Here is a 109,716-nt window from a genome sequence, read left to right on the forward strand (position 1 = left end):
TTAACGGGAAATCTAGCGCCTGCTTCCTTTCGTTTTCCGCTTTATTTCACTTTTAACGGGAAATCTAGCGCCTGCTTGCTCTCGTTTTCCGCTTTATCTCACTGTTAACGGGAAATCTAGCGCCTGCTTCCTTTCGTTTTCCGCTTTATTTCACTTTTAACGGGAAATCTAGCGCCTGCTTCCTTTCGTTTTCCGCTTTATCTCACTGTTCACGGGAAATCTAGCGCCTACTTCCTTTCGTTTTCCGCTTTATTTCACTGTTAACGGGAAATCTGCTCTCTGTTTCATTGAGTTTCCATTTAAAGTTGAAACTCAGCAAAATATTGTTTAAAATCCCAGCTGGAAATATGGTGATCTATAACTTGAGTAAAAAACACCCTTAAGTTTTATTTTCCCCTTGCGCCCTCCGTTACGTCATATGCTAATCTAACATTATGATGATGCGGGGATGAATAATATGGAAAATAAGGAACCTAAATTTACGATTGGTGAATTTGGAAAACGGGCAAAAATATCGGTTAGAACATTACGTTTTTATGAGGAATTAGGTTTATTGGTACCAGAACAGCAAAATAGTGCAGGCCACAGATTGTATGGATTAGCTGAATTAATGAAACTCCAGAAGATTCAGGCATTAAAATTTATAGGTTATTCGCTACAGGAAATAAAAAATATCATGGAGAATGAGAATGAGACAAATGCTCTTTCTCAATTGGAAAAGTATTTACCATTACAACACAAGCTTCTGTTAGAAAAACGCAATGAATTGAACCGCGCCATTGAAGCAATAGAGCGAGTACAATATATTATGAAAGATGGAAAGCCGATTACATGGACAGTTCTAAGTTCTCTCCTGTTTCAGATTGAACACGAAGAAGATCAGATAGAGTGGGTCAAAGAATATTTTTCGGATGATATCGCCAATCAATTTTTCGCCCTTCCCAAAGAGCAGAGACAACAAATGGATGTGGAAATGTTAGAATGGCTGGCAAAGGTAAAAGATTTGATGAATAGAGGGGTTTCTCCTCAATCACCCGAAGCTTTTCATCTGATCATTGAAGTGACTGAAATGGCAACTAAGCATATTGATAATAAAGAAGAACTAGCAGAACAGCTTGAAAAAGCACAAGAATTACTAGATCCAGATATGGCTGACTTTAAGTTTCCTACTTTCCTGACAGTGGAAGAAGAAGCATATTTACTGGAAATAGGAGAAGCGATGGAAGCATTATATGGGGAAGATGAAGAATGATAGAAATGCCTTTCGAGGTGCTTGTATATGACAGATTTGTTGACCAGTAAAAACCGAAGAAATAACCCGCACCTCTGTATGCAGGTATACATCAATTCTATCAGCAATATAGGCAAAGCTCTCTTTTATGCCACTTTCCTTACATTGTGAGAGCTTTACCTGTATAATCCTGTAAGTAACAATAGATGGATGATCTAAGCAAATAAAAAATCCTGGATTTAACATCATCTTATGCAGAATAAGCCTTAATCCCTCTCATTCAGTCTAGTTGATGAAACACTTTCAAAATATTTCAATAATGCACTATGGTCCTTCTTGGCTTCCCCGCTGTTTATCAGTTCTTGAATAAATTCAGTTACCATTGTAGTTAATGGCATTTCCATATCTAATGATTTGGCAGTTTCCAATACATTGTCTAAATCTTTTTTGTGTAATTCAAGGGTAAATCCTGGTTTGAAATTTTCTTCTATCATGAGCGGGAATTTACTATTCAAAGCGTTGCTCCCCGCAAGTCCTGTATGGATTGCCTCATATATGCTTTGCGGGTTAACTTCACTTTTGGCTCCTAGTAGAAAGGCTTCTGAAATCACTGCTATATTCACGGCAACGATTGACTGGTTTACTAGTTTTGCTACATTTCCGCTACCAACATCCCCTACTAGTTTTACATTGCTTCCCATTGCAGACAAGAGATCAAAGTATTCGGTGAAATCTCCCTGTTCAGCTCCGACCATTATAGCTAATGTCCCATCAATCGCTCCTTGTTCTCCACCACTGACTGGGGCATCCATCATGCGGATACCATCTTTGTTGAGAGCAACAGCTATTTCCTTTGTTATGACGGGAGAAATGGAACTCATGTCGATTAATATTTTTCCGTGTGATAAACCATGTATTGCCCCATTGTCTCCAAAAAGCACTTCCTGAACATCAGGACCGTTCGGCAACATTGTAATAACTACATCCGCTTTTTCGGCGACTTCCTTTGGTGAAGCAGCGGCTTCTGCTCCCTCCTTGGCCAATTCCTGAACAGATGCCTGACTTCTGTTATAGACAACCAGATCGTAATTATTTTTTATAACATTTCTTGCCATTGGTTTCCCCATAATGCCAAGTCCAATAAAACCAATCCTTTTCATTTCATCACTCCTCATCCATTTATTTGCGAGATATCTGGCTACCCTTTCACAGAACCTAACATCACGCCTTTAGCAAAATGCTTCTGTAAAAACGGGTAAACAACTAATATAGGTAACATGGACAAAATAATCGAAGCCATTCGAATTGTCTCAGATGGAGGCTGAGTAGAGTCACCGGAAACAGCCCCCCTTGATGCAGCTCCAATCGTTTCAGAATCAATAACCAGTGACTTTACCAAAACCTGCAATGTCCATTTTTCTGAATCCGTTAGATATACGAGAGCCTGGAAATATTGATTCCAATGGCCTACAGCGAAGAACAGAGTAAAAGCGGCAATAACAGGCATACTTAGCGGTAATATTATTTTCAAGAAAACCCCTAATTCATTGCATCCGTCCATAATTGCTGCTTCTTCCAGCTCATCAGGTAAATTATCGATAAAACTTTTTACTACTATTAAACTCCATGCATTTGTTAAATTAGGAAGGATCAAGGCCCATAAAGAATTAAGCAGTCCCAATTCTTTTACAAGCAAATAATTGGGTACAATTCCAGCACTAAAAACGAGTGTAAAGATGACACATCCCATGATAAATTTCATACCAGGCACTTTTCTTTTTGTTAAAGCGTATGCCATCGTTAATGTAAATGCCAGATTTAAAATAGTCCCTACTACTGTTATAAAAGTTGTACTTGTTAATGCATTCATAAAGCTTGCAGTAGACAATATATATTCATAGGATGCTAAAGACCAATTTTCAGGAAAAAGGTATAGCTTTAAAGGGATATAGGAATCTGGATCAGTAAAAGAAACACTGAGTACATATATAAATGGAAATAAACTAATCACAGCGATTACCACAAGTAATGAGTAATTGATCCAATCACTAACTGATAATCTCTTTTTATAGACAAAGCTCAATCTTGTAACCTCCTTAACATCATTTAATATAATCCTTCATAACCGAACCTTTTCACTATTCGATTCGCAGCTACAACCAAAATCAAACCTACAATTCCTTTAAACATCCCAACGGTGACACCAACACTGATTTGACCACGCAATATACCCTGTGTATAGGCATAAGTGTCAAATACTTCAGCCACATCGCGAACGACTGGGCTGTACATAAGCAGGACCTGTTCAAATCCTACATCCATCATGCTGCCAAGACGAAGAATTAATAGAATGATAATGGTCGGTCTTATCGCAGGAAGAGTTATATGCCAGATCTGTCTCAATCTGTTTGCACCATCTATTACAGCCGCTTCATACCTTTGAGGATCTACTCCCGCAATTGCTGCAAGAAAAATAATTGTACCCCAGCCTGCATCCTTCCAGATACTTTGAAGTGTTAATAAAATCCAGAAAAGTTTTGGTTCTGACATTAGAGCTATTTGATCCATCCCTAATTGGTTCAATAACTTATTCAATACTCCGACATCTGCTGATAACATAAAATACGTCATACTTACTACAACAACCCATGAGAGAAAATGCGGCAAATATACAATCGACTGGTTTACTCGTTTAAACACTTCATGTCTAACTTCATTAAGCATTAAGGCAAGGATAATCGGAAGCGGAAAGTAAAATACAAGACTAAAAATATTTATCAATAAAGTGTTTCTAAACATCATATAAAACTGGTCACTTGAGAATAAATCAGTAAAATTTTTAAAACCAACCCATTCACTACCTAATATTCCCTGGAAAGGATTGTACTCTTGGAAAGATAAGATTAATCCCCACATCGGAATAAATTTAAAGATAATCAAGAATAAGAAACCTGGTAATACTAAAAGATAGATATATCGATATCTTATTAATTTCTTAAACATAGCATTTGATTTAGATGATGATGCTAGCTTTTGTTTTTCAACTCCGACTCTATTCATCCAGTTTTCTCCTTTCTATAGAAAAATTAAATGGATAACCTAAATGATTTTTGACGGCTATCCATTTAATTTATAAGTGCAAATTCGTTTCAACTAATGGTTATTATTCCTCTAACATAGACGTATTGAGTTTATTCTGAATCCAATGAAAGCTCACGTTCTTTATATGGCTCATAGGATGCAGCAAATTCTTCAAATGCTTGTTTAATTTCTGGATCATTACGTAACTCTTCTACATATGCTTTGAATTCCTCCATTGATATGTCTCCAACAATGGCTTGTGTTACTTTACTGTCAAATTCGCTCTGATAATTAGGCCAAACATTTACCCAAGTAGAGGAATACAACCAATCAAACGGATTCTGTTTTCCTAACTCTTCATACCCTTTTACTTCCTCCTGTTTTGCGAGATTCTCTTCTTTTGAAACTCCAGGATAATGTACCTCTGCCCACTTCTTATATGCCGGGGTAAATGGTTGCATAGATGTTGTATTAATTTGCTCTGTTCCTAGATCATTTAATACCTTCATACCATCTTTCACTTCATGGTGCACACCTTCTACTCCGTAATAAGCAAGTTCTGTCATCTCTTCACTGGCTGTCTTTTCAAAATACTGAAGTATTTTCATTACTTTTTCCTCTGGAACCTTTTTCGATATATAAAATGCTCCACTAGAGCCGGTTGCTAATAGTGCTGTGTGGCCTCCTGGTCCTTCTAAAGGCGGTAATGTCATTAACTCACCCTCTGGCTGAACCTTTTTGATATCCTCTGTCCAAGGAAAATCTCTGTAAATACTGTATGTGTAACTTGCCAATCTGCCTGAGCGGAGCATATCCTGTTTTTGGAAACCATTTAACCCTGAGAATTCCTCAGCTATAAGCCCTTCCTCATATAGCCCATTTAACCATTCCACCATGTCAGTATATTGAGGTGTCAGGATATCTTTAATCATTCCACCCTCTTCATTATAGGTTGGTGTCGCAGCTCCAAATGCAATCATCAGCGGACCATTAACACCCTCTGCTATACCAATTGTTCCTTGTCCGCTTGGATCATTATCAGCAATTACAGATAAAGCCTCTTTATATTCTTCTAACGTTGTTGGTATTGGAATATCATATTTTTCAAGCCAATCCTTTCTCATCTTGATCCCCGGCTCAATTAAAGCTCTTGACCTAGGCACACCCCAAATCTGCCCATCCCTTGTGACATAATCCCATACACCTGGAGTCAGATTATTTTTTAAATTAGGAAACTCGGAAAAGTCACCAAGAAAAGGAGCTAAATCCCAAAAAGCACCCTGGTCAATTGATTGAAGTAACGTTGGCTTTGTGAAATCTATTTGCCAGATAACCTCGGGGATATCTCCTGATGCTAATACAAGATCAAATCGCGTATCATATTCAGCATCTGGCACCCATATCATCTCTAATTCAGCCTTTGTTTCTTCCTGCAGTGTGGAAAAGAACTCATTATCCATATCAGGCACTTCAGAAAATAATCCTGCCATCATTTCAAACTGTAATGGACCATCCTCTTCACTTTTTTCCGTATTATTGCTATTCTCCTGATTATCATTACTTGTTTCTTCTTCACTTGCACAACCTGTCAGTATAAAAACGAATAAACTAATAAATAATCCATATAATAAGTTCTTTTTAATTGAAATACTCAAAATGTTCCCCTCCTAAAGGTTTCATGTTTTTAGTATAAGTGCCTCATAACTATCCAATTGATCAAGCTTTATCAGCAGCTGATTATTTTGTTTTTCATAGGAAATTCTACTTTCATTAACTAAACTATTAACATGTTTCACTTCTTCGAGGTTTAAGCACAGGTCAATTTCACTCACCGTAATATGCTCATGATACGTAGTTCCATTGAATCCAGAGAGATTTAATAATTGCAGAATATAATTTTTGTTATCATATTTGTGTAAGAATATCTCTACACTCTCAGGAGCATTTGATTCAATAATGTAACCCCTTCCAATAATTTGGTCCATTACATCCGCTAAGATCCTTTTGTGGTCTTCATATCCATACTGATAGTACAGATAGCCAATATTCCATGGAAGATACACGTTGATGTTGTCGTTTTTCTCATGCCAACCCATCCCATAATGCCCATTTTTTTGATGGCCACCAACTCGTTCTGGAGGGCCAAACCGAGATGTTTTTATATATGGCAGGAATGACCTGACAGTATTATCAAATACTACTGTAGTAAAATTCCCATCGAGAAAAATCCAGTCACGCTGTAAAAAACTTGGAAAGATCTTTTTATCCATTACTTCCAGATAATCTGCACGGGTTTTCGATTTTATTCCTTGATAATGACCACCAAAAACCTCATGAAGCATATTCTGGTTTGGGACATCACTTGTGAATGATTGCCCTGTTGCAATGAGATGAACTCCTTTAATCTGGGCGCTTTGTATCATCTCCCATTCCTTTTCATTCAGACTTTTCATATTAGGAAAGAGGATAAGCTTATATTTTTCCAAAGGCTGTAATGGATCTGCCAGATTATCCTGTTTTAAAACGTCAAATATAATATGCTCTTCCTTTAACATTTTGTAAATGCCAAGGTATTCCTTTGCTGTACTATGTTCATTAGGCTTAATGAGAAGTACATCTGCTACAGAGGTGAAATTCCCAAAATATTGCTGATTTTTCTCATGAAATGCAAATACTTCTTTAACAGCCTCAAGATTATTTCGATCAGGATAGTCGTCAAATACACCTATAATACAGAAATCCAGCCCTGATCCGCTTGCTATACTCTCGTACAATCTGATTTTCACCTCATGTTTGGAGACACCAACAAATCGGTAAAAAATATCGACTGCATTAATGACACAGTTGCTTATTAACTTATCTCTCCAAGTATTTTCAATTGACTGGACATTTTCTGAAGCAGAGTACATCCATTTGGGATACGGTCTGTCTACTGCAGTATTTGATTCATTACGGACAATATCCACCTTATGATCAGCATATGTGGAGATCGCTATGTTTTTATTTTTCGTTTTCACAAAATCATGAATGCGTTCAAGCATTTCTTTTGTTGTGATACGCTTAAATGTAAGGTAGTCTTGATAAACCTTGTCTTCTGGATTCTCATCAACTGGCAAGTCATGACCAAACATTGCTTGGAACCTTTCCTGACAGTTGTGACAATGGCAGATTCCAAAATAGTTATTGCTGTAATCTCTTGTCTGGTAACCAAACATGTTGAAAAATATGCCATCAACAGGATAGTGATCGATAACTTCTTCTATTATTTTTAATGAATATTCTTGCTGGTAATACCCATTGACACAGGTATGAACCATTTGATTATAATTTACTATTTCAGCATCTTTTGATTGATAAAACCAATCGGGATGTTTCAAATAAATGGTTTCATGTGCCTTACTGAAATCAAATCTTGCGATAAACTTGATGTCATTTTCGCGGCATTTTCGTACCGCTTCTCGGATCAGATCTTTTTTTAGATATGGTGATTGATAATGATACGCTAATTTCGTTGGATAAAAGGCCTCTATTCCCCCAGTATTTAACATAAGGGTGTTTGCCGATAAATCCTTCAGCTGTTGAATTAGAAGATCCACATCTAAATCTGCATTTACTTCACTGATATTGGTTTGTATAAGTCTCAGTTGATTTTCTGACCACCAATTCATGTGACTCACCTCCCAATAAATATTAGAAGCTCCGCTTTCCAGCTTCGTTGTACAGGTATAGCATAGCATTTGCCTAGCAACAGTGTAAGCGCTAACTTTTTTATGTTTATTCAGATTTTTTTGGATATAGGGCCAAAAAAGAAGCAGTTTGCACCAGTGCTTCTCAGTGGGAGAAACTGCAAACTGCTATACCACCAGAGGTTTAACAGATAATTAAAGTTACTGCTTAAAAGATACTTTTTTGTTGCTTCTTAAACTGCCCAGGTGTTAATCCTGTCATTTTCTTAAATAACTCACTAAAATAACGATGATTTAAATAACCGACTTCTTCACTAACTTCTGCTATGCTCTTTCCTTCTTTCAGCTTTAATTTCGCCTTATCAATTCTGATTTTTGTTATATATTTAATATAGGATAATCCGACTTCCTCTTTAAAAAGAATGCTGAAGTATGAAGGATTCATCTTCACGATTGAAGCTACCTTCTCAAGCGATATATCATTTGAATAGTTTTTATCAATATAGGTACATGCTTTCTGAACAGAAATATGTTTTTGCTTACTCCGTAATTCTTTTAACCAATTAAGCATCTCCTTGAAGTGATACTTTAGCCACTTTTCAATCGCTTCTAACGAATGAAAATTTTCTAATTCAACATATGGTACAAAATTTTCTTTTTTCCACCTGTATTCTATACCTGTTTCTTTCATTACCTCTAATCCTAAAAAAATCAGCTTTAAACACTCTTGTTTCACGACATCTGGTGATACATTATTTTGCTTTATATCTTTTAAATAATCTTCCAAAAGTGCATCTATTCTTTCACTATCAGCAGATCTGATGCTGAATATTATGTTTTGTTCTAAAGTTGTTAACGTATCAGATATTTTATGACTAAAATTTAATTCAGCAAAAGCTGTAACTCCGCCTTTTTCCAGGAATTCTCCCATCTTAAAGGCTTCATGCGCTTCTACATATGTTCTTCTGATCTTGAGAGGATTTCTATATGTGGAACCTATTCCTATTACAGTATTTAAATCGGCTAGAGCTGTTAAGAAATCTGTTAGTTGATCAGAATCTCCATACTGAAGCCAGATAATAACAGATGTCTCTCCGTCATTTACTAGGAAAATCTCCATATCCAGAATACTTCTAAATGAACGAATAATCTTCTTTACTTCAACAAAACTATTTGATCGAAATACTCCAACAGTGACTGCAGTAATTTCTGCTGCTTTTATACCTGCCACATCATTCCACTGTTGCTCTGTTAACTTAGTTTGATTTAATAGATCTATCATTTTTTTCTCTGTAATAAGACTTTGGGAGTCCTGCCACTTTTGTTTTAAATCCTTTATTTCATTCTCTGTTTGTATTTTTTTCCATGCCTTGTCGAGACATCCTTCCAGCCTCTCGATGGATATCGGTTTTTCCAAGTAGTCAATAACATCCAGTTGTATTGCTTTTTTATAGTAATCTATCTCATCAAATCCGCTCATAATAATGTAATAAGAGGATGACTCTATTTCATTTAATTTCTCTAACAAAGCGAAGCCATCCAGACCAGGCATACGTATATCTGTTAGGACGAGGTCAGGCTGTTGCTTCTTTATCAATTCTAATGCAGTTATACCATTCGTAGCTGTTCCAACCAGCGTTAACCCCCATCGATTCCAATCTATTAGACTTTGAACGGCATCAAGTACAATAACCTCATCATCACAGATAACTACTTTAATCATTTTCATTTACCTCCTGAACCAGTGGTATTCTAATCGTTACTGTCGTGCCTTTGCCGAGTTCACTTTCAAAATCCAAGGAGCTGTTTTTTCCGTATAAAAGTAACAAACGTTCTTTTACATTTTTAATCCCATATCCCTTTTGTATCAGATTGGTATTCTCCATTCCTATTCCATTATCCTCAATTATAAAAATCATTTGATCATATTCCATATAACCTGTTAATCTAACATAACCTTCTCCCATTTTTGCTTCTAAACCATGATAATAGGCATTTTCCACAAAAGGTTGCAGAATTAATTTTAATATCAGCTTATTTTTCATTTCTGGTTGGACATTTTCGATATAGTTCAATCTATTACCATAACGTATGGACTGAATGGAACAATAATGTTTAATATGATCTAATTCTTCCTGAACAGTAAGGAATTCTTTGCCTCTATTTAAGCTTAGTTTAAAACTTTCGGATAAAGAAATGGTAATGTTTGCAATCTCCTTCATATTATTCTTTATCGCCATCCAGTAAATTGTGGAAAGTGTGTTGTACAAAAAGTGTGGTTTAATTTGGGCTTGTAATGCTCTTAATTCTGACTCTTTCTCTTTTAATCTTGAATGTAGCAGCTTTTCATTTAAATCAATATTATTTTTGACTAATTTTTGAATTTGTCCTCCAATATTTCCAACCTCATCATCAGCAAAACTGTTTAATGTATGTTCATACTGGTTGATATTCATAACCATTTTTTTTAGTTTTTTTAACGGATGAAGAATAGTATCAGACAGATAAATAGATATAAAGACTGCCATGATGGCCATTATTCCTGCAAAGGTAAAGGTAATGCCTCCAATTTTGTTCGAATCCTTTAATAAATAATCTTGATTAACTAAATGGATATAAGACCAGCCTGTGATCGGATTTGTATAACTGCTGCCTAAGAATCCGTTATTCTCTAATGCTTCTAATTGGGAAGTTTCTATATTATTTATTACCATGTCAGAGAGTTCCTTGTTTTGCTTGTTGATATAAATTGGAACAGGTGTTGCAGGAACGTTACGATCCACTATCATAAAAGTACTTTCACCATAGTTTACGGATATGGCATCAAACATCTCTTTGCTCAAGTTAATAACAAGTACACCCAATGGATCTTTATATAAATTGCTTGGATTTCGCAATAACTTGACTGAAGAGAAACTATTTTCACTTCCAGTTAAGATATTTTTAGTCAAAAATATTTCTTTTCCCATCGCATGTTTTGCACGCTGGTACCAATCTTTTGTTTTAATCTCCTGAACATTATTAAAAAAATATGCTCCTTTTCTGGATATACCATAGCAATAGGACTTATCCTCGACATCAAATAGACATACAGAATCGATATACTTCGTATTCAGGGTATATTGGGAAAGGATGTCATTTAATATAATTGCCGTTTTATAATAGTCAGTGGAACCACTTTCTACTAGCAAAAGTTCGTTTCTAATTTCTTCATTTGATAAGATTAGTCTATGTAAATTTATCACACTCTCATATGTAAGCTCAGACATTTCACTGGAAGTTCTTAAGAGATCCTGATAACTTTGAACATGATTATTCACGATTGTTTCTTTCGATATATGGTAGGAAACAGCACCTAATAAGAACATAGAAGGAATAGATAACAAGATTAGAGCAACCCAAAAGCGGGTTCTTAACTTTTTAATTCTCGGTTTCCTAATAAATTTCTTACGCATATAACCCAACCCCCCTGCACTGATTATTTCATTGCTAACTTTATTATTAATCAAATCATAGCAAACGCTTACATTTGTTTAATACAATATACTATTATATTTATAAGTCAATGGATAATTGCTCTTTTTCTTATTGATTATTTGAAAACAGGAAAAAACGCTCCTACAAATCGTAGCAGCGTTCATACTTTCTATCAACTAAGCCCGAATCCACTTCCAAATCTCCTGTGGCGTAGCATTTTTTCCATACATCAAAATACCTGTCTTAAAAATCTTACCGGCAAGTTTCATAAAGATCCAGATGCTTATTACTAAAATAACAAGTGAAATGATGATTTCAACCCACGGCCAAGTGTCCAGCATGGAAAGTCTTAACAGTAATACTCCTGGTGCGGTAAAAGGAACATAGGATCCAATTTGTGCAGTTAGACCGCTTGGATCACTCACTACTGGGCCAATAAAGAGAAATGGCAGGAAGGGCAGCATCATGACAAGTCCCTGGAAGTTGCCTGCTGATGACATATCCGCCATCGTAGCTCCAACACCGACAAAAAGGGCTGCGTACAGAAAATATCCCAATACAGCTATGGCAATATATAAGAGAAGCTCAGGAACCAGCAGATATTCGAATAAAGGAATATCCAAATTCCAAAGGGCGAACGGAATGCCAAATGCTAAAAACACAACAAGCTGCACCATTCCGAGTCCAAAGTAACCAATAATTTTTCCTTGCATCAATTCCCCCGGTGTTAGAGATGATAACATAATTTCAGCAACTTTATCTTTCTTCTCCTGGGAAGCACTTTGGAAAATATACATCCCTGAGAACACAATCGACAACAGGATAATTCCGCCAAATGCCCCAGGTACAATCCGTTTCAAAGTATCTTCATTCGAAAAAGTTCCTTCCTGCTCTCCTTCGCCAGCAGATTCACTGACAGCTGCTTCTTCGAAAATTAATCCTTGTGAAATAGCGGCAGTTTCTTCCTCTGTCAGACCTAATTGCTGAAGTTGTAATGTTTTTAGAGGAGTGGTTAATGCTTGCAATTGATTCATAAAATACGAATTCACATCATCGCTCGTATAAACAGGAAAGACGCCACTTTCCAGAGCAGAATCATCAAGCATGACATAAGCTGTATTCTCCATCCCCTCTATTTCTTCTGACATCACCGCTGCACTTTTATCCGTTGCTTCCAAGGCTATATTCAAGTCTAAAACTTCAGCAGTTTCATTAAGTGTATCCAGAACACCAAGCTGGTCATTGACAAGGACACGAGTTACTGCTTCTTCCCCTTCTGAACCTCCGAAAAGACTACCGATCAGCATAAATCCGATAAATAAAACTGGTGTTAAAAATATTCCGATCATGAATGATTTATTTTTCAAGTTTCTTTTCATTTCCCATTTCGCTACCTTTAATGAGTTACGCATTCGTCTCTGCCCCCTCTTTTAACATATTTTTATCTGTCGCAATATCAATAAAGATTTCATGCAGGGAGATACGGTCGATCGATAATTCTTTTACATCAATGTGGTCTGGTAAGTTCTTTAACCATGAAGCAACCTGGATATCTTTTGTTAAATACATGATCGTAGTATCGTCCCTCTGTTCCACCCGCTGCACATCAGGTAAACCTTCCATATCTTCCAGTCTATTCTCACCTTTAATGGTACATTTAAAATTCGCATACTCTTGTTTTACATCATCCATCTTGCCGTAAATCACCTTTTGTCCGCGATGAATGAGAAACAGACGATCACACATTTCTTCTACCAGATTCATCTGATGAGAGGATAATAGAATGGCAGTCCCATTTGCTGCCAGGTCCCTTATTTCCTGTTTAAACAACTCCTGGCTGACAGGATCCAGTCCTGAGAAAGGCTCATCCAGAATTAAAAACTCAGGTTCGTGAATGATGCTGGCAATAAACTGTACTTTTTGCCCCATTCCTTTTGACAACTCATCGATAGTCGTCTTTTCCTTTCCTTCTAATCCGAATTTTTTCAGATAGGCAAGTGCCCGTTCTCTCGCCTTTTTTATTGGGTAATCCTTTAATTCTGCTAAATAGAGAAGGATATCCATTACTTGCACATTTTGATAAAGTCCTCGTTCTTCAGGTAAATAGCCGATCTTGTTACGGGGAATTTGCTTACTCCCCAAGAATGTGACGGTGCCATCATCCGGGTACATAATCCCCATAATGTTACGGATAGTCGTAGATTTCCCAGCCCCATTCGGGCCAAGGATTGCCATAATCTCACCCTTGTTCACTTCAAAGGATATATCCTTAAGTATCTCTGTATTCTTGAACGATTTCTTTAGATGGCCTACTTTCAAAAAAACTTCCATTTCTATTCCTCCTTATTTGCTCTGTTACTATGCTTTCCATTTATAGTAAAGGGACATAAAGCACCAAATCGCCAGTGGAAGGGCCACTGCGCCAATAAGCATACTCGTTAAAATTCCGACGATACTGCCTGAGTCATCCGTAATAAATAAAATAATGGTAAATCCCAAAATAAGAAAAAGGGCTGGTAAACTTTTCATAAACCTCACTAACCCTATTCTTCCCTCTGCCTTCCATTTATTTTTGTAAATAGTCAGTACAGTCCAAGTAGCTGGTATCGCAATGACGCTGAGAATGACAGCAATATAGGTAATGGTTGTTTGTAAAGCACCTGTGCTTATGAATGTGCCAAGACATAGGAGTAAGATTATCGTGACGATTGATATCGTGAACCATTTCAGTGAACTTCCTAAATTATCATGTTTTTCCACCACTGTCTCACGATCACTGTAAATCGGCTTTGTACCTGGCAAGGCACGAAATAAGTGAATATTTCCTTGTGAGGTAACATGTGTCCAACCAGAGGAAGTGAAAAAGTCAAAGTATTCTTCTGCATCCTCCTCGTTTACTGTTCGATAATCGACGCTATAAATATAATCAGCACTTTCTCCCTTTTCGAGGGTGTATCCCATGAATTTAAAGTCACGGACGTGCCATCCTTTCAAGGAAAGTTTCCGTAACTTTTCCATATCCTTATTTTCTGAAAAAGCTAACCCGCCTGACATCACATACTTTGTCTTACTCATTCTTCTGCCTCCCTTAATCCCGTCTCCGCTAGTTGGATCATCAATTTCCGCAGCTTCACATCTGCCTCCAGTACTTCTTTACCTTTTTCTGTAAGAAGATAGGTTTTTCGTCTTGGCTCAGATCCGTCATAGAGATAAATCCACTCTTGTTTTAATAACTTCTTAATGATGGTATACATGGAAGCAGGACCTATAGTGATGACGCCATGTGTTCGCTCTTCAACCAGGCTCATGATAGCATATCCGTGTCTGGGTTTGGTTAGTGCCGCCATAATATTAAACATGGAATCTGTTAATTGCTCCGTTGTTTTCAACCGATCACCCCCTATATCATTTTATGATGTATCACAAAATGATACATATGATTATTTTTAATATATCACTTTATGATATAGTTGTCCAGAGTTATATCATAAAGTGATATATTTAAAGGGAGTTTCGATAAATGTGAAGGATTTGGTTCTTGGATTTTGCGGCAGGACTTGGAGTTTTTTTGTTATGATGCCTTCATAGCATCATAACTTGCGGATGTGCTCGGAGTTTTGACGCTATGACTGCTTCATACCTTCATAACTGACTGGAGTACATAAAGTTATGACGCTATGATCGCTTCATACCATCATAACTGACAGGAGCGCATGAAGTTTTGACTTTATGATCACTTCATACCATCATAACTGACAGGAGTGCATAAAGTTTTGACGCTATGATCGCTTCCTACCATCATAACTGCCTGGAGCGCTCGGAGTTTTGACGCTATGATCGCTTCCTACCATCATAACTGCCTGGAGCGCTCGGAGTTTTGACGCTATGACTGCTTCATATCATCATAACTGACTGGAGTACATAAAGTTATGACGCTATGATCGCTTCATACCATCATAACTGCCTGGAGCGCTGGAAGTTTTGACGCTATGACTGCTTTATATCATCATAACTGCCTGGAGCGCTGGAAGTTTTGACGCTATGACTGCTTTATATCATCATAACTGCCTGGAGCGCTGGAAGTTTTGACGCTATGACTGCTTCATATCATCATAACTGACGGGAGTGCATAAAGTTATGACGCTATGATCGCTTCATAGCATCATAACTGACGAGAAGTCATGAAGTTATGCGCTTAAGAACGCTTCATATGAATACACATCAAAGCTTCACTAAAACTTCCGTCCCATCTGAAGCAGTTACATCCACTAGCACTAAGCCTTTATGTTTTTTTAATTCTTTTATGACTGGTTTGAGTAATTTTTTGTCTATCGGTGGAAAAGTGAAAGTTATTTTTTTATCTTGGTTGTCTTCCTCTTGCTTTTTTATCTTTTTGTTCATATATTGCTGAAAACGTTTAGACGTAAGAATAGAAATACCAAGATGCAATGCGGCGTAGGGAATTGGGATAGTGAAGCGAGCATCTTTTGTTTTTATTTTTATTCGCAGCATAAGCAGTTCCTATTCAATGACAATAGAAACTATATCGCCATCTCCTGATTGAATATCAACAATCTGGCCAACCAGCTCGTTATCGATTGCTTCAATAATCAGATTGATGTCAATATCCTTTACGTATTTTTGTGATTCAGGGATTGTTGCTAAGATGCTGTTTCCGGCGACTAACAATGTTTTGACAAGTTTTATCGGAAAATTAACCTTCACATTATCATTATCACTTGAGCTAATACGGACTTTCAATGTTTTCTCTGCATATTTAGAAGATTTTTCAACTTGATTGCTTCCTGCTTCTTTTTCCTTTAATACTTCAATAAGTTCTGATGCTTTTTCTGCATCGATTTTTCCTTCTTGTACCATTGTCAAAATTTGCGTAATTTCTTCTTTCATTCTCCATTCCTCCTATTCCTCTTTTAACAGCCTAATTGCTTCTTCTGCAGAAATTTCTCCATTTGACAGCATTGTAACAACCTTTTTCTCGTCCACTTCATTCTTCTTCTTTGGTTCATAGCCAAGTGATGTGATAATATCTGTAAGTTTTCCTCGTACTGTCGGATACGAGATTCCAAGCTCTTTTTCTACTTCTTTGATGTTTCCTCGACATACCAGGAATACTTCAATAAAATGAAGCTGTTCCTTCGACAAGGAGGAAAAAGAAGAAAACTCAAATTCATTTTCGATTGTTGTCTGGCAGTGAGTACATTGCAGTTTTGTAATTTTTAAAGCATTACTGCAAACAGGGCAATTTGTAATAACTGGATAAGCCATATTCTAATCCTCCCTTTCATTTATTTAAATTATATGATGAAATATTAAAAAAGTAAATAAAAAATATTAATATTATTAATTTTAACTTATATATTATTAATTTTATAATTAAACATATTAAATATAGATTTGTTTCAAAATGAGAGGAGCCTTTTTTTCTTCTAATAAAAACAAAGAAAGAGGAACTCATCCTCTTCCTTTAAATGAATCATATAACAAAACTAACACGCTTCTCCGATCAAGAAGCCCTTTCCTTCCGCTGCAGCAACACTGCGGCAATTACGATCATGCCTTTAAATGCTTCACGAAGGAATGGCGGGACACCGAACAGGTTTAATAAATTATTCATCACACCAATAATTAACATGCCATAAACCGTTCCAAGAATAAATCCCCGCCCGCCTGCCATGCTTGTTCCCCCTACAATCGCTGCAGCAATAGCATCCATTTCCATTCCTCTGCCGGCATTGGAAAAATCCATGGAACCGATCCGTGAAACCTGGATAACCGCTGCAATGGCAACAAGAAATCCCATTAATCCGTATACTCGCAATTTAATTTTATTGACATTGACACCGGAAAGTCTTGCAGCTCTTTCGTTTGAGCCAACAGCAATGATTTGTCTTCCAAAGGTCATTCGTTTCGAAACGTAATAAAGGATAGCAGCAATAATGATCCAATAAATAATTGGCATAAGCATATAATCACCAATTTTGAAACTGGCTATCTGCAGGAAATCCATTGGTACTGTCGTATTCTGCTCTTGCATGAAATGCTGTGTCACACTTCTGAAGATCATCATGGCACCTAATGTAGCAATAAAAGGGGGGACATTCCCTTTTGTAATCGACACACCAATTAATGCACCTAATATATAGCCAAATAACAACACCAATAGGATAGTAACAATAAATGCTGGAGCACCTGATAATCCCACCATACCTAGCAGGCCTCTTGTTCCTGTATCAAGCAGCACCATCGTGAAGGCACCTGTCGCGACAAGAGTAGAACCTACCGCTAAGTCAATTCCTCCTGTCATAATAACAAAGGTCATCCCCAATGCGACAATTCCAATTCCGGCATTGTTTCTTAAAATGTTAATCCAATTGTTTGTCCAAGCCTGAAACCATTCACCAAATGAATCATAATCAAATCCTAACACCAATGTTTGCAAGATAATCATGATGATAAGTGCAATACCTGTGCTAAAAAGTGGTGCGGTGGTCCACTTATGCTTAAACCATTCAAAAAAATTCATCCTGTTCTCGTTACCCGAAACTTTGGTCTCCATATGGCCTTCTCCCCCTTACTTAAGTCAGTTGTCCACCTGTAGCAAGATTCATGATCGTATGCTCATTCATTTTCTCTCCACTGACCTCATCCTGAATCACTCCATGGTACATCACCACTGCACGATCACATACCCGAATAATTTCATGTGCTTCACTGGAGAGCACCACTACTGCAATATTGTCATCAGCAAGCTTGAGAATAATGTCATAGATATCTTCTTTTGCTCCTACATCCACCCCTTGAGTAGGATTATCGAGGATAAGCAATTTCGGACTAGTTGCCAGCCATTTGGCCAGCACTACTTTTTGCTGATTTCCGCCAGACAGACTGGTAATCGAATCGGTAAGTTTCCCCATCTTCAGTCTTAATAAATTACGGTGCTCTTCAAAAGTTTCATGATGTTTCTGTTTATCAATAATTCCTTTTCGGGAAAATTTCGGCCATGTTGCAATCGAAGCATTTTCGATAATATCCATATCTTTGATAATGGCATTTTCCTTTCTGTTACGCGGAAGGTAGGCAATCCCTGCTTCAATCGCCTGATGGGTACTATTTATTTTCACTTCTTTTCCATTTAAGTAAATTCTGCCTGCCGAGACATTCGCTGCACCAAAAATGGATTGAAACAGTTCACTTCGCCCGTCACCCAGAAGCCCTGTAAAGCCAATGACTTCACCAGCTTTTATGGAAAAATGAATATCGCTGAAGTGAGGATAAGATGAGAGTCCCTCCACCCGCAATATTTCCTCACCTGCTTCTCTTTCTCTCACCAAAGATTCTGTTCTCACATCATGTCCCACCATATATCGAGCAAGGTCCTCTGTTGTCACATCATTTACTTTCCCATCTGCCACCAGGTTCCCATCTCGAAGTACCAGGAACCGATCACAAATATTCATCACCTCATTTAACTTGTGTGAGATGAAAATGATGCCAACATTATGTTCTCTCATGGCATTCATCATATGAAAGACTCGCTCGATTTCCCTATCTGTTAAGGAAGTGGTAGGTTCATCCATGATGATGATCGCTGCATTTGTCATCATTGCTCGGCATATTTCCACAATTTGCTTATAGGATGAATCCAGGTCACGGACCATTGTGTTTGGATCTAAATCAACGTTCATCCTATTAAATATTTCCTTTGTCTCCTGATACATCTGTTTTAAATCAAGGCTGCCCCATTTGGTTTTCACTTCTCTGCCAATAAACATATTTTCATAGATCGGCAAATCATTGATTAAATTTAACTCCTGATGAATAAAAGCGATGCCTGCCTTCTGTGAATCCGCTGGTTTATCAAAGAATACCTTTTCCTCATCTACCACAATCGAGCCTGAATCCATTTGGAGGACTCCGCCCAATATATTCATCAGGGTAGATTTTCCTGCACCGTTCTCACCAAGTAATGCACATATTTCGCCACCTTCAAGAGCAAATGAGATGCTTTTCAACACATCATTACTCCCAAATGATTTCACGATATTTTTCATCTCTAAATTCACGCAATCACTTCCAAACTTTTATTAGAAATGTGTAAAAAGAGAGAGGCTACAGCTCTGCCATAACCCCTCCTGTCTGAAACCTTGCCAAAGCCTAGTATGGTGAATTTTCATCTAGGAACTCTTCATAATTCTCTCGATCTACTACAGTTGTTGGAATAATCGTATTCTCTTCGACTTCTTCCCCATTTAAAATTTTCACTGCAACATCAACGGCATCCTTCACCATTGCTGGACTGTATAGTGCTGACTGAATCCAGATATCCTCATTCTCAGGCATCATTTTAAAATATTCCTGCATGCCCCCACCACCAGTTACTACTTGAATGTCATCTCGTCCAGCTTCACTGATCGCTTGCAGAACACCGATTGATGTTTCATCATCCATTGAATATACCGCATCAATTTGATCATTTGCAGTTAGAATATCAGCGAAATCTTTCAATCCGGCTTCACGTGTAAACTCTGTAGCATACTTTTGTATATTCATATCTGGTGCAATTTCAGCGATTGTCTCTTCAAATCCTTTCAATCGCAACTCAGATACAGAGCCTGAAGATGGCACCTCAAGTACGACAACATTTCCTTCTGTACCAATTTTGTCTACAATATAGTTGGCTCCTTGCACACCCATATCTTCGTTATCACCAGCCACTCGGTACACACCTTCCGCATCAATGGCAATATCGAAGTTGACAACCTCGATACCAGCATCTAATGCTCGCTGGATCGGAACTTCCATACCTTCCCACTGTGGAAATGCCACAATAGCTTCTGCTCCCCAAGTCATCAGGTCATCTAATTGTGCCGTCATTTCTTCTGCACCACTACTTGTATGAATCTGGTAATCTATCTCATCAGATAATTCTTCAGCCCGGGACTCTGCATGATAGGCAACAGCCGCAACCCAACCATGTGTAACGGCTGGTGCAAGAATACCGACTTTGTATTTCTCACCTTCTTCACCTTCACTAGTTTCACTGCTTTCACTATCATTCGCTTCTGATTCGCTGTCTGTATTGTCTGTCTGGTTATTTTCTGTTTCATCACCACTTTCTGTATTACTGTCTGGGGTATCCTCTCCTCCACATGCGCTTAGTACTGTGACCAATACAAATACGAAAAGTAAATATAAAATCTTTTTCACTTTAAAAACCTCCCTTTTATTTTTCATCTATCTATATAAAAAATGGTAACAACTAACTAGTTGATTATATGTAAGGGATTGCAGAAATATTTTAGGGAGTTTTCAGGAAAGGATGTGAATATTTCTACGCTCCAAAAGATGGGCTCAGACTATCCTGTAAAAAGCTGATTAAGATGCTAATATTATCCATAAATATTAACTAGATTAAATGGTAATAAAGTATTATAATAAAATCCTTAAGGGGGACTTACATATCATGAAAAAACGCAAAAAACTAAGCATTATTACCCTTTTAGCTATTTCATTAGCTGCATGCAGCAACACGAATGATGATGAAGTAGTAAAAGAAGCAGAAGCTGCGGAACAAGCCGAAGCAGTGGAAGCAGGGGGACAAACAGAGACAGCAGCCAAAGAAGAGACTACTGCTGAAGAAAAGAATGGAAATAAGTTAGGTATTGGTGTTTTAAAAGGTGATCAGCATTGGCAAGATGGGCTGACCATTTATGAAATGGTGCCACAAGAATCAGGGCATTATGTTGTTACTGGTTCAAACAGATATGGAGAAATATTCGGTGTATTAGATGAGAATCTGGAATGGATGATTGAACCAAATTTTGAGATTGCAGATATAACGACATTTGCCGACGGTCTTATCGGTGTTGCGATTTGGGATAGCAGACCTGTAAGAGCAGGAGCAGATGAAGGCGATAACGAACTGTGGGGCTTTGTCAATGAAGATGGAGAATGGGCTATCGAACCTCAATATCGTGAGGTTGGCGAATTTTCAGAGGGACTGGCTTATGCCTTGACGATTGAAGAAGATCGTGATGATTTAGCAAATGCGCGCGGAATCATTATTGATAAAAAAGGCAACGAAATAGCCGAGGTTCTTCCATCAACAGATTACTATAAATATGAAGATATTGAGGATTATGCAGTATACCCGAAATTCTTGAATGGAACAATGGATGTACTTATAGATGAGGATTCAGATCAGCATCTGATTGTAGATAGTGAAGGCAATCTATTTGACTTCCCTGTTAATGTGACAGATTACTTTGTAAATGGGCATGAAGTTTACCAAGTTATTCAGGAAAACGATTGGAAAAGCAACATCTACAAAACGGATGTGAAGGTAAATGATGCGAGCATCACTCCTGTTGAAATAACCGGATTTGATTATAGTTCACTAAAGTTTCATGACACGGAATTTTTTGCTAGAAATAAATTATTTGAAATTCAAGCTTTCTCTGATGATTATCAAACTCAACTTAGATTGTATAATGTAGAAGGTCAAAAAGTATTTGAATATACAGCAGGTACACTCTATCAATTAGAATTGAGATTTCAGGGAGAAGATTGGGTAATCTATGAAAACCCTGAAATAAAATTTGATAACCCAGACGAGAATGGTTATGATGAAGCAAAAACATTTGTCTATATTGACAGCGAAGGAAACAGCCAGGAATTCATCTTAAAATATAATTGGGAATTAGCTGAATACAAAGACCGTTACTGGGAAGAAGGAACGGAATACGCTGTTTTAAAAACATTTGATGGTGAAATACTTCTTGGTGAAGAAGAGAAAGTCTTTATGGATGAAGTTGAACATGGAGATGGGAATCCCATCGTATCGGTAAAATATAGAGCAAACAGTGAATCCACTGATATGCTGCCTGGTTTTGTAAACCTGGAAACTGGTGAATTAATTACACTGGAACAATTCACTATTATAGAGATGGAAGAATAATTATTTGTAGAAAATAACTCTGCTATATAAATGGTAGAGTTATTTTTTGTGGCTAGTATTGTTGCATTAACTTAATAAGTAGAAGCTTTAAAATATCATCTCTACAAAAACCATTTTCATCAAAAAAAGGACAGTCAACTCCCTGAACAAGAGCCCACTGTCCGCACACCAATATCAATTCTTTCTTTTCACTTGGTCAGATCCCCATCGACTTCTTCCCCATTCAGCACGAGTCTGTAAGAAATATTCGCACTTAGTGAATCAGAAACAGAGCAATATTTCTCTTCTCCTAAGCGAATCGCTCGCCATATTTTCTTGCTGTCGATTTCTCCGTCAACCGTGAATGTCACCACAATATCGGTGAACCCTTTAGGAGCTTCCTCTTTTCTTATGCCGTCTGTCTCAATGTCAATCTTAGAAACCTTGTCTAAATGAGGACGCAGAATCATCGTGACATCAATGCCGATGCAGCCGGCCAAAGAGCTTAACAGCATCTCCGTAGGTGTAGCGCCTTTTCCTAAGCCGCCATATGCTTCAGTTGCATCCATATTTATTTCGTAACCAGAATCACCTTTTGCGGTAAATGCTCTGCCGCCTGTCCATATTGTTGTTACTTTCATAATATCCATCCTTTTTTAATAGTTTAAGCTTGTTCCTGGTCCAACCGGAATACCCAGTAAGTACCAGATCACGAAGAAGAGCGTCCATACCACGAGTATTGCAATGGAATGTGGCAGCATTAACGACACCACAGTCCCGACCCCATTCTTCTTACCATAGCGTTGGGCAAAGGCGACAACTAACGGGAAGAAAGGCATAAGTGGTGAAATGATATTTGTAGATGCATCCCCAACCCGATAGGCAACCTGTGTTACTTCAGGCGAAATACCCATTTGCATAAACATCGGTACAAATACCGGTGCCATAATCGCCCACTTCGCTGTATCTGCCGCGATAAATATATTGATAATTGTTGTAATAATGATTAAGGCTATGAGCAGGAATATCCCATCCAGCTGAATGGCTTCTAGCACGTTGGCACCTTTCACTGCAATAATAGTACCTAAGTTCGTGTAATTGAACAGTGCTACAAATTGAGCCGCAAAGAAAATAAGCACAATAAATCCAGCCATTGTTTCCAGTGAAGAGGTCATTAATCCTGCTACATCTTTATCATTACGAACCGTTTTGGTAATAATACCATACACAATCCCCGGAACAAGGAAGATCAGCATCATTAAAAAGATAATACTGCTCATAAAGGGCGAAGAAGTGAGACTGCCATCTTCTCCACGTAATGGTGCATTTTCCGGAATAACTAATAAAGCAATCGCCACAACGGTGACTAAAATAGAAACATTTGCCCAGCGCAGTCCTTTTTTCTCCAGTGGTGTGACAGTTGTCTTATCCTCATTTCCATCATTTGTTGGTATATATTCACCTAATTTGGGCTCGACCAGTTTATCCGTAATCAGTGTACCCAGAATCACAATTAAAAAGGTCGAAGCAAACATAAAAAACCAGTTGTCAGTAGGATTGACCACATAGCCTGCATCCAATATTCTGGCAGCTTCTGTGGAGAGACCAGCCAGGATAGGATCATTCGTTCCAATAATTAAGTTGGCAGAATATCCACCCGACACCCCTGCAAATGCTGCCGAAAGACCTGCGAGTGGGTGACGTTTAAAACCTAAGAAGATAATAGCTCCGAGCGGCACGAGTACAACATAACCAACAGACGCAGCAATATTGGATAATACCCCCATCAAAACAACGATCGGTGTTACCCATTTTTTCGGCGCTTTTGAGACGGTATTTGTCATGATAGCACTGATGTAACCACTCTTCTCCGCCACACCAACCCCCAGCATCGCGACCAACACAGGACCCAACGCGACGAAGGAAGTGAAATTATTGACGACACTTGAGAAAAGGTGAGCAATTCCTTCAGAAGTTAGCAGACTGACCGCTTGAACCGTAAGCATCTCCAGTTCATCCGTTTCACTGTTAACTCCCCTGAAAGAAACAGAAACCCCCATCAGGTAAAGAATATGTGATATAACAATAACAGCTAAAGTAAATAGAACAAATATCGTAACAGGATGAGGTAGCTTATTACCGATTCTCTCTATTTTATCCAGAAGCTCCACGGTATTAAATTTTCTTTGTTTTTCCATCGTTATCCCCCCTAAGAAGTAAAATTAGTACATTCCCTAGTATACAGATGTGTATTATGAAGTCTAGCATGTTGCTCTGTATGGAAGACGTCGCTTGCAGTCGCAGCATTTGTTGAGAAAACCAAAACAATCAAGAGACTATATGGCGGCTTTTGAGACAGAACAAGATATATTAGATCTGGAGATAGAAAGAGATATTCTTATTAGGATGTCTGTTTTAGTCCATTTTTTCAGCAAAATAATTTTACAGCATAATTCTTATCGAAAGAGAAATAATAAGTATGTTCTTACCTTTATTACAGTAGGAGGTTAGACAAATGGGCAAAGCATTTCAACCGAAAGATACAGGAAAATTAACGAATGAAGAATATGGCACGAAGAAAGACAGAAGAAAAGAAGAAGCTCTGACTTCTAACGGTACAGAACCAATTACACACTTAAAAAAATAATTACTGCTAATTGTTCGGCGGGCACTATTGCGTGCCCGCCTTTTTTGCTAAGAATTGATGATAGACTCTTTCCATTTATCATGTTCAGTAAGATCACATTACATATAGAAATGAAGAGCGAATGGCCTTCCCTGCCACTCCAAGATTGCCCAGGAAATAACAGACACATTTAGTAAGACGCGACTTACAAATAATGAACACAGGGATAAATGTGAATAAATGTCCAATATAAGTGGATATTAACTAATAACATGAAATTTGGAGGATTACGATATGCGAGAAGAAAAAAATGTAAGGCTGACAGCATCTGAAATTTCAGTCATTTGGAGCAGCTATCAAAACAACAGTTTTTCTATATGTATTTTGAAATATTTTTTAGCTAATGTGGAGGATCCTGATATAAAGTCCGTTCTGCAATTCGCATTAGATGTATCAGTAAAAAATTTAAACCTGAGTAAAGAAATACTACAGAATGACAATCAGCCAATGCCCATTGGTTTTACTGAGGACGATGTGAGCTCGAACGCACCCCGTTTATTTTCCGATTCGTTTTATTTATATTATCTTAAAAATATGTCCAAAGTCGGGTTATCTGTTTACGGTGTAGCCTTATCAATTGCTGCACATCACGATGTCCGTCAGAACTTAAGTCAAGCGATACAAACTTCAACAGAGTTGTATAATAAAACAGCTGATATACTATTATCAAAAGGCTTATTTGTCAGGCCACCTTATGTGACAACACTTAACCATGTGGACTTTATTGACAAAAAGAGTTATTTAGGCGGCATACTAAATATTAACAACAATAATCGTCCATTGAATGTTGTAGAAATTACTCACATTGAAGCAAATGTAGACACAAACTCTGTAGGGAAAACGGTTATGGCAGGTTTTGCTCAGGTTGCTCAGTCGAAAAAAGTCAGAAACTATTGTCTCAAAGGGAAGGAAATAGCAACAAAACATACGCAAGTCTTTACTACAATGTTAACAGATGATGACTTGCCCTCCCCAACGCCTTGGGACTTGGAAATATCTGACTCAACCATCTCACCATTTTCGGATAAATTAATTATGTTCCATACATCATTGATCATTGCCTCAAGTATCTCCAATTACGCAACGGCCTCAGCTGCCAGTTTAAGAACAGATATTGCCACTTCTTATGTCCGTCTGACAACAGAAGCTGCTCAATTTGCAAAAGACGGAGTCGACATAATGATTAAAAATGAATGGTTAGAACAGCCTCCTCAAATCCCAAATCATAAAGGGTTAGCAAAAAGGTGAAAATAAACAGGGATAGGTCTTGTAGACTTATCCTCAGCATGTGTATCAAATGGGAAAAGGGGCACCAGAAAGCAGCCCCTTTTCTTCGCATTATTCCCCAGGAAATAACAGACACTTTCCTTATTCGATAATTTGCAGCTCTTTCGGGAATTTCGTCAGTGTTTCACAACCATCTTTTGTAACAAGGACATCATCTTCAATTCGAACTCCGCCGATCCCAGAAATATAGATCCCCGGCTCGATCGTATAGACCATTCCTTCTTTTAAGAGACCATCGTTTAAGTGACTCATCGATGGAAACTCGTGTACATTAATTCCCAATCCATGGCCAAGTCGATGTGGAAAATAATCGCCATAGCCTGCTTCAGTAATAATATTTCTTGCGGTTTTATCCAGATCCCCAATACGAGTACCTGGCTTACTTGCATCAACGGCAGCTAGTTCTGCTTTTAATACCGTTTCATAGATGTCTCTCTGTTTGTCCGTTACTGATTTATAAGCAACCGTTCTTGTGATGTCTGAGCAGTATCCATCAACAACAACACCTAAATCAAATAACACCAAATCTCCTGGCTTCAACTCGCGATTTCCAGGATTGCCATGCGGGTCACTGCTCTTCTCCCCGAACAACACCATCGTAGAAAAAGACATATCGCGCACACCTTTTTTCTTGAGTTCATACTCAATCGTGGCCAATACCTCCATCTCCGTGATACCTTCCTGCAAGGCCTCTACACCTACTTGCACACCATAATCGGCCATTTCGGCAGCCCGCTTCACAATGGCTATTTCGCTATCATCTTTCACAACACGCATTTCATTTAGTTGATCTTCTGCAGCTACCACCTCAGCATTTGCAAAAAGGTCAAGAAAAGCGGTGGCACGCTTAAATGTAAGCACCTCATCTTCAAAAGACACCTTTTTCGCTCTGGACAGATTTCTTGCTTCTATCACTTCTTCTATATTGTCCCATGGGTTTTCATGGTCTGAGTATCTAATGATTTCGTATTGCCAGCCTGCTTTCTTTAATTGCCCCTCTTCCATTGCAGGTAATATAAAGACAGGTTCAGACTGCTTAAATACAAGCACCCCCATCAACCGTTCATGCGGGTCTGTATAGAAATTGGAATAATAATAGACATTTTCTGTTGAGTTAATAAACAGAACGTCAATATCTTCCTTTTTCAACCAATTTGTTACTGTTTCTAATCGTTTATTCATTTTTTGAAAACTCCTAACTAATCATTCCGTTAATCTTAAACGGATTATTCAATTTAAATGCTATCGTATCGCAGTCAGCTTGTCTAACTTATTGTTTCCAGATATGCATTTTCTCTTTTGATGCACCTAATAGTATATGGAAGAAAGGTTTCAATGATACAATACAGTTAACTAAATGAAAAGGAGAATTGAAAATGAAATCTATTACAAAAAAACGGACGAAAGCCTTTCTTATTGACCTGGCCATTTCAACTGCAGTTACTTTTAGTGTGGAATATTTCTTACGGAAAAAGGTGAAAAATGAAGCTGTTCATAATGTGGTAACGCCAACTGTCGTCATGTGGGCACTTGAATATACTCAACTAAGAAAGAGTGGACAAACCATTGGCTACAAGAAAATGGGCCTGGCACTTACCGATAAAGATAATAGAGTATTGTCACCCAATCAAATTGTGAAACGTATGGCATACAGGGATACCGTGAGCACGTTTGATTATATGAAAAACGCGAAGACATTTGAAAAGCAAGACGGAGCTGTATTTCCTCATGACCGTTATGCTGGAACGGTTGTCAGAGAGGTGGAATGACTACTAAAGCGCCCCCATCCTCCCTTTAACAGAAAATAAACCATTGATAATGATTTTCATTCACTGTAGAATAGTTATAGCTAAATGCGATAACGAAAGCGGGGAGTATGATGGAGCGTATCAATTTCTCAACCGATGCTGTGACAACAGAAGAAGAGCTTCGGGAAATAGTAGGAACACCACACGAATATGTTATCAAGAAAAATGTCTCAGTCATCGATGAGCATTGCAAGAGATTTATTGAAATGTCACCATTGTTTTTTCTTTCGTCGTCAAATGCGGAGGGACAATGCGATGTCTCGCCAAAAGGGGACTTTCCATCGGGGGTTAAGGTATTGAACAACAAGCAGTTGGTGATTCCAGATCGGCCAGGAAATAAACGGGTAGACTCGATCATTAATATGTTATCCAACCCGCATATAGGGCTATTGTTCCTTATTCCAGGGCTTGGTGAGGTGCTCCGCATTAATGGTCGTGCCACCATAATAAAAAATCCGGATATTTTAAGCAGCATGACATTTAAAGGAAAGCCACCATTACTTGGAATTGGCGTGGATGTCGAAGAGTGCTTTATCCACTGCCCTCGCGCTCTGAAACAATCTAAAGCATGGGACACGGACTCATGGCCAGACAAAGCAGATCTGCCTTCCAGTTTGGAAATATTTCATGCAGCATTACAGCACAATGGAGTGGAATTGGTGAAGAAATAGAGGCAAAAAAAGCGGGCTTTATTCTGTTTAGCCCGCTCCACCTGCTATTTGTATGGAATCTTTTAAATTTCAATCAAATATTACAGCTTTGCCTTCTTTACGCAGTTTTTGCAGAGATGTAAGCATATGATTTATTTGTTCATCGGAATGTCTTTCCCACGAACCTAATTCAGCTACTATTTTCAAAGGTGATTTAGACCGATAAGAACGGGTTGGATTCCCCGGAAATCTTTTGTCAGTTACATTAGGATCATCTTCAAAATCACCTAATGGTTCGACAACGTATATTCTTTCTTTTGAGTCAGATGCTGCTAATTCGGCGCCCCATTTAGCCGCGTCTAATGCAGCCGTGAAGTATATATGATTCGATTTTTTGTCTTGATAATTTGATAAGTGCTGCGGTTTTAAAAGATCGCCAATTTTCAGCTCTGCTTTCGTACCATGAAAGAATGGACCATTATCTATTACCTTTTTCGTGCCATCCATACTCATACACCTCATTTTTTGGATTTGTCTATCTAATTATAGGGCAGGAATTTTTTAAGATGTAGTCTATAATTTAATTTCCATAAGGTGTATAATGGAAGTAGAGAGAACGATAATTATCTATATTTAAGCCCCTTATCACGATCCCTAAACTTCTCGCCTCCCAATGATGCTTCACTTATCTTCCCTTCACCGCAATCCATTCATAAACATCTGGGAAATTTGCGCTCCATATTCTATCAAATGATCACTGTTCAATGTTTTACTCCTTAACCCCTCTGTAAAAATATGCATATACATCTTTAAAACTTCATCAGAATATGCCGGATTGATTTTTCCCTCTGTGCGTCCTTTTTGGAACAGTCTTAACATTAATTGATCCGTTATCTCCTGGATATTCTGATCCATAAACGATGTGTCACTTTGAAACTGCTGCATTACATTTTGCAGAAAAACAGCTGACATACTATCAATGTTTTGCATTTTGTATTGCGTAAGTTCAATATACGTTTGTTCAAATGATAATTCACTTTCAATTAAACGATCATAATCTTCCATGATGGAGGTAAGGTAATTCCGAATGGTAGTATTCACCAGATTCTCTTTTGAATGGTAATAATTAAACAACGTTACTTTACTTGCCCCGGCATCTTTTGCAATTTCCTCCATCGTGATCTGGGCAATTTCCTTTTGATTCAGCAGCTTAAATGCAGCTTCTTCAATACTTTTCATTTTTGCCTCACGTCTTAACTCAAACCCGCTTTTCTTCATCTTGTCACCACATTTTTGTTTTATTCATATCTTTATTTTACTTTATATTATGAACTTATTCAAACTTTTTAGTTAAAAATTAATTGAAATTCTCCCTGATAGGGTGTATATTATGAACTATAAATTGATTTTAAGTAAATAATTTTCTTTGAACGGGAGATGAACGGAATGATTATTGCAGAAATAAATGGTTTGCAAAAAAATTATAAATCTACTCCTGCCTTAAAAAATGTCACGATGGATGTAAAGAAAGGCGAGGTGCTGGGATTTATCGGACCAAATGGTGCAGGAAAATCAACGACCATCCGAATTTTGCTCGGCATCATCAAATCCAGTGGCGGAACTGCCAAAATTTTCGGAAAAGATGTCTGGAAGGATTCGATCAAGATTCATAAGCAACTTGCCTATGTTCCGGGTGATGTGAACCTTTGGCCGAACTTATCAGGCGGAGAGATTATTGATGTATTTATGCGCCTTCAGGGAACGAAAAATGCAGCACGACGGGATGAGTTAATTCACAAATTTCAATTGGATCCTAAGAAAAAAGCACGGACCTATTCAAAAGGAAACCGACAAAAAGTTGCGCTGATAGCAGCACTTGCCAGTAATGCCGAATTGTTTATTTTTGATGAGCCAACAAGTGGTCTTGATCCCCTGATGGAAGCCGTTTTTCAAGAGGAAGTAGAAAAATTGAAAAATCAGGGCAAGTCGATTCTTCTCTCCAGCCATATCTTAAGTGAGGTCGAACGCTTATGTGACCGTGTGGCAATTATTCGCCAAGGAGAAGTCATTGAAACAGGATCACTAGAGGAATTAAGGCATTTGACTCGTTATCAATACAGGATTACAACAAGAAATGAACCTGTCGGCTTAAAAGAAGTGAGCGGTGTGCATGAACTGGAGATCAATGGAAATGAGGCTGTATTCCAGGCTGACAGCGATCAGATTGAAGCGATTCTTGAAGCCATTATGCCATACCATGTGATCAAGCTGGAGAGTGTGCCGCCGACGCTTGAATCCCTGTTTATGCGTCATTATGAATGAAAGTAGGTGAAAAAATGAACAATCTGTTTAATCAAACTGGGACGCTCTTTCTTTATATAGTACGCAAAGACTGGTTAAAACTGCTGATTTGGGCGGTTGCTTTAAGTCTTTTCGCAGGTGGCTTTGCCAAAGCCCTGGATGAATTGTATGGAAAAGACCCTGCTGGATTGATGGCGATGTATGAAACGATGAAAAATCCTGCCATGATTGCCATGATCGGTCCGACAGAAGCTACTGCTGAAACATACTGATGAAACTGATAAACGAAGAAAAGAAAGGCCGCTTGGATCAACTATATGCAACTAAATTAAGCCGGGCAAAATTCTACTGGTACCATGTCTTACTGGCTTCCTTATTAGGAGTTCTCGGACAATTCGCTGCCATATTTGGACTTTATTCAGCGCAGCTAAGTGTGATGGAAACACCGTTCAGTCTGTGGGAAATAACGAGGGCGGGAATAGTATGGCTGCCCGCAGTTTTATTCTTTATTGGAATCCTCTCTGTACTGATTGGCTGGTTGCCACGCTTAACGGTAATTATTTGGGGGTATCTGGTATTCGCCTTCTTTGTCAGTTATTTCGGGCAAATGATGACAATACCCGAATTCGTCGTTAATCTGAATGTGTTTAGTTATATTCCGAAAGTTCCAACTGAGGAATGGAACTGGGGAAGCCTGATCGTCATCCTATTAATGGCTCTGTTTATGTTCTTTATTGGTTTTATCGGGTATAAAAAGCGTGATTTGGTTACTGAATAATAGGCCATCCCTTGTAAAAAGCACTTCCTCTCCTATGAATGCAACTGAAAAAGTATGACGTATCTATAAGAAAAAAAATGACGTAATCCAAGAGAAGGAATTTCCTCAAACAGGTGGAAACTCCTTCTTTTTTGCCTAATCGGTTGAAAATTAATACAAATGTAAGACAAATTGAGAAAGAAATTGTTCTTAAAACAAAGATTATCTACAAATCTCCGGCTTTAGTGAGCAGATTTGTCGGTAAAAAGAAGATTAACAACAAATCTCCGGCTTTAGTGGGCAGATTTGTCGATAAAACGAAGATATACAACAAATCTCTGGCTTCTGTGGGCAGATTTGTCGATAAAACGGAGATATACAACAAATCTCCGGCTTTAGTGAGCAGATTTGTCGGTAAAAAGAAGATTAACAACAAATCTCCGGCTTTAGTGAGCAGATTTGTCGATAAAACGGAGATTAACAACAAATCTCCGGCTTTAGGAAGAAGATTTGTTGTTAAAAGTCAAACAGCTATTCCACAAATTATAATCCCGAACAGTAATTCGCGAGGGCATTTCAGTGCCCTCACTTCGAACCGATAAACTTCTTTCTGAACTGTGACGGTGATTGTCCTGTAAATTTTCTAAATTGTCTCGTAAAATATGGAGTTTGTCCAAAGCCTACTTCTTCCGCTATTGTGGCTATTTTCCATGATGTTTGAATTAACAGCATTTTCGCCTGCTCAATTCGATATTTCATCAGGTATTCAATTGGCGTACTTCCAAATGCTTTTTGCATACTTTTCGCAATATAATTGGGATGAAAATGAAAGGTTTCCTGCAGCAATTCATCTGTTATCCCCCACTTACTGTCATTATATTCCTCGAAACTTGAAGTGAGGTATTACAGACGGTTAGCGCTGTGATAAACTTTCATTGGGAAAAATAATAAAAAGCTAGGTGTTATTAAAGACATGAAAATTATTTGAGGTAAAGATTCCACCAACTGTGAAACAAATCAAATTGTAGTCCGTAAGTCAGACTTACTATATTACAAACAATGAAATAGTGCAGTAAGACCATTCACAGAACTTACTGCACAGGATTTATTAGAATTCATTATCGTTAAACTCTATTATCCTTGACTCCCAGTTATTACTTTTCCAAATTCTCTCTGTTTCTTCTAAAGAAGGATGATTGACCGAAACATTATTTACTAGTTTTTTATCCCCATTAGATAAATTTAATTCAATTATAATTCTATAATCTGGGATATATGATAAGTATTCTCTACCATCACTTGTAACATAGATATCAACCTTGTTATATGAATCTCTGTAGCCACTTTCTACTTCTTGGTAAATTTCCCTTAATTGATCCTCTTTAAGATCTTTACTAAGTTGTAGAGCCTGTTTGAAATCACCCTTTACAACTGTTGATTCAACAAATTGTAAAATAACATCATTTTCAGTTACATTGTTATTACTTGAACAACTACATGATATTACCATTACAAATATAATTAACAAAAATTTTTTTTTAGAACCCTTCAACAGTAGCACCCTTCACTAAATTATCCTTATATGTCTTCCATTTTTTTGATATTTTTTTGTAGTCACTGTTATCTGTATTATTTTCAAAAAAGTTTTGTTTTAACTTACCGATTGTAAGTATTTCTTGATACTTAGTAATCTGTAAGTCTTCATATTCTTGATCAGTTAAATTTAAACTTTTTTGATAGTTATATTGGAGCTTATTAGTGAATTTTACATTTTCATTATTTAATTTGGCTTCTTCTTGATCTACTTTTTGCTTATACTTTTTAGCTTCTTCTACACTTACACTTAAATCTTTTTCCTTAGCTATATTAAGTAAAACTTTTCTCTCAATAAATGCATTCTTTATCTCTTCATCAGTGTACGGTTCTTCACCCCTAAGACTTTTAAATAGATCTTTGTAAGCTTTAAATTTCTTATACTCTGATATATTAAACTTTTGATTATTTATTTTTAATTCATGCTTCGATCTGGTTACTTTATTATCTTTTGAAGTATTAATTTCTTCTGTGAATTTTTCGAAAGAGGGATTTATTCTTGAAAAATAATCAGTGTAATCCAATGCATTCTTACTCTCATCTTTAATACCTAAAGATGATGTATTATAGGGAAGTGAATTTATTGTTACAGTTATTGCATCAAAGCCAGGAATAAAGTCATTACTTTGAAAAAAAGCATCTCCTGTTGCATTATAAACATACTTGACATTATACATTAAAGTACCAGATCTGCCATCTGCATTGCTACAACCTGGTGAAACATATTCCATAGAATCAGTGAGGGCATATGAACTTGTTCCATCTACTGAAGAGTATGCAATTTCATTAACTCCAAAATTAGTTGAGTAAGGAAGCATACAAGCGTCTTGTAACCAACCGCTCATTCTGTGGTTAGTAGCATAACCATCATCCAGAGTTATAGTCATCCCTAGACTTAACCCCAGGTAAAAATTTATTCCATCACTACTAGTTTGGATAGAGACCTTATAGTTGTCATTGTTCACATATTGAACATCTGCCTCAGATTTTACAACTCCAAAGAAACTGAATGCGATTACAAACATTAATGTTGCAAACAAAACTTTAAAGCAATTGATAAAGAAACACTCCTTCGAAATATTATTGTAATAATTATACATATATACCATATCATATAACAATTCACATTAAAAGATTCATTTGAAAACTTCCTAAAATTTGCTTATTTCGATATATATCAATAATCTGGAAACTATAAATTTATACGTACCAGCCGTCTTCACATGCAGGCATCCGAATATCCGGAAAGGAGAGGATAGGTACGTTGTCCCACTTATATAGAGGTAAACTAGGACATTAACGTTGTCTCGCTGTCCTTCCTTCAATATATATACCGTTCCTTGTTAGGAGATAGTTCAGTTACCTCGTACTTTAAATTTGACTATTGGAAAATTATTACTAATCTACAAGAAGAAAAATGATGGAATTTAAAAGATGGAAATCCCTCAAATGGGTGAAAACTCCTTCCTTTTTCTCCATTCTTTTGAAGGTTCCTACAAATGTAAGACAAATTGAGAAATAGATTTTTCTTAAAAAAATTAACAACAAATCTCATGCTGCGGGGATGAAGCTTTGTCGATAATAATGATAATCAGCTGTTTCAGTGCCCTCACTTCGAACCGATAAACTTCTTCCTGAACTGTGACGGTGATTGTCCTGTAAATTTTCTAAATTGTCTCGTAAAATATGGAGTTTGTCCAAAGCCTACTTCTTCCGCTATTGTGGCTATTTTCCATGATGTTTGAATTAACAGCATTTTCGCCTGCTCAATTCGATATTTCATCAGGTATTCAATTGGCGTACTTCCAAATGCTTTTTGCATACTTTTCGCAATATAATTGGGATGAAAATGAAAGGTTTCCTGCAGTAATTTATTCGTAATGGGCTGGTGATAGTTTTGTTTCAAATAACTAACAACACTTTCCGCAAGCTCGACACTCCTTGATTCCTGAGAGTGAATATGATACTGGTATAATTCCTTTAAAATCTCTTCGAACAAGGTTTGCTGTTTCCATCGGTCAAAAGCTAACGATTTATCTTTCCCTTCCACTAATTGCTCCAGTTTACTGTAGATACTTTCCGGATATTTTAAGAGTAAATATTTCGGCAAATAAATATAATAATCATTTTTCTTAAACATGATCTCTTCATCTTCTTCCTCTGTCTTTCCGGAAAAAGAGCTTTGCAATTGCAAGTTTTCCCTTCCTTCTATCTCTTGCCACTTCCCTGTTGTACGAAAATGCAGCCAGTAAAAACTTGTGTCTTCATTGCATGGTTCCACTGCATAGTGATATAAATCCGGGCGTAATAATAATGATTGCCCTGCTTGTACACACCATTGATGGGCACCTTCTCCCAGAAACAATTCTCCCTTTTTTACAACAAGTAAATCAAAGACACCAATTGATTTTCTGCTATTATGGCTGACACCTGCCGGAAAATACGCTTGATCACAATACATAAAATAAGGTGTTGGCGGACATAGAAATTGCAAGGTTAAGTCTGGATTCATTATTCCCCTCCAAATAAAATATGAGTGTGAGATAGGAAATGAGGGGACAGTTACGTTGTCTCAGGCAAAGTAAGCCTGTCCCTCTGCCCTGCTTTCCAAAGGCTTATTTCATAGAAGTTGTTTGACCTGTTGTTTTAACAGAGGTATTTTATTTTGGACAACATCCCACACGATACGATAGTTAATTGAGAAGTATCCATGAATCATCATATCCCTCATACCAGCCATTTTTCTCCATTCAATATGAGGGTTCTCTTTTCGTGTTTGAACTGGAATATTTTTTGCTGCCTCTCCAATGACTAATATGTTCTTAATTACAGCATCAGAGACTAGATCATTATCAATAAAATCGTCATAAGTGAAACCTTCAGTAAATGTTTCATTCGTGTTGCAGCAGTATAAATATCCTCTAAAAAGACTTTAGGCTCCCTCTGCATACTTTGCACTCCTTATTATACTAGGCTTTAGTGCAGGCTTAATATCATCGATAATTACTAAATCAACTGGTTTTTCGAATAGATCTTCAAGATTAAACTTTAAATCCATATAGTTATCAAATGTCATGGCTGTATCTTCAAATTCTACCAGCAAATCAATATCACTGGATTCAATTTGCTCTTCGCGAGAATATGATCCAAACAAAGCGATAGTCTTTATTCCGTATTTTTCTTTCCACATCTTTAAATTTTCAGAAAGCACATCAAGGATTTCCTGTTGTGATAACATGATTATCACCGCCATTTTTTAGTATTAGATTTATTCTATTATACCACTTACTAACTGTTCGTTAATCAAAAAACACAACACTCTTATTATGCATGATTATTAGCAGTTATTCATTTTTCGTATCATCGGTACTGCAAAGAGAAATCTGGATTCATTACTCCCCTCCGAAAAAAATATGAGTGTGAGATAGTGCAAAATTTATGTTGAGATTCTATCTTTCATTTGATTATTCCATACGATAAACTTATCTACAAGCAAACAGAAAGCACTTACAAATAAAGAGTCATTTCCTGTTGCAATCGGTAATAGTGCAACACAAATCAGAATGAAAGGTGAGATTGTTGATGAAAAATACTGTCAACGAGCACATAGAATTAAATCAGGTAAAAGTGAAAGATGGGTTCTGGGATAAACGTACACGATTGATTACTGACAAAGTGATTCCCTATCAATGGGACGCCCTTAACGACAATATTCCAGATGTGCCGCCAAGTCACTCGGTAGAAAACTTTCGCATTGCAGCTGGTATCACTACAGGTGAATTTAAAGGGATGCCTTTCCAGGACAGTGATGCAGCAAAATGGATTGAAGCCGCCAGTTACAGCTTAATCAATGAACCAAATGCTGAATTGGAGCAATTAATTGATGAGTTAGTTGACTTAATTGCATACGCACAGAAGGATGACGGGTATTTAAACACATACTTCACTGTGGCAAAACCTGATCAGAAATGGCAGGATATTTCTCATGGTCATGAGCTGTATTGTGCCGGTCACATGATCGAAGCAGCAGTCGCTTATTATCAGGCAACAAGCAAAGACAAACTGCTTCAAGTCGTATGCAAATTTGCTGATCTCATTGACAACCTGATCGGACCAGAAGAAGGAAAAATGAAAATCTATCCAGGACACCCGGAAATTGAGCTTGCATTAGTTCGACTCTACGAAGTAACAAAAGAAACAAGATATTTGAAGCTTGCCGAATTTTTTGTAAAAGAAAGAGGCCACCATTCGAAATTTATGAGTCAGGAAAAATCATTTGCGCTTGGCCGAAAGGATAAATGGTTTCAGCTTGATTATCACCAGGCACATCTGCCAATGGAAGAGCAAACAACTGCAGAAGGACATTCTGTACGAGCGATGTATTTGTATTGTGCCATGGCTGACCTTGCTTTAGAGACAGGAGATGCCAAGTTGCTGGAGCAGTCAAAGACACTTTGGGATAATGCAGTGAACAAGCGAATGTACATTACTGGCGCCTTAGGTTCACAAGGACATGGCGAGCGTTTTACCATCGATTATGATTTACCAAATGATGTTGCATATGCGGAAACTTGTGCCTCGATTGGATTGGTGTTCTGGGCTCATCGTATGGCGAAGCTTGAAGTAAACAGAGAATATGCGGACGCCATGGAACGTGCGCTTTACAATGGTGTGATCAGCGGGATGTCATTGGACGGGGAAAAGTACTTTTATGTTAATCCCTTGGAGGTATTTCCAAAACAAGCAAATTACCGCCATGATCATGCCCATGTAGAAACCGAACGTGTCGGCTGGTTTGGCTGTGCATGCTGCCCGCCAAATATCGCAAGGCTGACAACATCGATTGGCCAGTACATTTACACACAGAATCATAATGCTATTTTTACCCACTTATATATTGGCAATGAATCATCGTTCAACGTAAACGGAAAAGAAGTAAATATCACACAGCAAAGGAATTATCCTTATAATGGCGATATTTCAATTACCGTTAATCCAGCAGAAGAAGTAGCATTTGACTTTTATGTAAGGATTCCAGGCTGGTGTGACAGCTATACATTAAAGGTAGATGGAGAAAAAATTGCAGCGGACGAAAACATGGTGAATGGATATGTAAAAATAGTGAAAACATGGGATAAAGCATGCAAAATCGAACTAAACTTGGAAATGCCTGTGAAGAAAATGCGATCCCATCCTAAGGTAAAAGAAAATGCAGGAAAAATCGCCTTACAACGCGGACCAGTGGTGTATTGTCTGGAAGAGATTGATAATGGCGAAGACTTGATGAACATCACGATTCCAAAGCAAGCCGAATTTAACGTTATCGACCAGCCTGATTTGTTGGATGGAATTGTCACCCTTGTTGGAGATGGTTACAGAATTACTGCTCAACCAACATCGAATCAACTTTATCAGTCTCATGAATTTACAGAGGAACCTGTGCAACTGACAGCTGTTCCATACAGCCATTGGGGCAATCGTAAACCAGGTGAGATGCTTGTTTGGGTGAGGGAATCCTAATGGGAAATCGGGTACTCCTCGGAAAAAAGCTAGAGAAATATTGATAGTAACAGGCAAAAAGCAGACCAAACTTTTATTGTTTGATCTGCTTTCATTTCTTATGGCTTAATATAAATGTTGATATCGTTGCCTTCTACCTTAAAAGCTCTCATATCTGGTTTATTTTCAAAACAAATCGAATTTATAATCAGATTTTTTTGGACTATTTCGTCAAATTTTATTAATACTGCTTCTAGCCAGGCATCAGGCTGAACATAGAGATCTATTCGCAAATCAACAGGAAGATCTAATTCTTTTCGATAGGTCTGAACAGCTCGAACAAATTCTCTTACTACTCCTTCTTCCTTTAATTCTTGTGTCAACTTGGTATCTAAGAATGTCAGGAAATGACTGCCTTCCAACAATTCAAAACCATCCTTGCCTTTTTTATCAATAATCATGTCATCGATTGTAAGAGTGGCCTTTTCACCTGATTTTAAAGATAATTGAATAGCTTTTTCTTCAAGAAATTCACCTATTTCTTTATTGTCTAATTTTTCTATTATATTCTTCACTTCACCAACAGATTTGCCTAACTTAGGCCCAACTACGGCAAAATTCAATTTAAGTGCAACCTCGAGTATCTCAGGGGAATTTTCCTTGAAAACAACTTCCTTAACATTCATTTCATCCATTATAATATCAGCGTATTTTTCTAATGAAGATAGACTGATTTCTTCTGTCGGAACAACGATTAATTGTGCTAATGGTTGTTTGGTCTTGATTGCCGCCGTATTTCTAAGTGATCTTGTTTGTTCTATTATCTGTAATACTCTGTCCATATCTTTTTCCAATTGTTCATCAATAAGCGTTTCATCAGATTGAGGATAATCAGATAAATGAACACTGTCTTTCACTAAGTTTGTGAAAATATCTTCTGTGACAAAAGGTGTATAAGGTGCCATGAGCTGTGACAGCTTCTTTAAAATCTCATACAAGGTGCTGAATGCTGACCGTTTATCATCCGTCATGCCACTGCTCCAAAAGCGCTGCCTCGAACGTCTTACATACCAATTACTGAGTTCATCGATAAATGTGGAAAGGAATCTTGCCCCTTTTGTAATATCATAGTCATCTAAACTCTGGGTAACTTCCCTTATCACAGTATGAAGGCGAGAAAGAATCCATTTATCCAGAGTAGTCGGAGTCCCGCCCAAGTCACTGTTTGGATTAAATTGGTCAATTTCTGCATACATAGAGTAAAATGAATATACGTTTATAAGTGTATCTATCACTTTAGATTTTGCTTGACTGACCGTTTTTTTAGAAAAGCGTTTATTATTCCACGGGGAACTGTCAGCTAACAAAGCCCACCTGAGGGAATCTGCACCAAACTCATTGATTAGCTCAGTTGGGTTCAACGCATTTCCCTTACTCTTTGACATCTTTTGCCCATTTTCGTCTAAGATATGCCCTAGAGAAAGGACACGCTTATAAGGTGACTGTCCTGTAAACAACGTCGAAACGGCTAATAAGCTGTAGAACCAGCCTCTTGTTTGATCCACCCCTTCAATTACTACATCAGCAGGGAACTGTTTCTCAAAAGTCTCGTTATTTTCAAATGGGTAATGATATTGAGCAAAAGGCATCGAACCACTATCAAACCATACATCAATAACCTCACTCGTTCTTTCCATTTTCCCGCCGCAAGCACAATTAAATTGAACTTTATCTACATATGGTTTATGCAAATCTATATCTTCTGGTATCTCTTCAACCGACAGTTCTCTTAATTCTCTGATTGAATTTGGAGCCTTTTCTTCGCCACATTCATTACAGCCCCATACATTTAGCGGGGTTCCCCAATATCTATTTCTGCCTATATTCCAGTCAACCATGTTATCCAAAAAGTTGCCAAACCTTCCATCTCTCATATGATTTGGGAACCATTGAACCCCTTGATTGTTTTGTTGCATTTCTTCCTTTACAGCAGTAGTTTTAATGAACCACCCCTCCATTGCATAATAGAGCAAGGGACTGTCACATCTCCAGCAGTGTGGGTAGCTATGTTCATATTTTTGTTTATCAAATAAAAGGTTTTGTTTTGATAGCATTTTTATTATTTCTACGTCACAGTCTTTGACAAACTGCCCTGCAAGTGGTGTGATATAGTCCTTATAGCGACCTTTCGTATCCACCACATTAACAAAATCAAAATCGTTATCTTGGACAGCTTTGTAATCATCTTCCCCATGAGCAGGTGCTAAATGTACAATTCCTGTTCCACTAGTTTCTGTGACAAAATCTGCTCCGAGAACTTTATGACCATTGGAAACCGTGACATAATGGAAAGGTGGTTCATAGGACTGACCAATTAAATCTTTCCCTTTTAACACCTCTACTGTTTCATAATTTCCTTTCATCACGTTGGAAACCAATTATTCAGCAAGGATGAATATTTCTGTGTCTTGTTTTACTCTTACATATTTCATGTCAGGATTTACCGCAAGGGCTACATTCGCTGGCAGAGTCCATGGTGTCGTAGTCCATCCTAAGAAGTATTCATTTTTCGTTCCTTTAAGTCTGAATTTAGCTGTAGCGGATAAATCTGTTACATCCTTGTATCCCTGTGCAACCTCATGGGAGCTTAGAGAAGTCTCACAATGCGGACAATAAGGGACAACTCGATGACCTTTATATAAATAGCCTTTTTCATGAATGATTGACAGTATATTCCAGACAGATTCAATATAATCGTTAGTTAAAGTGATATAGGGATCTTCCATGTCAACCCAATAACCAAGTGCTTCGGTGAATTGTTTCCACTCATTTTCATATGCAAAAACACTTTCCTTACATTTTTGAATGAAATTTTCAATTCCGTATTCTTCGATTTGATCTTTCCCACGTATCTTTAATTGTTTCTCTACTTCCAATTCCACAGGTAAACCATGCGTATCCCAACCTGCTTTTCTTAAAACCTGATAACCTGACATTGTTTTATACCTTGCAACAAAGTCCTTGATGGTTCTGCCAAGAGCATGGCCTGCATGTGGTAACCCATTAGCTGTTGGCGGTCCTTCATAAAAAACAAACGTCTCTTTCCCTTCCCGGTTAGCTATCGAACGTTGAAAAATTGCTTCTTTCTCCCACTTATTACGAACTCTTTGTTCCCTTTCCACATTGGACTCCATCAAGATTATCACCTCATTTTAATAAATAAAAAAAACCCGACTCTACATACGCAGAATCGAGTTTATATATAAATATATAATCTTCTTAAAAAAATAAAAAAAACCATAGTAGTGGTTTTTCAAATTAATTACACTACGTACTATCATACGTGTCCTTGTTATCGGTAGAATGCCGTCAAAGTTTAATCTTTCTTTCAACTTTGCTTCTCGGAGAGGATTTTCATTATGGTCTTAACGTTGACTTCCAGCAAATCGCCAACTCTCTGTAGATAAGATAATCATAACTACTCTTTCTCGTCATGGAATTATTTATTTAATTATCACTATATTAGCCAAAAGAAAATAAAAAGTCAACAGCCAAATCAGCTTATGGGCGAATCTTGCGGTGGGAAGATAAGTGAGTTTTTGCTGTTAAGCTTCTCCAACTGTGCTGTATCTTTTAGTGAAATAGTGCTTGATGGTTTCGATTAGGATAATTTGTCTAACAAAAAAGTCTAATCCTGCCTTATTAGCGAGAGATTAGACTTTTCATATGATTCCGGACTTCTTCAAATGCGAGAAATGGACACCTATCTGTTATCCCTTCACTCTCATACGACTCCATTGATAACTGGATAGTATCCCTCTCATACTTAATATTAATTCAATGATAATAAGCAAGAGGATAACCCAAACACCTATATGAATGACAAGTGATTGAGTCTGCGATAACCAGCCTGTCCCTGTATAACTTTTAAAAGTAAAGGCATAAAACATCCCAAATGTAAAAATACGACTCCACTGTGTCACGTCATAAACAAAGATCCCCTTCTGAATCCCATATCGTTTAATACGCTTAAAGAGTCTGTTTATCTCTATCACTTCCACAACAAGAAAGGCAGTTGCTGAGACCACCCAAACTACCGTTATGACTGAATCATGAACAGCATGCGAAAAAATGCAGGCTAGACCAGTAATGGATACTGCTCCATGTAATATACAGTTCGTATTTTTCCAATCAGCTTCAATGTTAAAGTTCTCAAAATTACTTGAATACCGGTTTATAATGAACATCAAGCATACAAGGTATAATATTATTCCCATTAATATTAAGAAGACATTGATATAATAGACCATTTCCATATTAAAAACAGTATTCAACAATAGTACAAGAGATTGTGTGCTTACAGTAGTCAATAAAAGGATGCCATGAACGTCTTTTGTCAATTTCAGCCTGTATATGTCTCTCAGGGCAATTATACTTATGGTGATGTAGGTCATCCATAAAAGAATGTTGAGAACGGTCAAGTACTTCACGAATAAGATCCATCCAGGAAAATTATTACATATTAAAATACTGCAAATCGAAGTGCCGGCAATCCATGTTCCAATGCCAAAGCGATTAATCGGATTTTCATAGTGGATGTTTCTAAATTGTTTGTTTCTGAGTGCCAGAACCAAAGAAAACAAAAAAGACAACCACAACGATATATTAAGGATGCTTAAAAGTTTGCCATAAAAACTTATATCTTCTGAACCGAAGTAATTCGTAAGAACCCCCTGTGTGATGATTCCGATTGCCATTACGGCAGCCATGGTAGATGTTTTGATATAAATTTTCCTCCATGTAAAGATCGTAATCAGAAGGAAACACATGATCATCATCGACAACAAATAGAGCAAGCTTATCACCTGTGTTTAACTTATTTGGTAGAAATTCATTTTACCATCAGGAATAATTTCTACAAAATAATAAGTCTTTCACTGAAAGTGGTACATACCTTATGACGAAAAGCTAACATTTCTCATAGTTTTTTTCATACAATTATTTTAGAGGTGATGACAGTGACAAGAGTAAAACATACCAGCAAAGACATTGATTTAATAGCGAGAATGATACATGCAGAGGCTGTCGGTGAGGGACGACTCGGGATGCTTATGGTTGGGAATGTCATTGTAAATCGAGCAGTAGCTGATTGTTTAGATTTTAAGGATGTAAGAACCATACGTGAAGTGATTTTTCAGGTTCAAGGTGGAAATTACTCTTTTGAAGCAGTACAAAAAGGTAGTTTATTTTATAAACCAGCAAGAGACCTGGAGAGAAACTTGGCACGAGAATTAGTAAAGTATTGGAGACAACATCCTTCCAAGTATGCTCTATGGTATTTTAACCCCTATGGTGAATGTCCACCTACATGGTACGATCAACCATTTGCAGGGCAATATAAACAGCATTGCTATTATGAACCACAGGCTAATACATGTGCAAGTGCTTATAGATTTTAACAATCTGCCCATAGCTGAATATTTTTGAGTTTTAACAACAAATCTCTTACTTCTTTGCCATACATTTGTTAACTTTCAAAGAATAGAGAAGGGAGCTCCTACCAATTAGTGGAGATCCCCTCTTTATAATATCAGCATTACTCTTCTTTTATCAGTCGTCTCAGCTTGTCCCCCTGTCCCAATCTAAACAGGTACTTTTACGACCTCATCAATGCAGCTAAAAATAAAATCTGGCTTTATATCTAATTTCATTATATCTTCTTGTTTTGATATACCTGTTAAAACTAGTCCTGTCTTCATTCCACAATTTATGCCAAGCTGCACGTCCGTTTCGAGCCGGGTCTCCAATCACTAAACAACTGGCTGAGCTTACTTCCTGAGCCCCTCTGGTGGAGATTTGTCGATTAAATGTGTTTTATCAACAAATCCACGGCTCTGCGGTTGAAGATTTGTCGATTAAATGAGTTTTATCAACAAATCCTGGGCTCTGCAGTTGAAGATTTGTCGATTAAATGAGTTTTATCAACAAATCCATGGCTCTGCAGTTGAAGATTTGTCGATTAAATGAGTTTTATCAACAAATCCATGGCTCTGCGGTTGAAGATTTGTCGATTAAATGAGTTTTATCAACAAATCCTGGGCTCGACTGAGGAGATTTGTTGATAAAAAGCTTCCGCCAAGTCGGTACCAGCATAGCGGGCTTGGAAATTAGTTGATGTACCTGCTGTTGAACACCATTAACACTTCCAGAAGAAAATTCCAATTCCCATACATCCAGTAAAAGGGATTTACGCTATCCCAACACAGGGAGCTCAGTCATTTGAATGCGGCTGGCTTTTTTATCATACCATTATATATTGATTGTCATATATATATTGCATATTTAATTTATATATGATATCTTATAGATACAGAGTTGTCACATATATATTACATATATAATATATATGCGACATGATGTAGAGTGGAGGGGGTTAATTATTGAATGATTTAGTTATAAGAAATCGAGTTAAGTTAGTAAGAATTGAACAAGATAAACATACACAAGGTGAATTAGCTAAACTAGTCGGTGTAACTAGACAGACGATGAACTTAATTGAAGCTAATAAATATAATCCTACAATTAAAGTTTGTTTATTAATTTCTAAGCACCTAGAAGTATCTTTAGATCATTTATTCTGGATGGAGGAGTAATTTATGTTAAAACTACTATATTATTTGCCTGCATTGTTAACGCTTGCAGTTATTATTGTGGTTGATGAAAGCTGGTTGAAAGTACTCTTATTAATTGTATTATCAGCTACCGTTATTGTTTCAAAATATAAACGAAGGCAATTATCTTCAAATGAAATTGAATATGATGAAAGAGTAAATACTAATATTCAAAAGTATTCTTTTGGCTTTATGGTCATTATGAATGCGTTACTAATCTGTTATTTCATACTAGTTTCAAAATTTGGAATGAATGAGTGGCTAACAAATGATCTCCTATTGGTTTATTTATCTACAACTCTAATTATTCCAATTTATATTATTCCTAGCATAGCTAAGAAATTTTAATGGAGGTATCCAAAATGAATACTGATTTATTAATTATAGGTGGACTACTATTACTAATGGGATTTTTGGTAGGAGTTAAAAAGCAAACTTGGTTATTATCTGGTTTCAATGAAAAACGAGTTTCCAACAAAGACAGATTGGCTAAATTAGTTGGCGGATTTGTAGGGATAATGGGCGTAATCTTTATTATTGCAGGTGTTTTCTCATTTCAATCTGTCATGATCTTAGTTGCCATATTATTTTTAGGATTATTTGGATTAATCATCTATTCAAATGTTAAATTAGTAGATCAATGAACAAAAAAACTCCATGGACAGTAGTTCGGGAGTTTTTTTGTTGCATGAAGATGTTCGGTTATACTACTCTATATTCTTCTCTATCTAGCTTGTACTGAATTATGCTCGCTTTAGATGATCATTTCTAGTCAACGGTAGTAATAATGCGCTGCAAATGATTGATGTTTCTCGTTTTTCTTCTTCAATATATCGCTGTTACTTAAATATAATTTAAGCCTGACTTGTTTTAATTTTATCAAAGTCCTGCTTTAACAAAGAGTACATATATAAATCATCAAATTTGCCACATGTAAACTCATAATTCCTCAATAAGCCTTCTCTTAAAAATCCCAACTTTTCTACCAACTTTTGTGAAGATAGATTAAGTGGCTCTATCAATGCTTCAATACGCTGGAAATTCATATGTTGATATCCGTAACTTATTATCGCTTCAACTGCCTCGGCAGCTATCCCTTTTCCCCAATGCTCCCTAGTCAATTCAAAGCCAATTTCTGCACGGAAATGCTGTGAAGTAATATTATGAAAACCGCAACTTCCAATTACAATTTCCTGCTCTTTTAAAGTAATTCCCCACCTGATACCAGTGCTGTTAACCTGTATGGATTGATACCATGCGATCTCATCTAAGGCGTCGTCTATTGATTTAAAAGGTTCCAATCCATAGTACTTCATTACTTCTTCATCAGAGAGATAATTCAAAATACTGTTCGCATCCTCTTTTGTAACTTTTCTTAATACTAACCTTTTAGTCTCCAGGACAGGGAATGTGTCTATGTCTTGGTTCATCGTGATCTCTCCTATATTTTATTTGATGGCTAGATTTATCTATTTAAGCTCTCCTATAGTATATCTCTTCAAAGATGTATTTAAATAGTATGTATCTTATTATTTTCAATTTCCATAATTGCTTCATAAAAGTCTGTCATAGAGCTAATAGCATAATCAGCATTTTTACAATATTTGATAGATTATATTCATTAGTAAAGCTAACAATTAAACTAAACTTAATTTTTCAATTGCCTGCTTTTCATCTGTAAGGAAAAATATATCTTTCCCTTTATTGCTCTCATAGATAAAGTCCTTCAAACTTTTACTTGAATAAACAGAAAAGTCCCCTACTATGGCAACTTTCACATGATAGTTGATAAACTTTTGTAATATTTCCCCTGCAAGTTTTGTACTTAAATGAAAAAAGTCCTCACAAATTGCTGATTTATTCAAGATTATACGGTGACAGCCAGTTTCATACGCTACTGTCGCAATAAAATCGAGTGCCGACTGAACATCTTTTATTACTATCTCACTAGTGCTTATTACAGCAATTTCAATATTATTCTGTCTAACGGTATTTATCTTCATAATAGTCCTCCACTTCTGTAAATATAATTGTTACATCATAATTAATTACAGATCTTTGTTATAATTTGTGATATATATTTCAGTTGTGACTCACTTTTATGGGATTTAAAAGACCTGATTTCGGCAAGAAAGGCAACCGTTAGCTTAATAAAAACACTCTCGTATTCTTGGAACTAGCTCTTTGTAGTTAATAAAAAAGTCTCTTATTGGAATGACTGCAAGATATGAAGAGACGGGGGTATCAGCCAATACACATTCATCATATATTAAACTAATATGTAATCTCTTCTGTGGTGTTTCTCCCCTTTGCATTAACCAGTTCGACAAATCGACATATAATGTATGACCTGTTTCATCAATAGACCTTTCCATTGAAAATCGACCTGCAAAACTTCCCCACCAAACCCTGAAGGCTTTGTAGACTTCATTAAAGCTCTTTAAATTATCCGGACTATTTTCAAACAGTTTGAGATAAAATAAATCTTTATCTTCATAAAATATTTTCATATCGTTATTACTGCTAAATATCTTTTGTGAAACTTCATTCCACAGTTCCCTATACTTTATTTCAAAGCCTTCTTTAAACACCACTTTTGTTGATAAATAAGGAAATCTTGGTTCATCTTTCTTTCGAATTTGATTAAGATACATATTTTGTATATAAATCAAAAAGTTTAAAGTAAATGATGTATCTGTCTCCATCTCAAAAGAATTTTCCATATCTATCCCTCCTTGTTAAGGCATAATTCCAGTCACTAAACTGCCATGTTTAATCGAACAAAATTCAACATGTCCCATATCATCATACTAAAATCATAACAGAAGATAATGAATTGTGGCTCATTTTTTCACAGTTTTGGCAACCTTTGCTACACAGTATTTAGTCAATAATGAAAAAGAGACAGCCACTTTAGTGCAGCCATTCCATTCAATTACCTGTATAAACAATTTTTATAATTTACTAAGACTATGACTCCAGCAACTATTAAATATAGTATAGAGGTAACGGTCAGAACGTTTAGTACATCTCCTGCTTGAATAGCCATAGAATAATTGAATAGTTGATGGATCAGAATAGGAATGATAAGATTTCGGTTCAAGTTATAAAATGCGGTTATGATGATTGATACGGCAACAATGGCAAACAGAAAACAGATAATATATTGCACCAATTGTAATCCTGAATATCCTGACATAAGCCATAACGGCGTATGCCAAAAACCCCATACCAATCCAACGATAATGGCCGACTTTAGCGGATTATATTCTTTTTGCAATTCATTTAATACAAAGCCTCGCCAGCCTAGCTCTTCTCCGAGCGGTCCTAAGATTAAATTGTAACCAAATACAATAAGCAAAGAAGTCCAGGAAACTGTTAATTGTTCATGTATAGGCACATTCCATAATTTATTTATAATGAAAAGACTCCCGATCAAAATAAAAAATTGAATGAGAACGATACACGAAATCGTTGATATTCTGATTCTTTCACTAAATTGCCTTTTAATAAAATTCCATAGACCTTCCTTTGGGTAAATTTTTCGGAACATGGTTATGAAAACAAAGGCAGACGTCCATGATGACAGCACGATGAGTATCTCTGCTACAGGCTGAGACTTTAATAGAAACATCGTCAGACCTATGACAAGAAGAAAAACAAAAAACATAACATACGTCCATAAAATATACTTTTTTACCATAACATTCAAACCAGTCACCCTCCTAAATATAAAGAAACCAATGGAACAGTTTGGAATTGTTCCATTGGTTATAAAGGTAAACTATGGTGTTACCCCCAGGTCAATAAATAATCTCTTATTCAACTGGAATATAAATTTCTAAGAAGGCTCTTTCTTTTTTATCTAGATATGTAATAAGACGAGTATTAACAAAAGCAACCCCTTTTGGTTTATGTCCTTGTGTTTTTCCCCATTCTAAAGTAGATGCAAAAACGGTTTCTTTTATATCATTGTTTCCGTTTCGATACCTGCCATCCTCAACAATGGTATATATGCATTTGGAATATGATAAATAACTTCCGCTTTTTTCATTGTCGATCGTTTCATGCTTCTCAACAATATACATTTTTGAATTTATTAGCCCGTTTTCATCAAAGGTAAACTTTTTCATGATTTTGCTAAGAATATCGTCCTTTACCATATCCATATTTTCCAGGATGGCTGGATACTCGAGGAAGGAATAAAAATCGGAGAACTCTCCCATTACTTCATAGACTGGGAGTTCCTTGATGGTGTACTGGTTTAAGTGCTCTTTTAAATCCTTGCAAAAAGCTTTCGTTTCTTTTATTTTTTGAAGCATGTATTGTTTATTTCGAATGGTTTCTTCTAATTGTTCGGCTTTATTTTCTAATAAGGTTTCCAGTTCTTCCATTGCTCTTCCTTCTTGTAATTTTCTAACCTCTTTTATCGACAGGTTTCTCTTCTTATAAAAATCAGCAACCAATAATGTATAGATATCAAAATTGTCATATTTGCGATAATTATTCCATTCATCTTGGTCTGGTTTTACAATGCCTTGTTCTTCGTAATACCGCAGTGCATCTCTTGATACTCCTAGAATTTCTAATAATTGGCTTGTTTTATATGTATTCCTTTCCAAATTCTATTAACCTCCTGAAAGTTTGCTATTAATGGTTTTAAACTTGGCTATAATTATGAATCTATTTAAGTAAATCCAATATTCAATAGATTGTATATCTCACTGATAATTAACCGGAGCTTTTTGTATATCACTATGAATGATCAATAATTGATTTTTTTGCAGATTTACACCAGCTTGTACAGCAAGCTCTTTTTAATTGTGCTTCACTTATAAATTCATACATTCCTTTCATCATTTACTATCTCCTCAGTAATGCCTTGGTATAATTTTACTACAGAACCCTGGCCTGCTTAAACCCCCTGCATATAAAGTTAATTGAAGCCTTTGATATAGAAGTGAAATTTCTAGACGAATAGCATAATGCAAATTTTTCAATATAATCTTCCTGAATATTTTGAAGTGGAAATCATTTACTCATAATTTCCTATTTAGTATCAGAATCCTTCTTCAGCTAACCTCTCCGTAAGTGAAGCTCTTCACACCCCTTTCTGAAATTCGGAGTATAGGACTCATTGAAATAACAACTTGTATACGGAGCTCGACCAGTGGAGAGTTCAAATTTTCCAGCAACAAAATTCATATTAAAAGGAAATTCCCTCCCTGCTAGTGTATAATAATCTAGAAAGGGGAAGCGTAAATGATGAGATTTCTAAGAAATTTTGTAATAGTAATCATTGTTCTGGCGGGTCTCGGTTATGGTGTTTACCACTTTGGTACCAAATGGGCATCTGATAAACTGGTGGAAGTAATATCCACTGAATTGTCCGATAGCGGAGAAATGGAAATGATCAAACAAACGATTGAAAGTGATCCAGAGTTACAGGCTTTTATAGCTGATGCTGAATCAGTTGATGAAAGTAAATTACCGTTTACCACCAAAGAAGAAGCTACCAGAGTTATCATTAATAAGATAGGGATCTCAGAACTCCAAGACATACAATCCAAAGTTCAGCAAGGACAAATGACGAAGGAAGAACTCATACAACAAGCGGAAAGTAATTTTACCAAAGAGGAAATTGCTGCAATGAAAGTAATCGCTTATAAAGAACTTTACAATAGATAATAGGAAAGACACTTCATATCGAGGTGTCTTTTTTGTATTAGTATTGCCTGGAAAGATATATTTTACTTTACCCTCTCCTTCTTTATATTTCTTAACATTCTTTATTTCAACAGATATGACAAAAATCTGGTCGAAATCCCCTATCTTTTGTCATATAAAATTACATTTAATCGACAAAACAATAATGTATGTAACAGTTTCTCACAGAAAGCAAGACGGCTGCCTATTAACCCAATACAATAAACTCAGCAAGACTAACTAAATTGATGAAGGGAGCAATGTGATGGAAAGTAAACAAGGTAATCAAATGACAAGAAGAGATTTTATTAATCAGGCAGGTAAGGTCGGTGGCGTTATCGCCGTATGGGGTGCAATGGAGTCGTTAGGCTTATTAGGTCACTCTTTAGTTGGTGCCAAAGAATTTCAATCTCCTAAGAAAAGCGATTTAACGGCAGTGAATAAAAATGGAAAAAAAGTGATTATACTAGGTGCAGGTATTGCTGGAATGGCAGCAGCATACGAGTTAAGGAAAGCTGGATATGATTGCAAAATACTTGAAGCAAGAGATCGTTCCGGCGGCCGGAATTGGACCGTAAGAAATGGGACAGAAGAAACTGAGCTCAAGGGGGTTAAGCAGACAGCTCATTTTGATAAAGATGTCTATATGAATGCTGGACCTGCACGTATTCCTCAACATCATGTCACTATGGATTATTGTAAAGAATTAGGAGTTAAACTTGAAGTTTTTGCTAATTCAAATGATTTTGCCTATTTCTATCAAGAAAATGCGGGACCTCTATCTAATCAAAAAATAAGAAAAGGAACTGTAAAAGCAGATACACGCGGCTATATATCTGAACTGCTAGCAAAATCCACAGATCAGGCAGCCTTAGATACGCCTCTCTCCAAAGAAGACATGGAAAGGTTAAAGGCTTTTCTTATAGGTGAAGGAGGCTTATCAGCTGATTTGACTTATAAAGGTTCAAGTCGACGCGGCTATAGTGAATTACCGGGAGGAGGCCATCAATCCGGAGTATTAGATAATCCTTATAATCTTATCGATCTGCTTCAGTCAGGGATGATGCACAATATTAGCGGCGAGTATAGCTATAACCAGCAACCACTGATGTTCCAGCCGGTTGGAGGGATGGACCAAATTCCTAAAGCACTTGAAAAACAGCTGCCTGGGGTCATCACTTTCGGGGCCGAAGTACAAGAGATAAGGCAATCAACTGATGGCGTGCGAATCACATACAAAACTAAAGAGAACAGCAAGCCAAAAGAGATCTCTGGCGATTATTGCATATGTACTATTCCACTCTCTGTGTTAAAAAATATACCAGCAGATTTTACCTCGCCTATGAAACAGGCTATTAAGAGTATCAATTATGCAGCAACTGGTAAAATCGGTCTCCAGTTCAAGAATCGATTCTGGGAACAAGATGATCGCATTCTTGGGGGTATAACTACAACTAACATGGATATTTCACAAATCTGGTATCCTTCTCATGATTACTTAAGTCAAAAAGGTCTATTAATTGGCTACTATAATTTTGGTCAAAATGCTGTTGATTATGGAAATCTATCTCTTAACCAACGGCAAGCCCAGGCGTTAAGCCAAGGATCAAAAATACATCCTCAGTATTATCGTGATTTCGAAAAATCTTTCTCTGTTGCATGGCACAAAACTAAATATAGTGAAGGCGGATGGGCTTCCTATTCTGCTTCTGATCTTAAAAACTATTATCCTATTTTAAATGAACCACAAGGGCGGATCCACCTCGCCGGAGAGCATCTTAGTTATTTAACCGGATGGATGGCTGGTGCATTTGAATCAGCAAGAATAGCTGTTAGCAGAATTCATGAAGAAGTATTGAAAGAGAATAAGGTAGCATCCAAGGCAGGTTAAAAATTATTAATTGGAGTGATATATATGAAAAAAGCTATTCTACTATTGATTACTGCTGTAGTACTTAGTATTTGCTTATTTGCGGGCTTTTCCACTATGGCGACAAGTGAAAAAGCAGCAATGAAATCCAATAAAATATCGTTTTTTGGAACCCCAACTTCATCCATATCCAGTTCTGTTAGTATACCTCATCATTACCATCGATTATTATATAGCGGTACAGTCCCTCCTCTTTTAAATGAGGATGGAAAAACCACTTATGAAAAGTATGGTAATACGGAAGAACAAGCTGTTGGTATACTTAATAAATTCAAGGAGGATCTGGAAGTTAAAGGACTTTCTTTATCTGATATCGTCTACTTACGTGTATATGTTGCCCCAGATCCAAACAAAGGAAATGAACCAGATTATGCGGGATGGTTTAATGCATATGCCCAGTTCTTTAATACAGAAGAAAACCCTACTAAGACAGCACGTTCCACGGTAGGTGTAGAAAGTTTAGTTAGTCCAGATTTCTTAATTGAGATTGAAGCTGAAGTAGCTTATAAAAAGTGGCAATTAAAAGACAATTAATAAAGGAGTGATAGTATGTTGCAAAGTGTTGGCGTTCCTGGGTTAATTTTAATTTTGATAATTGCACTAGTCATTTTTGGACCATCCAAATTACCTGCTATTGGCCGGGCATTTGGAAACACTCTATTTGAATTTAAAAATGCTACTAAAGAATTGATAGCAGATAGCGGAAATGAGGAGACTAAGGTGAAAAATGAAAAGAAAAGCGAGAGTTGAACGTGTATCAATAAAAGTATGTTAACAAAGTAGATGGGGCAACTCGTCTACTTCTTTTTTTAATAGGAGGCGTTTACTATGGAGAAAAAAGAATTAAACCTTATCGGACACCTGGAGGAATTGCATAAACGAATTATTATCGTATTGTTAGCCTTTGTCGTCTTTTTTATCACTTCATTTATCTTTGTCCAGGATATCTATAACTGGCTCATCAGGGACTTTAACGGTAAGTTATCTGTTTTAGGACCTAGTGATATTTTATGGGTCTATATGATGATTGCCGGTGTCTTTGCAATAGCTGCTACTATTCCTATAATAGCCTATCAAATTTGGAAGTTTATCACTCCAGCATTAACAAAAGAAGAAAGCAAGCTGACATTAGGTTTTATCCCTGGTTTATTTATCTTGTTTATCTTTGGAATCAGCTTTGGCTATTTCGTATTGTTTCCCATTGTATTGGAATTTTTACTCACCATTTCTGCCGGTCAATTTAATACCATGTTTACAGCAGATAAGTACTTTCTATTTATGCTGAATTTAAGCTTACCATTGGGATTCCTTTTTGAGATGCCATTGTTAGTTATGTTTTTAACCCGCTTAGGTGTACTTAACCCAGTTAGATTGGCAAAGGCGAGGAAACTCTCCTATTTCTCACTCGTTATCATATCTGTTTTAATAACCCCTCCTGATTTTATTTCAGATATATTAGTAATTGTTCCTTTACTACTCTTATATGAGTTAAGCATTCTTATATCCAAGGTCGTTTATAAAAAAAGACTTGCCACGGAAGGAGAGATGCTGGCATAATATATTTACAGATAATGAGCTTTTAAGAGAGTGTATGTCAACAAAATTACCTATCTATAGATAATTTAAGTCCTCCAAAAAGGAGGGCCCTCTTTTTTTCTTTCCATTATGTTGATTACCATTGCCGAATTTGCACAGTATCGTTTTACTGTGCAATAAATCAATCTGTGAAGTGCTTGGATTTGCGTCTGAAATTTGCACGAAAAAAAAGACGCAATCATTTACTGCGATCGCGCCAATTGTTTAATAACTTCGAAACATACAGTATTATTTAAGTAGATATTTATATTTAATAATTATAATTTTGATTGTTTTCCATAATAAATATTTCAGTAACTACTATTTCAACTTTCCGCCAAATACCGGCATTACACTTGCCTCACCGTAATCTTTGATGGTTTCCACATTTTTCAAGAATTCCATATCCTCTTCTGAAATAATGAAATCCATTTCTGCATTATTTTTCATATGTTCCGGATTTGCAGTTTTAGGCAACGGAAGAAGACCAAGCTGTAAATCATAACGAATACTTAATTGAGGTACAGAAACTCCGTATTTTTCTGCGATGTTTACAACTTTTTGATTTTTAAACAATTCCCCGTGGGCAATCGGTGAATAAGCTTCCACAAGAATGCCTTGTTCTTGAGTATATTCAATCAACTCTTTCGTTGTATTACTTATATGAACCAAAATCTGATTTACCATTGGTTTGACTTTACAGCTACTCAAAATGTTATCTACATCTTCTTGTTGGAAATTAGACAAACCTATAGCACGAAGTTTTCCTGCTTCGTATGCCTCCTCAAGCGCTCTCCATGCTTCACGGTTTCCTTCAAAGAAACGATCTTCTTCACCGAAATCCATCCAGGGTTGTGGACTGTGAATAATCATCATATCAATATAATCAAGTCCCATCGCCTCTAGTGATTGATCAATAGCTGAAACGGCTTCTTCATATGACTTTACTTCCGCAGCAAGTTTTGTAGTGATAAACAGCTCCTCTCTGTTCACACCACAAGCTCTAATTCCCTCACCAACACCACTTTCATTAGCATACGCCTGCGCGGTATCTATATGACGATAGCCAATTTTCACAGCATCGACCACTGCCTGCGCGACATCTGCATTTTCTATCATCCATGTTCCAAGACCTAATTTTGGTATTTCAATTCCGTTTGATAGCGTATAATTTTCTTTTAAAATCATAGATAACATCTCCTTTTTATAATTTATTATAGGTTTCATCATCGACAGGTTCTAACCACTCCGGTGTACCTGCAGTGATTGCAATATGTTCAAACCAGCTGTCTTTTGCAGCACCATGCCAGTGTTTTACACCATCATGAGTTACAATAACATCACCCGCTTTCAAGAATTGAGCAGACTTTCCTTCTTCCTGATACCAGCCTTCCCCACCAGTTACCAGTAATATTTGATAGCCATCATGATGGATATGCCAGTTATTTCTGCATCCTGGTTCAAAGGTTACATTGCCCACACCAACATTCACAGCTGGATCGGAAACCAGACCTTTAAGATAACTTTGTCCAACAAAATATTGTGCAAATGCTTCATTTTTTTCTCCCGCTGGAAAAATAACACCATCTTTTACTTCTTCATGTTTTACCATTCTAGCTCCTCCAATATAATTTATTTTCTCATTAAATTACTTGCACTGGCGGACTACAATCCTGAGTCAAGCCGTTTATCTATATTTTTTCAGATATCTTCATCGTTCCTTTTCTTCTGTACAAATGTTTCATATAAGTCTGCCGCTTTGTTTTTCTCTAAATTGCTTTGGTAAAAATCAATTTTTGTATTAACTAACTCGAGGTTCTTTTTATAAGTTTCAAGCTTTTCCATTACTTTAGCACGGTGGTTAATAAGAATTTCCAGAAGTTCAGTAATACCAGCTTCACCTAATTCCCATGACGTCGTATATCTTTTTAAATCTTCCAAAGACATACCCGTTTCTTTCATATGCAGGATAAATTCTGCCCACAACTTGTGTTCTTCTGTATAATATCGAATATTGTTACCACTTCGCTCTGGTACAACCAATCCTTCTTTTTCGTAATATCTCAACGTATGCTCACTAATACCTATCGCTTTAGATAACTCACCAATACGGTACTTCATCGTATATCACCTCACTTTAAAGACAATGTATTGATAGATAAATCATATTACTTAGAGTTAACTCTAAGTCAATACATTATTTACTTTTTTTATACTTAAACAAATCGTCATACCTATTTGGCCATTCTGCTGCAACGAAAAGAATTAGATCTCTTATTTATCGATAAAAAAGCGACTTTTCAGAAGTTTTACCAACTAATGAAAAATCGCTTTTATGTTTTACCATATCAGGTTTAAAGAGTTATCACATTACACTTTAAAAAGGAGAGTGTAATATTAGAATAGGAAGCAAACAGTCTCTATATCAATGTTTTGCTGATTTTTTATGTAACATCTTGAACGTGGAGAAATCACCGTATTATTCCTCTGAACAAGGGCGCTTTTAATTTTGTCTTTCTTTAATATTTTTTCAAAATCAGTTAAAGACTTCATTTGCCAGGGCATCTCCCTTATTCATTAATCCAAAATATCTTTTCTTTTTTAACTTTCAATCCAATATATGTATAATTTTACCACGGATTCCTGACCTGTTGTTGTATAAAATGATAGCTTCATAATAATAATTACTAGTTATTCTCCGCAGTTAATAGTGCAGCTGGTTTCAGCAAGGGTTAAAGCGTGAGAGGTTGGAATTAAATAGAGTTTGTTCATCAATTAGGTAGTTCCGGAGAGCAAGATTGAAGTTTAAACAGGTTTTATTTTTCAATCAGTAAATGGGCTAAAATGACTCGTCAACGTGCCAGGATAGTGCAAAAGCAAACAACACATATATTGTATATGAAAAAAACGGTAAACTCGTAAAAGAATTCCCTAATGGTGATATTGTTCCTCTAAAAAAGATGGTGAATCTTAATACAAAACCACAAACCTATATTTTTCGTGTTTGCGGGTAATAACGGAGTGGTAAAAGCACATTGCGGAGCCTTATAATTGGTAAGATCGATTTTGATATCAATATTGATCCAGATGCTATATCATTTAAATCATTAGAAGGTTAATAAAAGGTAACGTTCATTCCCATTAACGGTATACTCTCTCTATCAGAAAAACAAAGTTATTTCTTAATAACTTTCATAATTAAGCTGACTATAACTGAAAGAATCGTATGGGATGACGACAATGTACATTTATATTTAAGTTCAAACACTATTGTGACCGTCAAGTAAAATGATACAGTTATTGCTCAAATAAATGACAATGACACATTTAATTGGAAATTTGATTAAAACCTACCGTGATCTATATGACGAATAATTCATACACGCAGTATTAAAAAATAATAAAAAGAGCCTATACAACAAGTAATGTATAAAAACTTGCATAATTCCAGCTCTTTCTTTTATTTCTTTGTTTAAGTAAAGCACCCGTTACTTTAAGTACACTAATTCACAATCCAAATTATAATTTTAACATAAATTGCCAATACCTTAGCTATTTATCAGAGGAATTAGCTAAGGTATTAGGGAGTTGTTCTGCTAAATAATGAAGTTGGCACAAATTTATGTCATCTTGGTAAAATAAGTGCCAAATAAGGAGCCATTTTTCTTTCTTTTTTGTAGATAAACATTGTTAAACCAACAAAAATTAGCAATCCATTTTATATGCTAATTGGATTGCTAAAAGGTTTGTTATTTTATGTTTTGTACTATTAAACTTAACCCGTTAGATGATGGCACGCTACTCTGCTTATATTTATTCAGTATGAAGTAACAATTGATCTAAATCCATTATTTTAATTTTCTTTTTCGGTAACTGTTTAATCAATCCAAGTTCATCTAGAGTAGTAAATTTACGGCTGATTGTTTCTGGTGTGGTACCAAGATACGAGGCTAAATCCTTTTTGGACATTGGTAAGATAATCGTTGGACTATTGCCACTTCCCTTTTCAACATTCTCAGCTAAAAAGGATATAATGCGGGTTTCTACATTTTCAATCGCTACTTGTGTGGTTTGTTTTTCAGAATCCTTCAAACGCATCGTTACTTCTGACAGTATTTTTAATGAGATCTGCGGATATTCCACCAAATACTTCTGTAAATCCTCTCGTTTAATTAAACAAATGGATGTATTTTGTAGTGCTTCCGCATAATTCTCATGAATACTTCCAGGTTGGAAAATGGCGACTTCACCTGTAAAATCACCAGGATTTAAAATGCGAACAAGTTGTTCTTTTCCAGAATCCGATAAGCGGTAAATCCGAGCCTTACCTGAATTGATAATATATAAGGTATCATCTTCCTCATCTGCACGGAATAACATTTCCCCTTTTTGCAGATGAAGTGTCTTGGCAGATTCCGCAATCAAATCCATTTGTGAGTCTTCCAGATGGTTGAAAATGGGAACGATACGAATACATTCTGCATGTCCATGTTGGTGATGACAACATTGGTTTTGTTCCAAAATAACCTCTCCCTTTTATAAAAAGCCTAAGAGGGCATCTTAGGCTTCCTTTCTATTCACTCGATTAAGCAGGTTTTACCTTTGATTTGACAACAGGATATCCTAAGTCTTCAATTGCCTTTTCGATATCGTTAATAGCGACTGCTTCTGAATCAAAATCTACTTTTACTTTACTAGCATTTAACATTACTTTCAAGCTATCTTGATTCACACCGTTTATTCCTTTCACCGCATTTTCAATCTTTTGGAGACAAGATGGGCAAGATAAGGTTTCTAATTGAATCGTTGCTTTTTGCATAAATCATTTCCCCCTTCATTTTTTAACGACCGTAAACCAATTTATTCTTTTGTTTTTGAGTTACTTTAAGCCTGATATGCTTTATCTACTTCTGATAACATCTCGAATGTGCCTGCATACGTTTCACATACATCTCCAGGAATGGTGTAGTTGTCTGTGATTTTTCGTAATTGAGCAAATTCAGCATCTAAGTCAGGTTTGTTCGTACCTGCGTCTTTTACTTTTCCACTAATTGTTTCAAACAATTCACGTACTTCAAAGGCTTCTGGGTGATTCTTACCATGGGCCCGTGTAATTGCAGTGGTGTATAAATCCAGTTTTTCAAAATGGTTGTTTACTACTTCGTTAAATGTTTGTTCAGACATTATTCGTTCCCTCTTTCTTGTGATTTTTTGGTCTTAGGCAGATTTTACTTTTGATTTGACGACTGGATATCCTAAGTCTTCAATGGCTTTTTCGATATCGTTAATGGTGATCGTTTCTGAATCAAAATCTACTTTTACTTTACTGGCATTAAATAATACTTTTAAGCTATCTTGATTAACCCCGTTTAATCCTTTCACCGCATTTTCAATCTTTTGCATACAAGATGGACAAGATAATGTTTCTAATTGAATAACTGCTTTTTGCATGAATTATTTCTCCTTTCATCTTATCTTTGATTTTTTTGTTTTCCCTCTTCTTCTTTACAATTTAAGTATAGTTCAGGTTCAACGAAATGAAATTGATGCAAATCAAGTTTTAAGAAAAAGTAGGGGAGTATTTTGTTCTTCCTACCTGAATACTTCCCCTTTATCATTCATCAAGACTGGTTTCTATTAAAATTATTCTCTCAAACGGTATCGAAGCAATCTCATACCATTCAAGATGACTACTAAGATACTTGCTTCGTGAACCAACATCCCGATTGACATATTCATCCATTCACTAAATAGTAGGCTGGCAAGTAAGACTAATACCACACCAACTGCTATGGTAATGTTCTGTTTCATGTTTCTTGAAGTTGATTTTGTTAAGCCTAATGCGTGTGGTAAACGACTAAAGTCAGAATTCATTAAAACAACATCTGATGTTTCAATTGCAACATCTGTTCCACTTCCCATGGCGATTCCGATATCTGCTAAGGCTAGTGAAGGACTATCATTCACTCCGTCACCGACAAAGGCAATGATCCCGCCTTCTGCTTGCATTTTTTCGATATAAGCAGATTTTCCTTCCGGTAGCATATGACCATGTGCTTCTGTTAACCCAAGTTCTCGAGCAACTAAATCTACGGTTCCTTGGTTGTCCCCAGAAAGAACGACAAGGTTTTTGACCCCTAGTTTTTTCAGTTTTTGAAGATCTTTTTTAACACCTGGACGGATTTGATCCCGAATACCCATCAGAACGTTTAATTCTCCGTCGACCGCAGTTAACACAAGAGAATTCCCATTTTTCTCAAAGCGTTCGACGTCTTTTTTAGCTTTTTCGCTTAATTTCACATTTTCCTTTTCCATTAAAGCTACGTTACCAACGGCTATACGATGAACACCTATTTTTGCTACAATTCCGCCACCTTTAACGACTTCGGTTTCTTCAACAGTAGAGAAAGTTGTCTCGCCAATATCCTGTAGGACAGCTTTCGCTAGTGGGTGGTCCGATTCACGCTCCACACTTGCTAAATATCCTAGAACCTCTTCAGTATTTTTTCCGTAAAATTCTTTTTCGGCAACTTCAGGGTTTCCTACTGTCAATGTTCCTGTTTTATCAAAAACGATAGTATCTAATCTGCTAAAGTCATTGATAACTTCACTACCTTTTAGGAGGACACCATTACGTGCACCGTTTCCGATACCGGCAACGTTGGATACAGGTACCCCGATAACTAATGCACCTGGACATCCTAAAACAAGAATCGTGATAGCTAGTTCAATATCTTTTGAGAAAAACCAAACAATAAAACCAAGGACTAACACAGCTGGTGTATAGTATTTTGAGAATCGGTCAATGAAACGTTCTGCTTCTGATTTGGAATCCTGTGCCTCTTCCACTAATTCGATAATTCTACCAAATGTTGTATCTTCTCCAACACGATCAGCTCGAATTTGGATCGTTCCATTTTCTAAGATAGATCCTGCAAATACTTCAGAATCAACCTTTTTACTTACAGGTAGAGATTCTCCAGTAATACTTGCTTCATTAATGTGACCTTCACCAATTAACACTGTTCCATCTACCGGAACTTTTGCACCCGTTTTAACTAATAAAATATCACCTTCGTCTACATCATCGACATCTACTTCTTCAAATTCTCCGTTTTCCATTTGCTTTAAAGCACTTTCTGGTGCCAGCTCTGTTAATTCTTTAATGGCAGAACGTGTTTTGTTCAAGGTACGTTGCTCCAAGTAAGAACCAAATAAGAATAAGAAAGTAACGATGGCTGATTCCTCATAATTTTGAATCAATACTGCCCCAATAACTGCAATGGTAACTAAAACATCAATACTGACAACTTTTACTTTTAATGCCTGATAGGCTTGGATTGCAATTGGTGCTACACCAAGAATGGATGCAATGATGAGCGACCAATTGAAAATGGCCATGTTGTCTAAGGAAAATCGTCCGAAGAATGCAAGTGCAATCAAAATTGCACTGATCAGTGTAATGGAATTCTTTTTACTTAATATATATCTTTGCATGTTGATTCCCTCCAATTTCATTTTCATTTGTATTCCTTGTTGATGACTCTAGTATAGGATGTTTCTATGAAATAAAAATTGATTCGAATCAAGTTCTATTGTAAAAGTGAAAAATTATAAAAGAACAGCATAACAAAACCAACTGTTTTACGGAATAACTCTTATATATTATCGAACATACAATCACAAAAATTCATTATATTGTACATTCTTTATTCAGCAGGCTTTAGAAAAGCATTATAAACAGCAAACTAAAACGCTCGGAAAATATTCTGAGCGTTTTTATCTTAATATTTAATTTTTCTTCCTCAACTAAACTGCCCGATTTGTGAACAAAAGCTATCTTATTCTTCGATATTTATTAATTCCGCTTTAACTATTTGATATTTCGTTAATTCAACCGTTTGACCATCTTCATTTTCTACAGGAATAAAATCCGTTGTAATACCTGAGTATCTACTGCTAATTGACCCTTCGATTCTTACATTTTTAAACTGCTCTCCAGTTGATACTGTAATGTTGTATACGTGTATCTTTTTCGCCATAATATCCTCTCCTCGTTTTAAAGTCTTTTGCCCCTTAATCTAATTTAGATTTAGTATCAACTCCTCCACAATCTGGCCCGTTTGCTGAACAAAGTTCAATATGGACTCTTCCACTAAACTGCCACGTTAGTGCAACAAGTAAAACTCCGTTAACGTGTATAATTATTAGTGTATATACACTTTTTCTGAGCATCGCTAATGCAAAAACGAATATTGGTTTAATTATCGTTAAGACCATCATACACGCTTTATCTTAAAAAATGGAAGTCTAAATTGGAAAAAAGTGTTTCATCTTAACAAACAAAAACTGTGTCAACTCTTTCAAGCGGTCACAACTATAGGATTAAAACTAGAAGTGTAACTTATAGAAAGAAAAATATGCATTTAAATGAATACTCAATATATATTTCAGCTCTTTTAAATAAGAAAAAGCAATATTGGTTATATGGATGAAATCGACGAAAAACTGCTTGAATATTATTAATTCAACAGGCTAACAAGGATAAGCTTTTAACAGATTGATTTGTTTCCTCAAATAATTCTCTTACAGCACATTCCCTAGGTGTTTCTCCTGAATCAATAATACCTCCAGCCAAGTTTCCCTCCAGCTCTTAGTTTTACATTATTAATCCACCTGGACATTATCCAAAAATAGGAATGTACATCTTTGATAGTAAAATCATCAACAAACACGATACTATCTGTAAAAAACTTGTTTTGTATGGCCTCATCATTCTACTCACCTAATTTAAAAACTAAAATCAGTTGTCCATTTGAATAACAAATTCAAAGCCTGATGTTTTTTTGAGTGGTATTATGTATTCTTTGAATATTAGTTTTATATTGGAAAGATCGTCAGGTAAGGCTGGTGAAACTGTGAAAGTAAATGACTGGTGCCCCACTGATCCCCCGCCAAAATTATTTCGACAGTCATATTCAACAGCACCTTCACCTTCCACAGAAAGATAAAACAAACTAGGTCTTTTCTTCCTTATGTCCATTTCGCCATCAAAATCCTCTTGATCAATTGTAAAATGAACCACACTTGCATTTTCAAATTGACGTACAAAAGTGACCGAATAAAAAACACTATCCTTTTCGAAGGATTTTAATACTGGTACATTCTTTTGAAATCCTTTTGGTTCGACAACAGGTTTATACATTTCTTCATCCAATAAATGGGAGAATACACTTTTTACAAAGTCTTCATAAAGGTTATATTTTGTTGCCCAACGGGACATCAGTTCCTTTGTTGGAAAACCAGGGTTGTTGTCTGATAGTTCCTTCCGCTGCTTTATTAATTTACATATTTGTTCATCTATTGATTCCAATTGTTCTTCATAGTGATCGACAGGTGGTTCGAATGGCATTTGGTTCATATTTTTCCCTCCAGTATATAGTCAATTTGACTATCCTTTTAAAAGAATTTCTTTACACACAGGATGATATTCATTAAGAAATTCATCGTTTGTAAATTTTTCTAAAAAGCTAACAGTTACTTCTATTGGAAAATATTGTTCTTCTTCTTCAGAAAGAGACAATTCGCTAATTACAGACTGATGAAACTCCAAAAGAGTCGGAAATTTACCCGTTTTTCTATAATTTATCTCCGTCCTACTAACTAACAAGGGAACTTTATGATACTTTAATGCATCAATATCTAATTTTATAAAGATATAATCTATATCATATCTATTTACACCTTTGTCACCTTCTACAATATCAACTAATAATTTCATTACTCTACTTAGTTTTTCAGTCAATTTATACGTCTCTCTATCTAATCTGTCAATCTGTTTCATTTCATGTTCTATGTTATCAAGCCTTTCTTCTATTGCTTTTTTATTATTCATACATCTTTTCTTCCTCTCTAAACTATTCAGTATTATGTGATTATTATTACGCACCTAATTATTGGTTTAACCTGTACTGTTAGTTCAATAGGAATTAGCAATTATTATCATTCTAAACAGTTGTTATTTCAGCTATTTTTATACCAGTTCAATGCTTTTATTTCTATTTCTCTAACAAGGCTATCCTTACCATTTATGTATGATTCCATATCATAAGGAAACTGTAGTGCCAACCTCTCTTTTAACTCACCATAACTCGTCTTAACATCCGGATGACTTCGCAAGTATCTCGAAAAGCCAGATGTCGTATTTTTTCATTACTTCCAACCTGATATATATGAATATGATGAGAGCGATTGTCACCTCCCTTTTGAAAGTATCTTCGCCCAGGTATCCCGTTCTCACCTTTGGGTTCATACTCCATTTCTTGCATCTCCTGATTATATTTATCAACATAGTTAATGTCTTTAACAACAGGCATTATATCTATTATTGGTTTAGCTTTTAGCCCTGGTATTGATGTACTACCAATATGATGAATATCTATAATTTCATTCCCGTAAATGTGTTTAAGTTTTTTAACTTCTTCTAAAAACATTGCAGGCCATTTTTCACTATATGAACACACTTCAACCTTTCTCAATGTTCACCCTCCTTTCTCTAACCATAATAAGAAATAAGTGCTAGTATTATCGAAGTTTCTCACGCCCGGATCCCTGTAATAAGTATCACAAGTTATCAATCATTGTTAATGCCTCATCTCATAGATTTTTCTTAGAGTATTGATGTGAAGCATTTTTTCATCATCCGCTGCATCCATATACCACTCCACAAGTCTGTACCCGAACATTAATAAAATCATCTCGTAAACACAGTTATCTGTTATGTGTGTTGTATCCGCAGATTCTGAAAAACCCTTGTAATACGCAGGGACACATCTATTGTAGTAGTCAACCATATGTTCCATATCTGCTTCGTCCGCGATAAGGCTTGCCAAATCTTCACCTAAATAGCCCCAGCCAGCGGTATCCCAGTCGATGAGAATGGTTTTACCGTCCGAATGGATTATGTTTTCCACCCAAAAATCCCTGTGGCACAATACGATGGGCAGCTTTTCGATACGATTGATTATTTCTTCTGCACTTTCATCAATATCAATTAGCATTTTACAAATGTGTTTCGGAATTTCGCAATCGTCGGAGCGTATAAAATCGTACACTCTTTTCCAAGAACGATAATGGAAATAAAAGTTCTTCATATAATCCACATTGCTTAGGTTGGTCAATTCCTGTAAAAAAGCTGGTTGTGCGGCAAATAACTTACCTTGGAACCGACCTAATTCTTCGGCTGCACGTTCATACATATCACCAGTCAAGTCTGCCCCCGATAAGCCGTTGATATATTCCATCCATATCTGCGTTTCGTTTTCTTCTTCGTTCATTTCGATGTGATAACATTCAGGCCAATGGAATGTTTCAGAAAACAGGGCTCCAATATTGGATTTATAAAAATCATATTCCCTGCGCCATGAGTGAGGATCGTTGTGGCGTTCCCATTTCTTCTGCGTTTTTAAAACAATTTTATAGGGTATTTTCACGCCCTTAGCGTTCTGGGCATTTCCCGTTACAAGGGATACATCACCCACTGTACCACCATGTAACTGTTTGGAATGGAAATCTGCGGAGATTATTTCTGCACCTAGCATTTTGCTTAAAGCCTGTGTCAGGGTTTCGGTTTTTATATGGCTCATTATAAATTCCTCCAATTAGCATTGAATCTATCCAGATATTTTTTGTAAATCGGTTTCATTTGCCAGCAATCCCTTATATATCAATCCAAAATCTCTTTTCCTCTTTTTCAATTTCAAAACCAATAGATTGATATAGTTTTAATGCTGATTCATTTTTCGTTTCAACGAGAAGCTGCACTTGTTTCAGATTGCAGTCTTGTAAATGGCGAATCCCTTCTATTATTAAATGACTTGCAAGGCCACGCTTTCTCCAATCAGGCTTAACAAAGACATTTTCTATAGTGCCAATACTCTCATCTGTCTCCTTCCAAGCCATCACACTGCCGATGATTTCCTCGTTATGGAAAGCTGTAATGGAAGTCCAGTATGGCTTACTCTTATATTCACGCAGTCTCTCCAACCCCGTAGGATTTTCTGGCCAGATTTCATTTTCCGCCTGCAAATATTTTATTTCCTCTTCGCAAGTGTCTATGTCCCAATGTTTTATATCTACACTGGTTAGCTTAAAGTTTGATGAGGGCAAGCTTTTATCCGCTTCCATATGCATCCAGTAAAGACTCTCAAAATGTTTAAATCCTTTTGATTCGAAATAAGCATTTTCTTTTATTTCAGTTGCGTAATTACCCACACATAATTTTGCAGGATACTGTGGTGGCAGTTTACTCTTAAGCAATTTAGCCCTTTGCAGTAAACGTTCGTAAAGGATATCCCTAACCTCTTTATCATTTTCCCAATCAGGATCCACTTTGATATTTAAATAGATTAAATGGTTGGCATCTCCTTGATAATCTTCTGAAATCATATTAATCACTTGCACTTGACCTTTTGCAATCATGGATTTGTTGTTAAAAAGGCAGTGTACATCCTCCCAGGTGTGTTCTGGGCCGGGCCACCAATAGATCACATCTTCTTCGTTTTTGATCAATTTTTTATATAATTGTACGACTGAATCCCAGTCCTGTTCATTGTAGCTTCTAACGGAAAAATCTACATCTGCAGTCATTGTATCCCCCCTATTTTCTTTCATAGTAGGCGCCTTTACTAATCTATCTTATTGAACCAAACTGCAACTTTAGCAAAATAAGAGCTGCCGCATGAAAACTCCTTGATTTACAATCCACAAGATTCTTCAAAGAAGCCCATAATTTCAAGATAATTTCCCTTCTCCTAACATATCCCTGAAGTATTGCAATACAAATCTTTTGTAAACTTCTTTCAACATATCATCAAGTCGCGAGCCATATGGGAGCGTTTCCCAAGCAACATCTAATGCTTCATCTAAAGCTTTCTTCATAGCTAACAATACTTCTTTTTCAAATGGTAAATCCTCTATTGTTGGATGAGACAATGCAACTGTAATGAAATTATAAACCCTATCATCTCTATGCTCTTCGTCAAGAAGATTAACCACTTCACATCCTAATGCTACTAATGAACCTTGTTTTACGACTTCCAATTGTTTTTGATAAATATCCATCTCTGCATCAGTATCAGCAAAGAGGAATCTCTCATATTCAATATGCTCAAAATCAATATTATGACCGAATCCACCATAACTTGTAATCATATCATCGTACATCCAAAAGACCTTGCCAAACGCAATTTGAAACTCACTAAAATTATCAGCCTGTAGAATAAAATAACTTTGCTTCATCGAATACATCTCCTAAAACAACAGTCCTGCACTAAACTGTCCAATTGCCCTCACTGTGCAGAAAAACAAATCACTTTCCACACAAATAATTAAGGATTAATTCCGCACATTCCTCAGGCGAGTTTAAATGTGTATTAACAGTAAAATTGTATGATATGTCTTTTGCCATGATCTTATCTTGCCACTCTGATTGATCTTCTGCTCTATTCCCACGCTTAATATTTCTTTCACGGCAAATATCCAGTGGGCAAAACACTTCAACAATATGCAAGGGATAGCCAGCAAAAATGTCCTTCACTTTTTCATAGTGTGGTTCTAATTCAGGTCTTTCTACTATTATGCCGTCAATAAGTACATTTTTACCATGATCAGAAAATAGTTTGGCAGTATGATACATCAAAATAATAGCTTCACTTAAGTACTTCCAGTAATCTTCACGAAGATAATGATCTCCTATCATCTCTTCAAAAAGATCATTTGCAACAACGTAGAAAAACTCATCCGAATGTAATTGAATAGCGTCTACTATAGATGTTTTTCCTGAACTTGTTAAACCATTTAAAAATACGATTTTACCTTTGTTCATCATATACCTCACATCTCCCACAGCAATTTCGCCAGTTTTTGCTAAAGTAACCTGGCACGTTAAACATCTTCTTTACAATAATAACATAATATTCCATTTATTATATTCAAAAAAGACAAACAATTATTCATATCTTTATAAACTCTTTCACTCCGCTTGTTTAAGTATATTTCGCAAAATCATATTCTTTATTTTAAAGTACCTAAGAATCAACACGACAAACAATTGCGATTCTATATATTTGTTGATTCTGATCAACTAATATTCTTTTAAACTTCAAATAGTAATAGAACTATTCTATGGTATAATTATCCAAATCCATTGTTATACATTAATAGATTAATGAAATTTTAAGGAGGCATTACTGCGTGGAGGTTAGTGTAACGAAGAATAAAAAGGAAAAAAAACACCCCTTATTATAACCTTTTTACTAATCGTCCATTAATGTGGTTATGGGGAGGGCAGTCAAGGACCGGTAGTAGCTTGCCAAAAAAACAATGTGGCCTCATGGATTTTCAGCAACAAATAATTTTCCGTTTTTATTCACATCTGCTCACATCCTATGCTATAATAATCGTAAGAAAAACACATACTAAATAACCCGCAGCGGTCACTGCGGGCTTTGGATAAGCGGTTCCCCCTGAGGGATCGGCTATCATTGGTGATAGACCTCTCCTAATTACTTGTGGGCAAATAGGGAGGTCTATTTGCGTTTGATTAATGAAACAATCAAAGCGAGTAATGCAATCAAGAAAGTGCCGAACGAAAACAGCACCATAAAACTCTCATACATACTCATGGCATCACCCCCTTTCTATAGAGGGGATTAGCCGACCTGACCCTAAAAGAACATTATCCAATTCAATTATATCACACCTAAACAGAACATGCATTCCCATCACTGATGTTTATTCTCTTTTATTGTCTACTAAAAAAAAAACAATTTCCCTTCCCATTTTCTTTGCTAAGACTCGATATTGTATGTTCAGTAGATTGAACGCATAAGCTGAACAAACAGGAAAAGACTATATAAAAAAAGGAGTCAAAGGAATGTAAATAAGAGACTAACGCATGTCCTATTATGAAAATGCGTCTTTTAATGGAATAGGGTTATGAAAGCAATCAATACTTGCCGTCTTATTCAACTAGCCTTTTAATATTTTGTATATCTTTCTCGCTCAATTGAGAAAGTAAGCTATCATTAATCATCATTTGCATCTCATCAATAACTTGTTCTCCCTTTTTCAGGAGAAAGATATCAACAGATCGTTTATCATTTGGATCTGTTTGACGCTCAACCAGCGATCCAACTCGATATTGTTCCAGTCTTGTAACTAAACGTGACAGCGCACTATGACTAAGCCCCACTTTTGGAACTAAATCTGATAACCTCATCTTTTTTTCTTCTGATTGTGCCAGGTAATACATAAGATAAAATTCCTTAATTCCTAATTTAAATTTATCTTTCAGTGTATAATCCATTGCCTTCAACAAACGATCGTGAAATTTCGTCAAGCTCACCCAAGCACTGAATAACTCATTATGATTCATAATAAATAATCCTTTCCAGCTTTTTTATTGACATTATTATATCATAAATTATATTATATGCATGTGCATACAAATAAAAGTAAAGGAGTTTTCTATCATGAGTGGTTTATTCAGTTCATATACAATTAAAAATCTAACTTTGAAAAATCGGATTGTTATGTCACCAATGTGTCAGTATTCTGTCACTAAACAAGATGGTATTCCAAACGATTGGCACTTTGTTCATTATGTCTCAAGAGCGGTCGGCGGAACAGGTCTCATTATTATGGAGATGACCAGTGTTACCCCAGAGGGGCGCATTACAAATGGCGACCTTGGTCTTTGGTCAGATGAACAAGTACCACATTACCAACGACTGGTTAATGAAATCAAAAAGTACGACACCAAGGTTGGAATTCAAATTGCTCATGCAGGCAGAAAAGCAGAAGATGCCGATCAACCTGTAGGAGCTTCCAATATACCTGTAGAAGTATTGCCAGAGGAAACAATGAATGGGGAACTTAAACCCCCAAGAGCATTAACAAACCAAGAAGTGAAAGAAACCGTTCAGCAATTTAAACAAGCTGCTGATAGAGCAGTAAAAGCGGGTTTTGATACAATCGAATTACACGGCGCTCATGGGTATCTCTTGCATCAGTTTATGTCACCAAGCATCAATAATCGTACAGATGAGTATGGAGAAGACCTAGCACTGTTTGGGGAAGAAGTTATAAAGGCGGTCAAAAGTGTCATGCCAGCAGATATGCCGCTAATAATGAGAGTGTCTGCCATTGAGTATATAGATGGGGGCTATGACTTATCACACTCTATTGAGATGGCAAAACGTTTTAAAAAAGCTGGTGTAGATATTTTTCACGTTTCAAGTGGCGGGGAAGGACCTCCCGGAGAACGCAAACCTCAAAACACACCAGGTTATCAGGTACCATTTGCACGCGAGTTTAAAGAACAATTAGATCTTCCCGTTATCGCTGTTGGTAAATTAAGCAGCCCAGAGCTGGCAGAAGCAACCATTTCAAATGGAGATGCAGAACTTGTAGCCATTGCAAGAGGTATGCTTAACGATCCTTATTGGAGTTTACACGCAGAGAAGAGATTAACTCATAAAGTAAACCCACCTTTTCAATATGCAAGAGGAATAAGATAAGAAATAAAAAGGTTCCTTATACGGAGCCTTTTTATTCTTCTTCATTTTTCCACTTCCATATATTTTCAATTAATAAAAAACAACCCCTCTAAAAGAAGGATTGCTCTGAGCTAAAAATTATTAATCAGCTTCGGGTGAGTACTCTGGTTTGGATGGGAAGTCATTGGCAACAACATCCCTTCCTCTATCACCTCCGCCGCGCCCAAAGAGAAAACATTGAATCTTTGCAAAAAAGGAAGGCCATCATTTTTGATAATCGCCTTCTGTAACTCTTGCCCGTTTACTTTCAGTGTATTAATTACAATATAGCATTATTTCTTCAAAAAAAACGCTTGGATTACTTTTAACACCCAAGCAGTGTTATTCCTATGATTGTTTTAACAAATCATTAATTTTTTCTTTTAACGGTGGTATTTCTTTATCTATAACGTTCCAAACGATCCCATTATCTACACCAAAGTAATCGTGAACTAACACATCCCTAAGTCCAGCCATTTCTCGCCATGGTACATTCAAATGTTGTTCTCTATATTCTTTAGATATTCGCTTTGTTGCTTCTCCAATAATCTCAAGATTACGAATTACTGCATCCTGGATTAATTTTGAGCTAAAAAAATCCTCTTCCCCATTTGGAAGGTACGACTCAATGTTAATAATACATTCCATAATATGCGTCAAATAGAGCTTATCATTTTTCATAACTGAATGGCTCCATTTAAAACTTCTTCTTTCAAACTCCAATGAATTGAGCTTTCTGTCACGACATCAACTCTAGTATTTATTAAGTCTTCAACTTCTTGTTTAAACCGTATCAAATCAAACAAACTTCTTCCTTTCTCGAAATCCACTAGTAAATCTAGATCACTTAATGGTCCGTCTTCTAACCTTGAAACTGAGCCAAAAACACGTACATTTTGAATACCGTGTTGAGCAGCTAAATTTAATATTATTTCACGCTTTTCCTGAAGAACATCATTAATCACAATACATCCCTCACATTCTTAAATGCTTTATTAAATACATTATATCATTTTCTGAAATTAGTTTATAGGGAATCACTGGGACGGTTCTAATGATTCATTCAGCATTGTCTCGGAGAAACATATTAGAAGCCTCGTAGAGCAGTTTCAACAAATTACAATATAAATGAATTCAATCAAAACAGGGACAAAGCGCCTGTACCCCTGTCCCTTTAGAACACAATGTGTGGTTCTGCATGTTTTAGTCTCTTACTGCTTTTTGGATAGAGTGTCTAGCATAATTCTGTATTCAAGAGAAATAATATGATTGTATTTTCCATTATTAAAGCAGGAGGTTAGACAAATGGATAAAGAATTTCATCCGAAAGAATCGGGAAAGTTAATGAAAGAACAATTCGGTACTAAAAAAGATAAGAACAGCGAAGAAGCAGTTCCTCCGAATGTTAGACAACCAATTGTAAACTTAAAGAAATAATTATCGATGTAAGGCGAGCATTAATTTTTGCTCGCCCTTTGTAAAAAGATAAAGATGAGCTTCGATTATTTACATGTGATCTTTTTTTATTGGACTTTCAGTAAGTTAACCTTTCAACCTTATTAATTGTTTACCTGAGGAGAGTCTGGATGCAATTGCATAAATTCAATTCGGTTTCCATCAGGGTCCTTTACCCAACATTGGTAATTCATATCTAACCCTTGCTTCGGTTCCACATCTAACGTTAGTCCTTTTGCTTTTAAATGGTTGGCAATTTCATTGATATCGTTTACTTCCAGGCATAAATGTTGATATCCAATGGTACTCGCGGCAATTTCATTTTTCTTCTTACCACCGTAAAATAGTTCAATGAATTGACCTTCACACACCTTTACGTATACAATCCAAGGCTCATTATTTTGATTGTGCAATTCAAACAATTTTTGGAAACCTAATTTATCACAATAAAACTCCAGCGACTTCTCCATATTTTCTACAGTAAATGCTGTATGTCCGATTCTTTTAATCATTTGTTTTTTCCTCCTGCTTTTTATCAATTTTTCTATCGTCACTCCTAATGGCTTTTCCTTGTTGAAATAGGCATATCACTGATGCTGTATTAACAGCAGGGGGCCAGATAACATTTCGGTCAAGCATTACTTAAAGTCCTTTTTAGACAGCGAATTTAATAATTCTGAAGTTGACATACCATGTCCATTTTTATATTGCTCCTGACTTTCTTTTATCATTTGTTCAAGTTCAGGATTTTCATCAGCTTCAGACTGTATAGATTTTTCATCATCTTCTTCTTGTAAAGCAAGTGTGAATTTTCCTTTTCCAGGAATTGAAAACTGGAATACAGAGTTATCACTATTCATATTTTTAATATATTTCATAAGCTCTTCTGAAGATTGAATTTTTTCCATACTAATTATTCACCACCGATACCCTTTATCTTATAGTTTCATGAATCAGAAATACACTTCTCTTGTTTCAAAATTTAACAAGCGTGTTCGGACATCATTTGCCGATATGAAAACAACCAATCCATCTTTATCGATACAGTAAGCTATTGGAATGGAAATACCTGTATCTCCAAATGAACCATCTGCATGGCTTGTCCCAATAATCATTGTATTAGATTGAGTTGCTATCTTTGTTGCTTCTGTTATCCACTCCTCAAACTGTGCTTCGCTAAACATTCCTACACCAATTGGATGAATAATTAAGTCTGCATCATAGAAGTCTTCGCTCTTAATATTATGTACTATTAACTCATCACAAAGAATATGACCAGTTTTCAAGCCTTCTATTGTGTGTAAAGTGGTGTTGCCATACTTAACTCTGTCAAAAACTACTTCTCCCATTCGATTAATTATTAGAAATCTGTCTTTTGGGTTTTCTTTGAGCCTTCTATATCCGCCGATTAAAACTGTATTAAATTTTTTTGCCAAATCACAGGCTTTTTCCACATTCTCATTTAGATACCCCTCTGGAAAAATGACGATGTCAACAGCCGGGTTATTTACTAATTCAGCTTCAAGTTGGTCCACCTGTTTTTCAAGTTTAGGTTGAATTATTAATATTTTTATCTCTACACACCTTCTTTCTTAATAGCCCTATCTAATATTTCTGCATTTGTAATCGTTTTCCTGCCAGGTTTGAATAATTGTGTTCTACGTATAAGATCCATTTTCATTCTATAAATACTATGGACAACTGTATTATCAGTAGATGTTAAGGTAATAGACTGGAAATTATTCCATTACTTGATAAGTAATCATTAGGAAAAGTCATACCTGTAAACGGATATTTAAAATTTTGTCTAAATTTGCTGAATAATATAGTTACAGGCTATAATCTATCTTAGGGGGAAATAAGGAATAAGATCTACAGCTGACGGATCGCCCCCGCATGGTGAAGGCCGTTATAAGACTGAGATATAGATAATGTATAAGACGAGAATAGCGATCCGCCACTACCAATAATTTTGAGAAATAAAAAAGGGCATGGATGTATTATAATTTTGGGTACTCTCTGATAGTTAACGGTGAAGTATTTATGAAAAAAATTTATTTAACCAAAGTCAAGCAGTAATTAAAATAATTTAAACCTCGCCTTTTTGGTGGGGTTTTTTCACAATTCAGAAAAATTTGCTGCTATCGATTTGTTGTTAATCTTCGTTTTATCGAGAATCTTCTGCTGTGCTGCAGTATATTTGTTGCTATTCTAACAGCAAATCCTCTGTTCCTTGGTAATCTCCAGAAAAATGGACATGAAAAAAGGGGGACAAAGTGCCTGTCCCCCTGTCCCAAAATCACATCTTAAATGCAAATGCCTCATACGGTTTTAAGTTTAGTTGATTGAAGTCAATTGATGTTCTTTCATAGTTACTAATAATGACATCTTCAATTTTGCCTAGGTTTGGCAGCTGTAGTGAGATATCCTTTTCACTAAAGTTAGCTACAACACCCCAAGTTTGATCTTCATAGTGTCGATAATACATAAAAATTTGTTCAGGAACATCATGAACTAGTGTGTAATCTCCCCAAACGACAATTGGATGTTCCTTTCTTAATTGAATTAACTTTTGATAACAGTGAAAGATTGATTTTGAATCTTCAAGATTTGCTTTTACATTGATCTCTGGATAATTCGGATTCACATGTAACCAAGGTTTACCTGTTGTAAATCCGGCATTCTTTGTATCATCCCATTGCAGTGGTGTTCGGGCATTGTCACGGCCCTTTGCGTTAATAGAAGCAATAATTTCTTCCTTTTTATATCCCTTTTCTAACCGTTCTCGATACATGTTGATACTTTCAATATCTTCCGCCTCGTTTATATCAGTGATTGGATAGTTGGTCATCCCAATTTCCTCGCCTTGATAAATATACGGTGTTCCCTTCATTAGGTGCAGCAGGATAGCGAACATCTTAGCACTTTCCACTCGGTAGGTTGTGTCATTACCCCAACGAGATACAATTCTTGGCAGATCATGATTATTCCAAAACAAGCTGTTCCATCCTTCATTGCCTAATGCGGTTTGCCATTTACTAAGAACTTGTTTTAATTCAGTAACCTCTAACGGTTTTGTGTCCCACTTCTCTTTACCTGGCTGCTGATCTAAACCAATATGTTCAAATTGGAAGACCATGGATAATTCATTTCGTTTAGGGTCTGAATATAATTTTGCTATTTCAGGTGTTGCTCCCCAAGTTTCGCCAACTGTCAGAACATCATAGTTACCAAAGGTTTCTCGATTCATTTCTTGCAGGTATTCGTGCAACTTTGGCCCATTGCCTGTAATCTCTTCATCTGGAATCTTGCCTACTAAATCAATGACATCCATCCGGAATCCGCCAACACCTTTTTCTAACCAGAAATTCATCATATCCCATACTTCTTTTCTAACTCTTTCATTTTCCCAATTTAAATCCGGTTGTTTTTTACTAAAAAGATGCAGATAGTATTGGCCACTCTCTTCATCAAACTCCCAAGCCGAACCACTAAAGGTAGACCTTAATGAATTGGGCGACCCACCATTTACAGGGTTACGCCATACATAATAGTCCCGATATGGATTGTCTTTACCTTTCCGAGATTCAACAAACCACTTGTGTTCATCAGATGTGTGATTCACTACTAAGTCCATTATAATTTTTATATTTCGTTGGTCGGCCTGTTTAATTAGTTCATCCATATCATCCATCGTTCCGAATTCATCCATTATATCTTGATAGTCACTTATGTCATAACCATTGTCGTCGTTTGGAGATTTATAGACAGGGCTCAGCCAAATAGCAGTGATACCGAGCTTTTCCAAATAATCAAGTCTTTGAATAATGCCGCCTAAATCACCAATTCCATCACCATCACTATCTTGAAAACTGCGCGGATAAACCTGATAAATCACTGCAGTTTGCCACCATTTTGTTTTCATATCATCCACTCCTATTTTTTATTTTGCTGAATTCAGTGCATCAAGTAGCGTATATTTTTAATCTTCGTATTTTTCGTATAAATTTCGAATGATAAATGAGTTTAAGTAGGCAACAAAAGAAAAGCCTAAAAATAAATTTATATATAACATCAAGACAAAGAAAAACGGTGAAGAGAACATGAGAATAACAGGCCCAATCACAAAAATTAACACAAGGAATATTGGGTAAGGATTTGCAATAGCCATTTTTATGACGTTTTTAAATGCATCCTTTGTCGTATTTTTAAACCTGGCGATATAGGGAAAAATCATTGTCCCAATTAACAAATAAAAAAAAGAGAAAAAGAATAGACTTAGAATAATTAACAATGAAAAATTACCATTATAGAATCCTAAAAGGGTATAGTTCATGAATAAAACAATACCAGCAACTAATAAAAGACTCCAAATAGCTGTACTTTGTCTGAAGTTTTGCTTAAATGCTTGAAGAAACTCTCTATATATTCCACTATCCTCTTTTCTGACCATTTTCAATGTAACTGAATATAGTGCTGTAATGGATGTCCCCATTGTAATAATGGGGATACTGCACACAATAAACAATAAATTTAATAAAGTTAATTCTACGGCTCTAGTCAAAAAATGATAAACTGGACCTTCCATTTTTAAAATATGCTCCATGTAAACACCTCAAAAAATTAGACATTTTCCAGGTACAAAATGCATGTAGATTCATGTAGAGAAAGACAGTCAACTAACTTTCACCGAAGTTAGTTTTCATTATTCTTTTACTGACCCAACAACGATACCTGTAACAAAATACTTTTGCAGAAAAGGATAAATCAGTAATAAAGGTATAGTAGATATTACAATTTTTGCTGCATTTAAATTTCGATTCGACACTTCCGAAATATTTTGTAAATCATTGGAATTCCCTGAGTTTATCATTTCTGCTATATCAATAGTTAGAGACTGGATATAGGTCATCAGTGGATAATTACTAACTTTTGTCATATAAATCAACCCTTGGAAAAAGTCATTCCAATTTGCGACAATACTGAACAAGGCAACGGTTGCTAAAGCTGGCAGTGAGATAGGAATATAAACTTTCAGCAATACTTGTATCGGGCTTGCCCCATCAATGATTGCTGCCTCTTCTAAAGATTTAGGAACACCAATAAAGAAATTCATGATCAAAATGATACTGAAAACCTGCACTGCACCAGGTAATACTAACGCCCATATCGTGTTAATTAAATCTAAGTTTTTAACTACTAAATAGGTAGGAATTAACCCTCCATTAAACAACATTGCAAATATTAATAGATTCATATAGATACTTCTAGCTTTAAAGTGTCTTTTCGTCTTAGAAAGGGGATAGGCCATTAAGATAATAATAACCAGGTTAATAATTAACGAAAGAATCACTCTTTGTACAGATATAGAAAAGGAACGCCAAAATTGAGCATCATCCATAATCATTTCATAAGCTTTCGTTGTAAAGTTAACCGGTTTAAGCCCAACAGCATTTGCAACAACTGCCTCATTACTGCTAAAGGAGATTGCCACAATATTCCACAGAGGAAGTAAACAAACCAATCCTAAAAAAATCACAGTAGCATATATGATAAATCTTCCCGCTCGCTCAGAAAAACGTTTACTTTTTACCATCATTTCCTTCCCCCTTAAAACAACTTTCTATCCGTATATTTCTTAGCCATGTTATTTGCCGATAATATTAAAATCATACCGATTACTGATTTAAATAAACCAACGGCAGTACCGAAACTATACTCACGTCCGATCAGGCCAATTCGATACACATACGTATCAAGTATATCCCCTGTTTCGTATACCATTGGGGAATAAAGATTGTAGACTTGATCAAACCCACCGTCTAATACACTTGGAAGGCTAAGGATAGCCAAAAGAAGGATGATTGGTAACATTCCTGGAAGGGTAATATGCCAAACTCTCTTCCACCAGCTGGCTCCGTCAATGCTTGCTGCTTCATGAAGCCCTGGGTCAATTGCCGTTATTGCTGCCAGATAAACTACTGAGTTAAATCCAAACTCTTTCCAAACATCTGTGCTGATAATTAAAGGTTGAAAGAGCGTGTTACTGCCAAGAAAATTCATCTTTTCGAACCCGAAAAAGGTTAAAATTTGATTTACTGTTCCATCAAGGTTAAACATATTTACAACGACAGTCGCTAATACAACCCATGATAGAAAGTGGGGCAGATAAACAATGGTTTGAACCGACTTTTTTAAAAATTTTAAGCGAATTTCATTTAATAAGATAGAGAATACAATAGCTAGTAAGGAACCAAATATTATCTTACCCAAGGCTATTACAATGGTATTTCGAAACACTTGGGCAATATCTGGCAACGAAAACATATAGCGAAAGTGTTCTAATCCAACAAAAGCCGAGCCAAATATTCCTTTGGACGGAACAAAGTCTTGGAATGCCATCAAGATGCCAAACATTGGCGTAAAATTAAATATCAAGAGGAATATTACGCCTGGAATCATCATCCAGTGATAGGTTGCTTCACTGCTTCTCCATTTGTTGTTTTTTTTCTTTAATTCAAAACTGTCTGCATTGTCCAACTTCATAGTAACCCCCCTTAGTTTGATAAGGGCTGAAAAGCAGCCCTTATCTATTCTTTCCTATTCTTATTTTTCAATTTCTTCTTCTATTTCAGTAAGAATTTCATTCCCGCCCTGGCTTTTCCAGTTTTCAACAAAGGTATCAAAGTAACCTAAAGATTCTGAACCTGTGATTATTTTAATAAAATCCTCTTCTTCCAGTTTTAATAGGTTTGCACCTTTCTTTTCCATTGTTTCTGTCGTGCCAACATAGAAAGGGGTGGTCCAATTAAATTTATTGTCTTTTGTCAATTCGTCTATTAAGCCTAAGCCAAACATTCGAGAATGATATTTTGACCAGCTGGAAGTTTCTGCATTTTCAGGATTATCGATATAATCTATAATCGATTGTGCATCTGCTTTTATTGATGGCTTCACAATTTCCTCCATCGGAATTTCCCCATTAACAACAGACTCCACTTTTCTAAAGTCGTCCAATTGACTAGTAGAGCTATATACTTCAATATTAAATGGTCTAGTAGAACCATCCACACCAAGCTCATTATATTTGGCTATTTCCGGATATTCTGATTCAATATTCTTTTCATTTGCTAAATCATCATAGAATAAATTTAAAATTTTTACAGCAAGTTCAGGATGCTCATATCCTTTTCTGACAACGATGAATTGTCCAACAGGATTTTCTTGGAAAACGTTTACTTTATCGTTTTCACCTTTCAATGTGTAGGCTGCAAATTTTGCTTCTTTATCCATATCCTTTACTGCTGATAAGCCCCAATCAGGCAGGTGCCAAGGACCTGTAACGATACCTGTTTGCCCATTTGTCAGGAGTGCCGTAATATCATCCCATGTTCTCGTTCCGAACTGTGGATCAATAATTCCCTTGTCAAACCATTCTTTCATTACTCCTAGTGCTTTTTTTGTTTCTTCCGATGTGGAACCATAAATGATCTCCCCATTTTCATTTTCATAATAGTGACGGGGATGGGCATCAAAAACAGATGCAATGGATGTCATAGCGAATGCTGAACCACCGTAATCACCCGCATTTAACCAATATACAAAAGGGATGCCTACTGGATTTCCAGACCCTCCTGGATCATTCTCAATAAAAGTGCTCGCCGTTTTCTCCAGTTCTTCTAATGTAATGAGTTTGTCTCCATCGCTATCTAGTTCTATGCCCAATTTATCAATCCAATCCTTTCTTATCCAGACAATATTCGGGGCATTTCCTCCAATGGTTGCTGGAATAGCCATTAAACGTCCATCAAATGTTGCTTCATTTAATGGCCGATTATCGTAAGATTCATATATACTCTTAATGTGATCGCTTGCATTTTCATCATACACATCCGTTAAATCTGCGACTAAGTCATTTTCCACTAATTCCTTTAATTCATCTAAAGAATTGACACGCATCATATCTGGCAAATCTCCGGATGAAATAGCAAGTGCTACCTGTCTATCGTAATCTTCTCCTTCCGCTTCGAAGGCATCTCTAATATCCACATTTAACTCTTTCTCAACAAGGCGTGTGTATGCATTATCTTCATAAGTATCCCCTTCTGGCAATTTTGGATTGGCTGCTGTAACACGCCCCAGTGTAATAACTGTTTCTCCATCTTCAGTTGTAGATGCAGTCTCTTCTGGATCCTTTTCCACACATGCTGCTAAAAAAGCTGCCAGCAATATTAAAATAAATAGCTTTGAAAAATTGCGAACCATACAAATGAACCTCCCCATATTTCTTTACTTTGTTTCTCTTTACACTAATTTTTGGCCAATCATTAGTTATAATTCAATTCTAATGGATGCTTGATTAATCGAAAATATAAAATAATCCGTTTTCATATAATATTTTCCGGTTATTTTCCTGTCATTTCTCCTTTTGCTCCTTCGGAAAAAACCTCCAAACAAAAAAGCTAGCCAAACTCCTAGCCAGCTTTTGCTTTTTCGTTTTTATTGATATTCAATTATTTTTATTGTTTTCTGCCTCTTTTGGGATAATTAGGGTTACTGTTGTTCCTTCGTTTAATTTACTTTCAAATACTAACCCATACCCAGTACCATAATAAAGCTGAACACGGTTGTGTACATTTCTTACCCCATAGCCTTTTGTTTCTGTTGTTAAAATGGTATCAAGGATTTCTTGCTTTATTCCGCAGCCATTATCCATCACTTTAAATATTAGTTCATTATCTTGTTCTGCTGCGATTAATGTCACTTTCCCTTTTCCCGGATTCTCCTTATGATCGATTCCGTGATTGATTGCATTTTCTACTAATGGCTGTAACAGCAGATTTAGCATATTGTAATGATAGATGCCGTCATCAATTTCGTAGTGAACATCAAAGGAATTGGAATGCATCATCCGTTGAATTTCAATATAGGAAGTTGTGTTTTCTAATTCTCCCTTCACTGAAATGATATTATCCCCTTTATTTAATGTGGTCCGGTAAAATTTGGATAATAATTGTGCCATTTGACTAATATCATCCTGGCCCGACATAATCGCCTTACTATTTATCAGGGAAAGGCTGTTATAGAAAAAGTGAGGATTAATCTGGGCTTGCAATGCTTTCATTTCATATTCCTGCTGTGCTATTTTGCTTTTATATACTTGATTAATCATATCCTTTAGCTTTACGACCATAATACCAAATTGCCGAATTAAGTTACCTATTTCATCTGTTCCCGAGTTAAAGACAGTGACAGACAAATCTCCTTTTTCTATTTGTTCCATATTTCTGGCTAACTTTTCTAATGGTCGAACAACGACGCGCGCCAGTAAAAAAATAGCTAGTATTAAGATGGAAATACATAGGATGACGACACCAATGACAGTCATTCTTAGTTGAGAAGTGGAAGCAGAAATGATACCTTTCGGACGATATAAATAGGCTGTCCATTTAGAAGAGGCTAGCGATGCTTGATCATAGACATAATCTTGGTCGAGTAAGCCCTCTTCGATTTTGTTTATCAAATGATTGGCTGATAACGTTTCAACATCGCCAGGAAGATCTTGATAAAAGTAAACAGGCTTCTTGTTTTCATCTAGAATAATCAGCCCAAAGTTATCCTCAAACAGGCTGGACATTGTATCAAACACATGATTGTAGCTTACATCCATGTGAACGATATTGGTCTTACTGTAGTCCCGGTCAAATATCTGACAAAGCACATGAAACGTTCGATCTTCAGCCGATACAATTAACGTTGGACTATGAGTGTTTACAATCGTATCGAACCAGGCTTGCTCCTTCACATCAGATAATGGAAGCAGGAACTTGCCATGTGGATTCATTTGATTATCACTATATACACTAATTGTATTAATGTCAATTTGTAAAGATAGCGAAGTTCTTAATTGGGGGACTAGAGTTTCCTGATAGAACTGATACATTTCAAAATTGTTGATATACTCTGCTGTTACCCCCTTTTTTATCTCATCGTTCCATACAATTTGATTAATAATGTTAAAATAATTATTTACTTTATAATCTAAATTAGAAATTGCTTGATTGAGTGTTTCGGACAAATTTTCATTTTCCCGTTTCATTAATGAATCTTGTATCTGATAATACCAAAAACTAGCTAATGCGATAATAGGAAATAGACTTGCAATTATGCAGATGAATAATATTTTCCTTCTAAACTTTAAGTTAATAAACCATAATTTCATTCTATTCATAAACATTACTTTCCTATTGTCTTTGATTTTTCTCTATATTTTTTTGGACTGGTGCCAAAATGTTCACGAAAGCTTTTACAGAAATAGGAAACGTTAGTATAGCCAACCGTTTGACCTATATTATTAACTTTCATATTCGTATGGTAAAGAAGTTCCTTTCCCTTCTCCATCCTTACATATTTGATATATTTATTAATTCCCCATCCAGTCTCTTTTCTAAATTTCTCACTTAAATATCCTGGAGTCAGATATACTTTTTCAGCTAATGAATCCAAGCTTAAATCTTCACTTAAATTCTCATGTATATATTGTTTCACTACATCTATAACATGTCTTGACGAGTTTTCCTTTTCCGCTAACTTCTTCATCACTTCCTCTAACACATTGGCCAGGACATCTTTAATTTCTGAGAAATGTTTACATGAGTAGATAGCTTCAATATGATTGTTGATAGAATTCCTGTCATACTCTGGCAATACCTGACAAAGACTTTGCAGCAATCTTGAAAACAAAAAGCGAACATAAACGTGAGATGTGTCTAAGTTCTTGTCATAATGCTGGATGAGGCTGTTAACACTTTCCCTTATTTTCACAATATCCACTTGCTCAATTGCTGTTTGGATTTCTTGTAAAAGATGCTCATTTTGTTCCTGATATTCCTCATGTTCTTTTAAAGGAGAATCAATTGGATAAATATAAGATTCAGAATAGAAAAAACGACCATTTAGATGTTTTTCTAATTCCTCATAAACGATGGGAATCTGACTCGAATGGGAAAGTTCATTACTCACGGACAAAAAACAATTCACTCCATATTGAGCGTAAATATGCTTTTGTATTTGGGACGCTAACTGTTTATATGATATTAATTTATTTGTATTATTTTTAAATAACAATATTATTTGATAAGGATTTAAGTTGATCAAGTCAAATTGATTGTTCGGAATAGCTTCTATAATCTGCTTATAAAAGAATAAACTGTCCGTTTCCGATAAACTATCAAAAAAGGACTCATCCGAATGTAAAAGGATCATGTGACTATACTCATCCAGAAATGACATATCAATGGAAGCATACTCATTCCGCAAGACTTCCATCGGCGTTTTATTTAACATACGATAAAGAATATGGTTCTTCAGAAACTCTCTATTCACTGCATCTTGTTTATTTACAGCCTCTTTATTTCTTATGTTTTCCAATGCTGTTTGGATCGTATGTTGAAATTCATCTGGGTTTATCGGCTTTAAAATATAATTGTCGGCCTTTAGCGACAGGGCTTTTTTGATGAAGTCAAAATCATCGTGACCACTAAAGAAAATAATTTCAATATTGGGATATAAACTCCTAACTTCAGTTGCCAACTCTATTCCATCTAGAAAAGGCATTTTTACATCTGTAAACAAAATATCTACAGGTTGTTCTTGTAACTGAGCCAGTGCAGCCCTTCCATTAGCAGCTTCTACTATCTCAAGCTCAAAATTGAATCTATTTAGGAGATAACGAATCACATTTCGTTCCTCTTTTTCATCATCCGCTATCAGAATACGATACATTGTTGAGCCTCCTTTCATCCAATAAGCCTAGTCAATTTATAGCTGGTAAAAGCGCTTGCATATCTTACATAGGTATACTAAACTATTCTTGAGTATGCGTCAAACCAATCCGTGGATAAGACTGAGATATAGATAAAGTATAAGACGAGAATAGCTAATTACAAGTAACGCCCATTAGCGACTTTGCTTTAAATGATATTCAACCTAATCATCCTTATGCCATCTTCACTTTGAGTCCGGCAACAGAAGCAACTAATGTTTCAGTTCTGCAATCTACAGATGGAGGGATTACTTGGAATCCTTCCGAGATAACATGGGCAGATAATGATGGTCTTAATGGTACGATAAATGATACTACTAGAATGGTTCAGATTGGAAGTCTAGCTCATGGACAACATCTAATGTTAAAGTAGTTGTTAGTGGAGGCTTAAGAGCTGGGGATTCAAATACTGGATTTTTTCCGAGGAAAACGGAATTTAATTAATTTGAGATCAAACATTTGAATATTAAGCACAAAAAATTTCTATTCAGAGATCACAATTGTTGGTCTCTTTTTTTACATACATCCTTATAACCTCTGTATATTAGAAAGCTATGAAACCCAAAAAAGGACCTCAAGAGTCCTTTTTCAAATAAACTTATTTAGTTACTAAAAACTGGGACAATTCCTCTACCTCAACTCCCCACCATCTGCCTATGCAACATCCTCCGAAATACCCCATTAATATTAGACAGCTGCTTATACTTCCCTTGCTGAATAATCCTTCCGTCTTCCAAAACAACTACCTGATCTGCATCACGGATAGTAGACAATCTATGAGCAATCACAATAATCGTCATTTTCCCTTTCAATAGTTCAATAGCTTCCTGGATATTGCTTTCATTTTCTGTATCCAAGGCACTTGTCGCCTCATCCAATACAAGCACAGATGGTTTCCTTAGAATCGCCCTTGCTAACACAATTCGTTGACGCTCACCGCCTGATAACTTAATCCCTCTGTCTCCAATCACGGTATCAAGCCCGTCTGGAAGCTGGCTGACGAAGTCATAGGCTGATGCAAATCGTAATGCCTCGACGATTTCTTCCTCAATGGCATCTGGCTTGACCATTAACAGGTTGTCTCTGATCGTTGTATTGAATAAAAATGGATCCTGTGACACATAGCTTAGCGAACGGCGCAGTGATTGAATTCGACTGGATGTCAGGATTCTGCCGTCAACAAGGACATCTCCTGCATCCGGCGTGTTCAGTCCCATCAGCAAATCGATTAAGGTACTTTTTCCAGCACCGGATTTCCCGACAATTGCTGTAATCTTGTTCGCTGGTACAAACAAATTGATGTCCTTTAAAGCATATACCTCTTTTTGTTTATCATAACGAAAGGATGCATTGGTACATTGGATGCCATGCTCGACCTGCAGTGGTTCCACATATCGATCGAAACTTTGATCGAATTCTGTATTGTCACTTGTTTCCTTTTGCAATCCTCTTACTACCTGCAAGGAAGGAAGTGCCATTGCAATCTGCTCCATCGAGTTTTGAATTCCGGAAACTCTTGGCCACAAGCGGGAAAAGATAACGATAATTAATGTTAACTGTGCGGCTTGTGCGGCAAACAGCTGGATTGCCACGAAAATAAATATCGCGATAAAAACTGCTGATGCAATTTTATAAAAAGCTTGTGATGTTGTCTTTACACGGGCGAATTCGATATGTCTGTCCTGAATCTGTTTGGTAATAGAGCCATACCATTCCATTCTGCGCTCTTCTAATGAATTACTTTTAATATCCTTCATTCCATTGATTTGATCGGTAATTCCTGCGAGAAAACTTTTGCCTAACTCGACATTCTGTTTTCCCAGATCCAGTGATTGTTTCAGAAATTTGCGGTTGATGAAAATAAGGAATAACCCGCATACTAATACGAATGACGTGATCGATGGGGATAGATAGAATGCCAGCCCCACTTGTAATAAGGTGATAATAAATGATGCGATTAATTTCAGAAATGATTGCGTTCCTGTGTTTGTTCGTGAGATTTCGGCTGTTAAGATATGAATCAGGTCAGATCTGCGGTGCTGGATAAAAAATCCCCAGTTTGTTCTTAATAATGATTGATAGGTTTCAATCTGCAAATAGCGCAGGAAACTGTGCTGGATCCTGGCATTGCGAATCGTGATATTTCGCTGCAGGAGTACCTGGCCTACTGCAATCATGATATAAATGATCAGGATGATAATTAACCCTAACATCGGGGAAAAAGATTGATATAGCTGAACGAAACCCATAAACGGCAGTTCTTCTGCATTCATATCGATAATGCCACTCATACTGATCATCGGAATAAGCAGTAATACTGCCAATCCATCCAGCAAGCCGATTCCCGTCATTGCCAGCATATTAATATATAAAACAGCCCCTGTATGGTTATGAATTTGTTTTAGAAAATAGAAAACATGTTTCATCATTACACCCTCAAACCCTTTGATTATTTTGCCTCTACCAAGCCTTCATCGATTAATTGACGAAGAAATGTCATTGTCTGCTCTTCACATTGCTCTGGTTCTACCTCATATTTTTCTAATAAAAGGCTGATCAGATCTTCTATCACCACAGGTTCCTTGATCTGGTCCCAGATTTCCCCACCAAGTGAGCCTAAGTTATAGTACTTGCCATTTTTCACACTTAGCATCACTTTTTCTCCATTCATATCACTGACAATGTTGCCTTCCATCTGTTTGACTGTCTGCTTTAGGGATAATTGCTCTACTTTACTCATGAACCAATTCCTCCTTTTGAATTGTTGTTAAGATTACGTCCATTAATTCCTCTGCCGTAAACCGGCTGATTGGCCGTTGAATTTGAAAAATATCAATTTTATTCGAAATCTTTGTCACTGTTTGAAAATGCCAGTCCATCAGTCCAGCACGCTGAATCAGAAAATGCCGGTATGTATGCTTATAAAGCAGGTAAAATTGCGCCAGCTGGACAACTGGATGAATCATGATCTGATCCTCCTCTGTTTTGCTGAGCTCAAACACGCCTGCCAGCGGTAATGGATCCTGACTGAACTTATCTGTAACTGGTACAGCGAATTTCATTTCCCGGAAAATAATTGGCTTCAGCTTGCTTCTGTCTGTGCCAAAATGATCCAGTGTCTCTAGCCACAGCTTCTGATGCGGGTAGGATGGAACCACAATTGGCTGGTTGTCATGGGAAAAGGTAATCGGCACAATATCATCACTTAACAGCCGATAGCCTTTTTCCATAAAAGCACTAGCAAGTGTCGACTTCCCTGCACCGGAATCCCCAACAATCGCATATGCCTTGCCATCTATTTCAATTGCACTGCCATGTAATGGAATCGTCCTGCGCTGCATCAACAGAACACCCATACAGCTGCCAAGCAAGTAAAGCCGAATGCTGTCTTGTTTGGTTTCATCCAGTGGGGAGATCGTAATCTTTCTCCCATTTTCGATCAGGTATATTGCCGTATCTGGTACATGAAACAATGTTCTCTGCTCTTTCACAACAAAATGACTCTTTGTCTCTCCGAATTCATTCCATACATCCATCTCTTTTACTTCAATCGAGACATCTATTCGATCAACAGGACCCTGCACTACCGACAACTCCGGCAAATCAACATCACTCTCTATGTATAAGCCGAATGCATGGTAGAACCTTTTTCCAGCTCTTTCATTCATCATGACACCCCTATCTGAGAAAACTTAATGCTGTACTTTCTTGTCCAAAATCTTCGCGAACATTCCAACAACAGTAAAACTGTTCATTCCTTTGGCACCTGTCACATAATACGGACCACTTCTTAACCAGGCATGTGCCACCATGTTCTGTTTCTCATCTTTGGCAGTACCGAGATAAATCGTGCTTTCAATCCCTCTGCGCTCGAGCATCTTCATTGCAGCAATTGCCTGTACCAGACAGGCACTTTCCCATATGGTGTGTTTGCTCATAATCCGAATAGCTGTTGCGACATCTTTGATTGCTGTAGGATTTGTGTTTGAATCTGCTGCTGTCTCAATTGCCTGTACTCCCAGTCCTTTCGCCACTTTATGAAAAGGCATGGATTTTAATATTCTGGCTCGTGCCAAATTGAGATATGCTTCGGTATATAAGAGCTTTCTATTGAATGGCAATGAAAGAAATCTGACTGCTTTTTTCACTATTTTTTCTCACCCTTGTCGAATAGGATCTTCTTCATCTAATAAAAATTGATTGTTTTGTTCTTGTTAGAGGTATTTTTATTCCTGTTTTGTTCATTATAAAGAACATAATTACAAACTTAGTATAACAAGTAAAGGCACACAAAGGAATAGGATATTCTGTCGTTCTTTGTCGTATTAGTGGTTTTTTATTCTTTATAAAGAACAAAACCCTCTGACAATCTTGCCAAAAGGGTTTTTAAATAAGGATGTCTATTATTCATCTTTAGCTTTCATGAAGTTCAATTGTTTCATTTTCATCTGAGAAAGTAAAATCTACAACGCTCATTCCTGGACCCAACATTGTTTGCTTTACGTCAAGTACTTCTAATTGTGGTGCTTGCCATTCCTGCTTCATTTATATCACCACCATTCCACTTAAGAATTCTATGAATAATTCCCGTAAAATATCCCTGATTCAGCATCATATGTTTTTCTATCTGTTTATCAAAATCCTGATTCTTAGCTGTCATGTAGTTCTACAGTTTCGTCATGATCTACAAATGTTAAATCAACAACATCAGATCCTGGCCCCATCATTGTTTGCTTTACATCAAGCACTTCCAATTGTGGTACTTTCCATTCTTGTTTCATTCTTATCACCTCCTTTTGTTAGCATTCTTTTTAAGAAGCGGTACACAATTAATGCCCGCATCATGACTCGGTATTCCGGGTCAAATGCCTTTTCCACTTGCGGACCTGTTTCCATTTTGATTAATATTTCATTTAATATGTCTATATTTAAATAAGCAGAACAAATCGGATCATTGACTAATTGTTTTAACTCTTCCAGATAAATACTCCAAACCGGCTTCATCCGGTAAAGCCAATCTGCTGCCTGGATTCCACGGACTTTTTGATTCAGCCTGACTTTATCAGGCAAATATCCTTTCGTTCCTTTTCGGATCAAGGCACGATCCAAACCATCACTAACAAACTGATCATCAGGTAAAGACAGACAAAATTGAATGACACGTAAATCACTTGTTGGATCGCGGTCCCACATGCCATAATGTAATGACATCTTAGAAGCTGATGTACCTGTTACATTCCATATATACGCTTGTCTAAAATGCTTCTCTCTAATCTCGGTAGCACTCAATCCTTCTGAGTTCAAATCACTGATTCTTTCAAAAGCATTTGTCTTTGCAGCAAAAGTGTCGTTGATGAGCTGTGGAAAGATATATGGACCCTTCGTAGGTCCTAAAAATGGAAACGCCCTTTTGCTAAGCACAGACAATACTCGTTTCTGACTCACTGATTGATGGCTGCTGTATAACTTTACTTCTTTAAAAAGTTTCAGCCATTTAAACTGGCGCATTAATTTGCTGTAATAGTCCAATGCTTTCCCCCCTGATATGGTGAAGTTACCTCTTGCGCCGTTTAATAATACCTTTACTCCATCATTTGCGGCTTGCTCATGGATTCCCTTCACCCAAAAAGAGTTTTCAAAAAACTTATACGGCATTTCCATAATGTCTAACCAATCATCAATTTCCGATAAAGGGTTTTTTCCATCAAACGAATAGTAATTCGCTTTTATGCCACCAATATAATCCACCGTACTTTTGATATACTCACTTTCATTTGCCAGCATATGGGCTGGTGTCCAATCTTCAAATTGCTCGTCAGGTATGTAACTGTATGTATTAAATTCTCTGTTTTGTTGTCTAAGTGTTTTGCTGGCAAAGCCCACAACGGAACCTGAATCTAAGCCACCACTTAATTGGGAGCCTACTGGTCCTATGGAACGTAATCGTACATCCACTGCTTTCTGGAACACTTCCTGAAATGCTTCAACATACTCTTCATCTTTCTTAAATCTTATTTGCTTGTCATGTTGTAGTGGATAATAACGTTTGACTGTTGTATGATCACGAGTAACTGTGATGCTGTGTGATGGTGGAATTTGCTTGATGCTCTCTATTACTGTTAAATTGGGGTCAACTACGTCTATAATCTCTGGGATAGCTAAATATTCAGCCAGCCATGTTTCATTCAGGGTATTTTTAACATATGGTAATTGTAATAATGGTTTGATCGTGGTGCAGAATGCAAAGTGCTCTGTATCGTTATAATAATAGAGTGTTCTCATTCCGGAGAAATCTCTTGCTCCGAAAATTTTTTGCTGTCTTTCGTCCCAGATTATGAAGGCGAAATCGCCAATAAGGTAATTTGGGGTTGAATCGCCCCATTTGCAGTAGGCTAGCAGGATTAATTGGCTGTCTGTTATGGTTTTTCTATTGATTTTTTTGATCTGTAAGTGATCAAATAATTCTTGACGATTGTCTAGGATTGCGTCAGCTGTGATTGCTATTTGGCGTTCGCTATCATAAAAAGGTAATATCTCATTTACTGATTCAGGTGTAATCCAACGAGCTGAACAGCCAAGACAAATAGTATCATCATACCATACAGAAGTCTTATCTGCTGATGGATGATTAAAGTGGTTTATCATCATGTTACAGTGATCAATATTTATAGGCTGCTGATTATAATTTATGATTCCCGCAATTTCACTCATGTGATCCCTCATTAATTGAATATTTTCTATCTATTAAGCTATTGGCTCCTACTCACTCTTAATCGCCGATATGCCCAGATGAAAGGGCGTAATGGAAAGTATAGGAAATGCAAAGGTTTTGGTAATGGTAATACTTGAGCATCAACAGAAGTAGGATAAAATCGTTTCAGTACCGCTAAAAACTTATATTTTCTAGTTCTTAACATACTTCTATATCTTTTAAAGAGTTTAATATGATATGTAGAGCTTTCTTTTGTATATGGCAATATACCCTGATTAATAAAATATACAGCCTTTTGAGCTAATTTGATTTGATGTTTATTATCAATAATTATTTCGTTCATTTTACTATTGAGTTTAGTTTCAAAGAAAAATTCACATAGATTGACAGCTTGCCCAGCAGATGAGCATGCTTTATACTTATTTAATATTTTTGATAAATGTAAATAATTTAAATCTTTCTTTACATATTTTTCGATATCTACTAACCACTTTAATCTAGTCCATCCATGTCTAGCACCATGAGTTACTAGATGAAAGAATAGATCTTCATTTCCAAGAAAGTAAACAGGTGTACCAGCAATATAACTTGTGTTTTTACGTTTCCATAAATCTTTAAATTTCGGTTCTGGTCCAGTTTTAAGATTAAAGTATAAATGTACTTCCACTTGGATATTCCTTTCTGGATGGAGGAAAGAAAGATGTTGAACTACATGTTTCCAAATATTAAAGAATCTAAGAAAATCATTCTCTAATTGATAACCTAAACTATAAAAAACCTCTTCTACTTTTTCTATTTCATTACTCGGTACTAATATATCTAAATCCTTAGACGTACGTTTGGAGATATCTCCATATAGGAAGTCTGCCAGTACTGGACCTTTTAGGACGAGAGATTGGATATTATTATGTGCTAGAGTTTGACAGACTGTTCCCATTTCTGCTGTTAACTCCAACATCTTCATCGTATTCTTCATACCGAGTTCTTTAAGAGTATCTATTACAAAGTCAGGAACTTCCTTAATGCCTCTATTGATGATATTTTCATAGATTATAGGAAAGACGCGATGATGCTTTGCTAAGTTTATAAACTCGTTCCAATCAACATCAACTAATAATCCATTATTTTCGGCTAAATAATTTGGTGTATTGTCAAGTTTTAAAATTCCTATTAACAGTCTCAGCTCTTTGGAAAACGAATTAAGTTGAGGTTCATTATTCAGCATCCATCTTCACTCCTTCTTATAGCATAAAATAGTCCCTGCATGTTAACTTGCAATAATCACTATAGCTTCCAAGTTTCGTTTTTTATAATTTACAAATAGTTCTTTAAAAAGAACACGAAGATCTAATTATACCATGCCTAAATAGAAGCATGGCTTTTTATTTTTTCATTTAACTTAATCAAGAGTTTATAAAGGTCTTAAGGAATTTGAATTTATTTATAAGATTATAATATCAAAAAATACCAATAATAACAACTAAATCAGGAGATTAGAATTAATATAGTTTTTGGAATTTTCGACCCATTAATTCACAACCCACACTGCAGTTGGTGTTCATTTTAATGTCATCCTATGACAATAAATGTATGAAACATAAAGTGAATAAACGTTTAACTGTTGATCAAGCAATTGGACTCCATATTAGACATCGCAGAGAAGACTTAGGGTATACACGAGAAAAAGTTGCGGACAAAACCGGGCTGAGTATTAATGGTATTGATAAGATTGAAAAAGGAAAGGTAAATCCTTTAAATTCCAGTATTATAAAAATATGCAACGCGTTAGACATGGAGGCAAATGAAATCCAGCAAATTTTCACCGCTTATACCAACATTGATACTGAGCCCAACAAAAAGTAATGAAAAGGGATTGCTATGTACCGAATAACGAAAAAGACATTAGCTATTACACCTTATTATGACCTTCACTTTCAATCAAAAGTAGTAGAAACAGAAAAAGAGGTGCTTTCAACCGATGCACCTCTACAAATCATCCAGGAAAACTGCCTCCACTATGGGGCAAGCTATGAAGGACGTAAACAATCTGTTCGCCATCATTTGCCTTTCTTCCAAAAAACCCCTATCCCTATTCATCCTGCTCACAACATTTATTGTTTTCCAACTAAATCACCGAGAAGTTATGATTGCTATTGGCTTTTTTATGCTCATATTTACAAAATTAATGCTGGTGATTATGATAGTTCTGTTATCCATTTCACTAATGGCCTGCAACTTATCCTTGCAGAGTCTTTTCATTCTTTACAAAATCAATATGATAGAACTAGTATTTGTAAAGTGGTGTTTCAATCACTAGAGTGAGGTTGCGAGATCTGCATCAATTCAAAGCTCCCCCGCAGGTAGCCAGATTTAGCTTTATTAAATCTGGCTACCCATAGGAGAGCATATCATAGGTCCAGCGGGTAATTGTATTTACTCTTTCAGCTTATAATAATCTACATACCAATCTGCAAATTTCTGCAGACCTTCTTCAATCGTAGTTTCCGGTTTAAAGCCCACTACTTTTTGCAATTGCTCTGTCGAAGCATAAGTAGCTGGTACATCACCTGGCTTAATAGGTTCAAAGATTTTTTCAAATTGTATTTCTTTTTCTAGAGCTTTACTTAAGGCCTTTTCCAATGTTTCAATAAACACCATCAACTTTTCTGGGCTATTGTTTCCGATGTTAAATACCTTGTGTTGAACATCCCCTTCAGGTGGATTATTTAATAATCGTTCAATTCCCTCCACGATATCATCAATATAAGTAAAATCCCGATAAAGGTCATTCTCAAAATCACCATTATTAAATATCTTAATTGGCTCACCAGCAAAGTACTTATTTGCAAATCCAAAATAGGCCATATCTGGTCGCCCCATTGGACCGTAAACCGTAAAGAACCGAAGCCCTGTTGCTGGAATTTTATAAAGATGGCTATACGTATGAGCCATCAATTCATTTGATTTCTTAGTAGACGCATATAGTGATACTGGATTGTCTACAAAATCTGTTTCTTCAAATGGAACCTTTTTATTGGCACCGTAAACTGAACTAGATGAAGCATATACAAGATGATCCACTGGATGATATCTGCAAGCCTCAAGGATATTATAAAAGCCAATGATATTACTTTGAATATAGACATCCGGGTTCTCTATTGAATACCTTACTCCTGCTTGAGCAGCTAGGTTTACTACTACATTAGGCTTGTACTCTTCAAAGGCCTTCATAACTAAATCCTTATCTGATATGTCACCTTTAATAAAAGTAAACTTCTCATAAGGCTCCAAATTCCCTAAACGAGAATGTTTAAGGTTCACATCATAGTAATCATTAACGTTATCAATGCCAATCACGTGGCAACCCTGTTCCAGTAGTTTTCTTGATAGGTAGTATCCAATAAAACCAGCTGCTCCAGTGATTAGGTAGGTATCTCTAGGATCAAGAGTTTTGTAATTCAATATTCTTCGACTCCTTAACAGCTTCTTTAATTGCAGGTCTTCTTCCGATTGAATGATACTCTACTCCTGCTTCTTGCATTTCTTCAACACGATAAATATTTCTCCCATCATATACTAGAGGAGTTCTCATTAATTCCCTATATGTTTCAGGTAATAATGTTTTTACTTCTCCCCATTCAGTAAAAATAAAACAGACATTAGCATCTTCCAAAGCATGCTCGATATTGGAAACATAAGTAATGCTACCTTTGCCATTCTTACCTTCCGGATGGACTTTAGCAAAATTCTCTGCTCCAACAGGATCAAATGCGTAAATGTCTGCACCTTGTCCTAATAATAAAGGAACATTTTCAAGAGATGCAGCTTCTCTCAAATCATCTGTTCCTGGTTTAAATGTTAGTCCAAGCACAGCTACTTTAAGACCATTAAAGGTAATAAGCCTTTTACTAGCTTTCTTATATAGCATTGTTTTCTGTTCTTTGTTTACATCAATGGCAGCCTTAACCGTTTTAAGTTCATAACCATTTTGTCTTGCAATATATTCTAGCGCTTTTGTATCCTTAGGGAAACACGAACCACCAAAACCAATTCCAGCATTTAAAAATTTGCTTCCAATTCGCTCATCAAAGCTCATACCTTTTGCAACGTCTTGTATGTCCGCACCGACTAGTTCACATAGATTCGCAATATCATTCATATAAGAGATTTTAAGAGCAAGAAAGTCATTTGATGCATATTTAATCATTTCTGCTGATCTTCTATTCACTGATACAATGGGTATATGAAAAGGCTCATAGATTTTCGTAAGCAAGTCTTCAGCCCATTTACTCTCTGTACCTATAATAATTCTTTCTGCATGTAGTGTATCATGAACAGCAGAACCTTGAGCCAAAAACTCTGGATTAGATGCCACTTCTACTTTTACATCTTTAACTAAGAAGTCCTGAATAAACTGTTCTACTTTATCATTGGTTCCGACTGGAACTGTAGACTTAACTACGACTAGACAATCATTTTCTACAGATTCAGCAATTTGTCTGGCAACTGTTGCGATGTATGATAGGTTAGCAGATCCATCGGGCTGTTCTGGAGTACCCACACCGATAAAAATAGCATTAGCATTTTTGTAAGCTGAATGATAATCAGTTGTATAATTAATTCTTCCCGCAGTATAATTCCTCTGCATTAAATTTTCTAGGCCAGATTCATAGATAGGAGAAACTCCAGACTTCATTAAGTTTACTTTCTCTTCATCAATATCAACACAGGTTACTTCGTGCCCCATTTCGGCAAAGCATACCCCGGCTACTAAGCCAACGTATCCTGTTCCTGCAACTGCAATTTTATACATACCAAACATCTCCCAGATTTAAAATAAAATTTGTTTCTTTATTACAATACTATTGAACACTAAATAACTAGCAAGCTTTCTTGTATGCTGGTTCTAAGTCTATATTCATATTGTGAAACATGCATACGAAACAAGGTTATTTCAGGCGTTGAAAGACACTTAGAATAGTTTTTATTATAAGGATAGTTCATTATGAAGCTTCGGAACCGTCCCCATGCTTACCCGTTCTTTAAACCAATAAATTCTGTTTCGACCCAGTGAGTGTAAGAACAAATTCATCCTTTGTGATATTTAAGTGGTTTACTTCTGCTAAGGTCATCAAATAGGCTGTTGTAATGGCAGCTGAAAAGTTTAACCCTCCTATTGGGAGCTATCCGCTAATTACAGTTTCAAAGCCATACTGTAACTTTTGATTCTGCTGTAAAGAAAGGAACCGCACCACGAAGATAATTCCCCATATGCCGGTAACATCTCTGGTACGCGATCAATATTGAAGCATTCTTCATCTAGGAAATCCAGACTTCTAATCCGAATATATCCGTCCTAAGAAGATGCGAAGACCATCCCTACATTGGCATTTAATGCCATGCCAGTAACAATACCCTTGATGATTAATATGTGCACCTAATGGACAAGCAATTTAGTTATATATTAATTTTCAGTTTGTAAAGGCATAAAATAAACCCAAGTTATTGGGAGATATCGTTTAATTTTCTTTTAGGTATATCAAGTAAATTTTAATGATAAAATATGCTTTAAGGTTTTACTCAAGAATTCTAAACTAATTTCCATTCTAACTCAAGTTCGATTCCGAAATTTTCCTTAACTTGCTCAGTGGCTAAATTGATAATATATAATATATCTTGTGGTTTGGCGTCATCATAATTTATAATAAACCCAGGATGTTTCTCAGAAATCATAGCCCCATTCTTACGATATCCTCTTAATCCTAATTCATCAAACAGTTTCCATATAAAGTAGTCCTTACCATTTAAATTAGGCCGTTTGAAGACACTTCCAGCATTCGGAAAATCTCGAGGTTGTTTATTGTATCTATTCTTTTTAATTGCAAATAAATCCTCTAATAAATCTTGATAATCTTCTACGATGTACTCCTCTTTTGCTCTTAGTTTTACAGACAGAATAATTGAATTAATATCTGCCCACTTTGATTCTCTTCTTCCAAAATCACTTTTATCTACATTCTCTGTAATAATTTCATCTTTATCTATATTATAATGAGTTACTTCCTCAATCAATTGCCCTATATTATCCTCATAAGTACCCGCATTCATTATTACTGCTCCACCCAGACTACCCGGAATATCTTCTAAAAATTCATACCCTTTAATTCTATTCTCTAATGCATACCAACTAAGGCTAGACAGAGATACCCCTGCATCACATACGATTTGATTATTTACTAATCCTATAAAGTCCATTAATTTAAAGGATATGAATAAATAATTATTATCATAATACTCTTTAGTAAAAAGTATATTGGAACCATTTCCGATTATAATAATGTTTTTTTCCCTATATTCATGAAATATGTCTTGTACACCATTATAATTTAAAGGATATATGATAAGCTCAGCAACCGAATTAATCCTCAACGTATTAAGATTTTTCAATGAATTGTTTTTAACCTTTACATAATTCATTCTTTTTCACCTTTCTGTGTTCTTTTAGTTACCAATATTAAAGTTTAAAGGTATTAATACTTATATCCAGACAAATACTTATAAACAAATTAATTAAGAGTATTAATCAGACTATAAAAACTATGTAAAACTATATATAACTTTGATTAATATTGGATCAATTAAATTTAACAGAACTAGAATAACGATGATAAATTTATTGTTTAATAACTTAGTTTTTTTACAACTTTTGCCGGAATACCTGCAACCACACTGTTAGCAGGAACATCATTAATTACTACGCTATTAGCACCAACTATAGAATTTGCCCCAACTGTTATATTGCCAATAATCTTAGCTCCTGCAAATATAGTTACTCCATCTTCTATTGAAGGGTAATTACCTTTCTGAAAATCACCCAAATTTTTACCACCTAATGTAACCTGTTGATAAATTACTACATTATTTGCTATTGTGACCCCATCACCAATCACTATTCCATTGATATGTCTAAAGTCCAAGTTACGTCCGATATTTGCATTTAAGCTAATAAAACTCCCATAATTAACCACTAGTTTATTTGTCAAAAATATGGGGATATGTTTGTAGTTCTTATCATGCATTTTTTTTGCCCATCTATATATTATGATGGCCTTTTTGGAAGGTTTTTTCCATATGTTGTATATGCATTTTAATAAGCCTACATTACCAGTGGGATCCATTTCAGCCCGAATTATTTTAACTAAGCTCACATTTTTAACCTCACTCTTTTATTTTCTAAATATTTTCTTTAAAAATGAAATAATTAGATGTTTATCGTTATTATCTAATATAAATAGTTGCAATAATTTTAAGGAACTATGTTTTATATAAGCAAATGTAAAGAGAATTGCCCCAATAGTATAACTAATCGAAGAAGATATAGCTGCTCCATTGATTCCTATTACAGGGATTAATATCAAATTCAAAATCACATTTATGACTAATACTAATAGATATACTTTTAAGGCAAATATGGGAAATCCTCTACCTGCCAAATCGGCGTTTAATAACTTAAAAAGAACCATGGCAACTATCCCAGGAAGTAACAATCTAATTATACTTGTTGCTTCACTAAAAGCAGCACCAAATAATAAATTTATAATAAAAGGTGATAGCCACCAAAATAACATTGAACATACTATTATAGGAATCCATGACATTCTTAACAATCTTGTTGATCTACTAACTGCTTCAGCATTCGTTTTACTATTAGCACTTTTTGAGAATAAAACCATTCCCATCGCAGATGGAATTTGCCATATTAATTCTGACAAAGTCACACCAACTGAATATACTCCAATATCATTAGAGGAAACAAAGTACTCCAAAAATACAATATCAATCTTATAATTAAGGTTTAATATGAACAGAGCTAGAGCATAAAGTATTCCTTTTGTATATAAATCTTTAGTTATTTTCAAATCGACTGAAGAGAATATTTTAATAACACTTTTCAGCACTATAAATGAAAATATAACAGCAAATATACCGGCTAGCAAACTGCTTAATGCCGCACCATAAACATCCAAATTGAAAACTAATAGAAGTAATATTACAGCTGAAATTTGGGTCATTAAGTTAATAATTTGTTTAACATTAATTGCTAAGATTTTTTGTAATCCCAACATTACCCCTTCATTATATTTGTTCAATAATAATATTGGTATAGCCCCCAAAGGAATAGCTAACAATAACCAATCATATTTTGGTACCATGAAGAAATAATAATAAATGACAGTGAATCCTACCGCTAATACTGAAGTTAATGTCCAAAGAGTAAATATCGATGAGTATATTTTCTTAGGTTCATATATTTTTTTTCCAATAAAGTAAGCTGTTGATTGTCTTATCCCTAAATCTGCTAAGGAAACTAACAAATTAGGTATTACAAATATAGAAGTAACTACCCCTTTTCCCTCTGGACCTAATACTCTTGCTGTTATTATAGAAACTACTAAACTACCAAATAAAACAACAAATTTAGTACCAACAGAAGATATCATTTGTACTAAAGTATTATTTCTATTCATCACTACACCTCTAACTCTACTCTTCAATATGTCTATTCTACTATTTTTATATCTGCTCCTAATAGAGAGAGTTTCTCTTGTATACTCTCATAACCTCTATTTATTTGTTCAACACTATTAATTACGGTTTCTCCCTCACTAAATAAACCAGTTAAAATACACGCTGCTCCTCCACGTAAGTCAGTAGCTCGTACCTCAGTACCCTTTAATTTATTTCCACCATTTATAATAGCTGTATTGCCGAAAGATTTTATATCTGCTCCAAACTTAATAAGTTCATTAACATATTGAAAACGATCAGTAAATCTTAAATCTGCTATAGTACTTGTACCTTTTGCGGTAAGTGCAAGAGATGCAAAGATAGGCTGCATATCTGAATTTATCCCTGGATAAGGTGCTGTAAATAAATCAAAAGTACTTTTTTCATTTTTACCTGAAACATATAATGCAGATCCCCACTCAAATACTTCCACATTAGCAATTTTTAAATATCTGATATCCTCTTTTATAAAAGATGTATTAAAATTCGGGATATATATCTCTCCACCAGTAACTCCGGCTGCAACTGCATAAGTAATTGCTTCGTCCCAGCCAGGCATTACAGATATTTCTACTCCTCCAGCCAAAGAAGATTGACCTTCTACTGTCACTACACGATTGTTGCAAGTTACTTTAGCTCCCATCGCACAGAGTAACTCACCTAGTTGAATTATTTCAGGGCGAGTATTAGCATTTAAAAGCGTAGTTTTACCTTCAGAAATCGCTGCTGCAATCATCACATTTTCTGTACCTGAAGTAGTTGGTAAATAAAATTCTATATTACTTCCTATTAAGCCAGAGGATGAAAGATAAAGCCCTTGGTCATTCTCAACCACAGTTGCCCCTAGTTTCTGCATTCCAAGAATATGTAAATCGTATTTTCTATCACCAATCTTACACCCGCCTGGTAATGGAAGTTCAATTTCCTGATTTAAAGCAGCGGTAAGACCTAATAATAGTAGAGAATATCTAATAGTACTAGCCTTCGATGGAGCTATTCTGTTATTCGGAAAGTCACCTCTTTTACATAATACAGTTGACCCATCAACTTCAATTTCAGCACCTAGTTCCTTTAAGATATCAATAAGGATTTTAACGTCTCTTAAACCAATTGGTACATTTCTTAATTTTGTAAAATCTTCACCCAAACAAGCTGCAACTATCATAGGCAATGCTGCATTTTTTGCGCCTGAAAGAGATACTTCACCAAAAAGTTTGTTTCCTCCCTTTAATACTAGCTTACTACCATTTTCATAACTATTCATTTAACTTACCTCCACTTTGCTTAGTTATTAAGATCTTGGACTTGCTTTTAAATTTGTTCATATAAGAATATACTTATGATTATTTCTATATTATGTAAGCGTATTGGCCCCTAAATTATATGACAATACCAGTAGTAATCTAGCTAATATTAATATTACACATTTTTTCTTGATTCCATTCCACTCATGGCTTATTATAATGCCGTGGTAATAACGAAAATAAGGAAAGGGATTTAGAACTAAGTAGCTTCTTAATATACCTCTATCACATTATTCGAAACTCAAAAATCTAAAGAAATAATTAGTGAATGTTTGAATAAAACTACATTTAGTATTTAAAAGATCTAAATAATTAATTATTCCTCCTAGGAGTAACCATATTTCTCAAACTTAAAACTTTTTAGAAAACCATCTATCCATATGGCCATAAACTGATAGATATTGCATAAAATTCCTCAGTTGTCCAAAAAATGAGTGTGACTCAGTGTTATAAGTAGAATATTTTATACTCTCCTTATAATCTGATTGAAATTAGTGAAGCTTTTCATAAACTAGAACCAGCAAATACTTTTCCTAGATATAATTTAATTTTTCCACAACCTAAGCTTCTTTTTAAGAGATAGTAATTTGATAACTTTTCCATAAAAAAAGTCATTTGCACTAGCTAGATTAATCAATAGTAATAAACCTATATTAAATATATTCTTTTTAATTTCAATACTCATTAGGGTAATACTTTTAGCATTATTGAAATTCTTATTATGAATTTCGAGTATAGCTAATCTTAATAATCTTTTAGCTAAATTTTGGTCCTTCTTTAAAAAGAATGCCGCGTGCTCTCCGTGCAAATCTATATGATCAACTCCTTGCTTTAAGCGCATTTGCAGACACTGTATAGCAAATTGACTATAATACGATTGCATCAATTGTTTCTCTGTGGAGCCACTTACTCCGTCTTTAAATGTATATCTCTTATATAGCACTTCTTTAACAACACCAAACTTGGTTATCAAACTCATTCTCAACCATAAATCTCTATCTTGCGCAAAGATAAAAAAATGCCTGTATTTACCTGCTTTATAATAAACTTCCTTACGAAACATTACTTCTCCATGTGTAAAACAGTTTTTGTTTATTAAACTCTTGGTAGCATTATCAATTGAATTTATATTCGGCTTATTAATATTTATAGATTCATTATAAATATTATAATTTTCTACATAACAGCCAACTACACCAATTTCATGATTTGATAATAAAATTTCTAATTGTCTCTTTATTCGTTCAGGATATGAGTAATCTCCTGAGCCATGGACTGCAATTATTTCAGCATTTGCACTATCAATAGCTTTTATAATTGATTTAGTAAACCCACAGTTTTCATGTGTTATTACCTTTAATCTTGGGTTTTTAATAGATTTTAATTCTTTTAAAGTATTATCAGTTGAACCATCATCAACAGCAATAATTTCTATATTTTGATATGTTTGATTCAATAAGCTATTAACAGAGTTAAGAATCCTACCTTCCCTATTATAGAATACTGTAACTATTGAAACTAACATTATTCTTACTCCCCCTCTCCTTATAATTTTACTAATACCTGCAAAATAATTAACTTTATTTAACAATTAAAAACCAAATGAAAATTATCCATCCCTAACATATTCATCAATATATCCCTTCCTCGTATAAAAAACTCCAACACCTATTATTAACCACTGTAGTAAAGCAAGAGCTAAATTATTTTGAGTGAATGAAACTTCAAATAACTGATAAATTAATATTCCTATGAACAAAGAGGATACAATTCTAATCTCCTTCTGATTCTTAGCAATGTAAAAGTAATTCCAAATAACTAAAAGAAAGATTAAAAATACTGTAGATCCTACTAATCCTACTTGTAATGTCATTTGTATATAGTAATTGTGCGCAGAATGCGAAACAGCAATAAAATCAGTTACTCTTGCAGATGCTCCATAACCCAACAAAGGTCTTTCTTGAATTGTATTAATCATCTCAGACCATACTATTTGTCTGCCTGAAAAGAAGTTCTTCCCTGTATACTCCCAAGATAATTGATTCAATCTGTAGCCAAGAGGATGATTTAATAATTTTGGGTATATAACTGTGATTATAAATATTAATCCTACAAAGATAAGATAGTAACAACAAAAAAACCATTTTCTTTTTGTAATAATAGGCCATAATAGGTAGGTGAAAATAGCTGATACTATAACAAGGAAAGTAACTCTTGCACTTGAAGCATAGATAAGTGATAATCCCATTATAACAGTGATAATAAATAAACCTTTCGATTTACTTACTATACTATTATTCAATATCCAAAATACTCCTAATAGAAATACTATAAATGCACCAAATGGATTTGGATTTGACAGTAATCCTTTAAATGGGATGATTAGGCCTTCCACTACCCACCATATGAAGTTTATTGTTATAAAAAAAATTATAGAATTATATATTAGCTTTTTATTAAGGTTATCGAAAGAAAGGTATGTATTACCCCAAAAAAAGAAAATAACCATAATAATTTGAAAAAAGCTTCTAATAGAATCCATACTCAACTCATTTAACACACCAATAAAATAAATTAAAATAAACAAGCTTGAAAAAATATGTATCCATTTTTCCCTTTTTAAAATGTATTTTTGCTTTGTTATATTAATATAAAAGGTAAAAAACGATACGACTAATAGAATCCCAATAGCAAGAAAGCCAATTAGAGATAAGACCCCACTAGAATTGTTTAAACCTCCCATAAGAAATAAGAGTATAAACAAAAAAGATAACAATAAAACTATATTAATATTATGTTGAATCTTATGGGTTTTTAATTGCATAATTAACACTCTTTCAATAAAATTTTTGCTCAAGAGAATTGTTTTAGCCCAAGAATAACAGAAATACCTATAATTTGAATAAATCTTAATGGATTTCCAGGTGTTTAATTATTTTATCTGCCCAATTAAAAGATAAATCCTCTCTTCTTTGAGCTTGCAGAATTTTTAGTTCATTTCTTTTTTCCTCGCTGATATAATACTTAATCCGCTTACTTAAAGAGTCTATATTTAAATCAAACATTGAAATTTCATGCATGAGCATTTCAGGAATCCCACCGGATCGTGCTCCTATTACTGGTATATAATTATAAAGTGCCTCCATTATAGTGTTAGGACATGAATCTGCGAGTGAAGGTACGACCATCAAGTCCAGTTTTTTCACAACTGTAATAGGGTTATCTAGTCTACCTGTAAATTTAATATCTGGATAAGTAGAACATTCATTTATATATGTTGTTAGTTTTTCCCCGTCGCCTATCAGAATAACTTCTATACTAATTCCTTCATCTATCAGTTCCTTGACTGCATCCACTAAAATCCTATGTCCTTTTCTTTCATTGCTGAAATCACCAATGAATCCAACTAATAGTTTATCTTCTTTTCCCTTCTTCAAGTTGCTATCCGCTTTGTTATTATTTTCAAGTGATTTATTTATTACCCATGAGGGGTTCACATTGTTAATTTGAATAATTGATTTTTTCTTTATAATACTCTTTATAAGACTATGCCTTTTTATTAGGGCATGGTAATCATACTTACATTGAATTATTATTTTTGCCGCTTTGATAAAACAAATAAATTCACATAATTTCATTATTAACAGATAAAAATTTATCAATAATTTGTTATTAGTCCTCTCACTAATTGATATCCTTTTATATTTAATCAAATCTTGACGAATAAAGAGTTGAATATTCTTAAATCCTGAAAGGCACAACCCTATAGCAGTGGGAACGTCAAAAACTATTATTAAATCATATTCCCTCTTTTTAATAGTTTTTAAATATTTGTAGTTTTTTATGAATATTTTTAATTCCGTGGGAAGCAAAATGCTCTTGCTTACATTTTCACTTTCAAGAGAATTTGCTGATACTTTTTTTTCCTTTAATACTTCTTGAGAATCAGCACTATACAAATCAACTTCGATTCCTTTATCCCTAAAGGCATAATACAATTCTAAAAATCTTTTTAAGCCACCCGTAACCCTTTTTCCAAATAGCTGACTTGTTGAGTACATTAAAACTTTACTCATTTAAATTCACCTTATTCTAAATATTAATTTAAGATTATCTGTACTTTCAGACAGAACTCTTTTCTATCAAATTCATGTATATATCTTCCATTTTTTTGACATTTTCCGACCAGTTATACTCTTCAATTACGCGTTTTCTTTGTATTTCACCAATTTTCACTCTCAATTCTGGATGTTCTATTAATTTTAAGATTTCTTCTCCCATCATCTTAAAATCTTTTCGATTCACCATAACACCAGACTTTCCACCATCAACTACTTCTTTAAAACCATCTACGTCTGTAACTACTACTGGAACTTCGCAAGCCATTGCTTCAACAATAGCAACTCCAAAACTCTCACTATCCAAAACACTAGTGCCAAGAAAAATATCCATTTCGTTTAATGCCATATGAACAGCATTGTTAGGAATTCTGCCTTTAAACTCAACAACTCCTTGTAAATCATGCTTTTCCACGAGTTCTATTAATTCAGGTTTTTGTTCACCTTCACCATAAATATGGTATTTAATATTCAAGTCTCGGCCTTTTTCTGCAAGAAGGTTATTTATAAGATAGTTAATTGCTAGTATTCCATATTGTATTCCATATTTTGGTGATAATTTTTTTATGCTCCCTATAATAATATTGTTGCTCTCTTTCTTTACTTGTTTCCTTGAAAATCTTTCTATATCTACCCCGAAAGGTGTTATATGAATATCAGAAACTGGATAATTTATTAATTTTGATGTTTGGCAAGCCATAGCAAAGCTAGTCGAAGCTATAGAATCAGCGGAATTTAAATTTTTCTTAATAATTTCCATATTGCTTCTTCTCTTATATGGGAAATCATATACATCACTTCCATAAACGGAAATTAAATAGGGAGAAAAACCCGCTAACCTTCCAAGTGTTCCATAACCGCTTGAATAATGTGCATTAATAATATCTGGCTTAACTAACTTAATAATTTTCTTTAGTTGAAAGACATTTATATAATAGCCATATGGTGCTGGTATTCTCAGTTCATGCAATATTACTTTATCACTAAATTTATCTGCGGAAGGTTTCTGATTTGACACATAACATAAATGTACTTCACTTCCATTTTCACTCAATTGATTAGCCCACCTAACACTATGAATATCATTTCCTGCTGCTAATAATACCACTTTCACTGCATCTCACCTCTCTCGATTTTTTGACATATTGGAAATCCACAATGCATTACAGCCTCCAATAACTATAACCAATCTCCTTGATGTCACTTCTATCAAAAATACTTTTAATATCAACAATAATCTTTTCTTTGTTAGGAACATCTCGAAACATGTTATCTACATGATCCAACTTCATATCTTTAAATATGTCGTGGGCAACAGCAAACACGAGACAGTCTGCATCATTTACCATATCAAGAGGAACCAAATCGACACCATACTCATTTTTAGCATCTACTGGGTCTGCATAAGGATCAACTATTATCGGATCTATTTCATATTCATTAAGACGCTTGATTATATCTTCTACCTTTGAATTACGTGTATCAGGACAATTCTCTTTGAATGTTATACCTAATATAACAACTTTTGCCTTTTTAACTATTTTATTAGTTAATATCAATTTTTTAATAACCGAGTCAGCAACAAATGATCCCATCCCATCATTAATCTTTCTTCCCGATAGAATTATTTGTGAATGATAACCGAGTTTTTCTGCTTCATATATAAAATAGTATGGATCAACACCGATACAATGACCTCCAACTAACCCAGGAGAAAACTGGAGAGCATTCCACTTCGTAGCCATAGCTTCAATCACTTCCTGTGTATCAATACCCATACGGTCGAAAACCATAGCAAGCTCATTCATAAATGCAATGTTTATATCACGTTGGCTATTTTCTACCACTTTTGCAGCTTCAGCTACCTTGATAGACCCCGCTCGATGTACACCGACTTCAACTACAAGTTCATATACTTTAGCAATTTCTTCTAAAGATTCCTTATCCAATCCTGAAACAATCTTAGTGATATTTTCCAATTTGTGCACTTTGTCACCAGGATTTATTCGTTCTGGTGAATAACCAACTTTAAAATCTACTCCACACCTAAGGCCTGACTCACACTCAAGAATAGGGATACAAATATCCTCAGTAACCCCAGGATATACCGTAGATTCGTAAACTACTATTGACCCTTTCGTAAGATTTCTCCCAATAGTTTTACTTACTTCTTCTATTGGACTTAAATCAGGAGTCTTATCCGCATTAACTGGTGTAGGGACTGCCACTACGTGGAACTTTGCTAGTTGTAGCTTAGCTGCATCTGAAGTAAAATCTACTGTGGTTTTCTTTATAGCATCATCACCTACTTCATTTGTAGGGTCTATCCCGTTCTTATAGTCTTCGATTTTATGACTATTTAGGTCAAAACCTATAACACTTAACTTCTTAGCGAATGCAACTGCTATAGGCATGCCGACATATCCAAGTCCAATCACTGCTAATTTTTCTTCTTTGTTAACTAGTCTTTCGAATAATCTCATCTAATGCTTCCTCTCTTTTATCAATACTTTCAATAATATTAATCAGTTTCTCTGTTAATCTATTAAAATCAAATTGATAGGCGGCTTGCCGTGCATTTTGCCCCATCCAGTTATTATTTCCTTCATCACTGCTTGCTGTAATTATTGCTTTAGAGATCTCTTCCGCATTTTGTTGAGAAGCACTAATTCCACAATTATATTTTTCACAAATATTATACCCACTCTTATATGTTTGCACGATACATTTTCCAGCTGCCAAATATTCATACAATTTATTCTGACTTTGGCCATATTTATCAAGTGATGTACTTGAATTGTGAAGTATATTAATATAAGACTTTTTAAGAATAGAAGGTACATACTTTTTCTCTACTCGTCCTTTAAATGTGACATTATCAATACCTTCCTCTATACAGCGTTTTTGAAGCGGCTCTTTCTCATCACCGGAACCATATATTAGGAATCTGATGTCTTTCTTACCTTGATTTTGAATTATTTTTGCAGCATCCAACAGCAATCCAAGGTTATTTACTTTCCTGATAGAACCTGCATATACAACATTTTTATAGTCTTTATTATCTAAATCTATATCTTTTATCCTATGTTCTTCGCTGTTCTTATCAAATGTTTCAATTAGTACCCCATTGCTTATATGCTTTACTTTGTTTAAGTCTATTTGGTTATCCCATTTTTGATCCATAATATATTCTCTGCCTCCCTCCCATGTCATAATGATAGAGTCGGCATTTTTATAAATCCATTTTTCACCTTGGTATAATGCTTTGGCAATTATACTATTTCTTTTTAATGCACCATAAGCCACAATACTTTCCGGCCAAAGATCTCTTACTTCACAAATACATGGCACCCCTAACCTTTTTGCTATTTTTATTCCTGCAACTAAGGTAAGAGGGTGCACACTTGAAGCTAATATCACATCCGGCTTACCATATTTTTCAGCATAAGCCTTAGATACAGAAAAAAGATTCTTATAAAATGAAACCATGTTTTTGATCCGCTCTCTTCCATTCCCTGTATAATTAGGAGTTTTTACAATAACAAAGGAGATTCCATTAGTCGCATCTGAGGTATACATGTTAGTATCAGTATCTATATTTTCGTTTGTATTATGTACTGTAGATGCACAAAAAATAGTCGGGTTATAACCTTGTTTCACTAAATTTTCTGCAAACCAATAATGTCTACCCGCTTGGTCTTTATACATGTTTGTAGCATAATGATTCCAAATCCAAATATTCTTTTTCATAACTTATACTCTCCTAACTGGAACACCAACATAAACTCCGGGTTCTGCTATGTCTTTAATCACCACCGAACCAGCACCTATTTTACATTTGTTAATAATAGTTATATTGTTACTAACTACACAGCCAATACCTAACCATGATCCTTTGCCAATCTTTACCGTACCTGCTAAATGAACACCAGGTGAAATATGCACAAAATCGTCAATACAGTTATCGTGGTCAATTGTAGAGCCGGTATTAACAATGCAACTTTTTCCTAATTTAGTACAACAGTTAACCACTGTTCCTGCCATTACAGCTGTTCCATTCCCTATTTCCACTTGATTCCCGATTACTGCATTAGGGTGAATTAATACGGGAATACTAGCACCAAGTGTTTCTAGCATCTCATGAATCTTTTGCCTCGTAGCATTATTACCAATCCCAACAAATATATCGTACTCCTTTATATACATAAAGATATCATCTAAGTTGCCAATGACTTCAAAGCC

General features: G+C 35.8%; 111 protein-coding genes, 3 pseudogenes and 1 other annotated feature. Of the genes and pseudogenes, 26 read left to right on the top strand and 88 right to left on the bottom strand.

Going from position 1 to position 109,716, the window contains the following annotated elements; genetic code table 11:
• Positions 1 to 457 precede the first annotated feature (457 nt).
• Positions 458 to 1,252 (top strand): MerR family transcriptional regulator, encoded by a 795-nt coding sequence (locus F9U64_RS11695; protein WP_153403609.1) that lies wholly within the window; start codon positions 458 to 460, stop codon positions 1,250 to 1,252.
• 245 nt (positions 1,253 to 1,497) lie between these two features.
• Here the strand turns inward: F9U64_RS11695 and F9U64_RS11700 are convergent.
• From F9U64_RS11700 to F9U64_RS11780, 17 genes and pseudogenes are all read right to left on the bottom strand, one after another.
• Positions 1,498 to 2,409: pseudogene (locus F9U64_RS11700) on the bottom strand (2-hydroxy-3-oxopropionate reductase); the annotation flags it as partial.
• A 20-nt stretch (positions 2,410 to 2,429) separates the two neighbouring features.
• Positions 2,430 to 3,314, bottom strand: coding sequence for a carbohydrate ABC transporter permease (locus F9U64_RS11705; protein ID WP_153403613.1), 885 nt, complete (start codon positions 3,312 to 3,314; stop codon positions 2,430 to 2,432).
• Positions 3,315 to 3,337: 23 nt separating this feature from the next.
• Complete coding sequence (locus F9U64_RS11710) at positions 3,338 to 4,291, bottom strand: ABC transporter permease (RefSeq protein ID WP_153403615.1); 954 nt, start codon at positions 4,289 to 4,291, stop codon at positions 3,338 to 3,340.
• Between the two features lie 131 nt (positions 4,292 to 4,422).
• Complete coding sequence (locus F9U64_RS11715; protein ID WP_153403617.1) at positions 4,423 to 5,967, bottom strand: extracellular solute-binding protein; 1,545 nt, start codon at positions 5,965 to 5,967, stop codon at positions 4,423 to 4,425.
• A 21-nt stretch (positions 5,968 to 5,988) separates the two neighbouring features.
• Complete coding sequence (locus F9U64_RS11720; RefSeq protein ID WP_153403619.1) at positions 5,989 to 7,980, bottom strand: alpha-amylase family protein; 1,992 nt, start codon at positions 7,978 to 7,980, stop codon at positions 5,989 to 5,991.
• A gap of 226 nt (positions 7,981 to 8,206) precedes the next feature.
• Positions 8,207 to 9,721 carry a response regulator gene (locus tag F9U64_RS11725; RefSeq protein WP_194287352.1) on the bottom strand — a complete coding sequence of 505 codons (1,515 nt, stop codon included), beginning with the start codon at positions 9,719 to 9,721 and terminating at the stop codon, positions 8,207 to 8,209.
• On the bottom strand, positions 9,714 to 11,453 hold the full coding sequence (locus tag F9U64_RS11730; protein WP_153403623.1) for a cache domain-containing sensor histidine kinase: 1,740 nt from the start codon (positions 11,451 to 11,453) through the stop codon (positions 9,714 to 9,716). The genes F9U64_RS11725 and F9U64_RS11730 overlap by 8 nt, the downstream gene beginning before the upstream one ends.
• 198 nt (positions 11,454 to 11,651) lie before the next feature.
• Positions 11,652 to 12,887, bottom strand: a complete 1,236-nt coding sequence (locus F9U64_RS11735) for an ABC transporter permease (protein ID WP_153403625.1) — start codon at positions 12,885 to 12,887, stop codon at positions 11,652 to 11,654.
• Positions 12,880 to 13,806: an ABC transporter ATP-binding protein gene (locus F9U64_RS11740; protein WP_153403627.1), complete on the bottom strand. Its 927-nt coding sequence runs from the start codon at positions 13,804 to 13,806 to the stop codon at positions 12,880 to 12,882. The genes F9U64_RS11735 and F9U64_RS11740 overlap by 8 nt, the downstream gene beginning before the upstream one ends.
• A 27-nt stretch (positions 13,807 to 13,833) precedes the next feature.
• Positions 13,834 to 14,550 (bottom strand): DUF2812 domain-containing protein, encoded by a 717-nt coding sequence (locus F9U64_RS11745; RefSeq protein ID WP_153403629.1) that lies wholly within the window; start codon positions 14,548 to 14,550, stop codon positions 13,834 to 13,836.
• A complete protein-coding gene (locus tag F9U64_RS11750) occupies positions 14,547 to 14,864 on the bottom strand; it encodes a PadR family transcriptional regulator (protein ID WP_153403631.1) in 318 nt (105 codons plus the stop codon). The genes F9U64_RS11745 and F9U64_RS11750 overlap by 4 nt, the downstream gene beginning before the upstream one ends.
• 832 nt (positions 14,865 to 15,696) lie before the next feature.
• Positions 15,697 to 15,987, bottom strand: a complete 291-nt coding sequence (locus tag F9U64_RS11755) for a hypothetical protein (RefSeq protein WP_153403633.1) — start codon at positions 15,985 to 15,987, stop codon at positions 15,697 to 15,699.
• A gap of 9 nt (positions 15,988 to 15,996) precedes the next feature.
• Positions 15,997 to 16,383, bottom strand: coding sequence for an SHOCT-like domain-containing protein (locus F9U64_RS11760; protein ID WP_153403635.1), 387 nt, complete (start codon positions 16,381 to 16,383; stop codon positions 15,997 to 15,999).
• A 12-nt stretch (positions 16,384 to 16,395) separates the two neighbouring features.
• Positions 16,396 to 16,761, bottom strand: coding sequence for a DUF2089 domain-containing protein (locus tag F9U64_RS11765; protein ID WP_153403637.1), 366 nt, complete (start codon positions 16,759 to 16,761; stop codon positions 16,396 to 16,398).
• A 238-nt stretch (positions 16,762 to 16,999) separates the two neighbouring features.
• The gene (locus tag F9U64_RS11770) at positions 17,000 to 18,052 is read right to left on the bottom strand and encodes an ABC transporter permease (RefSeq protein WP_194287353.1); all 1,053 of its coding nucleotides are present in this window, start codon (positions 18,050 to 18,052) and stop codon (positions 17,000 to 17,002) included.
• Positions 18,053 to 18,071: 19 nt separating this feature from the next.
• Entirely contained in the window at positions 18,072 to 19,559 is a 1,488-nt protein-coding gene (locus F9U64_RS11775) for a sugar ABC transporter ATP-binding protein (RefSeq protein ID WP_153403639.1), read from the bottom strand.
• A 91-nt stretch (positions 19,560 to 19,650) separates the two neighbouring features.
• Positions 19,651 to 20,703 (bottom strand): ABC transporter substrate-binding protein, encoded by a 1,053-nt coding sequence (locus F9U64_RS11780; protein ID WP_228275684.1) that lies wholly within the window; start codon positions 20,701 to 20,703, stop codon positions 19,651 to 19,653.
• A 256-nt stretch (positions 20,704 to 20,959) separates the two neighbouring features.
• Between F9U64_RS11780 and F9U64_RS11785 the strand changes: the two genes are divergently transcribed.
• Positions 20,960 to 22,453, top strand: coding sequence for a WG repeat-containing protein (locus tag F9U64_RS11785; RefSeq protein WP_194287354.1), 1,494 nt, complete (start codon positions 20,960 to 20,962; stop codon positions 22,451 to 22,453).
• 188 nt (positions 22,454 to 22,641) lie between these two features.
• On the opposite strand, the gene F9U64_RS11790 is transcribed toward F9U64_RS11785, so the two are convergent.
• Together F9U64_RS11790 and F9U64_RS11795 are read right to left on the bottom strand one after the other, a co-directional pair.
• The gene (locus F9U64_RS11790; RefSeq protein WP_153403643.1) at positions 22,642 to 23,073 is read right to left on the bottom strand and encodes an OsmC family protein; all 432 of its coding nucleotides are present in this window, start codon (positions 23,071 to 23,073) and stop codon (positions 22,642 to 22,644) included.
• Between the two features lie 15 nt (positions 23,074 to 23,088).
• Complete coding sequence (locus F9U64_RS11795) at positions 23,089 to 24,630, bottom strand: AbgT family transporter (RefSeq protein ID WP_194287355.1); 1,542 nt, start codon at positions 24,628 to 24,630, stop codon at positions 23,089 to 23,091.
• A gap of 94 nt (positions 24,631 to 24,724) precedes the next feature.
• On the opposite strand from F9U64_RS11795, the gene F9U64_RS23010 reads away from it, so the two are divergent.
• The 3 genes from F9U64_RS23010 (at position 24,725) to F9U64_RS11805 (ending at position 26,366) form a co-directional block, all read left to right on the top strand.
• Positions 24,725 to 24,943, top strand: a complete 219-nt coding sequence (locus F9U64_RS23010; protein WP_153403646.1) for a hypothetical protein — start codon at positions 24,725 to 24,727, stop codon at positions 24,941 to 24,943.
• 4 nt (positions 24,944 to 24,947) lie between these two features.
• Positions 24,948 to 25,079 (top strand): hypothetical protein, encoded by a 132-nt coding sequence (locus F9U64_RS23370; RefSeq protein WP_266095250.1) that lies wholly within the window; start codon positions 24,948 to 24,950, stop codon positions 25,077 to 25,079.
• Positions 25,080 to 25,352: 273 nt separating this feature from the next.
• The gene (locus tag F9U64_RS11805) at positions 25,353 to 26,366 is read left to right on the top strand and encodes a DUF3231 family protein (RefSeq protein ID WP_153403648.1); all 1,014 of its coding nucleotides are present in this window, start codon (positions 25,353 to 25,355) and stop codon (positions 26,364 to 26,366) included.
• 120 nt (positions 26,367 to 26,486) lie between these two features.
• Here the strand turns inward: F9U64_RS11805 and F9U64_RS11810 are convergent, their stop codons facing one another.
• On the bottom strand, positions 26,487 to 27,587 hold the full coding sequence (locus F9U64_RS11810; RefSeq protein WP_153403650.1) for a M24 family metallopeptidase: 1,101 nt from the start codon (positions 27,585 to 27,587) through the stop codon (positions 26,487 to 26,489).
• 194 nt (positions 27,588 to 27,781) lie between these two features.
• Here F9U64_RS11810 and F9U64_RS11815 point away from each other — a divergent pair, with 194 nt between their 5' ends.
• Both F9U64_RS11815 and F9U64_RS11820 read left to right on the top strand, forming a co-directional pair.
• Positions 27,782 to 28,174 carry an RDD family protein gene (locus F9U64_RS11815; protein ID WP_153403652.1) on the top strand — a complete coding sequence of 131 codons (393 nt, stop codon included), beginning with the start codon at positions 27,782 to 27,784 and terminating at the stop codon, positions 28,172 to 28,174.
• 110 nt (positions 28,175 to 28,284) lie between these two features.
• Positions 28,285 to 28,884 (top strand): MSMEG_1061 family FMN-dependent PPOX-type flavoprotein, encoded by a 600-nt coding sequence (locus F9U64_RS11820; protein ID WP_153403654.1) that lies wholly within the window; start codon positions 28,285 to 28,287, stop codon positions 28,882 to 28,884.
• 69 nt (positions 28,885 to 28,953) lie between these two features.
• Here F9U64_RS11820 and arr read toward each other — a convergent pair whose 3' ends face one another.
• Together arr and F9U64_RS11830 are read right to left on the bottom strand one after the other, a co-directional pair.
• A complete protein-coding gene (gene arr / locus F9U64_RS11825; RefSeq protein WP_407647320.1) occupies positions 28,954 to 29,376 on the bottom strand; it encodes an NAD(+)--rifampin ADP-ribosyltransferase in 423 nt (140 codons plus the stop codon).
• Between the two features lie 183 nt (positions 29,377 to 29,559).
• Positions 29,560 to 30,141 carry a TetR/AcrR family transcriptional regulator gene (locus F9U64_RS11830; protein ID WP_153403658.1) on the bottom strand — a complete coding sequence of 194 codons (582 nt, stop codon included), beginning with the start codon at positions 30,139 to 30,141 and terminating at the stop codon, positions 29,560 to 29,562.
• Between the two features lie 168 nt (positions 30,142 to 30,309).
• Between F9U64_RS11830 and F9U64_RS11835 the strand changes: the two genes are divergently transcribed.
• From F9U64_RS11835 to F9U64_RS11850, 4 genes are all read left to right on the top strand, one after another.
• A complete protein-coding gene (locus F9U64_RS11835) occupies positions 30,310 to 31,185 on the top strand; it encodes an ABC transporter ATP-binding protein (RefSeq protein ID WP_228275685.1) in 876 nt (291 codons plus the stop codon).
• A 14-nt stretch (positions 31,186 to 31,199) separates the two neighbouring features.
• Positions 31,200 to 31,436 carry a hypothetical protein gene (locus F9U64_RS11840; protein WP_153403662.1) on the top strand — a complete coding sequence of 79 codons (237 nt, stop codon included), beginning with the start codon at positions 31,200 to 31,202 and terminating at the stop codon, positions 31,434 to 31,436.
• A complete protein-coding gene (locus F9U64_RS11845; protein WP_153403664.1) occupies positions 31,436 to 31,942 on the top strand; it encodes a hypothetical protein in 507 nt (168 codons plus the stop codon). Before F9U64_RS11840 ends, F9U64_RS11845 begins: the two co-directional genes overlap by 1 nt.
• Positions 31,943 to 32,073: 131 nt before the next feature.
• Entirely contained in the window at positions 32,074 to 32,523 is a 450-nt protein-coding gene (locus F9U64_RS11850) for a hypothetical protein (RefSeq protein ID WP_153403666.1), read from the top strand.
• Here F9U64_RS11850 and F9U64_RS11855 read toward each other — a convergent pair.
• The 6 genes from F9U64_RS11855 to F9U64_RS11880 all read right to left on the bottom strand — a co-directional run bounded on the left by F9U64_RS11855 (position 32,507) and on the right by F9U64_RS11880 (position 36,752).
• Positions 32,507 to 32,767, bottom strand: coding sequence for a helix-turn-helix transcriptional regulator (locus F9U64_RS11855; protein ID WP_153403668.1), 261 nt, complete (start codon positions 32,765 to 32,767; stop codon positions 32,507 to 32,509). The genes F9U64_RS11850 and F9U64_RS11855 overlap by 17 nt on opposite strands.
• Positions 32,768 to 33,029: 262 nt before the next feature.
• Positions 33,030 to 33,473: a hypothetical protein gene (locus tag F9U64_RS11860; RefSeq protein WP_153403670.1), complete on the bottom strand. Its 444-nt coding sequence runs from the start codon at positions 33,471 to 33,473 to the stop codon at positions 33,030 to 33,032.
• Positions 33,460 to 34,539, bottom strand: coding sequence for a hypothetical protein (locus F9U64_RS11865; protein ID WP_153403672.1), 1,080 nt, complete (start codon positions 34,537 to 34,539; stop codon positions 33,460 to 33,462). The genes F9U64_RS11860 and F9U64_RS11865 overlap by 14 nt, the downstream gene beginning before the upstream one ends.
• Positions 34,540 to 35,123: 584 nt before the next feature.
• On the bottom strand, positions 35,124 to 36,026 hold the full coding sequence (locus F9U64_RS11870) for an AraC family transcriptional regulator (protein ID WP_153403674.1): 903 nt from the start codon (positions 36,024 to 36,026) through the stop codon (positions 35,124 to 35,126).
• A 108-nt stretch (positions 36,027 to 36,134) separates the two neighbouring features.
• On the bottom strand, positions 36,135 to 36,371 hold the full coding sequence (locus tag F9U64_RS11875) for a HepT-like ribonuclease domain-containing protein (RefSeq protein WP_228275693.1): 237 nt from the start codon (positions 36,369 to 36,371) through the stop codon (positions 36,135 to 36,137).
• Between the two features lie 75 nt (positions 36,372 to 36,446).
• A complete protein-coding gene (locus F9U64_RS11880) occupies positions 36,447 to 36,752 on the bottom strand; it encodes a nucleotidyltransferase family protein (protein ID WP_194287356.1) in 306 nt (101 codons plus the stop codon).
• 344 nt (positions 36,753 to 37,096) lie between these two features.
• On the opposite strand from F9U64_RS11880, the gene F9U64_RS11885 reads away from it, so the two are divergent.
• Entirely contained in the window at positions 37,097 to 39,034 is a 1,938-nt protein-coding gene (locus F9U64_RS11885; protein ID WP_153403677.1) for a glycoside hydrolase family 127 protein, read from the top strand.
• A 98-nt stretch (positions 39,035 to 39,132) separates the two neighbouring features.
• On the opposite strand, the pseudogene ileS reads toward F9U64_RS11885, so the two are convergent.
• Both ileS and F9U64_RS11895 read right to left on the bottom strand, forming a co-directional pair.
• A pseudogene (gene ileS, locus F9U64_RS11890) lies at positions 39,133 to 42,210 on the bottom strand (isoleucine--tRNA ligase).
• A 116-nt stretch (positions 42,211 to 42,326) separates the two neighbouring features.
• Positions 42,327 to 42,517, bottom strand: a binding site (T-box leader).
• Positions 42,518 to 42,783: 266 nt separating this feature from the next.
• Positions 42,784 to 43,869, bottom strand: coding sequence for a TDT family transporter (locus tag F9U64_RS11895; RefSeq protein ID WP_153403678.1), 1,086 nt, complete (start codon positions 43,867 to 43,869; stop codon positions 42,784 to 42,786).
• Between the two features lie 162 nt (positions 43,870 to 44,031).
• Between F9U64_RS11895 and F9U64_RS11900 the strand changes: the two genes are divergently transcribed.
• Complete coding sequence (locus F9U64_RS11900; RefSeq protein WP_153403680.1) at positions 44,032 to 44,472, top strand: cell wall hydrolase; 441 nt, start codon at positions 44,032 to 44,034, stop codon at positions 44,470 to 44,472.
• Between the two features lie 183 nt (positions 44,473 to 44,655).
• Here the strand turns inward: F9U64_RS11900 and F9U64_RS23595 are convergent, their stop codons facing one another.
• Positions 44,656 to 44,772: a hypothetical protein gene (locus F9U64_RS23595; protein ID WP_407647322.1), complete on the bottom strand. Its 117-nt coding sequence runs from the start codon at positions 44,770 to 44,772 to the stop codon at positions 44,656 to 44,658.
• Positions 44,773 to 45,228: 456 nt separating this feature from the next.
• Here F9U64_RS23595 and F9U64_RS23600 point away from each other — a divergent pair, with 456 nt between their 5' ends.
• The 4 genes from F9U64_RS23600 (at position 45,229) to F9U64_RS11925 (ending at position 46,328) form a co-directional block, all read left to right on the top strand.
• Positions 45,229 to 45,333 (top strand): competence protein ComK, encoded by a 105-nt coding sequence (locus tag F9U64_RS23600; protein WP_153403842.1) that lies wholly within the window; start codon positions 45,229 to 45,231, stop codon positions 45,331 to 45,333.
• A 120-nt stretch (positions 45,334 to 45,453) separates the two neighbouring features.
• Positions 45,454 to 45,666: a helix-turn-helix transcriptional regulator gene (locus tag F9U64_RS11915; protein WP_228275686.1), complete on the top strand. Its 213-nt coding sequence runs from the start codon at positions 45,454 to 45,456 to the stop codon at positions 45,664 to 45,666.
• Positions 45,667 to 45,669: 3 nt separating this feature from the next.
• Positions 45,670 to 46,032, top strand: coding sequence for a hypothetical protein (locus F9U64_RS11920; protein WP_153403684.1), 363 nt, complete (start codon positions 45,670 to 45,672; stop codon positions 46,030 to 46,032).
• A 14-nt stretch (positions 46,033 to 46,046) separates the two neighbouring features.
• Positions 46,047 to 46,328, top strand: coding sequence for a DUF3784 domain-containing protein (locus tag F9U64_RS11925; protein WP_153403686.1), 282 nt, complete (start codon positions 46,047 to 46,049; stop codon positions 46,326 to 46,328).
• A gap of 210 nt (positions 46,329 to 46,538) precedes the next feature.
• Here F9U64_RS11925 and F9U64_RS11930 read toward each other — a convergent pair whose 3' ends face one another.
• From F9U64_RS11930 to F9U64_RS11950, 5 genes are all read right to left on the bottom strand, one after another.
• Positions 46,539 to 47,114, bottom strand: a complete 576-nt coding sequence (locus F9U64_RS11930; protein WP_194287358.1) for a GNAT family N-acetyltransferase — start codon at positions 47,112 to 47,114, stop codon at positions 46,539 to 46,541.
• A 207-nt stretch (positions 47,115 to 47,321) separates the two neighbouring features.
• The gene (locus tag F9U64_RS11935) at positions 47,322 to 47,687 is read right to left on the bottom strand and encodes a DUF4180 domain-containing protein (RefSeq protein WP_153403687.1); all 366 of its coding nucleotides are present in this window, start codon (positions 47,685 to 47,687) and stop codon (positions 47,322 to 47,324) included.
• Positions 47,688 to 47,831: 144 nt separating this feature from the next.
• Complete coding sequence (locus tag F9U64_RS11940; RefSeq protein ID WP_153403689.1) at positions 47,832 to 48,407, bottom strand: hypothetical protein; 576 nt, start codon at positions 48,405 to 48,407, stop codon at positions 47,832 to 47,834.
• Positions 48,408 to 48,619: 212 nt separating this feature from the next.
• A complete protein-coding gene (locus tag F9U64_RS11945; protein WP_228275694.1) occupies positions 48,620 to 49,387 on the bottom strand; it encodes a CPBP family intramembrane glutamic endopeptidase in 768 nt (255 codons plus the stop codon).
• 115 nt (positions 49,388 to 49,502) lie between these two features.
• Positions 49,503 to 50,306: a MerR family transcriptional regulator gene (locus F9U64_RS11950; protein WP_153403693.1), complete on the bottom strand. Its 804-nt coding sequence runs from the start codon at positions 50,304 to 50,306 to the stop codon at positions 49,503 to 49,505.
• Between the two features lie 640 nt (positions 50,307 to 50,946).
• On the opposite strand from F9U64_RS11950, the gene F9U64_RS11955 reads away from it, so the two are divergent.
• The 5 genes from F9U64_RS11955 (at position 50,947) to tatC (ending at position 54,877) form a co-directional block, all read left to right on the top strand.
• Positions 50,947 to 51,372: a hypothetical protein gene (locus F9U64_RS11955; RefSeq protein ID WP_323125844.1), complete on the top strand. Its 426-nt coding sequence runs from the start codon at positions 50,947 to 50,949 to the stop codon at positions 51,370 to 51,372.
• Between the two features lie 283 nt (positions 51,373 to 51,655).
• A complete protein-coding gene (locus tag F9U64_RS11960; RefSeq protein WP_153403695.1) occupies positions 51,656 to 53,281 on the top strand; it encodes a flavin monoamine oxidase family protein in 1,626 nt (541 codons plus the stop codon).
• Between the two features lie 24 nt (positions 53,282 to 53,305).
• Positions 53,306 to 53,854 carry a Rid family hydrolase gene (locus F9U64_RS11965; RefSeq protein ID WP_153403697.1) on the top strand — a complete coding sequence of 183 codons (549 nt, stop codon included), beginning with the start codon at positions 53,306 to 53,308 and terminating at the stop codon, positions 53,852 to 53,854.
• 15 nt (positions 53,855 to 53,869) lie between these two features.
• Positions 53,870 to 54,070, top strand: coding sequence for a twin-arginine translocase TatA/TatE family subunit (gene tatA / locus F9U64_RS11970; protein WP_153403699.1), 201 nt, complete (start codon positions 53,870 to 53,872; stop codon positions 54,068 to 54,070).
• A 78-nt stretch (positions 54,071 to 54,148) separates the two neighbouring features.
• A complete protein-coding gene (gene tatC / locus F9U64_RS11975; protein ID WP_153403701.1) occupies positions 54,149 to 54,877 on the top strand; it encodes a twin-arginine translocase subunit TatC in 729 nt (242 codons plus the stop codon).
• A gap of 339 nt (positions 54,878 to 55,216) precedes the next feature.
• Here tatC and F9U64_RS11980 read toward each other — a convergent pair whose 3' ends face one another.
• From F9U64_RS11980 to F9U64_RS12070, 19 genes and pseudogenes are all read right to left on the bottom strand, one after another.
• Positions 55,217 to 56,083: an aldo/keto reductase gene (locus F9U64_RS11980; protein WP_194287359.1), complete on the bottom strand. Its 867-nt coding sequence runs from the start codon at positions 56,081 to 56,083 to the stop codon at positions 55,217 to 55,219.
• 16 nt (positions 56,084 to 56,099) lie between these two features.
• Positions 56,100 to 56,507 carry a cupin domain-containing protein gene (locus F9U64_RS11985; RefSeq protein WP_153403702.1) on the bottom strand — a complete coding sequence of 136 codons (408 nt, stop codon included), beginning with the start codon at positions 56,505 to 56,507 and terminating at the stop codon, positions 56,100 to 56,102.
• A gap of 89 nt (positions 56,508 to 56,596) precedes the next feature.
• Complete coding sequence (locus F9U64_RS11990; RefSeq protein WP_153403704.1) at positions 56,597 to 57,016, bottom strand: MerR family transcriptional regulator; 420 nt, start codon at positions 57,014 to 57,016, stop codon at positions 56,597 to 56,599.
• Between the two features lie 1,692 nt (positions 57,017 to 58,708).
• Positions 58,709 to 59,416, bottom strand: a complete 708-nt coding sequence (locus F9U64_RS11995; protein WP_153403706.1) for a Crp/Fnr family transcriptional regulator — start codon at positions 59,414 to 59,416, stop codon at positions 58,709 to 58,711.
• Positions 59,417 to 59,480: 64 nt separating this feature from the next.
• Positions 59,481 to 59,714 (bottom strand): heavy-metal-associated domain-containing protein, encoded by a 234-nt coding sequence (locus tag F9U64_RS12000; protein ID WP_153403708.1) that lies wholly within the window; start codon positions 59,712 to 59,714, stop codon positions 59,481 to 59,483.
• Between the two features lie 65 nt (positions 59,715 to 59,779).
• Positions 59,780 to 60,079 (bottom strand): iron-sulfur cluster repair di-iron protein, ric, encoded by a 300-nt coding sequence (locus F9U64_RS12005; protein ID WP_153403710.1) that lies wholly within the window; start codon positions 60,077 to 60,079, stop codon positions 59,780 to 59,782.
• Between the two features lie 33 nt (positions 60,080 to 60,112).
• Positions 60,113 to 60,346, bottom strand: a complete 234-nt coding sequence (locus F9U64_RS12010; RefSeq protein WP_026907430.1) for a heavy-metal-associated domain-containing protein — start codon at positions 60,344 to 60,346, stop codon at positions 60,113 to 60,115.
• 192 nt (positions 60,347 to 60,538) lie between these two features.
• Positions 60,539 to 62,392, bottom strand: coding sequence for a heavy metal translocating P-type ATPase (locus tag F9U64_RS12015; protein WP_153403712.1), 1,854 nt, complete (start codon positions 62,390 to 62,392; stop codon positions 60,539 to 60,541).
• A gap of 344 nt (positions 62,393 to 62,736) precedes the next feature.
• Positions 62,737 to 62,937, bottom strand: a complete 201-nt coding sequence (locus F9U64_RS12020) for a hypothetical protein (RefSeq protein ID WP_058950415.1) — start codon at positions 62,935 to 62,937, stop codon at positions 62,737 to 62,739.
• A 485-nt stretch (positions 62,938 to 63,422) separates the two neighbouring features.
• Positions 63,423 to 63,533 (bottom strand): NUDIX hydrolase, encoded by a 111-nt coding sequence (locus tag F9U64_RS12025; RefSeq protein ID WP_194287360.1) that lies wholly within the window; start codon positions 63,531 to 63,533, stop codon positions 63,423 to 63,425.
• Positions 63,534 to 63,698: 165 nt separating this feature from the next.
• Positions 63,699 to 64,316 (bottom strand): chorismate mutase family protein, encoded by a 618-nt coding sequence (locus F9U64_RS12030; RefSeq protein WP_153403714.1) that lies wholly within the window; start codon positions 64,314 to 64,316, stop codon positions 63,699 to 63,701.
• A gap of 30 nt (positions 64,317 to 64,346) precedes the next feature.
• The gene (locus F9U64_RS12035; RefSeq protein WP_153403716.1) at positions 64,347 to 64,790 is read right to left on the bottom strand and encodes a hypothetical protein; all 444 of its coding nucleotides are present in this window, start codon (positions 64,788 to 64,790) and stop codon (positions 64,347 to 64,349) included.
• Between the two features lie 128 nt (positions 64,791 to 64,918).
• Positions 64,919 to 65,433 (bottom strand): annotated as a pseudogene (locus F9U64_RS12040) (GrpB family protein).
• Between the two features lie 105 nt (positions 65,434 to 65,538).
• Positions 65,539 to 66,540, bottom strand: a complete 1,002-nt coding sequence (locus F9U64_RS12045; RefSeq protein ID WP_153403718.1) for an aminoglycoside phosphotransferase family protein — start codon at positions 66,538 to 66,540, stop codon at positions 65,539 to 65,541.
• Between the two features lie 73 nt (positions 66,541 to 66,613).
• A complete protein-coding gene (locus tag F9U64_RS12050) occupies positions 66,614 to 67,543 on the bottom strand; it encodes a GNAT family N-acetyltransferase (RefSeq protein ID WP_194287361.1) in 930 nt (309 codons plus the stop codon).
• A gap of 144 nt (positions 67,544 to 67,687) precedes the next feature.
• The gene (locus F9U64_RS12055; protein ID WP_153403721.1) at positions 67,688 to 68,194 is read right to left on the bottom strand and encodes a hypothetical protein; all 507 of its coding nucleotides are present in this window, start codon (positions 68,192 to 68,194) and stop codon (positions 67,688 to 67,690) included.
• A gap of 70 nt (positions 68,195 to 68,264) precedes the next feature.
• Entirely contained in the window at positions 68,265 to 68,780 is a 516-nt protein-coding gene (locus F9U64_RS12060; RefSeq protein WP_153403723.1) for a phosphotransferase-like protein, read from the bottom strand.
• A 703-nt stretch (positions 68,781 to 69,483) separates the two neighbouring features.
• The gene (locus tag F9U64_RS12065) at positions 69,484 to 69,579 is read right to left on the bottom strand and encodes a putative holin-like toxin (RefSeq protein WP_153403725.1); all 96 of its coding nucleotides are present in this window, start codon (positions 69,577 to 69,579) and stop codon (positions 69,484 to 69,486) included.
• A 338-nt stretch (positions 69,580 to 69,917) separates the two neighbouring features.
• The gene (locus tag F9U64_RS12070) at positions 69,918 to 70,331 is read right to left on the bottom strand and encodes a MarR family winged helix-turn-helix transcriptional regulator (protein WP_153403727.1); all 414 of its coding nucleotides are present in this window, start codon (positions 70,329 to 70,331) and stop codon (positions 69,918 to 69,920) included.
• A 97-nt stretch (positions 70,332 to 70,428) separates the two neighbouring features.
• On the opposite strand from F9U64_RS12070, the gene F9U64_RS12075 reads away from it, so the two are divergent.
• The gene (locus tag F9U64_RS12075; RefSeq protein ID WP_153403728.1) at positions 70,429 to 71,475 is read left to right on the top strand and encodes an NADH:flavin oxidoreductase/NADH oxidase; all 1,047 of its coding nucleotides are present in this window, start codon (positions 70,429 to 70,431) and stop codon (positions 71,473 to 71,475) included.
• Positions 71,476 to 71,841: 366 nt separating this feature from the next.
• On the opposite strand, the gene F9U64_RS12080 is transcribed toward F9U64_RS12075, so the two are convergent.
• A complete protein-coding gene (locus F9U64_RS12080; RefSeq protein WP_153403730.1) occupies positions 71,842 to 72,174 on the bottom strand; it encodes a HepT-like ribonuclease domain-containing protein in 333 nt (110 codons plus the stop codon).
• Positions 72,171 to 72,458, bottom strand: a complete 288-nt coding sequence (locus F9U64_RS12085; RefSeq protein ID WP_228275687.1) for a nucleotidyltransferase family protein — start codon at positions 72,456 to 72,458, stop codon at positions 72,171 to 72,173. The genes F9U64_RS12080 and F9U64_RS12085 overlap by 4 nt, the downstream gene beginning before the upstream one ends.
• 340 nt (positions 72,459 to 72,798) lie before the next feature.
• Here F9U64_RS12085 and F9U64_RS23375 point away from each other — a divergent pair, with 340 nt between their 5' ends.
• Positions 72,799 to 72,930, top strand: coding sequence for a hypothetical protein (locus F9U64_RS23375; RefSeq protein ID WP_266095251.1), 132 nt, complete (start codon positions 72,799 to 72,801; stop codon positions 72,928 to 72,930).
• 122 nt (positions 72,931 to 73,052) lie between these two features.
• On the opposite strand, the gene F9U64_RS12090 is transcribed toward F9U64_RS23375, so the two are convergent.
• From F9U64_RS12090 to F9U64_RS12175, 18 genes are all read right to left on the bottom strand, one after another.
• Positions 73,053 to 73,460, bottom strand: a complete 408-nt coding sequence (locus tag F9U64_RS12090) for a VOC family protein (protein WP_153403732.1) — start codon at positions 73,458 to 73,460, stop codon at positions 73,053 to 73,055.
• Positions 73,461 to 73,586: 126 nt separating this feature from the next.
• On the bottom strand, positions 73,587 to 73,856 hold the full coding sequence (locus F9U64_RS12095; RefSeq protein ID WP_153403734.1) for a hypothetical protein: 270 nt from the start codon (positions 73,854 to 73,856) through the stop codon (positions 73,587 to 73,589).
• A 45-nt stretch (positions 73,857 to 73,901) separates the two neighbouring features.
• On the bottom strand, positions 73,902 to 74,483 hold the full coding sequence (locus tag F9U64_RS12100; RefSeq protein WP_228275688.1) for a hypothetical protein: 582 nt from the start codon (positions 74,481 to 74,483) through the stop codon (positions 73,902 to 73,904).
• 764 nt (positions 74,484 to 75,247) lie between these two features.
• Complete coding sequence (locus tag F9U64_RS12105; RefSeq protein ID WP_153403738.1) at positions 75,248 to 76,873, bottom strand: glycoside hydrolase family 13 protein; 1,626 nt, start codon at positions 76,871 to 76,873, stop codon at positions 75,248 to 75,250.
• Between the two features lie 57 nt (positions 76,874 to 76,930).
• Positions 76,931 to 77,554, bottom strand: coding sequence for a YesL family protein (locus F9U64_RS12110; RefSeq protein ID WP_153403740.1), 624 nt, complete (start codon positions 77,552 to 77,554; stop codon positions 76,931 to 76,933).
• Positions 77,555 to 77,653: 99 nt separating this feature from the next.
• Positions 77,654 to 78,544, bottom strand: coding sequence for a carbohydrate ABC transporter permease (locus F9U64_RS12115; protein WP_153403742.1), 891 nt, complete (start codon positions 78,542 to 78,544; stop codon positions 77,654 to 77,656).
• A gap of 14 nt (positions 78,545 to 78,558) precedes the next feature.
• Positions 78,559 to 79,494 (bottom strand): ABC transporter permease, encoded by a 936-nt coding sequence (locus F9U64_RS12120; protein WP_153403744.1) that lies wholly within the window; start codon positions 79,492 to 79,494, stop codon positions 78,559 to 78,561.
• Positions 79,495 to 79,554: 60 nt separating this feature from the next.
• Positions 79,555 to 81,213, bottom strand: coding sequence for an extracellular solute-binding protein (locus F9U64_RS12125; protein WP_153403746.1), 1,659 nt, complete (start codon positions 81,211 to 81,213; stop codon positions 79,555 to 79,557).
• A gap of 244 nt (positions 81,214 to 81,457) precedes the next feature.
• The gene (locus F9U64_RS12130; protein WP_194287362.1) at positions 81,458 to 83,179 is read right to left on the bottom strand and encodes a sensor histidine kinase; all 1,722 of its coding nucleotides are present in this window, start codon (positions 83,177 to 83,179) and stop codon (positions 81,458 to 81,460) included.
• A 5-nt stretch (positions 83,180 to 83,184) separates the two neighbouring features.
• Positions 83,185 to 84,732, bottom strand: coding sequence for a response regulator (locus tag F9U64_RS12135; protein ID WP_194287363.1), 1,548 nt, complete (start codon positions 84,730 to 84,732; stop codon positions 83,185 to 83,187).
• A gap of 675 nt (positions 84,733 to 85,407) precedes the next feature.
• On the bottom strand, positions 85,408 to 87,198 hold the full coding sequence (locus F9U64_RS12140; protein ID WP_153403752.1) for an ABC transporter ATP-binding protein: 1,791 nt from the start codon (positions 87,196 to 87,198) through the stop codon (positions 85,408 to 85,410).
• 23 nt (positions 87,199 to 87,221) lie between these two features.
• Positions 87,222 to 87,512 carry a lasso peptide biosynthesis PqqD family chaperone gene (locus F9U64_RS12145; RefSeq protein ID WP_153403754.1) on the bottom strand — a complete coding sequence of 97 codons (291 nt, stop codon included), beginning with the start codon at positions 87,510 to 87,512 and terminating at the stop codon, positions 87,222 to 87,224.
• Positions 87,505 to 88,440 carry an HPr kinase/phosphorylase gene (locus F9U64_RS12150; protein WP_153403756.1) on the bottom strand — a complete coding sequence of 312 codons (936 nt, stop codon included), beginning with the start codon at positions 88,438 to 88,440 and terminating at the stop codon, positions 87,505 to 87,507. Before F9U64_RS12150 ends, F9U64_RS12145 begins: the two co-directional genes overlap by 8 nt.
• A gap of 24 nt (positions 88,441 to 88,464) precedes the next feature.
• Positions 88,465 to 88,923, bottom strand: coding sequence for a lasso peptide biosynthesis B2 protein (locus F9U64_RS12155; protein WP_228275695.1), 459 nt, complete (start codon positions 88,921 to 88,923; stop codon positions 88,465 to 88,467).
• A gap of 262 nt (positions 88,924 to 89,185) precedes the next feature.
• Positions 89,186 to 89,317: a paeninodin family lasso peptide gene (locus tag F9U64_RS12160; RefSeq protein ID WP_153403759.1), complete on the bottom strand. Its 132-nt coding sequence runs from the start codon at positions 89,315 to 89,317 to the stop codon at positions 89,186 to 89,188.
• Positions 89,318 to 89,421: 104 nt separating this feature from the next.
• Positions 89,422 to 89,553 (bottom strand): paeninodin family lasso peptide, encoded by a 132-nt coding sequence (locus F9U64_RS12165; RefSeq protein WP_153403761.1) that lies wholly within the window; start codon positions 89,551 to 89,553, stop codon positions 89,422 to 89,424.
• Entirely contained in the window at positions 89,513 to 91,483 is a 1,971-nt protein-coding gene (locus tag F9U64_RS12170; RefSeq protein WP_153403763.1) for an asparagine synthase-related protein, read from the bottom strand. Before F9U64_RS12170 ends, F9U64_RS12165 begins: the two co-directional genes overlap by 41 nt.
• Positions 91,484 to 91,521: 38 nt before the next feature.
• Positions 91,522 to 92,709, bottom strand: coding sequence for a nucleotidyltransferase domain-containing protein (locus F9U64_RS12175; protein WP_153403765.1), 1,188 nt, complete (start codon positions 92,707 to 92,709; stop codon positions 91,522 to 91,524).
• A 341-nt stretch (positions 92,710 to 93,050) separates the two neighbouring features.
• Between F9U64_RS12175 and F9U64_RS12180 the strand changes: the two genes are divergently transcribed.
• Positions 93,051 to 93,347, top strand: a complete 297-nt coding sequence (locus F9U64_RS12180) for a helix-turn-helix domain-containing protein (protein ID WP_153403767.1) — start codon at positions 93,051 to 93,053, stop codon at positions 93,345 to 93,347.
• 15 nt (positions 93,348 to 93,362) lie between these two features.
• Entirely contained in the window at positions 93,363 to 93,806 is a 444-nt protein-coding gene (locus tag F9U64_RS12185) for a competence protein ComK (protein WP_153403769.1), read from the top strand.
• Positions 93,807 to 93,917: 111 nt separating this feature from the next.
• On the opposite strand, the gene F9U64_RS12190 is transcribed toward F9U64_RS12185, so the two are convergent.
• The 13 genes from F9U64_RS12190 to F9U64_RS12250 all read right to left on the bottom strand — a co-directional run.
• Positions 93,918 to 94,946 (bottom strand): GDP-mannose 4,6-dehydratase, encoded by a 1,029-nt coding sequence (locus F9U64_RS12190; protein WP_153403771.1) that lies wholly within the window; start codon positions 94,944 to 94,946, stop codon positions 93,918 to 93,920.
• Positions 94,927 to 96,297, bottom strand: a complete 1,371-nt coding sequence (locus F9U64_RS12195) for a UDP-glucose dehydrogenase family protein (RefSeq protein ID WP_153403773.1) — start codon at positions 96,295 to 96,297, stop codon at positions 94,927 to 94,929. The genes F9U64_RS12190 and F9U64_RS12195 overlap by 20 nt, the downstream gene beginning before the upstream one ends.
• A 776-nt stretch (positions 96,298 to 97,073) precedes the next feature.
• Complete coding sequence (murB, locus tag F9U64_RS12200) at positions 97,074 to 97,961, bottom strand: UDP-N-acetylmuramate dehydrogenase (RefSeq protein ID WP_153403775.1); 888 nt, start codon at positions 97,959 to 97,961, stop codon at positions 97,074 to 97,076.
• A gap of 203 nt (positions 97,962 to 98,164) precedes the next feature.
• Positions 98,165 to 98,692: a serine O-acetyltransferase gene (locus tag F9U64_RS12205; protein ID WP_228275689.1), complete on the bottom strand. Its 528-nt coding sequence runs from the start codon at positions 98,690 to 98,692 to the stop codon at positions 98,165 to 98,167.
• A gap of 18 nt (positions 98,693 to 98,710) precedes the next feature.
• On the bottom strand, positions 98,711 to 100,012 hold the full coding sequence (locus F9U64_RS12210) for an oligosaccharide flippase family protein (RefSeq protein ID WP_153403776.1): 1,302 nt from the start codon (positions 100,010 to 100,012) through the stop codon (positions 98,711 to 98,713).
• 32 nt (positions 100,013 to 100,044) lie between these two features.
• Complete coding sequence (locus F9U64_RS12215) at positions 100,045 to 101,316, bottom strand: UDP-N-acetylglucosamine 1-carboxyvinyltransferase (protein ID WP_153403778.1); 1,272 nt, start codon at positions 101,314 to 101,316, stop codon at positions 100,045 to 100,047.
• Between the two features lie 584 nt (positions 101,317 to 101,900).
• Entirely contained in the window at positions 101,901 to 102,881 is a 981-nt protein-coding gene (locus F9U64_RS12220) for a glycosyltransferase family 2 protein (protein WP_153403780.1), read from the bottom strand.
• 84 nt (positions 102,882 to 102,965) lie between these two features.
• Positions 102,966 to 104,180 carry an O-antigen ligase family protein gene (locus F9U64_RS12225; protein ID WP_153403782.1) on the bottom strand — a complete coding sequence of 405 codons (1,215 nt, stop codon included), beginning with the start codon at positions 104,178 to 104,180 and terminating at the stop codon, positions 102,966 to 102,968.
• A gap of 85 nt (positions 104,181 to 104,265) precedes the next feature.
• On the bottom strand, positions 104,266 to 105,432 hold the full coding sequence (locus F9U64_RS12230; RefSeq protein WP_153403784.1) for a glycosyltransferase family 4 protein: 1,167 nt from the start codon (positions 105,430 to 105,432) through the stop codon (positions 104,266 to 104,268).
• 46 nt (positions 105,433 to 105,478) lie between these two features.
• Positions 105,479 to 106,588 carry a glycosyltransferase gene (locus F9U64_RS12235; protein WP_153403786.1) on the bottom strand — a complete coding sequence of 370 codons (1,110 nt, stop codon included), beginning with the start codon at positions 106,586 to 106,588 and terminating at the stop codon, positions 105,479 to 105,481.
• Between the two features lie 49 nt (positions 106,589 to 106,637).
• Entirely contained in the window at positions 106,638 to 107,957 is a 1,320-nt protein-coding gene (locus tag F9U64_RS12240; RefSeq protein WP_153403788.1) for a nucleotide sugar dehydrogenase, read from the bottom strand.
• Positions 107,932 to 109,224 carry a glycosyltransferase family 4 protein gene (locus F9U64_RS12245; RefSeq protein WP_153403790.1) on the bottom strand — a complete coding sequence of 431 codons (1,293 nt, stop codon included), beginning with the start codon at positions 109,222 to 109,224 and terminating at the stop codon, positions 107,932 to 107,934. Before F9U64_RS12245 ends, F9U64_RS12240 begins: the two co-directional genes overlap by 26 nt.
• 3 nt (positions 109,225 to 109,227) lie before the next feature.
• The coding region (locus tag F9U64_RS12250) for an acetyltransferase (protein ID WP_228275690.1) at positions 109,228 to 109,716 on the bottom strand (489 nt) is incomplete at its 5' end.

It is taken from the genome of Gracilibacillus oryzae (genome assembly GCF_009498735.1).
GTDB classification, from domain to species: Bacteria; Bacillota; Bacilli; order Bacillales; family Amphibacillaceae; genus Gracilibacillus; species Gracilibacillus oryzae.

What these genes read in the sequence shown, in the direction of transcription:
- F9U64_RS12140 (WP_153403752.1), bottom strand. Translation starts at nt 87,198, where the DNA reads ATGAAACATGTTTTCTATTTTCTAAAACAAATTCATAACCATACAGGG.
- F9U64_RS11955 (WP_323125844.1), top strand. Translation starts at nt 50,947, where the DNA reads ATGATGAGATTTCTAAGAAATTTTGTAATAGTAATCATTGTTCTGGCG.
- F9U64_RS12220 (WP_153403780.1), bottom strand. Translation starts at nt 102,881, where the DNA reads ATGTTAGTTTCAATAGTTACAGTATTCTATAATAGGGAAGGTAGGATT.
- F9U64_RS12070 (WP_153403727.1), bottom strand. Translation starts at nt 70,331, where the DNA reads ATGAATCATAATGAGTTATTCAGTGCTTGGGTGAGCTTGACGAAATTT.
- F9U64_RS11885 (WP_153403677.1), top strand. Translation starts at nt 37,097, where the DNA reads ATGAAAAATACTGTCAACGAGCACATAGAATTAAATCAGGTAAAAGTG.
- F9U64_RS12045 (WP_153403718.1), bottom strand. Translation starts at nt 66,540, where the DNA reads ATGAGCCATATAAAAACCGAAACCCTGACACAGGCTTTAAGCAAAATG.
- F9U64_RS11730 (WP_153403623.1), bottom strand. Translation starts at nt 11,453, where the DNA reads ATGCGTAAGAAATTTATTAGGAAACCGAGAATTAAAAAGTTAAGAACC.
- F9U64_RS12240 (WP_153403788.1), bottom strand. Translation starts at nt 107,957, where the DNA reads ATGAGATTATTCGAAAGACTAGTTAACAAAGAAGAAAAATTAGCAGTG.
- F9U64_RS11695 (WP_153403609.1), top strand. Translation starts at nt 458, where the DNA reads ATGGAAAATAAGGAACCTAAATTTACGATTGGTGAATTTGGAAAACGG.
- F9U64_RS12115 (WP_153403742.1), bottom strand. Translation starts at nt 78,544, where the DNA reads ATGGTAAAAAGTAAACGTTTTTCTGAGCGAGCGGGAAGATTTATCATA.
- F9U64_RS11755 (WP_153403633.1), bottom strand. Translation starts at nt 15,987, where the DNA reads ATGCTGCGAATAAAAATAAAAACAAAAGATGCTCGCTTCACTATCCCA.
- F9U64_RS12050 (WP_194287361.1), bottom strand. Translation starts at nt 67,543, where the DNA reads ATGACTGCAGATGTAGATTTTTCCGTTAGAAGCTACAATGAACAGGAC.
- F9U64_RS11840 (WP_153403662.1), top strand. Translation starts at nt 31,200, where the DNA reads ATGAACAATCTGTTTAATCAAACTGGGACGCTCTTTCTTTATATAGTA.
- F9U64_RS12125 (WP_153403746.1), bottom strand. Translation starts at nt 81,213, where the DNA reads ATGGTTCGCAATTTTTCAAAGCTATTTATTTTAATATTGCTGGCAGCT.
- F9U64_RS12150 (WP_153403756.1), bottom strand. Translation starts at nt 88,440, where the DNA reads ATGAATGAAAGAGCTGGAAAAAGGTTCTACCATGCATTCGGCTTATAC.
- F9U64_RS12090 (WP_153403732.1), bottom strand. Translation starts at nt 73,460, where the DNA reads ATGATTAAAAGAATCGGACATACAGCATTTACTGTAGAAAATATGGAG.
- F9U64_RS12145 (WP_153403754.1), bottom strand. Translation starts at nt 87,512, where the DNA reads ATGAGTAAAGTAGAGCAATTATCCCTAAAGCAGACAGTCAAACAGATG.
- tatC (WP_153403701.1), top strand. Translation starts at nt 54,149, where the DNA reads ATGGAGAAAAAAGAATTAAACCTTATCGGACACCTGGAGGAATTGCAT.
- F9U64_RS12095 (WP_153403734.1), bottom strand. Translation starts at nt 73,856, where the DNA reads ATGGAAAAAATTCAATCTTCAGAAGAGCTTATGAAATATATTAAAAAT.
- F9U64_RS11920 (WP_153403684.1), top strand. Translation starts at nt 45,670, where the DNA reads ATGTTAAAACTACTATATTATTTGCCTGCATTGTTAACGCTTGCAGTT.
- F9U64_RS12010 (WP_026907430.1), bottom strand. Translation starts at nt 60,346, where the DNA reads ATGCAAAAAGCAGTTATTCAATTAGAAACATTATCTTGTCCATCTTGT.
- F9U64_RS11980 (WP_194287359.1), bottom strand. Translation starts at nt 56,083, where the DNA reads ATGATTTTAAAAGAAAATTATACGCTATCAAACGGAATTGAAATACCA.
- F9U64_RS12165 (WP_153403761.1), bottom strand. Translation starts at nt 89,553, where the DNA reads ATGAAACAAGAATGGAAAGTACCACAATTGGAAGTGCTTGATGTAAAG.
- F9U64_RS11965 (WP_153403697.1), top strand. Translation starts at nt 53,306, where the DNA reads ATGAAAAAAGCTATTCTACTATTGATTACTGCTGTAGTACTTAGTATT.
- F9U64_RS11830 (WP_153403658.1), bottom strand. Translation starts at nt 30,141, where the DNA reads ATGAAGAAAAGCGGGTTTGAGTTAAGACGTGAGGCAAAAATGAAAAGT.
- F9U64_RS11870 (WP_153403674.1), bottom strand. Translation starts at nt 36,026, where the DNA reads ATGAATCCAGACTTAACCTTGCAATTTCTATGTCCGCCAACACCTTAT.
- F9U64_RS12170 (WP_153403763.1), bottom strand. Translation starts at nt 91,483, where the DNA reads ATGAGTGAAATTGCGGGAATCATAAATTATAATCAGCAGCCTATAAAT.
- F9U64_RS12035 (WP_153403716.1), bottom strand. Translation starts at nt 64,790, where the DNA reads ATGAATAATAAAAAAGCAATAGAAGAAAGGCTTGATAACATAGAACAT.
- F9U64_RS12120 (WP_153403744.1), bottom strand. Translation starts at nt 79,494, where the DNA reads ATGAAGTTGGACAATGCAGACAGTTTTGAATTAAAGAAAAAAAACAAC.
- F9U64_RS12230 (WP_153403784.1), bottom strand. Translation starts at nt 105,432, where the DNA reads ATGAGTAAAGTTTTAATGTACTCAACAAGTCAGCTATTTGGAAAAAGG.
- F9U64_RS23370 (WP_266095250.1), top strand. Translation starts at nt 24,948, where the DNA reads ATGGGCAAAGCATTTCAACCGAAAGATACAGGAAAATTAACGAATGAA.
- F9U64_RS11835 (WP_228275685.1), top strand. Translation starts at nt 30,310, where the DNA reads ATGATTATTGCAGAAATAAATGGTTTGCAAAAAAATTATAAATCTACT.
- F9U64_RS11760 (WP_153403635.1), bottom strand. Translation starts at nt 16,383, where the DNA reads ATGAAAGAAGAAATTACGCAAATTTTGACAATGGTACAAGAAGGAAAA.
- F9U64_RS11740 (WP_153403627.1), bottom strand. Translation starts at nt 13,806, where the DNA reads ATGGAAGTTTTTTTGAAAGTAGGCCATCTAAAGAAATCGTTCAAGAAT.
- F9U64_RS12055 (WP_153403721.1), bottom strand. Translation starts at nt 68,194, where the DNA reads ATGAAGCAAAGTTATTTTATTCTACAGGCTGATAATTTTAGTGAGTTT.
- F9U64_RS12075 (WP_153403728.1), top strand. Translation starts at nt 70,429, where the DNA reads ATGAGTGGTTTATTCAGTTCATATACAATTAAAAATCTAACTTTGAAA.
- F9U64_RS23595 (WP_407647322.1), bottom strand. Translation starts at nt 44,772, where the DNA reads ATGAAGACAGGACTAGTTTTAACAGGTATATCAAAACAAGAAGATATA.
- F9U64_RS12005 (WP_153403710.1), bottom strand. Translation starts at nt 60,079, where the DNA reads ATGTCTGAACAAACATTTAACGAAGTAGTAAACAACCATTTTGAAAAA.
- F9U64_RS12105 (WP_153403738.1), bottom strand. Translation starts at nt 76,873, where the DNA reads ATGAAAACAAAATGGTGGCAAACTGCAGTGATTTATCAGGTTTATCCG.
- F9U64_RS12015 (WP_153403712.1), bottom strand. Translation starts at nt 62,392, where the DNA reads ATGCAAAGATATATATTAAGTAAAAAGAATTCCATTACACTGATCAGT.
- F9U64_RS11795 (WP_194287355.1), bottom strand. Translation starts at nt 24,630, where the DNA reads ATGGAAAAACAAAGAAAATTTAATACCGTGGAGCTTCTGGATAAAATA.
- F9U64_RS11990 (WP_153403704.1), bottom strand. Translation starts at nt 57,016, where the DNA reads ATGAAGTACCGTATTGGTGAGTTATCTAAAGCGATAGGTATTAGTGAG.
- F9U64_RS11930 (WP_194287358.1), bottom strand. Translation starts at nt 47,114, where the DNA reads ATGAACCAAGACATAGACACATTCCCTGTCCTGGAGACTAAAAGGTTA.
- F9U64_RS11745 (WP_153403629.1), bottom strand. Translation starts at nt 14,550, where the DNA reads ATGAGTAAGACAAAGTATGTGATGTCAGGCGGGTTAGCTTTTTCAGAA.
- F9U64_RS12215 (WP_153403778.1), bottom strand. Translation starts at nt 101,316, where the DNA reads ATGAATAGTTATGAAAATGGTAGTAAGCTAGTATTAAAGGGAGGAAAC.
- F9U64_RS12180 (WP_153403767.1), top strand. Translation starts at nt 93,051, where the DNA reads ATGTCATCCTATGACAATAAATGTATGAAACATAAAGTGAATAAACGT.
- F9U64_RS11720 (WP_153403619.1), bottom strand. Translation starts at nt 7,980, where the DNA reads ATGAATTGGTGGTCAGAAAATCAACTGAGACTTATACAAACCAATATC.
- F9U64_RS12210 (WP_153403776.1), bottom strand. Translation starts at nt 100,012, where the DNA reads ATGAATAGAAATAATACTTTAGTACAAATGATATCTTCTGTTGGTACT.
- F9U64_RS11785 (WP_194287354.1), top strand. Translation starts at nt 20,960, where the DNA reads ATGAAAAAACGCAAAAAACTAAGCATTATTACCCTTTTAGCTATTTCA.
- F9U64_RS11815 (WP_153403652.1), top strand. Translation starts at nt 27,782, where the DNA reads ATGAAATCTATTACAAAAAAACGGACGAAAGCCTTTCTTATTGACCTG.
- F9U64_RS11770 (WP_194287353.1), bottom strand. Translation starts at nt 18,052, where the DNA reads ATGGAGACCAAAGTTTCGGGTAACGAGAACAGGATGAATTTTTTTGAA.
- F9U64_RS11945 (WP_228275694.1), bottom strand. Translation starts at nt 49,387, where the DNA reads ATGGTAAAAAAGTATATTTTATGGACGTATGTTATGTTTTTTGTTTTT.
- F9U64_RS11805 (WP_153403648.1), top strand. Translation starts at nt 25,353, where the DNA reads ATGCGAGAAGAAAAAAATGTAAGGCTGACAGCATCTGAAATTTCAGTC.
- F9U64_RS12030 (WP_153403714.1), bottom strand. Translation starts at nt 64,316, where the DNA reads ATGAACCAAATGCCATTCGAACCACCTGTCGATCACTATGAAGAACAA.
- F9U64_RS11935 (WP_153403687.1), bottom strand. Translation starts at nt 47,687, where the DNA reads ATGAAGATAAATACCGTTAGACAGAATAATATTGAAATTGCTGTAATA.
- F9U64_RS11865 (WP_153403672.1), bottom strand. Translation starts at nt 34,539, where the DNA reads ATGTTTGTAATCGCATTCAGTTTCTTTGGAGTTGTAAAATCTGAGGCA.
- F9U64_RS12065 (WP_153403725.1), bottom strand. Translation starts at nt 69,579, where the DNA reads ATGAGTATGTATGAGAGTTTTATGGTGCTGTTTTCGTTCGGCACTTTC.
- F9U64_RS11880 (WP_194287356.1), bottom strand. Translation starts at nt 36,752, where the DNA reads ATGTTATCACAACAGGAAATCCTTGATGTGCTTTCTGAAAATTTAAAG.
- F9U64_RS11765 (WP_153403637.1), bottom strand. Translation starts at nt 16,761, where the DNA reads ATGGCTTATCCAGTTATTACAAATTGCCCTGTTTGCAGTAATGCTTTA.
- F9U64_RS12110 (WP_153403740.1), bottom strand. Translation starts at nt 77,554, where the DNA reads ATGGAGCATATTTTAAAAATGGAAGGTCCAGTTTATCATTTTTTGACT.
- F9U64_RS12225 (WP_153403782.1), bottom strand. Translation starts at nt 104,180, where the DNA reads ATGCAATTAAAAACCCATAAGATTCAACATAATATTAATATAGTTTTA.
- murB (WP_153403775.1), bottom strand. Translation starts at nt 97,961, where the DNA reads ATGAATTATGTAAAGGTTAAAAACAATTCATTGAAAAATCTTAATACG.
- F9U64_RS12185 (WP_153403769.1), top strand. Translation starts at nt 93,363, where the DNA reads ATGTACCGAATAACGAAAAAGACATTAGCTATTACACCTTATTATGAC.
- F9U64_RS12130 (WP_194287362.1), bottom strand. Translation starts at nt 83,179, where the DNA reads ATGAATAGAATGAAATTATGGTTTATTAACTTAAAGTTTAGAAGGAAA.
- arr (WP_407647320.1), bottom strand. Translation starts at nt 29,376, where the DNA reads ATGAGTATGGATGGCACGAAAAAGGTAATAGATAATGGTCCATTCTTT.
- F9U64_RS12020 (WP_058950415.1), bottom strand. Translation starts at nt 62,937, where the DNA reads ATGGCGAAAAAGATACACGTATACAACATTACAGTATCAACTGGAGAG.
- F9U64_RS11710 (WP_153403615.1), bottom strand. Translation starts at nt 4,291, where the DNA reads ATGAATAGAGTCGGAGTTGAAAAACAAAAGCTAGCATCATCATCTAAA.
- F9U64_RS12175 (WP_153403765.1), bottom strand. Translation starts at nt 92,709, where the DNA reads ATGCTGAATAATGAACCTCAACTTAATTCGTTTTCCAAAGAGCTGAGA.
- F9U64_RS11940 (WP_153403689.1), bottom strand. Translation starts at nt 48,407, where the DNA reads ATGGAAAATTCTTTTGAGATGGAGACAGATACATCATTTACTTTAAAC.
- F9U64_RS12000 (WP_153403708.1), bottom strand. Translation starts at nt 59,714, where the DNA reads ATGCAAAAAGCAACGATTCAATTAGAAACCTTATCTTGCCCATCTTGT.
- F9U64_RS12245 (WP_153403790.1), bottom strand. Translation starts at nt 109,224, where the DNA reads ATGAAAAAGAATATTTGGATTTGGAATCATTATGCTACAAACATGTAT.
- F9U64_RS11960 (WP_153403695.1), top strand. Translation starts at nt 51,656, where the DNA reads ATGGAAAGTAAACAAGGTAATCAAATGACAAGAAGAGATTTTATTAAT.
- F9U64_RS11725 (WP_194287352.1), bottom strand. Translation starts at nt 9,721, where the DNA reads ATGATTAAAGTAGTTATCTGTGATGATGAGGTTATTGTACTTGATGCC.
- F9U64_RS11810 (WP_153403650.1), bottom strand. Translation starts at nt 27,587, where the DNA reads ATGAATAAACGATTAGAAACAGTAACAAATTGGTTGAAAAAGGAAGAT.
- F9U64_RS12060 (WP_153403723.1), bottom strand. Translation starts at nt 68,780, where the DNA reads ATGAACAAAGGTAAAATCGTATTTTTAAATGGTTTAACAAGTTCAGGA.
- F9U64_RS23375 (WP_266095251.1), top strand. Translation starts at nt 72,799, where the DNA reads ATGGATAAAGAATTTCATCCGAAAGAATCGGGAAAGTTAATGAAAGAA.
- F9U64_RS11845 (WP_153403664.1), top strand. Translation starts at nt 31,436, where the DNA reads ATGAAACTGATAAACGAAGAAAAGAAAGGCCGCTTGGATCAACTATAT.
- F9U64_RS12135 (WP_194287363.1), bottom strand. Translation starts at nt 84,732, where the DNA reads ATGTATCGTATTCTGATAGCGGATGATGAAAAAGAGGAACGAAATGTG.
- F9U64_RS11820 (WP_153403654.1), top strand. Translation starts at nt 28,285, where the DNA reads ATGGAGCGTATCAATTTCTCAACCGATGCTGTGACAACAGAAGAAGAG.
- F9U64_RS11925 (WP_153403686.1), top strand. Translation starts at nt 46,047, where the DNA reads ATGAATACTGATTTATTAATTATAGGTGGACTACTATTACTAATGGGA.
- F9U64_RS11985 (WP_153403702.1), bottom strand. Translation starts at nt 56,507, where the DNA reads ATGGTAAAACATGAAGAAGTAAAAGATGGTGTTATTTTTCCAGCGGGA.
- F9U64_RS12195 (WP_153403773.1), bottom strand. Translation starts at nt 96,297, where the DNA reads ATGTATAAAATTGCAGTTGCAGGAACAGGATACGTTGGCTTAGTAGCC.
- F9U64_RS11735 (WP_153403625.1), bottom strand. Translation starts at nt 12,887, where the DNA reads ATGCGTAACTCATTAAAGGTAGCGAAATGGGAAATGAAAAGAAACTTG.
- F9U64_RS11790 (WP_153403643.1), bottom strand. Translation starts at nt 23,073, where the DNA reads ATGAAAGTAACAACAATATGGACAGGCGGCAGAGCATTTACCGCAAAA.
- F9U64_RS12160 (WP_153403759.1), bottom strand. Translation starts at nt 89,317, where the DNA reads ATGAAGCAGGAATGGCAAGCACCACAATTAGAAGTACTTGACGTAAAG.
- tatA (WP_153403699.1), top strand. Translation starts at nt 53,870, where the DNA reads ATGTTGCAAAGTGTTGGCGTTCCTGGGTTAATTTTAATTTTGATAATT.
- F9U64_RS12080 (WP_153403730.1), bottom strand. Translation starts at nt 72,174, where the DNA reads ATGAAAAATGATAAGCTCTATTTGACGCATATTATGGAATGTATTATT.